Source organism: Rhodoferax sp. GW822-FHT02D07, from assembly GCF_058802405.1.
Genome location: NZ_JBXAOD010000003.1, coordinates 403,587 through 513,985, shown reverse-complemented (window position 1 = coordinate 513,985; position 110,399 = coordinate 403,587). Strand labels below are relative to the sequence as shown.

Below are 110,399 nucleotides of genomic sequence, written 5' to 3'. Positions count from 1 at the left end.
ATTTCATAGATAGGGCGCTTCTTGCCGTCGCCAATATGCTTGGCTGCATCGGCCTCGTCCAACTGCCGCACCAGGATGGGCTGCATGATGCCCTGGGCCTTGATGCTCTCGGCCAGTTCGTACAGCGCGCCCTCGTCCATGCGTGTGCGCGGCTGGTAGACGCCGGCCACCATGTCGCCCAGCAGCAGGGTGTTGGGCGTGCCGGGGTTAGACGGTGCCGCGTCCGCCGCGGGCGTGTCCTTCACCTTGGGGCCCAACAGCGCCTCCAGGCCCATGCCCAGTCCCTTGGGTTTCTTCGTGACCATGTTCTTCTCTTCTTTCTTTGAAATTCGGGTTCAGGCGGTGCGGGCGATCAGGGCCTGCAAACGGGTGTGGCCATCAGCCCAGTCGCCCAGGCCGGTGTCGGCGTTGATGTGGCCGGCCGCGCCGTAATCGATGAATTCAGCGCCCCAGGCGGCGGCAAATTGTTGGGCGCGGGCGAAGCTGCAATACGGATCGTTCTGGCTGCCCAGTAGTTCAGCAGCAAAGGGCAGCTTGTCCATGACCACGGGCCACCAGCTCTTCAACGCGGCGCGCAGTTCTTCGCGCTCGGGGTCGCCCGGCGCCACGAGGAAGGCGGCCTGCACCTTGTGCGTGTTCTGCGAATGCTGCGCCCAGGCGGCGGTGAGCATGCAGCCAAGGCTGTGCGCCACCAGCACCACGGGCGTGGGCGCGGTCAGCACGGCTTCTTCCAGCTGCATCATCCAGTCACCGCGCAAGGGCTGCATCCAGTCGTGCTGCTGCACGCGGGTGTAGCCGTGCAGCGCCTCCCAGCGGCTTTGCCAGTGGGCAGCGCCCGAGTTTTGCCAGCCTGGCAGGATGAGGACAGTGGGGTCGGACATGGTTTGCTATGAATTCAGGAGCTGCTTGTGCAATAAGGACGTGGGCTAGCGGCCAATTCGACTATTACATAGTCTTGATACGCTCCACCATCTCTTCGGCAAAGGTCACAAAGGCCTGCGCGCCCTTGGAGGCCGGGTCAAAAACCACGCCGGGCACGCCGTAGCTGGGCGCCTCGGCCAGACGCACATTGCGGGGGATGACGGTGTTGAACACCTTGTCGGCAAAGTGGGCCTTGAGCTGGTCGCTGACCTGCTGCTGCAGTGTGATGCGCGGGTCGAACATGACGCGCAGCAGGCCGATGATCTGCAGGTCGTCATTGAGGTTGGCCTTGACCTGCTTGATGGTGTTGACCAGATCGGTCAGGCCTTCGAGCGCAAAGTATTCGCACTGCATGGGCACGATGACGCCGTGGGCGCAGCACAGGCCGTTCAGCGTCAGCATGCTCAGGCTTGGGGGGCAGTCGATCAGCACAAAGTCGTATTCGGCATCGACCACGGCCAAGGCCTGCTTGAGACGCTTCTCGCGGCGCTCCACTTCCACCAGCTCCACCTCGGCGCCGGCCAGTTCGCGGTTGGCACCCAGAATGTCGTAGCCGCAACCACCTTCGATGAGCTTCTCGCTCTTGGCGCGCGCTTCGGCCACCGAGGCGGATTCGAGCAGCACGTCGTAGATGGTGAGTTCGAGCTTGCGCTTGTCCACGCCCGAGCCCATGGTGGCATTGCCTTGCGGGTCCAGGTCAATCATCAGCACGCGCTGGCCCACCTTGGCCAGACCGGCCGCCAAATTGACAGTGGTGGTGGTCTTGCCAACGCCACCTTTTTGGTTGGCAACGCAGAAAATTTTGGCCATAGAGCGCTTTACGTGAAGAGACTAGAAAACGGGAATGGAGAGAGACAGGCGCTCAACGCGACTGCAGGGCCAGCTTGATGCCGAAGCCAACCAAAAACAGGCCAGCCACCTTTTCGAGCACACGGCCAATGGTGGGGTTGGCGCGCATGCGCTCGGCCAGAAAGTGGGTGAGCAGCGTGGCGCCCAGGCCATACAAAAAGGTGAGGAAGGCGATGGTGGCGGCCATGAAGCCGTAGGTCACCAGGCCCTGGCCGGTGGCGCGATCCACAAACAGCGGGAAGAAGGCCATGTAGAACAGAATGGCCTTGGGGTTGAGCAGGGTGATCAAAAAGGCCTGGTTCAGGTAGTGCCCAGCCTTGATGTTGAGAATGGGCGCCGCACCGGGTTTGGCGGTCAGCATCTTGAAGCCCAGAAAGGCGAGGTACGCAGCACCCGCCCACTGCACGGCATGGAAGGCTTCGGGGTAGGCGGCCAAAAGCGCAGCCACACCGGCCACCGCCGACCACATAAGTACCTGGTCACCCAGGATGACGCCCAGCGTGGCGGCCAATCCGCCCGTGATGCCGCCCTTGCTGGTGGACGTCACCAGCGCCAGATTGCCCGGGCCGGGAATGGCCAGGAACACGATAACTGTGATGACAAAAGTGCCGTAATCGGTGACGCCGAGCATGGGAATTTTCTTTCAGGGGAAGGAGTGAGTTTACGTTGGAAAACTCTGGGGGCTTTTTTGGCGTGGATGCAGTGTTGTTCGGAAGTTATTTCTGGACCCGCTACGCGCCAGGAGTACGCCCCGCCGTTCGTGTCCCCCGCCCGCTGCGCGGGCTCCTCCTTTACCTCACTTTGGGGCGCACCCCTGCCACGCAGCTGCGAACAGCGAGTGGGTTCCCCACCGCTAGCAAACACAAACCACCTCGGCAGGCTGGGTTGGGCTATGCGTTTTGCGTAGGTAAAGGAGGAGGCCGAAGGCCGGGGGACACGAAGCAAAAGGCATAGCCCAACCCGGCCCCCCCAGAAGCAGTAAAGAAGTTAATCCCGCTTCCGCATCCAAACAATGCACCGCTCCGCATCCAGCCCCGGCACAGAAAGTTGTTCCACGTGAAACACCTCCACCGAGGAAGGCAGTGCAGCCATCTCTTCCGCCGGATGCTTGCCCTTCATCCCCATCCACACGCCCTGCCCCGCCAGCGCCTTTTCCGACCAGGTCGTGAAATCCACCAGTGAGGCAAACGCCCGCGAACTGACCACGTCGTACGGTTCGGTCAGGCTTTCCACCCGCGCGTGGATGCCCCGCAGATTCGGCAGTTTCAACGTCACTGCCACCTGCTGGATAAAGGCTGCCTTCTTGGCCACCGTGTCCACACAGTGCACCGTGATGTGCGGGCAGCAAATGGCAATCACGATGCCCGGCAACCCGGCGCCCGAACCGACATCGAGCAAACGGGGTTTGTCACCCACCACGCCCTGCCCTGCCAATACCGCCAGCTGCTTTTGCAAAGGCGCGATGACGGCCAGGCTGTCCAACAGGTGGTGCGTCAGCATCTCGTCCGGGTCGCGCACGGCGGTCAGGTTGTAGACCTTGGTCCACTTTCCGATCAGTGCCAGGTAGTCCAGTAGTGCAGTGATTTGCGTGTCGTCCAGCAACAGGCCCAAGGTCGGGAGCGATTGGACCAAGACTTCGCGGTGGTTCAGGTTAGGGGCAGGCAACGGACACCTCGTTCTGCAGTTTGGCGTATTCCATCTTTTCCTTGTCAGTCATCTTGGAGAGTCGGGCCTTGGCATCGTCGCGCACCTGGCGCAGCACGCGGCAGCTGGCCTCGTCGGGTTTTCCGGTGGGACGGGTCTGGCCCGACGCGCGCCAAGCTTTCTCCACCTGGTCGCCACAGCGGCTTTCGAACTCCGACACCGCGCGCTTGATCTCCTCCAGCCCGGCCTCGGACCGCAACAGCTGGGACGCCTTGTCGCCCAGCGACTGGCACTCAGGGCTCAATCCAGCTTGCACCTGCTGGCGCTTGGCCTGCTCCAACGCCGTCGTGGGCTCTGCAGGCGGTGCGGGTTTGGGGGTCGATTTGGTGATGCCGGGCACCGTCGAACCCGTTTGGTCCGCGGCACAGGCGTGGTCGCTGAACACCACCTTGCCGTCCGTGCCCTTGCACTTGAACACCTCGGCCTGGGCTGGCGCAGCCAGCCAAGTCAGCCATGCGGCCACGACGAAGAGGCGGGACATTTGCATCACATTCAGTTCCAGCAGTTGGCCGATTGGCCGGGCGAGTTCACCCAGTAGCGGCCATGGCCACCGATGCCTGCGCCCAAGCGGCCCTGCAAACCCCAGACATCGCCACGCGCTTCGTGGTCATAGTTCTGGTCGTCCACATAGTTGCCGCCATCAGCAAAGGTTGCCATGCGCCAGCCCGGGCCCAGCTCGCGCTCGCACATCACATTGGCTTTCATTTCGGAATCGATGGTGGCGCCCATCACCGCCTGGGTCGCGGCGAGTTCGCCGCGCGTCCAGCCGTGGCCGCTCAGGCCGCCGGGGCGGGGAATGTCGCCCTTCCTGATGCACAGCAGGGGCAGCACGATGCGGCAGCTGGTGTCCCCCACCGTGGGGTTGCAACCACCCTTGTAGGGACGGTCCAGCGTGGAGTCGCCCGCATCGCATTCCAGGCTGGCTACATCCTTGGGATCGTTGTCTTCGAGCTTGGCCAGACCGAAGGTCATACCGTAGCCGATGGGCTTGTTGCCCGCGGCAGGCTCGGGCGCACTGGCGGGCGGCGCAAGCGGGGCGCCGGACGGCGCCACTACCACAGGCGGAGCCTTGGGTGCAGCGCACTTCTTGAGCACCAGAGGGATGACCAGAATCCCGACCAGCGTCAACACCAGCACAATCGCACGCGGCATGCCCGCCCTCCCCTTGTTATCAAGCGGGCTAGTTTACGCCGCGACTTTTTCGGCAAAACCGCGGAAGTTGCCTTTTTTCAGGTGGATGAGCAGCAGCGAGATGGTGGCCGGGGTGATGCCGGACAGGCGCGAAGCCTGGCCCAGGGTTTCGGGCCGGTACTTGTTCAGGCGCTGACGCGCCTCGATGCTCAGGGCACTGACCTGCATGTAGTCCAGCTCAGCCGGCAGGCGCAGGTTCTCGTAGTGGGCGGCACGCTCCACTTCGTCCTTCTGGCGGTCGATGTAGCCGGAGTATTTGGCGGCAATCTCCACCTGCTCCACCACGGCCGCCACAAAAGCTGCCTCCGCTGTTTCACGTGGAACGTCGGCAGCCAAGTCAGCATTGGCGTACTTGCCATGGTCCAGCGACATGAGTGCGGCGTAGCTGATGTTGGGCCGGCGCAGCAAATCGGCCAGGTGGTATTCGTGCTCGATGGCCTTGCCCAACACGCGCTCGGATTCTTCGGCGGCCAGATTGCGCGGATTCACCCAGATGGCTTTGAGGCGTTCTGTTTCACGTGAAACAGCGTCACGCTTGCGGCAGAAGGCATCCCAGCGCGCGTTGTCCACCAGGCCTAGCTGGCGGCCCACTTCGGTCAGACGGGCGTCGGCGTTGTCCTCGCGCAGCTGCAGCCGAAACTCGGCCCGGCTGGTGAACATGCGATAGGGCTCGGTCACGCCCTTGGTGATTAGGTCGTCCACCAGCACGCCCAGGTAGGCCTGATCGCGGCCGGGCAACCAGCTGTCACCGGTGTAGCTGGTGGAACCGGCAGCGCTCAACGCTACATCGCCGCCACCCAAAGCGCGCACCTGCAGCGCGGCGTTGATACCGGCGAACAGGCCTTGGGCCGCCGCTTCTTCGTAACCCGTGGTGCCGTTGATCTGGCCGGCAAAGAACAGGCCGCCGATCTGGCGCGTCTCGAAGCTGCTCTTGAGGGAACGCGGGTCGAAGTAGTCGTACTCGATAGCGTAGCCCGGACGCAGGATGTGCGCGTTCTCCAGACCGGCCATGCTGCGCACCAGGTCGTACTGCACATCAAACGGCAGGCTGGTGCTGATGCCGTTGGGGTAGTACTCGTGCGTGGTCAGGCCTTCGGGTTCCAGAAAAATCTGGTGGCTGTCCTTGTCCGCAAATCGGTTGATCTTGTCTTCCACGCTCGGGCAGTAACGCGGGCCCACGCCTTCGATCTTGCCGGTGAACATGGGGCTGCGGTCAAAGCCAGAGCGGATGATCTCGTGCGTGCGCTCGTTGGTATGGGTGATCCAGCAGGGCACCTGCTGCGGGTGCATGGCGGTGTTGCCCATGAAGCTGGCCACCGGCATCACGTCGCTCATTCCACCGGGCACGCCGTCACCGGGCTGCTCGACGCACTTGGAAAAGTCGATACTTCGGCCGTCGATGCGTGGCGGCGTGCCGGTCTTCAAACGTCCTTGGGGCAGCTTCAATTCTTTCAGTCGCGCGGACAGCGATTGGGCCGGTGGGTCCCCTGCCCGGCCAGCGGCGTAGTTGTTCAGCCCCACGTGGATCTTGCCGTCCAGGAAAGTCCCCGCCGTCAGCACCACGGTCTTGGCGCGGAAGCGGATGCCCACCTGGGTGACGGCGCCCACCACGCGGTCGCCCTCCACCATCAGGTCGTCCACGGCCTGCTGGAACAGGGAGAGGTTCTGCTGGTTTTCCAGCATGCGGCGGATGGCGGCCTTGTAGAGCACGCGGTCAGCCTGGGCACGCGTGGCACGCACGGCCGGACCCTTGCTGCTATTGAGAATGCGGAACTGGATGCCCGATTCGTCCGTGGCCAAGGCCATGGCGCCGCCCAGCGCGTCCACCTCTTTCACCAAGTGGCCCTTACCGATGCCGCCGATGCTGGGGTTGCAGCTCATCTGGCCCAGAGTCTCGATGTTGTGGGTGAGCAGCAGCGTCTTGCAGCCCATGCGGGCGGCAGCGAGCGCGGCCTCGGTGCCGGCATGGCCGCCGCCAACGACGATGACATCGAATTCTTGTGGGTAGAGCATGGTGGTCTGTTCGGGCGCACCGATAGAGACAGGGGATGTGCGCCAAATGAGGGGGAAGGCAGCGATTTTACCGGGTGCCTGATTTTTTGGCACCTTATGGGCATTCGGTCATTGCTCGGTTCCGTTACCTCGGGATTCAGCGGACGGGATGTCCTGCGCCGTTCGTGTCCCCCGGCCCGTGAGGGGCCTCCTCCTTTACCTCACTTTGCAGAGCACCCACCCCACTGGATCTTGCACCATGTTTGCGCACGACCGTCGGCATACAACACATCGAGCGGCAGGGATGGGGCGTGCGTTTTGCGCAGGTAAAGGAGGAGCCCGCGCAGCGGGCGGGGGACACGGAGCAAAACGTGCGCCCCATCCCTGCTGCGGGCAAAGAACAAAAACAATAACCCGCGGCGACAATACAACCCATGACCAAACTTCTGATCTTCGCCGGCAGCACCCGCCAACACTCCTTCAACCGCCGCCTCGCCCATGTGGCCGCCGCCATGGCGCGCGAGGCTGGCGCCGAGGTCACGCACCTGGAACTGAGCGACTTCAACATCCCGCTTTACAACGCCGACCTGGAAGCCAGCGGCACGCCGCCCGATGTGATCCGCCTCAAGGAAGTCATGGACGCGCACCCGGCCTGGATCATCGTCTCGCCCGAGTACAACGGCAGCTACACCGGCCTGCTCAAGAACACGCTGGATTGGGCCAGCAGCCCCGTCAAAGGCCACCCGGTCTGGGCAGACGGTGAAAAGCCGTTTGGCGGCAAAGTGGTGGGGCTACTCAGTGCCTCGCCCGGCGCACTCGGAGGTTTGCGCTCACTCAGCCATTTGCAGCCCATGTTGCTCGCCCTGCACTGCTGGCTTGCACCCAAACAGTTTGCGCTGGGCTCAGCAGGCAAAGCGTTTGACGAACAAGGCCAGCTCACCGACGCGCGTCAGCGTCAGGGTGTGCAAGCTGTGGTGGACCAGGTGCTGTGGGCAGCACCCCGCTTGGCCAACAACTAAGTACCAAATAGGGCTCTAGCCCCCATAGACATTGCGCGAGCAGCTGCTATTTATATAGCAAACTGACACGCCGCCGCGCCGCACTCAGAACGGGTAGTGGCGCGGTGTGGTCTGCAGCGTGATCCAGCGCAGCTCGGTGAACTCAGCCACACCGGCCTTGCCACCAAAACGGCCCATGCCGCTGCCCTTCACACCGCCAAACGGCATTTGCGCCTCGTCGTGCACCGTGGGGCCGTTCACGTGGCAGATGCCAGAGTCGATGCGGCGCGCCACATTGAAGGCCCGCGCGATGTCGGCACCAAACACGGCCGACGACAGCCCGTACTCGTTGTCATTGGCGCAGGCCACAGCCTCGTCCACCCCGTTCACGCGCACCACGCATTTCACCGGGCCAAAGGTTTCCTCGTGGTAGATGCGCATCGCAGACGTCACGTGGTCCAGCACGGTAGCGGCCATCAGTGTGTTCTGCGCCTTGCCGCCACACAGCAGCTTGGCGCCCTTGGCCAGCGCATCGTCTATCAGCGCATTGCAATGCTCCACCGTGTTCATGCCAATCACCGAACCCAGCACCACCGGGTCGGGCTTGCGCGGGTCGCCCACGGGCAGCGCGGCGGCCTTGGCGGCAAACTGCTTCACAAACGCATCGGCAATCTTCTGGTCTACGACGATGCGCTCGGTGGACATGCAAATCTGCCCGCTGTTGGCGAAACAGCCAAAGGCCGCGCCATTCACGGCGTCCTCGATCACCGCGTCGTCCAGGATCACCATGGGTGCCTTGCCACCCAGCTCCAGCACCACGGGCTTGAGGTACTTGGCGCAGGTCATCGCAATGATCTTGCCCACCTTGGTGGAGCCCGTGAAGTTGACACGACGCACCGCCGGGTGCGCCACGACGGCCTCTACCACGGCACCCGCATCGGCCGGCGCATTGGTGATGTAGTTCACCACACCGGCCGGAAAGCCCGCGTCGGCAAAGGCCTCGACGATGAGCTGGTGGGTGCGCGGGCAGTTCTCGCTGCCCTTGAAGATCACCGTGTTGCCGCATGCCAGCGGCGTGGCAATGGCGCGCACACCCAGAATGATGGGCGCATTCCACGGCGCAATGCCCAGCACCACACCGACCGGCTGGCGCACACCCATGGCCAGGCTGCCGGGCACGTCAGACGGAATCACCTCGCCGCTGATCTGCGTGGTCAGCGACGCCGCCTCGCGAATCATGCCTGCGGCCAGGTGCACGTTGAAACCGGCCCACATGCCGGTGCCGCCGGTTTCGGCGCCCACAGCTTCGATGAATTGGGGCGTTTTAGCCTCCAACGCGTCGGCGGCCTTGAGCAGCAGCGCACGGCGCTCACCGGGGCCGGTCTGGCTCCAGGTCTTGAAGGCCTGCGCAGCGGCATCGGCCGCTTTCACCGCGTCGGCCACCGAGGCGGCAGGCGCGCGCGTGGCGACGCTTCCATCGAGCGGGTTACGACGCTCAAAGGTGGCACCCTTCTCGGCGGTGACGTTGAGGCCATTGATCAGCATGGACAAATCGGACATAGGGTTCTCCTTCGCAAAGCGGCTTCTGTAGGAAACCTCCATCCTAGGGACACGCGGGCGAGCCGGCTTTGCTGCCCGTGCACAAGCCACTGGCATAAACGCGCACACAGCCTAGGGATAACCCTTGAGAAGGCGGTGCGCCACAGCCGCAACACGCCGCCCATAATGCATTCACCATGCAGGCCACCCACCCCACCGGCCCCTCCCGTCCGCAGACAACCCAGGTCCTCAGCACCGACGATGTGGCGCCCCGCGAGCGCGCGCCGGTGTGGTGCGAGTGGGTTTGGAAGCAGTTCGGTGGTTTGCGCTCCGACCTGTACGGCGACACCGAGTTTGATGGCCACCTGCGCACCGGCCTTGCCGGTCACCTGATCCTGACCCGACTGGACGCCAACCGCCACCGCGTGATTCGCACCCGGGACATGGCACGTACCAGCGAAGAGGCCTACCTGAAGATCGTCGCACCACTGCGTGGGCGCGCTGGGGTCGAACAAGCGGGTCGCCAAGCTTGGATCGGCCCGGGCGCCTGGACGGTTTACGACACCACGGCGGACTACATGATCGCCAACCCCGAGCGGGTGGAACATCTCATCGTGATGGTACCCAAGGCCGAATTGTCAGACCAGGGCCTGCGGCTGGATGCGCTGATGGCAAGGCCCATCGGTGGCTCTGGCGGTGCCACCGGCATTGCGCGCGTGGCACTGAGCACGATGCGCAGCACCTTCGAAGAGCTGCCCCACATGAGTGCTGACGCAGCCCGGGGCGCTGGCGAACTGATCACACAGCTGGTGCGGCTCTCGCTGGTCGAACTGGCAGGCCAGCAAACGCCCCTCACGCAACGCGAGGCACTGAAGGACCGCATCCGCCACCATGTGGCCATGCACCTGCGCAACCCCGAGCTGTCGGCAGACCAGATTGCCACTGCCCTCCACTGCAGCAAGCGCCACCTCTACAACGCCTTTGCCGACGAAGCCCTGACCCTGGCCAGCTACATCCAGCAGCTGCGGCTCGATGCCTGCCTGCGCGAGCTGCGGCAGGTAGGCGCCAGCGCACGGCCCATCACCGAGATTGCCATGCATTGGGGTTTCAACAATCCCTCGCACTTCAGCCGCGTGTTCCGCGAACACACCGGGCAGAGCCCCAGCGAATTCCGCCAGGCCCTGCTCAACTAGCGCGCCCGCTCAGGCCAGGCCAGCCTCGCGCAACAAGGCGTCGGGCTCCAGGATGTCGATGCGGCCATAGCCCAGGCCCAGCACGCCGTTGCGTACAAAGTACTTGAGCTCCTTGGCCAGGGTCTGGCGCGTCACGCCCAGCATCATGGCCAGCTCCTCGTGCGAGACCTGCACCTTGGCACGCGCCTGCGGCGCCATGGTGGTGTCGCCATGCGAGAGCGAAATCAGCCGCCGCGCCACGCGGGTGCGGATGGAGCGCAGCATGGTGTCTTCCACCAAGGCAAACAGATTGCGCACCCGGGTGCACAGCAGTGCGGTAATGCCGTGGGCAAAACCGTTGCGCTGCATCAGGCGCTTGAAGTCGGCGGCCGAAATCACCAACAGCACCGACATTTCCAGCGCGGTCACGTCATGGGGGCGCTGGTGGCCGTCGAGCATCATGGTCTCGCCAAACCAGTTGCCCGGCTCCAGCATGGCCAGAATGCCCTCGCGCCCGTCCTCACCCAGGGTGGATACGCGCAGCATGCCCTGTAGCACGCCGTAGAAACCGCCGGAGTGATCGCCCTTGTGGTAGACCATGTCGCCGGGCTGCAGGGCCTGCAGGGTGGCCACAGCCAGCATCGCCTTGCGTTCAGCCAGCGGGAGGCTGCCGAACCAGGGATTGAGCGACATCGCGCGCAGCAATTCGGTTTTTGAGTAGCGCATCCATTTCTCCCCGGTGATTACCCTCGATTGTTCGTTTTTTAACAGTTTAGCGCTCCAACGGCGGTTAACGTCCCCCAAAGTTGTGGGTTCAACCACATTGGCCGCAATTCGCGGAATGAAGTCCACCCCCACGTGGGCTTTTCTCACACCTTGCTTTGTATGTCCTCACAAGAATTTGATTACATCGTCGTTGGCGGCGGCTCTGCCGGTTGCGTGGTGGCCAGCCGACTCAGCGAAGACCCATCCCTTACCGTCTGCCTGCTCGAAGCCGGCGGCCCCGACACCAGCGCCTTCATCCACGCGCCGCTGGGCTTTGCCGCCACCGCGCCGCTGGGCATCTTCAACTGGAACTACGAGAGCGTGCCCCAACCCGGCTTGGGCGGGCGGCGCGGCTTTGCGCCGCGCGGCAAGGTACTGGGCGGCAGCAGCTCGCTCAACGCCATGGTCTACACCCGCGGCAACCCGGCCGACTACGACCGCTGGGCTGCCCAGGGCAACCCGGGCTGGAGCTATGCCGAGGTGCTACCCCTGTTCAAGCAGGCCGAACACAACCAGTGCTTTGGCGCCAATGAATACCGCGGCACCGGCGGCCCGCTCAATGTGACGTATCTGCGCAGCCCCAGCCCGCTCAACACCGCGTTTCTGGACGCCTGCGAAAGCCAGGGTCTGCCGCGTACGCCCGACTACAACGGCGCCCAGCAATGGGGCTGCGCCCCGGCACAAGTCACGCAAAAAGACGGTGAACGCTGGAGCGCCGCCAAGGCCTACATCACCCCGCACCGCAGCCGTCCCAACCTCACCGTCATCACCCAGGCCCATACCTGCAAGGTACTGCTGGAGGGCACGAATGGCCACCAGCACGCCACGGGGGTGCAGTACCTGCACAAGGGCCAGTTGCAAGAAGTGCGCGCGCGGCGCGAGGTGGTGCTCAGCAGCGGTGCCTTTGGCTCGCCGCAGATCCTCATGCTCTCGGGCGTGGGCCCGGCTGAGCATCTGCGCGAACTGGGCATCCCGGTGCGCCATGTACTGCCCGGCGTGGGCCAGAACCTGCAGGACCATGTGACCACGGTGCTCATCTACCGCACGGCGGCCCAGGACACCACCCTGGGCTTTTCGCTCAAGGGCGCGCTCACCATGATCAAGTCCGTCTTTGAATGGCGCAGCAAGCGCACTGGCTGGGTCACTACCAATGTGGCCGAGTCGCAAGGCTTCCTCAAAACCCAGCCCGACATGGAAGCGCCCGATATTCAGCTCGCCTTCTGCACTGGCATCGTGGACGACCACACGCGCAAGACACACCTGGGCCACGGCTACACCCTCCACGTGACGCTGATGCGCCCCAAGAGCCGCGGCAGCCTCACGCTTACCAGCGCCAAGCCCACCGACGCGCCACGCATCGATCCCGCCTACTTCAAGGACCCGGACGATCTGGAAACCATGGTACGCGGTACACAGATGGGCTTTGACATCATGCAGGCCCCCGCCCTGCAGGCGCACCGCGGCAAGATGCTTTACCCCCTGGAGCGCGACAACCGCACGCAGATCGAGCAATTCCTGCGCGTGCACTCCGACACCGAGTACCACCCTATCGGAACCTGCAAGATGGGCCCGGCCAGCGACCCGCTGGCGGTGGTGGACGCCGAGTTGCGCGTGCACGGCCTGCAGAGGCTACGTGTCGTGGACGCGTCCATCATGCCGGACCTGGTGACGGGCAACACCAACGCCCCCACCATCATGATTGCGGAGAAAGCGGCGCAGATGATCCTGCGCAGCACTCAGGCATCGGCCCGCGGTTAGCATGGCGGCCCGTGCCTGCCACCGCAGGCGCACCCCACCCCAAAGAGGATGACCATGAAGCTCTACTATTCTCCCGGCGCCTGTTCGCTGTCGCCGCACATTGCCCTGCACGAAGCCGGCCTGGCCTTTGAAGGCATCCTCACGCCGACCAAGACCCACAAGACTCCCGACGGCACCGACTACTACACCATCAACCCGCTGGGCTACGTGCCCTTCCTGGTGCTGGACGACGGCCGCACCCTGCACGAAGGCCCGGCCATCGTGCAGTACATCGCCGACCAGGTGCCCGCCAAACAACTCGCCCCCGCCAACGGCACCTACGAGCGTTACAAGCTGCAGGAATGGCTCACCTTCATCGGCACCGAGCTGCATAAGAACTTTTCGCCCCTCTTTGTGCCCAGCACGCCCGACGAGGTCAAGACCACCTTCCGCGAACGCCTGCTCTCCCGCCTCACTTGGGTGAACGAGCAACTGGCTGGCAAGAACTACCTGTTGGGTGACACATTCACCGTGGCCGACGGCTACCTCTTCACCGTCACCAACTGGGCGCGCCTCACCGGGCTGGACATTGCCGGCTTAACCCACTTGGGCGAGTACCGGGCCCGCGTGGGCGCCCGCCCGGCGGTGCAGGCCGCCATGCAGGCCGAAGGCCTGGGCAAATAAGCCGGCTTCACGGCACTACAGCAGGGCCCTTCGGGGCCCTTTTTGCTACGATTTTCATAGCTGCCTGCGCACAGACCACAAGAGCTAATGGGTTTTCGATTAACGAAATGTCACCCAAGAATAGTCGTCTGCGAAGTTAAGTGTCGCTTGTTCTTGCTTGCCATCTGCGTGATCGCGAAGCAGAAATCCACCGTTTGTGTGAACTTCATCGATCACAGCCTTGACGCCATCGGAAATCTCCGACTCCCAATTGTCATCATCCTCATGAGCATCTACTTGTTTGCTCCATTCAAAGTAGGGCTTGAAGCGCGCAAACCCTTCTGCTTCCGTGAAGTCGGCCGTGACCCACGGCATTTCGTAGCCTACAAAATTCAACTCACCCAAAGCCTCTTGCCCAAGTAATAAGGTCCACTGGTGCGCCGGCTCTTTCTTGGCTCTTGCGGGCCCATTGCGGGAAATGAATGCTTGGCGCGGGAAGAACCACCGTCTCAGAAACGGAAACATCGCAGGGATCATCGAGCCTCCATGCGCCTAGCGTAGATATCCATCACGGATCCCAACTCAGTGTTGGGCTCCAATCTGCTTATGGGCGTCCAGGCGCTAATGGCCCTCCATTGCTGTTTGGTGGGCGCTACGTAGACTTCGGCCACGCGGAGGCTCTGGAGAAAGTACGTAATGGGAAGAGTCAACTGATGCTGCAGAGCAGGAACAGCCGCCGAAGTGAAGGTAGCAAGATGCAAGCTTTGCCACAAAGGCATTCGGCGCGCACAGTTCAATATCAACTCAAAAAATGCAAGCTCCTCTCGCCGCATGCTCGTAGCCGCATTGAGTGCGTCTGTCGGTAAAGGGACGCCCAATTCAACCAGCTGCATAAATGCCCCCCGTACCACGAGCAAATCCGAGTCCAGCATGGCTTCTGCGATACGGGTAGATTGGTTTGCCGTATCAATAGCATTGGCAGCCACCAGCGCAGTTCTGCGAATCCCAGGATTTGCATCGCGCAAGGCACCCAGGCAAGCCGAAAGCCCTTCCTGTTTTTTAAGCTGCGCAAGACCTTCCAGTGCATAACGCCGCCGACGAGAACTACCCTCTGCACTGAGGACTTCCACATAGTCATTCAGCAGTCTCTCTGGCACATCCCTCGCCCAATGTTGCCCCAACCAGCGAATAGAGATTGAGTTATCCCAAATTGCTACGCCGACCAACACTTGTACATCCATCAATCCCTTGCGTTTCAAGGCAACGAGCAGTCCACGCCGTAACGGCATGGCGCTAACCTGGTGTAGCTTGGGGAACCACTCGACCAACTCAGCATCCGGTAAGTCGAAAATATCTCGCTCGACGCGACTGGCAATTGCCGGGTCTCCACACCCCATGGCGGCTTGAATACGTTCACGACCAGACCATGCAAGTGTTTGGATACACCTCGTCCAACAGGCGCGCCGAACCATGGCGTGCTTATGCATAAGGCCTGCCACGAGTGCTTCCCGTCCTGCCGCAGTAGCCAATCTGCGATCAATCACCTCATACACCGATTCGTAACTCACGCGACTTTTGGCTTGAAGCGCATCAAGCTCGGGAAGTGCATCGAACACGGCAGCAAGTGGTAGCTCGGCTAGCCACCTCTGACTCAGTTGGAGCGCCAACTCACGATTGCCGTACACGTAGTCATTCAACCTCTGCAAAACTGGCTTGAGCGCCTCCGTTGCATCAAGCTGGATCAACGCCCTGAGACAGAACTCACGGACATACCCACTCCGGCTACCCAAGTTGGCCATGAAAACTGGAGAACCAAGAGATTGAACAGCATCCTCAGGCAGTAGTTTGGCGTTCAACCAGGCTGAATAGGCTTGGTCAAACCCTTCCCCTTGAACGGTGTAGTACCCAGAGGGGTCAATAGACTGAGGCCAGCTCACACGTTCTGCGTTTGGATTGGGTATCTTTTCCCCATACAGCAGTTTGTCCAAGAATTTCAGAAAGGACATCGCTCAAGCCTTTGGAGAATTGTTGGCCTTGCGCCGCACATGCAGGTGGGTTTGCACCGCATCACCCTCCCCGCTCTTGACCTCTTTCACATCCAGATAGGCGGCTTGCGCGTTGTCTGCATCGATGAGGACAGCAAGTTTTTGATTGATGTTGATGGCCATTGGCACGCTCCCTGTGTTTTTAAACATCGTACAGCGCGCTGTAATTGTTCCAAGATGTGCCTACAGCGTGAATTCAAGTCTTTCCAAGATTGCACGCACTTCTCATTGCTACGCTTTTCATAGCTGCCTGCACACATTTCACAGGGGCCAAAGCCAAAAAGCCCCGGAACATAGTGCGTCCGAGGCTGTTGGTTGCGGGGGCTGCCCTTGTGGGGCGGCTTGCACGGCGTGGGGCGGGTAAACCTTTGTTGCTGCTGGGCTGTGTGGATAACAGAGGACTCCAGTGTAGGCCGCCGGCCTCGGCAGCTGATTGCGTTATTGCGCACCAATGCCTTGTTTTTGGCATACTCTGCTCAATTCATGACAATTCAGGGCATATCCATGAAACTTGACCGCTACGACCAGCAAATTCTGGAAATTCTGCAGACCGACGGCCGCATCAACAACCAGGACCTGGCCGACCGCATCGGCCTCTCCCCCTCCCCCTGCCTGCGCCGCGTGCGTGCGCTGGAAGAATCCGGCCTCATCGTGGGCTACCGCGCCCTGCTGGACGCCAAGAAACTGGGCCTTTCGCTCATGGCCATTGTCCATATCTCCATGGACCGCCACACACCCGAGCGCTTCGCCAACTTCGAAGCCACCGTGGCCATCCTGCCCGAGGTGCTGGAATGCCTGCTCATCACCGGGCAGGATGCGGACTACCAGATCAAGGTCGCCGTGCGCGACATGGACCATTACCAGGCCCTGTTGCTCAACAAGCTCACCCGCATCGAAGGCGTCACCGGCGTGCACAGCAGCTTTGTGCTGCGCCGCGTGGTCGACAAGACCGCTCTCTCCGTCACCTCTGCGCCCTGACGCCCGCCCCATGTGCCTGATCGCCTGGAACTGGCAACCCGGCAGCGCCACGCCCCTGCTCTTGCTGGGCAACCGCGACGAGTTCTACGCCCGCCCAACCGCGCCCCTGCAGCACTGGACCGACGCCCCCGTCCTCGCCGGGCGCGACCTGCAGGCCGGCGGCACCTGGCTGGGCGTGGCGCCCGGGCCCACCGGTATGCGGCTTGCGGCACTCACCAACTACCGCAACCCCGTCTCCGCGCGCAACGATGCACCGTCACGTGGTGAATTGGTGGCCAACTTCTTGCGCAGCACCCAGAACGCAAAGTCTTTCCTGTCGGGCCTGCAAGCACAAGCCAGCGCTTACAACCCCTTCAACTTGCTGGTGTTCGACGGCCAGACCCTGCTGGGCCTGGAAAGCCGTGGCGCCCGCATCGTGACCATGGAACCTGGCCTGGGCGCCGTGTCCAATGCCGACTTCCACACCCCCTGGCCCAAGCTGCTGCAGCTGCGCACCGGGCTGGAAACGCAATTGGCACGTGGGGAAACTGAAGACGAACACCTCTGGCCACTGCTGCAATCACGCACGTTGGCAACAGATGCAGAGTTACCCAAGACAGGCGTGCCGCTGGAACTGGAACGCGCGCTGTCAGCCGTGTTTATTGCTACGCCCAATTACGGCACGCGGGCCAGCAGTGTGGTGCGGGTCCGTGAAAACCGTGTGGACTTTAGCGAACAGCGGTTTGGGTCCTATGAGGCTTTGGGAAAAAGTCAGCTGACCTTGGCTCGGGCCTGAAACAGTGCCTTCTATTTTTTGCGTTTAGTTTTGTTGGCATTGAGGGCCGCCGCCGCGCGCACCAGGGTCTTGAAGGCCTGGGCATCCAGCACATCGCCCTCGCGTATATCGATAGCACGCCGCACATTGCCATCCAGGCTGGAATTGAATAGTTGGCTGGGGTCATCCAGCGCAGCGCCTTTGGCAAAGGTCAGCTTGACCCAAGCCTTGTAATGCTCACCGGTACAGAGGATGCCGTCCTGGGACCAGACCGGGGTACCCATCCACTTCCATTCCTCCACTACGTCGGGCAAGGCTTCGTGGATCAGGGCACGCACCCTGGCCAGGGTGGCACCGCGCCAGTCATTTAAGTCGGCAATGCGCTGGTCAATCAGCGCAGCAGCCGATGGGCCTGAGCCGGGTTGCGTTGGTGCCATGTCTGCTCCCTCGTGGGTTGTGTGGGCCGATTTATAACAGTATCCCCCTTGAACCTCGCCCATCTCCCTCCATCTGCAAGACTTTCCACTCTGCTGCCCACCTTGCGCGGCACCCACCATGGCTGCTGCCCCGGTTCTCCTGATTTCCCTTGTTTTCCATGGCCTGATTGCCTGGCGCCTGTTGCCGGATCTGCCTGCTGATGCAGCTTGGCTACTGGGCAGTGTTTTGCTGGCGTCGGCACTGCTGGTACCTCGCGGTTTGATGGGGCGCGGCGCCAAACGCAACACCTGGAATACCGCCTTGGTATGGGTGGGCCTGTTGTGCATGGGTCTGTTTTCTTCCCTGCTGGTGCTCACCCTGCTGCGGGATGGCGTGCTGCTGGCCACCTGGCTGGCGCAAGCCCTGGGCCTGCCAATAGACTTGGCCCTCGTGCGCCGCAGCACGGCAGAAGCCGTGCCTTCGCTTGCCTTGCTGATGACGGCCCTCGGTTTCTGGAATGCACGCCGTACCGCCGCCGTGGTACGGGTGGATGTACCCATCCACAACCTGCCCGAGGCCTTGCACGGTTTCTCCATGGCCCAGATCAGCGATGTGCATGTGGGCCCGACCATCAAGACCCGCTACTTGCAGCGCATCGTGGACCGCGTGAACAGCCTGGGTGCCCACATGGTGGCCATTACCGGGGATCTGGTCGATGGCAGCGTGAAAGAGCTGGGCCGGCACGTACAGCCGCTGGCACAACTGCAATCCACACACGGTACCTTCTTTGTCACCGGCAACCATGAGTACTACAGCGGTGCCCATGGCTGGGTGGACGCGCTGCGCCAGCTGGGCATCCGCGTGCTGATGAACGAACACGTGGTCATCCACCACAGCCAGGACGCTCAAGACCCCGAGCCGGCCGCCGTCGTGGTAGCCGGTGTGGCGGACTACACCGCTCACTACTTTGATGAAAGCCACCGCAGCGACCCGCAGGCCGCCCTGGCACAAGCGCCGGACCATGCCGTCTTTAAACTCTTGTTGGCCCACCAGCCGCGCAGTGCACCGGCAGCAGCACAGGCAGGTTTTGACCTGCAACTCTCTGGTCATACCCACGGTGGCCAATTCTGGCCCTGGGGCTACTTTGTGCGCTTTCAGCAACCATTCACTGCCGGCCTGCACAAGCTGGGCGCACTGTGGGTCTACACCAGCCGGGGTACCGGCTACTGGGGCCCACCCAAGCGCTTTGGTGCACCGTCGGAAATCACGCTGTTGCGCCTGGTACGCGCCTAGGCGAAAAATTGAACCTACAAAAGAAAAAGCGCACTAGCCCTCATGGATAGTGCGCCAGCAGCTACTGAAACAGTAGCAAATTGCAGACAGACTTAACGTGCGTCAGGCAACTCGATCTTGACTTCCAGGGTTTCCAGATTGTCCTGGCGACCCTGGATGACTTTGATGTCAGCCGGATTGATCTTCACGTACTTGCTGATCACCGCCACTAGCTCGCGCTGGAGTTCGGGCAGGTAGTCGGGCTCGGAGGCACTGCGGCCTGCGCGCTCGTGGGCCAGAAGAATGGACAGGCGTTCCTTGGCCACACTGGCCGTGGTCTTCTTCTCACCGAGGAAAAAGGACAGTAATGAGGCCATGGCTTACTTGCCTCCGAACAGGCGCTTGAGCAGACCTTGCTTGGGTGCTTCGGTAAAGCGCAGCGGTTTGTCTTCACCCAGGAAACGGGCAATCACATCCTTGTAGGCTTCGGACACATCGCTGCCCTGCATGTGCACCGCGGGCACGCCCTGGTTGGACGCCTGCAGCACGGATTCGCTTTCTGGAATGACGCCAATCAGCTTGATACGCAGGATGTCCTGGATGTCTTCCAGCGACAGCATCTGGCCCTGGTCCACGCGCGAGGGGTTGTAGCGCGTGATCAGCAGGTGTTCCTTGATGGGTTCCGCACTGGTCATGGCACGCTTGGTCTTGCTCGACAGCATGCCCAGGATGCGGTCAGAGTCGCGCACCGAAGACACTTCGGGGTTGGTCACGACCAGCGCTTCGTCGGCAAAGTGCATGGCCATGAGCGCACCGGTTTCGATGCCAGCGGGCGAATCGCAGACGATGTACTCGAAGTCCATGGCGGCCAGATCCGTCAGCACCTTTTCCACGCCGTCCTGCGTCAGCGCATCCTTGTCACGGGTTTGCGAGGCGGCCAGCACGTAGAGGTTTTCGCACTGCTTGTCCTTGATGAGTGCCTGGTTCAGGTTGGCCTCACCCTGGATCACATTGATCAGGTCGTACACCACGCGGCGTTCGCAGCCCATGATCAGATCCAGGTTGCGCAGGCCCACGTCGAAATCAATCACAGCCGTCTTGTGGCCACGCAGGGCCAGACCGGTTGCAAAACTGGCACTGGTGGTGGTCTTGCCCACGCCGCCCTTGCCAGAAGTGACTACAACGATTTTTGCCATGGATGAAATTCTTTCCAGATAAAAAATTGAAATGCGCTCAGGCCTTCAGGGGCTCTATGAGCAATTTTTCCTGACCATCACTGCTCAGCCGCACCTGCGCTGCCTTGCCCTGCACCTCCTTGGGGAAAGCGTTTTCACTGGTGCGGTACACGCCCGCGATGGACACCAACTCGGGTTCCAGGCAGAGCGAGAAGATGCGTGCCTGGGTATTGCCACGCGCGCCGGCCATGGCCTTGCCGCGCAGCGGTGCGTAAACGTGGATGTTGCCATCAGCCGCAATCTCGGCCCCCTGGTTGACCATGGCCAGCACCACAAGATCACCGCCACGTGCATAGACCTTCTGGCCCGAGCGTAGCGGCTTGTCCACCACCATGGTGGCCGGGCCCGGTACCTCGCGCACCACCTCTTTGACGACTTCCTGCACCAGGGTTTTGGCGGGGGCCTCTGCCGCCTTGGTACGCACAATTTCCGCCGGTGCTTCCACCAGGCCTACAGCCAGGGCTGCAGCCACCCACTCCGCGCTGGCACCCCGCACGGCAACAGGCACCAGATTACAGCTGCGCAGCACCTTGAGCAGGGGCACCATGTCCTGTACCGGCGTGTCGGTCGGCAGCTGGGAAAAATCGATGACCAAGGCATCGTGGTCAAAAAAATCAGCGCTCTCACCGCCGCTGCCGAATTGCGCCGTGAGTTCTTCGGCCAACAGTGCCCAATCCGAGGTTTTGAGCAGCAAGGCCACCAGCGGCAGCTGGGCACTTTTGATTTCAAAGCTCGCAGGCTTGGAAATGGCGGCAGACCCTGCGGGTGAAGCTGGCATGGAGAGGTTTTGGAAGGGGGTAAATAAAAAGCTGGCAAATCTTACTTGATCGCCAAGCCTTTTTTGCCGGCTTCTGCCCTGCATCTTGCAGATGTTCACACATTTTTTTCAGACTGGAACTCTGGTGCATTACGTTGGAAAACTTGGCCTGCTGTTATTCAACTAAAGTCTTTATTTCAAATTAGTAGTAGTAGATAAGGATTGCCATCTTTTGTGGACAAGTGTTTTTTTATTTTTAAAATCAAATACTTGCATTCCTTCAACTCATGTGGGCGACCATGCTCCGGAGTTGTTCCCGCATCGAGGATAACTTGGACGCTTTTAAAAAATCTGTGGATAACTATTGGCTTGTTCCGAATTTATGCACAGGGTTGTTCCAGATGTTCGGGCGCTTGTGAAGCGGGTAAAGTTGCAGCCCATGAAATACCTCTTGCGTTTCCTTCTGGTCCTGCTGGTGAGCCTCATTGTGTTTTTTCTTGCCGGTGTGGTGGCCACCTGGGCACCGGACCGTTCGGTGGAACAACTGGCACCACGCTGGGCTTCGCCGCCGTCCACCTGGCTGGATGTGGCCGGCATGCGCGTTCACCTGCGCGATGAAGGGCCGCGTGATGATCCGCAGCCCATCGTGCTCCTGCACGGGACTTCGGCAAGCCTGCACACCTGGGATGGCTGGGCAGACCGCCTCAAGCAGAAGCGTCGCGTGATCCGCTTTGATCTGCCGGGCTACGGGCTCACAGGCCCGAGCCCGGAGAATGACTATTCGATCGAGGCCTATGTGCGCTTTGTGACCCAGGTGATGGACGCCCTGAAGGTGAAAACCTTTGTGCTCGGTGGCAACTCGTTGGGCGGGCACATCGCTTGGGCAACAGCTGTGGCCCAGCCCCAGCGGGTGAGCCGGCTGGTGCTGGTGGATTCAGCGGGTTATCCCATCGAATCGAAGTCTGTACCTCTGGGCTTTCAAGTTGCACGTCTGCCGGTTTTGCGCAATCTCATGGAATACGTGCTGCCCCGTGGCGTGATCCAGAGCAGTGTGCGCAATGTGTATGGGGACCCTTCCAAGGTCACACCCGAGCTGGTGGACCGCTATTACGAGCTCACTTTGCGTGCGGGCAACCGGGCGGCACTGGCGCGCCGGTTTGAACAGAGCTTGAGCGGCGACACAGAGGTACTCAAAACCCTCACAATGCCAAGCTTGGTGCTCTGGGGAGGGCGTGACCGGCTGATTCCACCTGACAATGCACAGAAGTTTGCCCGTGACCTTCCCCATGCCCGTGTGCAGCTGTTCGATGACCTGGGCCATGTGCCCCAGGAAGAAGACCCGCAGCGCACGGTCGAGGTACTCCAAGCCTTTCTGAACATATAAGACTGTGTGCTGCCATGGCTGAGAAAAAACCGTTCGAAATTGCCCGTGAAACCCTCAAGCAGCTGACAGCGCGCAAGCTGGTGCCCACACCGGCCAACTACCTGTCCATCTACAACGAGATCGCCGGCATTCCGCACGTTCCCCATTTCCCGGCCGACATCCTGCGCGACATTTCCCAATCCCTGCCGGTCAAGACACCGGGGCAGCAGAAGCAGAAGGGTTTGCTGGACTACTCGATTGACCGCCTGAGCTGGGATGGCGTCAAGTCAGCGCTTGTGGCTTATGGCGGCTTTGTTCCTGCCAATGGGGCAGAACCCGGGTCCAACAGTGGCATGGGTATCTTGTCGGCGGACAGCAAACCGAACCTGCCAGTGCCTGCCGCACTCACCAGCGAATTCCTGGCGCAGATCGGGCGCCTTATTGAATACGCGCAACCCGCCCTGGGTGTGGACGATGTGCGCTTCAACGAGCAGACCGAAGCCCTGATCAAGGTCTTGCGCCAGCCGGACACCGATGTGGCCACAGCCAAATTGATGCTGGTCAATTACAGCCACCGTCTCTCATTTGCGGCAGAAGACCAGGCTGAGGTGCGTGCCACCCTGCTCAAGCTCTTGCACTTGGTGTTTGAAAATATCGCGGAGCTGAGCCTGGACGAACAGTGGCTCAAGGGCCAGATGGACGCGCTCATGGAAGCCTCTACACCTCCGCTCACCTTGCGCCGCCTCGACGATGTGGAGCGCCGGCTCCGGGACGTCATCTTCAAGCAGAAAGACGCCAAGCAGCGCACCCTGGAAGCGCAGGAAGACATGCGCAAGATGCTGGCCACTTTTGTGGAACGTCTCTCGCAAATGACGCAATCCACCGGTGTATTCCAGGAGAAGCTGGAAGAAAGCGCCCGCCTCATCGAGCAGGCCAAGACCATTGCCGAAATCGCCCCCGTGCTCAAGGAGGTCGTGGGTACCACGCGCGGCATGGCGCAGGAAAGCCAGAGCACACGCGAAGAACTGCAAACCATGCGTGAACGCGCCAGTGCCACCGAAGCGCAGCTGCTGCGCCTGCACCAGGAGCTGGACCGCGTGAGTGCCCAGGCGCGCCACGACCCGCTCACCGGCGCGCTCAACCGCAAGGGTTTGGACGAAGCCGTCAACCGTGAAGTCGCCAGCGTGCGCCGCAAGGACACGCCACTGAGCGTGGCGATGCTCGACATCGACAACTTCAAGAAACTCAATGACACCATGGGCCACGCCACGGGCGACCTGGCGCTGACCCATCTCGCCAAGGTGGCGCGCGAATGCATGCGCCCGCAGGACACGCTGGCCCGTTATGGCGGCGAAGAATTCGTCATCCTCATGCCCGATACCCCACTGGATCGCGGCATCGAGGCCATGACCCGGCTGCAGCGCGAACTCACCACCAAGTTCTTTCTTTCGGGCACTGAGAAGGTGCTCATTACCTTCAGTGCCGGTGTGGCCCAGCTGGCAGTGGAAGAAAGCGCAAGCGATGCCATACGCCGTGCCGACCAGGCCATGTACCTGGCCAAGCGCGCCGGCAAAAACCGCGTGCTGGGAACCTGATATCTCTGCGGGAGAACGCAATGCCCTACCTGCTGGCCGGACTGCTGATATTTCTCGGGGTGCATTCCCTGCGTATCGTCTCGGAAGATACCCGCACAAACTTGCGGGCCCGCTGGGGCGAGCCGGCCTACAAGGGGGTTTACACCCTGCTTTCTCTGCTTGGCTTTGGGCTCATCGTCTGGGGTTTTGGGGTAGTGCGCGAAACCCCCACCCTGCTCTGGAATCCGCCCATGGGTACCCGCCACCTGGCCGCATTGCTGACCTTGGTGGCGTTTGTGTTGCTGGCTGCCGTGTATGTGCCCGGCAATGCCATCAAGGCGCGTCTGCACCACCCCATGGTGCTGGGTGTGAAAGTGTGGGCCCTGGCCCACCTCCTGGCCACCGGCACGCTGGCACATCTGGTGTTGTTCGGCAGTTTTCTGCTCTGGGCGGTGCTGTGTTTCCGTGCGGCCCGGCAGCGTGACCGGGCTGCGGGTGTGGTTTATGCAGCGGGAACCCTGCCCGCCACCCTGCTTACGGTGGTGCTGGGGCTTGCGTTGTGGGCGGTGTTTGCCTTTTACCTACACGGCGTGCTGATCGGCATTCGCCCCCTGGGTTGAGACACTTCAGGGGCTGAGTACCCACTGGATCAGCAGCTTGGCGACAAAGCCCAGCATGCCAAAGGCCAGGCCCAGAAACAGCACAAAGGTGCCGAACTTGCCAGCTTTGGATTCCCAGGCCAGCTGGCCAATGATGAACAGCATGTAGAGCATGAAGCCGCCCACGCCAAAGCTCAGGCCGAAGCCGGCAATCTGCTCTTCCGAAAACCCGAACATCGCTAGCCCTCACGCGCCGGCAAGCTGGATACATCGACCAGATCGCGGTAGGCATGCCAGCTCGCATGGCCTAGCATGGGAATCACGGGAATCAGACCCAGAAACAGCGAGCCCAGGCCCAGGAGCGTGAAGCCCATGATGAGTGCGGCCCAGATGGCCATGGGCACCGGGTTTGCCAGCACTGTGCGCCAACTCGTGAAGACGGCTTGCCAGAGTGAAATGCGCCGGTCCAGCAGCAGCGGCATGGACACCACGCTGGAAGCAAACAGGGGCGCCGCCAGCACCCCGCCCATGGCCAGCCAGAGCTCGAACAGCCAGCCATCTGGCGCCAGTACCACGTGGTGTACAAATTCCAGCGGCGTGTGAATCGGCACGGGAGCGAGCAAGGTGATCAGCGCGGCCGAGGTCAGTACCCAGCCCGTGGCTGCCAGAGCAAGCAGCGCGCCAAACTGCACCATGCACCAGTAATCATTGCCCCATTTGCTGAAGCGGCTGTCTTGCCAGTTCAGCCAGGTTTTGGCAACCACGCCCCAGCCGGCCTTCTCCTGGCGTTCCAGAGCGCGGCTCAGCGCATACAGGCTGGTGGCCAACACCGGCGCAATGACCAGGAAGCCTGAGAGTGCGCCGGCCAGCAGCCAGAAACGGTGGTGGGCCAATCCCACGATGAGTGCTCCACCCGCCGCCAGCGCAAGCCCGTGGGCCCAACTGGCCCAACCCGCACGCAACATGTCGTACCAGGCCATGGCCAGCCAGACCACGGGCCGCATGGGCGAAATGGTGCGAATGGTGGGGGGTGAAAAACCGTGTTGGGGCATGCGCAGCCAGTGTAGGGAGGCTGCGCTGCCCGGGCCTTGATGTGCATCAAGGCCGCGAGGTGAACTTACTTGCGTTCGCCGCGCTCACCGCCATGACGCGGGCCGCGCTGGGCGTCAAACAGCTTTTGCTGCTCGGGCGTCAGCGCTGCGTATAGCGTCTTGGTGGCCTGGTCGCGCTTGTCCATGGCGGCACTCATCTCGTTCATGTGCTGGGTGCGCAGGGCACGCATCTTGTCCAGCCGCTCGGGCGTGGGCAGCTTCTCCAGTTCGGCACGGTCGGGGCGCTTGGCCGTGTCACGGGCCGGGGGCTTCATGGCGGCGGTAAAGGTGTTCCAGGCGCCTTCCTGGGCCGGGGTGATCTTGAGTTTTTCCTTGAGCTCGGCGCTGCGTTTGGCGTGCATTTCCTCCATCTTGGCGGGGTCCATGCGGCGGTGTTCGGCGCGCGGGCCGCCTTCGGGGCGCTCCGCGCCATCTTGTGCGGCAAAGGTGGATGCGCCGGCAGCGGCCAGCACGGCGGCAAGAACGATGGCCTTGGTCGAATTCTTCATGAGGTTGCTCCTTTGGTCTGAAACCTGTAGCGGACATCGCCATCAGGTTGAAGTCCAGTGTCCGCCCCGTGTGTAAGCGCAGCGATTGCGCCTTGATAAGGCTGTGTAAAGTTGCCGCACAATGCCCGGTTCGGAAAAAGTTAGTAAATCAAAGGCTGAATGTGTTCAAGAACATGATGGTGTATCGCTTGGTGTCGGGCTGGACCGTGACACAGGCGCAGTTGGAAGAAGCGCTGGACGGCGCGCGTTTTGTGGAATGTGGCGCCAGCCAGGAGAAATCGGCCGGTTGGGTCGAGCCCCGCGGCCAGGCCCATGGCCCGCTGGTGGAGATCGTGGGTGGCCAGTGGTTGCTCAAGCTCATGATCGAGGTCAAGACCGTGCCGGGTTCGGTGGTCAAGCGCAAGGTGCAGGAGCAACTCGCGCACATCGAGGCCACCACTGGCCGCAAGCCCGGTAAGAAAGAGGCTCGCGAGATCCGCGATGACGCCAAACTGGCCCTGCTGCCCATGGCGTTTACCAAGCAATCCAGCGTGTTGGTGTGGATTGACCCCAAGGCGGGCCGTCTGGTGCTGGATTCCGGCAGCCAGTCCAAGGCCGACGAGGTCATGACCGCCCTCATCAAGGCGGTGGACGGCCTGGCCGTGCAACTCATCAACACTCAGCTTTCGCCCGCCATGGCCATGGCGCACTGGCTGGGCACGCAGGAAGCGCCCCGGGGCTTCAGCGTGGACCGGGAGTGTGAGCTCAAGGCGGCCGACGAGTCCAAGGCCGTGGTGCGCTACACGCGCCACGCGCTGGACACCGACGAGGTGGCCCAGCACATTGCCCTGGGCAAGATGCCCACCCGCTTGGCCATGACCTGGAACGAGCGCGTGTCCTTTGTGCTGACCGAGGCCCTGCAGCTCAAGAAAATTGGCTTTCTGGACACCGTGTTCGAGGAAGCCGGCAAGGCGGCGGGCGATGGCAAGGACGATAACTTTGACGCCGACGTGGCGATCAGCACCGGTGAGCTGGTGCAGCTGATTCCCGACCTGCTGGAAGCCCTGGGCGGCGAGGTGGCGCTGGGCGAAAACCCTGCGCCAAACCCCGTTAATACAAACCCGGCCTAGAGCCGCTAAGCTGCCCTCTTTTGGAGGGTTCGCCATGCAACGCAAGACCGCGCAAGACTTCGACCAAGAACTGCTGATTCTGTTTGATGCCTATGTGCACGGTCTGGTAGACCGGCGCGGCTTTCTGGAGAAGGCGCAAAAGTTTGCCGTGGGTGGCGCCACCGCCGTCGGCCTGCTGGCCGCGCTCAGCCCCAACTTTGCGCTGGGGCAGGTGATTGCCAAGGACGACGCGCGCCTGAACACGCGCGTGGTCGACATTCCCTCCCCCGCCGGTTACGGCAGCATCAAGGGCTATCTGGCCCAGCCGGCCAAGGCGCAAGGCAAGCTGCCCACCATCCTGGTGGTGCACGAAAACCGCGGCCTGAACCCGCACATCGAAGACATTGCGCGCCGCCTCGCGCTCGAAGGCTATCTGGTTCTCGCTCCGGATGCACTCACGCCATTGGGCGGCTACCCGGGCGACGAAGACAAGGCGCGCGAAGCCTTTGCCAAGCTTGACCAAACCAAGACACGGGAAGACTTTGTGGCGTCGGCCAACTGGCTGCAGCCCCAAGGTACCGGCAAGTTGGGCACCGTGGGCTTTTGCTACGGCGGCGGCATGGTGCATACGCTGTCATTGCGCCTGCCCACGCTGGCGGCCGGTGTGCCCTTCTATGGCAACCAGCCCGCGCCCGAAGAGGCGGCCAAGGTCAAGGCGCCGCTGCTGCTGCACTTTGCCGCAGTGGACGAGCGCATCAACGCCGCCTGGCCCGCCTACGAGGCCGCGCTCAAGGCCGCTGGCGTGGCCTACACGGCCTACCAGTACCCTGGCACCCAGCACGGCTTTAACAACGACACGACGCCGCGGTTTGATGCGGCCGCAGCCAAGTTGGCCTGGGACCGCACGTTGGCGTTTTTCGCCCAGACCTTGCGGGCCTGAGGGCGCGGCCCGACTCAATCGTCGTGGTGGTCATGGCCCCAGCCATGGCGATGGTGCTTGTGGTGCCCCTTGCGCTTGCCGGGGCGGAAGTCGTCGCGGTAGTAGGACGCATGCTCATAGTGCGGGCCGGGACCGTAGGCACGCTGGGGCTGGTGCGCATGCTGGGTCACGCTGCGACCCACACCGGCGCCTGCGGCACCGCCCACACCTGCTCCCAGCACAGCACCGCTGCTGCCACCCACCGAGTGGCCCACTGCCGCACCCGCGGCACCGCCCACGGCGCTGCCAATCACGGCGCCGGTTTGGCCCGAGCCGCGTGTGGTGACCGCCGCACCGGCTGCACCACCCAGGGCACCGCCCACCACCGAGCCTTGCTTGCCTCCCATGCTTTGGCCAATGGCCGCACCGGCCGCCGCACCGGCGCCGCCGCCCAGTAGCGGGGTCCAGTCGTTGGCGTGGGCCGTGGGCGCCAGGGCCAGAAAGCCCGTGAGGCACAGGGTGGCAAAGGCGGTGCGCAAGGCTTTGGAGGAAGACGTGAGGTTTCGCATACAGAAAGGGGCTTACGCCCGTACCGCCAGATGTGACGGTTTACCGCCTTTCAACGGCCCCTTGGCAGCCCGGATGACCGGCGTTACAAGGCCTTACCGCTGCAGCATTCCGCTTACGGATGTAACGCGCTCAGGGCCTGGCCCATGCCGGTCCAGGCGATGTCAAAGCCATTGGTCTGGGGCTCGGCCAGCGGGGGCTGTGCCAGCGCATGGCGGGTGCCGGCGATCACGCTGTCGATGACGGGCACCGACACCTGCCCCTGCACGGCGGCGGCCATGCCGGCCAGACCGGCACCCCCCAACACCACGGCGTCGACCTGCCAGCGCGTCGCAGCCTCCTCGCAGGCCCGGGCCAGCAGGGCAATTGCGGCCTCGGGCTGGCTGGCCAGTTCGGCGCCACTGGGTACCACGGTGTGGATGCCGGCCAGCCCGTCGCTGTGGCCTAACGCATAGGCCAAGCGCTCCAGCATGGGTTTCCAGCGCTCGCCGCCTGTGACGACGGCAAAGCGCCCATGGCACGCGCCTTCCACAAAAGAGGCCTCGGCCAAGCCGGTGACGGGCACCGCACTGCCCTGGCGCAGCGCCAGCAGGCCGGGGTCGCCAAAACAGCCGATCAGCACTGCGTCGGGTGCGGGCGCATCCTCGCGCAAGGCCTTGGCCCAGCGGTCGAGCAGCGCATGGGCGGCCACGGCGTAGCTGGCCTCGCAGGCGATATAGGGCGCGCCAAAGTCCGCCGTCACAGTACGCACCTGCACACCCGGCCCGGCTGCGGCCTGCGCATGGTTTTGCAGCAGCGCGCTCACATGGGCCGAGGTATTGGGGTTGATGACCAGCAACTGGCGCACGGAGCACGCTTTCAGGCAGCGCCACCAAACAGGGAGGCGAGATCCGGTGCGCTGTCTTCAGTGGCGGTAAAGCGCAACTGGGCTTCGAGCTGGCTCAAATGCTCGCGCATCAGGCGGGCCGCCTCGCGCGGGTCGCGCAGGCGGATCGCATCCAGCAGCGCGCGGTGTTCCTGGCAGCCGCAGGAGGTGGCCTCCACCCGCGACTGCAGGTGGTTGTCGCTGTAGGTCATGAGGATGAGCGAGGTGCGCGAGACCAGCTCACGCAGAATGCGGCCCAGGGTCTGGTGGTCCGCCGCATTGGCAATGTGCAGGTGAAAGTCGCCCGAGAGCCGGATGGCGCGACGCATGTCCCCGCTGGCGCGTGCGGCCTCTTCCTCGTTGATGCACTCCGTCAGCACCGCAATGTCGCTGGCCGTGGCGCTGGCGATAAAGCATTCGATGAGCGTGGGTTCGATCAGGCGGCGCACCTCGAACACTTCGCGCGCTTCCTTCTCAGTCGGCTGGGCCACCATGGCGCCGCGGTTGGGCGTGAGCGTGACGATCTGTTCATTGGCCAGGCGTACCAGCACCGGGCGGATGCGCGTGCGTGACACGCCGAAGGCACTGGCCAGTTTTTCTTCGATGAGCTTGGTACCGGGCGGCAGGCGGTGGTCCAGGATGGTGGCCACCATGCGCTCGTAAATCTCGTTTTCTGTCAGGGCGACAAATTCAGTCATGCAGTCCGCCGGTTGGCTGGCTTCTTGGCCAGCAGTTTGGACAGGCCCACGGCCAGCCCCATGACCAGAAACGATACCACCATGGTCACGGTGCCCAGGGCGTAGATGGAGGGTGTGGTCACCGTGGTGGTCAGGCCTTGCAGTTCCAGTGGCAGCGTGTTCACATCACCAATCGCCTGCGAGGTGCGGGCAATCTCGTCCCAGCTCAGCGTGAAGCCGAACATGCCAATGCCGACCACCGAGGGCGCAATCAGCGGCAGCACCACGTGGCGAAAGCCCTGCCATGGCGTGGCACCCAGGTCGCGCGCGGCTTCTTCGTAGGCGGGGTTGAAGCGGTTGAAGATGGCGAACATGATGAGCAGCCCAAAGGGCAGCGTCCAGGTCAGGTGCGCACCCAGCGCCGAGGTGTAGATGCCCAGTGCCGTGCCGTAGTTCTCCAGCACGCCGTCCATGCCCAGGGCCTCCAGCGCTTTCTTGATGCCACCGTCCAGCAGTCGGAACTCCAGGCCAATACCCAGCGACACGATGATGGACGGCATGATGAGGCTGGCCACCACGGTAAAGAACAGCATGTTGGCAAAGCGCAGTTTCTTGCGGAAGGCCAGACCTGCCAGCACCGAGAACACGATGGTGAACACCATCACCGTCAGGCCCAGACCCAGGGAGCGCTTGAGTGCCGCGCTGATGTCCACCACGCCCAACCCTTCGGCCAGCTTGCTGAACCAGTGCAGCGAGAGACCGCGCATGGGAAAAGTGAGCCCACCCTCTGGACCCTGGAAACTCAGCACCACGATGACCAGCATCGGGCCATAGAGGAACAGCACATAGGCCGCGAAGAACAGGGCCAGCAGCCAAAAGGTGGCGGAGCGGTCTTTGGTTTGCATCTCAGAGCTCCTTGCGAATGTCGACCATGCGGGTCAGCGCCCAGATGATCATCAGGACGATGGCCAGGAGGATCATCGCGTTGGCCGCAGCCAGAGGGAACTGCAGGTAGGAGGTCTGCACCTGGATGATCTTGCCCACCGACGCAATCTGCTGCCCGCCCATGACGCCGATGGTCACGAAGTCGCCCATGACGATGGTGATGACGAAGATGGAGCCGATGATGATCCCGGTCTTGCACAGCGGCACGATCACGTTCCACAGCGTCTGCCAGGCACTGGCGCCGCTATCGCTGGCGGCCTCGATGAGGCTGCGGTCTATGCGCATCATGCTGTTGAAGATGGGCACGATCATGAAGGTGGTGAACAGGTGCACAAAGGCCAGCACCACCGAGAAGTCAGAGAACAGCAACCACTCCACCGGCTTGTCCACCATGCCCATGGTCAGCAGCGCATCATTGACCAGACCGTTGCGGCCCAAGAGCGGCACCCAGGCAATCATGCGAATCACGTTCGACGTCCAGAACGGGATGGTGCACAGCACGAACAGCACCACCTGCACACCGCTGGAGCGCACGTGGAAGGCCAGGAAGTACGAGACCGTGAAGCCGATCACCAGCGTCAGCAACCACACCAGCAGGCTGAACTTGAAAGTGGACAGGTAGGTCTTGAGCGTGACGCAGAGGTCGCCCGACTCGTTGCGCGACAGACAACCTTCGAACACCGCCAGGTAGTTCTTGAAGGTGAAGCCCGGCAGCATCTCGTACTGGTTGTAGTCCCAGAAACTCACCATCAGCACCAGGGCCAATGGAACCAAAAAGAAGAGCGCAAACACCGTGGTGAGCGGCAGGGCCTGCCACCAGGCCGCGAGGGTGCGACCCGGGGCGGATGCCGCCGGAAGTGAGGGTGTCGAAGGTGCGCTCATGGTGTCTTCACTTCCTTAAGGCAGGTTTAGGCTGCGACGAACTCGTTCCATTTCTGGACCATGTAGGCGTTTTCGTCCATCACGGCGTTCCAGCAGGCAATGCCGCCCATGCGCTGCTCGTAGCTGCCGCCGTCGCGCACTTCGCCCTTCTTGGCCAGCACGTCGCCGTTGGGGCTCTTGATGTCTTGCGTGGCAGGCTTGCCTTCCATCCAGTAGGCCCACTCGTAGGCTTCCATCTTGGCCTTGGCGGTTTCCAGCACGGCGCTGTAGTAGCCCTGGCGGTTCAGGTAGGCGCCGGCCCAGCCGTCGAGGAACCAGTTGATGAACTCGTAGGCACCGTCGAGCTTCTTGCCGGACAGGGTAGCGGGCAGGCCGAAGCCGGAGGCCCAGGCGCGATAGCCTTCCTTCAGCGGCTGGAAGTTGCAGGCAATGCCCTTGGTGCGCACGGCGGTCACGGCGGGTGACCACATGGACTGGATCACCACTTCGCCCGAGGCCATCAGGTTGACGGACTCGTTGAAGTCCTTCCACAGGCTGCGGAACTGGCCTTGCTTCTTGGCTTCAATCAGGGTCTTGATCGTCAGATCAATTTCCTTCTTCGTCATGTTGCCCTTGTCGGGGTACTTGTAGATGCCCATGGCTTCCACGACCATGGCAGCGTCCATGATGCCGATGGAAGGAATGTTCAGGATGGCGGCCTTGCCCTTGAACTCGGGGTTCAGCAGTTCGGCCCAGGAGGAGATGGGGCGCTTAATCAGGTCGGGGCGGATGCCCAGCGTGTCGGCGTTGTACACGGTGGGGATCAGGCTCATGAACTGGGTCGGGCTCTTGGCGAAGACCTTGCTCTTTTCGCCTTCCAGGAAGATGGTCTTCTTGGGCGCGGTGCCCTGGTCACCCACGGCCTTGCCCGCCACCATGCCGGTGGTGAACAGGGTGGTGATCTTGTCGGCGTTCTTGATCTTCTTGGTGTCGATGCCCTTGAGGTTGCCGGTGGGCACGATGTTCTTGAGCGAGAAGTACTCGGTGTCGATCAGGTCAAAGCTGTTGGGCGCAGTGACGGCGCGCTTGGTCACGTCATCGGTGGTGACGGCCACGTACTGGATCTTGATGCCGGTGTCTTTTTCAAACTTCTCCGCAATCGCCTTGTCCTGGTTCACCGCGGTGCCCAGGTAGCGCAGCACGATGGGGTCGGCCGAGTGCACGGCGGGGAACACGCCGGCAGCCAGGATACCGGCCGTGCCCTTGAGCAGGCTGCGGCGCTGCATGGGCGCGGCGGTGGAGAGGGTGTCTTTCAGATCGTCAGCCATGGGAAAACTCCTTTGAAGTGCGGAGGGGGTTAAGAACTTCTTGCGAAGACAGGGGGAACGGAAAAGGAAAGGACGTCAGTGCGACAGCGGGTGTGCGGCGCCGGGGGCCCAGCTCAGCTGCACGGTCTCGCCCACGGTGTAGGGCTGCTGGGCAAAGGTGGCCTCGGACACCATCACCGAAATCTCGGCCGTGGTGTGCGCGGTGTGGGCCACGCCGGGGTTCTGCAGGCCCAGCAGCACATAGGTGCCTTGGTACTCCACGTCGGTGATCACGGCGCGCTTGGTGTGCGGGGCATCGGTGTTGCTGCCGGTGGCGGGGGAGACCTGCATCTGGTCGGTGCGCACCCCAATCTTGCCGTCCGGCGTTTCCAGCACGTTGTGGCCGCCCATGAAGCGCGCCACAAACTCGCTGGCGGGCTTGTTGTAGACCTCGTGCGGGCTGCCCACCTGTTCGATCACGCCGTGGTTCATCACCACCATGGTGTCGGCCAGGGCCATGGCTTCTTCCTGGCTGTGGGTCACGTGGATGAAGGTCAGCCCCAGCTCCTTTTGCCAGCGGCGCAGCTCGGCGCGCATCTGGATGCGCAGGAAAGGGTCCAGCGCAGAGAGCGGTTCGTCCAGCAGCAGCACGCGCGGCTGGGTAATCAGGGCGCGGGCCAGTGCCACACGTTGTTGCTGGCCGCCCGACAGCTCAGCCGGCTTGCGGTCCGCCAGGTGACCCATGGCCACGCGCTGCAGCAGGTCCTGCGCCTTGGCGTGGCGCTCCAGCTTGTCCACGCCCTTCATCTTCAGACTGAAGGCCACGTTGTCCAGTGCGCTCAGGTGGGGGAACAGCGCAAAGCTCTGGAACATCATGGCCGTGCCGCGCTCGGCGGCGGGCAGGTCGGTGATGTTGCGGTTCTCCAGCAGGATGTCGCCGCTGCTGGCCGACTCGTGCCCCGCAATCATGCGCAGCGTGGTGCTCTTGCCGCAGCCCGAAGGGCCCAGCAGGCAGCAGTAGCTGCCGCTGGCAATGCGCAGATTGATGTTGTCCACGGCAGGCTTGCCCTGGGCGTAGCGTTTGCTCAGTCCTACAACCTCGATGGCCGCGGCCTGCAGTGTGGTGGTGGCGTTCATGCCAAGCCTTACGCAAAGGCTGTGCCAGCTTTGTACACAATGTTTTAAGCACTTTGTGTACAAAATGCACAAAACTTGTGCGTTGCAGCAAAGACGCAGGCGGCGCCGGTGCTGGATTTGGTGCAGCGCCGGGCTAGTGCCTGGTGCGGAATGCTCCTGTTTTCATAGCTGCTTGCGCAAAATCCACAGGGGCTGGAGGTCTAAAACATGCCTAATTCCGCACCCACACCAGTCCCGGCAGTGCCTCCACCAGCGCCGCCTTCTCTTTCTTGGGCACGGAGCGCAGGCCCGCCGCCACCCACTGCGCGCGCTCCAGGTTGATGCTGCCGCGGGCTTTCCAGCGTTGGGCTTCCAGGGCGGGGTTGTGCAGCATGGCGGCCAGCCAGACGGCCTGGGCGCCCGTGAGCTGGTCGGCCCGTTTGCCAAAGTAGGTGTGGGCGGCGGCCTGCGCGCCGCAGACCGTAGCGCCCCAGGGGGCGTGGTCCAGGTAGAGGCGCAGGATGCGCGCCTTGCCCAGGGTTTGCTCCATCTCCACCGCGTAGAGCAGTTCGCGCAGTTTGCGCACAGGGGAGCGTTCGCCGCCCGTGACCAGCAGCTTGGCCACTTGTTGCGACAGGGTGCTGGCCCCACGCAACGTAGCGTCCTCCGCCTGGTTGCTGCGCAGGGCCTTGCCCATTTCCACCAGGTCATAGCCGGGGTGTTCATAAAAGCGTTGGTCTTCGGCGGCCAGTACGGCGCGGGCCAGCAGGCTGTCGGCGCGCACATTGGCCCGCGTCATGGCTGCAGGCAGGCCGCGGCTGCACTGGCTCTGCGCCTGCGCCCAGGCCTCGGTGCCCAGGCCCTGCACGGCCATGCCGCTGATGCGGGGCTGCACCGTCAGCGCCTTGCTGGGCAGGTCCAGCGTGGCCTTGAGGGAGAAGGTGCCCTCGATCTGCGCGTTGGCCACTTCGGGGATGGCGCTGGCAAACAAGGCATAGCCATCGGCCACCGGCGTGTCGGGCACTTCTATATGCAGCGTGATACCAGCAGGGCGCAGGTTGCCGCGCCAGCTGGCGTTCACCGCCCCGCTGTGCAGCGTGCCGCGCAGCTCGGTGGCGTTGCGGCGCACGGTCATGCGCGCCTCCTGCAGGCGAATGGGCTCGCCGCCCCAGCTGCTGCTGCGCAGCGTGCAGGGCTGGCAGCGCAGGCTGAGTTGCTGGCTGGCCTCGTCCCAGCTCAGGTGCACCTCGCCCAGGCGCGTAGGCAGTGTGCGGCCATGCAGCTGCCGGGCAATCCAGGGCGTGCTGCCCCACTGCACCAGCGCGGCCACGCCCACGTCCAAGCTCACCGGCCCGGCCCGCAGTGTGGTGGCCCAGTCCCCCGGCGCCGGGCGCAGCAGTGCGCGCGCCGTGAACAGCAAGGCGCCTAGGCCCAGCATGGCCAGCACCACCGTAATGAGCAGAACCCGGGCCGCAGCCCCAAGCCAAGTACGCACAGCATCTTCCTTCCTGAAACCCTGCCGCCTTACAGAGGCGTTGCCACCGTCACGGCCTTCCACGGACCCGTGGATTGGCCGGCCACCGAGGCCCAGTACCAAGCCGAGGTATCGGTATAGCCCTGGCCCTGCGCGTCCTCAATGCGTTCGCAGACACGCACCGCCTGGCCGCCCCGGTCCGCCACAAAGCAGCGCCAGCGCGTCTTGTCGGCCTGATCTTCGAGCTGCTCGTTGCGGATGCGGTAGCCCAGACCACGGTAGCAGTCGGTGGCGGGGTGCAGCATGCGCGTGGGCTGGTTCACGGTGCGCAGCACCAGCACCTGGCGGCCATCGGTCAGGCGTGCCAGCGTGCCGGGGAAATGGCGCGCAAAGCGCTCTTCCACCGCGCTAAGGGCCAGCGGGCGCAGGGGCTGGCCCTGCCATTCGGTGGGTTGTTCCACGCTTGGTGTGTCGGGGTCGCGCACGGCCATGTGCCCGCCCACGGCCTGGGCGATGCCCCACAGCGCGCACAGCGGCAGTACGGCGGTCCACAGCGTCTTGTGTAGCACGCGGTTCACAAAGCGGTTTTCCAGAAAGCTCATACAGACGTCCGTTCCAAAGAGGCGGTGCGGCCCATGGCCCAGGCAATGCCCGTGCACACGGCGGCCAACACCAGCAGGCCTACGGCCTCATGGCCCCAGCCGGGCAAGGCGGTGCCCGAGGCCTGCAGGGCCACCAGCACCGTGTTGCGCAGCACATTGCCCAGCAGCACCAGCGCACCCGCCACGGGGAGGCGCAGCAGAAAGGTCTTATTGGTCTTGCTCGTAGCCAGCGCCACCACACAGGCGGTGAAGTAACCCAGCCAGGCCATCTGCACGCCCGAGCAGGGCGCGTCCACGATGACGAGTTGCCCATTCACTACCAGGCTGCTGCCGGTGCGTTCCACCGTGTGGGCGATGGACAGCAGCCAGCGGCTTATCTCCGCCGTCACCACGCGCAGCGGAAAGCCCGCGTAGAACTGCAGCGAGGCCAGCAGCGGCAGCGACAACACCGACAAGCCCAGCACCGGCGCTGTGGCCACGCGCGCTGGCAAGAAGGCGATGAGGCCGGCCGCAATGGACAGCAAGCCGATGAGTGCCACCACCAGGTCCGGCAACTGCTGGTGCAGCGCCGTGGTGAGTACGGCGCCAGTGAGCGCTGCGGCCTGGAAACCCAGGCGCGGTGCGGCGCGCAGCTGGCGGCGGTGCTGCCACAGCAGCCCGCCCAGGGCCGCCAGGGCCAGCAGCCCCAGCGGGTCGTCCGAGCCGTCCACCATGCGCTGACCCATCCACCACCAGGTGGGCCACAGCGCCAGGGCCAGCAGCGCCAGCCAGCGCCACTCGGGGGCGGTGTCGATGGCGATGCCGAAGCGCACAAAGCGGGGCATCTGCATCAAGCGGGACAAAGCCATGCGATTCCCGTTCAGCTGGTGAAGTGGTGGGCGCGGCGCGTAGCGCGGTGGCGGCGGTGCGCCAGCATGGCCAGCACACTCAGCGTCAGCAGCATCGCACCCCAGGTGGCCGGCTCGGGCGTGCTGGGCACTTCAGCGCCCAGGGCCGAGTTCTCCACACCCTGCGGCAGGGGCGAAGGCTGGTTCACACTGGGGGCGTCTGCGGGCGCCTTGTTGCGCACCACCTGGTCCACGGCCAGGAAGCTGGTGTATTGCGTGAGCAGGCTGTACTTCAGGCCCAGGTCGGTAATAGCGTCTTTGGCGGCGCTGCCGCCTTCCAGGGCTTCCTGGTCGCTCAGCGCGGCAATGCGGTGGCGGGCCCAGAGCTGGCGCAGGGCGGCCGTGTCGGTCGTGTTGCTCGCGCTCAGGGGCTGGGTGAAATGCAGGGGGCCATTGGCCGCGTTGCCGTCCACCACCAGCGTGCCCTTGGGCTCGCCGCGCCATTTGCCAAACACGATGAGCGGGCGCTGGGCCAGCAGGTCGGGCAGCTGGCGGGGCTCCACGTCGTACACGTCCAGGCCTTCAAAACGCACCTTCACATTGGTGAGCACGGGGGAGTCGATCATTTGGCGGAAGCGTTTGGCTTGTTCGGCCGCTTGCTCGGGTTTGGTGATGATGAAGGGTTCGCCCATGCCCGCACGGGCCAGGCCTTCCATGAGGTGGCGGTTCACGCTGGAGCCGATGCCGAACGAAAACACGTTGGCGCTGGAGAGGTTGTTGCGCACCAGCTCAAAGGCTTCGCGCTCCACGGTCACATAGCCGTCGGTCACCACCACCACGGTGCGCGAGGTGTCGGCGTTCTTGGGCTGGGCGTACACGCGCTTGAGCGCCGGGATCAGCTCGGTGCTACCTCCACCCCCCTCCTTGTCGATAGTGCGGATGGCCTGTTCGATGTTCGCCTTGGTGGCGGGCACGGACTGGGGGCTCAGGAAGTTGTTGCTGCCCGAGAACAGCAGCACGTTGAAGGTATCGCTGGGGCGCAGGCCACCAATCAGCTCGCGCAGCACGGCCTTGGCCGTGTCCAGCGGAAAGCCGTGCATGGAGCCCGAGATGTCCACCACAAAGATGTACTCACGCGGGGTGATGGCCGTGGCGGGTGGGGCCTTGGGTGGTTCCACCATGGCGAGGAAGAAGTTCTCGTCCTGGCCCTTGTAGAGCATCACGCCGGTTTCGATCTTGTCGCCCGCCAGGCGGTAGTCCAGGATGAAGTCGCGGTTATTGGTCGGCTCCGCGGTGGGCAACAAGCCCACCACGGTGGCGCCACCCTGCTCGGTGTAGCTGCGGATGGTGTGCGAGCTGGAGCGCACTTCCTTCACACCAATGGGCGTGTTCAGCGTGACGTGGATGTCAAACGCGGGCGCGGCAGCGCTGGTGGGCGTGTTCTGGCCCTGGGGCAGGTAAGGCTGGGCCACCCAGGTGGCGTTGGCCTGGCTGCTCTGCGGGCTGTTGTAGCGCGGGCCCACCACGGTGGGGAAGACGAACTGGTAGTTGCCATCCGTGGGCAGCAGCAGCTCGGTGTAGCGCAGCTCCACCTTCACATCGTCGCCGGGCATGATATTGGCCACATTCATCTGGAACACATTGGGCAGGTGCTGCTCCAGCAGCGCGGCGGTCTTGCCCTCCTGCTTGGCTGCGTCGTACTCGATCTTGGCCTGTTGCTTCTCGCGGATCTTGGCCGTGATCAGCCGGTCCGCCAGGCGCACGTTCATGCCGTGTACTGCGGCGCGCGTGGAGCCTGGGAACACGTACTTCGCCTCGATGGCGCGCTGGCCTTCGTTCTTGTAGGTCTGCACCACGGTCACGTCGGCAATCACGCCGCTGACCTGCACATTCACTTGGGTGGACTTGAGCGGCAACTGGTCTACGCCGGGGTTGTCGCTTTTGATGAAGAAATAGGGGCTCTCGGTCTTCTGGCGTGGCGTAGCGTCGCGGTCCTGCGCATGGGCCGGCGGGCTCAGCGTCAGCGCCACAAAGCAGGCGGCAGACAGTGCGGTAGTGGCCAGCCAGACCCAGCGCGAGCGGCGCGCGGGGGGCTCAGCAGAGGCGGCGTGGTGGGCCGGGTGGGTAGCAACAAGTGCCATGGGGCTTCTCCAATCGGCGTGCGGTATTGCACGGTGGAGAGAGCATCCCGCGGGGGGGAGAAGTCAGTTTGAAGCCGCTAGGGGCTTGTGTGAAGTCTGTGTGAAAACGGGGTGAAGGAGGTGCCGAGGGTTTTCTAAGGGCTTTAGCCGACCGGGCAATTCAAACGGGGTAGTGGCTGTGCATACTGAAACAGGCTACACGAAGTACAAAGGATGTAGACATGTCGTGTGTGTCCCGCAGCATGGCGGCCTAGTTGCAAAGCTAGACGCCCTAAAGTTCATAGAGCGGGATCGTGAAATCTATATTGTCGGCCGCGTTCGTTAACGGCAGCCACGTGGCGCAGTGCTTCGGAATCCAGCAGGCCATGCTTGCGCAGCACTGCGTACATTTGGTAGAACTCACCCTTCAAGTTGCCCGCGAAGATGCCGGGATCGTCTGATCCCAACGACACCATGATTGGTACGTCACCGGGTTTGGCGAAACTAGAAACTCCCATCCATCGCATGACGTGATGTTCTTCAAAACGTTCGTACTGACTGATACGCACATTGCTGCTGGGAAGCGTTTCAATGACGACGCGTCTTTCCGCTACGCGCGCCATTAGCGCTTGCTGTAGGCGCAAGTAGACCGCCGTGGTAAACAAACCATCCTGCGCCTCAACCTCCATCAGTGCTTCGCTACGCTCAATCAATGCTTGATCGTTGTGCCATCTCCAGAGCAATTCGAAAGCTTCAGGATCCAGTTTTTTAGCATCACCAACCAAGCGCGCCTCTTCCCGCAGGCTATCAACCAGCGAGGCGTCGCCCCACTGCCAATTCGAGTCCCGTTGCAGTTGGCAAACAAAGCCCATGTGCAAGCCTCGAAGGTTCATGGCACGCTCAAAGAGGTTAGCAGCGACAGACGAGCGGAACACTTGCGGCAGCAGCGCATTCAACTGCATCTCGGCTTGATAAGCTTGCATAGTGCAATCTGGTAACTCGCGCAGCAACTGCCAAGCAGCCAGCAGATCCAGCAATCGCTCACTGCGGCCCAAGTGCAAAGTTCCTGGCATACGTGACAGCCACAACGACGGATCGATACCTAATGCCGTGCCATGGCCAATGCGCGAACCGTTGCGCAAGTTCAGCAACTCTATGGCGTCCAGCATATGCCGAAGGCCTGTCAGCAAATGGGGAAAGTCTTCTCCAACGTGATAGCTGCGATGCCCAAGGCCAAGTCTTTCGGCTTGGCGAAATATGCTGGCGAACACCTCAGGTGGTGCGTGCAGTTCGTTGGCTGCACCATCCACGCCACGCACCCAGCGGCGCAATCGTGGGTAGTCCCGCAAGGTGATGCGGAGATGGGTCATTTGTGACTCGAGCGTGCATCGAAGTTTGTAATGCCGATAGGGCCCCTGCCTCGGCTTCCATGGTTGCTTGATGAAATGGACTACCAAGGCAAGTTGCAGGCGCTGAGGCCAGCGCGCATTCGGCTCTGCGCACAGCTCGTCGAGCTCTTGCAAGGTTTTTGACAGCGAGAGTGCCTGCGCCGAGTCGTTGGCCTTCAGTCCGTCCCGAAGGTAGACAAGGTAGCCGCCGAGAATCTGTTGTAACAAACGCGCATTGTCTACAGAGCGCCCCTTAGGCGCAAAGCGCCCTTCCATATAGGCGGTGTGACTATGCTGCTCATATGGGCCGTGCATGTCCACGAATCGTTGCACATAGGTTCTCTCAGCTGGCGTTCGAAGTTCGGTGAGGGTGTATTTCTGGAACTGATCGAATCCGTACAACTCTTCACCTTGAACCATCAGCTCACGGTATTGGTGCTGTAGCAACAAGTACAAATGGAGCATGCGGGCGACCCGCATCGACAACTGCGGCTGACAAAGCAGACGAGTCAGCCAATCTTGTTCACCGGACAACTGCTCAGCTGGGCTGACATGCTTCAGCTCGTAAGGGCCTGGCACCACTGGAGCGACGTAGCCGCTGCCATCCCCACGCAAATCATTGGCGCGCCAAGGTAGGTCCGATGGCGACTCACCTGCGCTCAGCGCAGCGTAGACCAGCCAGGAACGCAGCCGACCTGCCAACACTAGGTCTCGGCGCAATTGCACTGGCTTGAACTCATTCTCGTGCAGTCGAGCCAACTCTTGCACACGATCGCCCGCCGAGGAGCGTTTGGACGCTTGCCACAACTCGCTGAACAGTCGCGCCTCGCGGTTGGGGTGGGCCAGCGCCCGCAGCCAGCATTGCTCTGCAAAAGTGCTGCCATTCAGGTGCAGATGGCTTTCATGCAGACCTTCCCGAATGATGTAGTCCTCTACCGCTCCGTCCCTTGGCGTCGGACAGGGCAAGGCTTGGTCACGCGAGCGGCCCATCAGCGCCTCGACCGAATCATGCCCGGTCAGATGACCTCCACGCTTCACATGCAAGGCCCTCATTGCCGCGATGATGGGCACGCCGCTAACGCGGCTCAATACACTCTGCTGCCATTCGCCGAAGCGGTCCAGCTTCACCTTAATCTGACCTTGCTGCACTTCCAGGAACTCTTCGGCTAGCAAGCGCAAAGCAGCGCCAGCCAGATTCCCGTCGATCAATCCTCGCTGCTTCGCAGCCTCGAATCCGAAATCGAAGACGTGATCTGGCAGTCGGGCCTGCCAGCGCTGGTTGCTGAGATAAAGCTGTTGCCGTAAGTCGCGGCTGTCTTGCGGAACGGACCAATCACTGCTGAGTAGGTACTTGCGCACCAACGAACTGCTCAGAGTTCGGCAGCAAAGAAGCGCCAACTGTGGGGCGATCGCAGCGGCCATGGGTCCGCTTACGATTTGGTGGTCTTATTAGCCGCCTTGCCGGCCTGACTACTGCCGGTCTTTGAGACGGTGGTTTGACCTAGGAGTCCCCACGTCGCAGTGGGGCACGTCACATTTTTCTGCAAGTCAGTCGACTTACTGTTTTTCTTAAGTTTTGTATTCAAGGTTTGGACGAACACATCCATTGTCAATTCTTTACCTACCCCCTTCTTGCCATCCTTGATCAGACCCAGCAGAAGCGGACATGACGCAATCATGAACGTCAGCGGTGCAATGTTGGGGTTGACGTCGATCTGGCCTGACGCAGAACTCATGAACTTCTTGATTACCAGCTCTCCCGATGTGCGCGGATTTGAGTGATCGATTGCACCCTGGATCGAGCTGTCTGCGCGATGGTGATAGTCCACTTCCTCCACGAGACATGCGTTGATCAATGCCCACGAAAACAACTCCATAGCCTTGACGCAACGCTCTTTGTTGAGCGCCGGACTTGTCGCTCGCATATTGGATGAAATATTGTCCAAACTGAAGTACAGACGATTCCAGATTTTCCCAAGCAGGACGGCCGAGGGATGGAATTGCTTCTTTAGCGGCCCGCAAATCTGCAACCACTGCTCAACATGATTCACCAGCGATTCAAGTGCAGCACGCTCTTTGGCCTCTTCAGGGGATTCAGCCTTTTTAATGTTGTCGCGGGCACCGCCACCCTCGCCCTCGCCCTCGCCCTCGCCCTCGCCCTCGCCCTCGTCCTCACCCTCACCCTCACCCTCACCCTCACCCTCACCCTCACCTGAAATCAGATCCGACCAATTCGGCAACGAGACCGTCGGTGTATTTCTGACCTTGTTCAGCTGGTCGGCAATCGACTTCTTGAGATTCGTGCCAGACGAGACGTCCAACTCCAACAAATTGGCAATCAAACCCAACGTATTGAAAATGGATAAATAGCGCTGTGTGTTGTTCGACCTCTTGACGCCGGACTGGCTAAAGGCAATTGCTGGATAGGCTTGAGTAGTAGCCAGATCACTCAAGGCTGCGTTTAGCTGGTCGTCAAATGTCTTTGCTCCACCTTTTCTACCGGTGCGCACTCCAACGATACCCTGTCGCAACTCCCAGCCATTCGAGGTGCTTGCGCCGATCAAGGCTGCCGTGGCGTGCCAAGACCAATTGAGCGCGTTGTCGGTGCGCCCCACGGAAAGGTACTGCTTGATCTTCTTTTGAAGTTCCAACGCATCCTCTGTCCCGACTAATGCAGTGCCACTCTTCTTGGCGACCAAATGGAAAATGTTGCTGCTGCCTGCGGTGACGAGCATGTACGTGATTGCGCGAGCCGGATCGTTCTCACAGAGACGGGCGACGTCCGCAGCCAGCGATACATAGGCGCTCCGCAGTGACGCATCGCGTGCTTGTGGGCGGAGGTAAACGGCTGTGTCGGGCTCGCCATCGCGCACGCTAAGGTTGAAGGCAGCTTCAATGGTGGCGTGCAGGTCACCCTCGGCAATGCTCTCCACATCGACATCGTGGCGGTAAAGACTGCTAAGAGCGGTGGCTCGCAGCGCCTCGCTGGCTGCATCAGTTGCCTTAGCGGATGCACTCTCTGACAACTTGTAATACGTCGACAGCAGTTGCAGCACCGACCGCACCGGCAGCTTCAGCACGTGCTCACGGAAAAGCGTTCTGTCCGCCTTGGACCTGAGCCTCAGGCCCTGATTGGCAATCTCGTCGACAGCATCGTGCAGAGTGCGCTTACTTGCGACGCCCGGCGCTATCACCGAATACGCTTGCCTCTCGGACAAGGTATGAAGAGTCTTCAACTGGAGCCGTCGTTGAATAGGGAAAAGCTTGAGGAGGTACTGATCCTCCAGATGTTCCACCATGCGGTCCTGTTGTTTGCGACGGTCCGCATTCAACCCCTTGTCTTCACTGGCAAAGTCTTTCTGGAAATGGTTTTGCACCAGCAGCGAGTACATCTCAAGATCGCCCGTGACCAGGGCAACGACCTGTGGCGTATCGAGATACTTGCGAAGACACTCCAGCACTTCCATCGCCAGTTCAGCCTTTGTGTCCGCGTCGTCAATGGCCAGAACCACCGCATCCGCGCCATACATCGTGCAAACCGAGCCAATCACGCTATGGAGCTTGTCTCGTAACCGCTGACTGTCTGCAGCCCGCTCCAAGCCGTGGTCCAGGAACAGTTCAGCATCTAGATCGTCAAGGCCTGACCTGTTGCCTCTCAATACATGCAGGCCGCCGGCAAGATCCCGGAAATATTTTCTGAAATTTTCCTGCTCTCGCTCGCCAGTCGCACTTCTATCCGGGCAGCATTTTTCAAGCTGCTTCAACCGCTTCAGGATGTGTAGCAGGACATGTTCGCTGGGCTCGATGCGGCTTGGATCCAGATACATCAGCGGCAGGAGGTTGACTGCGCGTCTGCTCTTCCCGTCGTTGTGTTGATCTTGCTTTTCAGCCTTCCCTTGCAGGCCCAGATGCTCGTAGGCATAGCGCAGGAATGTCGACTTGCCTGCCCCCCGTGTGCCATCGATGAAATAGGTCAATCCGCTGCCAAGGGGGTGGCCGTCACCGTCAGCGCTTCTGTGCTTGGGCGCGGCCTTTGCAAAATCTTGCGCCTGCTTGATGTCTTCACTCAGCTTGCTGAGCAAACTCTCATAGGCCCCTCGTTGAATTAGCTGCGAGCCCTCGGCGACAGGTTGGCTGTGGTTGCTGCTATTTAAGTCAATGACGATGGCGTTGGAGGTGTCAGACATGGCAAAGGTGGGAAAGTAGGTGATAGACATACTATCTTCAAAATTGCACCGCTTTCCAGATGCCATGCTGCACGATGTGCAGCTACTCCTGCAATGAGATCTCAAAGCATACGGCAAAGGTGGTCCGTTAGGCCTTAGGTGGGCTTGCCGCCCCACCATCTCTCACGACTCAGCGTTGGGTGGGTCTATTTAGACATTCCTCGTGGGGAGGCCCGTACATTCTTTTGGCTTGCCAAGAGTTGTTTTCCCCGCCGATTCAGTTTATCGCCCGCCACCGCTGCAAAGTGGACTCAGCCCTACCCCTATACAGCACGTCGTGGCAACCAGAGGACAGCGCATGCCCCAGAGCCAGCTTTTTCTAGTGCGTTGCCCAACTCCACCCTCCCCCGGTGCAGCGAAGCAATCTCCTTCACAAAGCTCAGCCCCAGCCCCGTGCTCTTCTTCTTCGAGTGCGGCCGCGCGAGTGAATAGAACTTCTCAAACACCTTGTCCTGCGCATAGCTAGGAATGCCCGGCCCTTGGTCGCGCACGGTGATGCAGGCCCAGCGGCCTTGCTGGTGCAAGCCGAGTTCTATGGTGCCGCCCTGGGGGGAGAAGTCCAGCGCGTTGTCCAGCAGGTTGCTCACCGCGCGACGCAGCAGGAAGGGGTCGGCTTCCACGGTGGCGTCGGCTTCGGCCTGCACGCTGATGCGGATACCGCGCTGGGTGGCCACGCCTTGGGTGGCGTGGGCCAGTTCTTCCAGCAGGGGGCGAAGTGCCACAGGCTGTACGTTGTCCAGCACGCGGCGGGTTTCCAGCGCGGTGAGTTCCATCATGCGGTCCACCATCTCCTGGATCCGCTGGGTCTCACGCTGGATGTTGCCCAGGAAGCGCTGGCGCTGCGTCTCATCCATGGGCTCCTGCAGCAGCTCGGCTGCACCGCGGATGGCGGACAGCGGGCTCTTCACCTCGTGCGTCAGCGTTTGCACATAGTCGGCCACGTAGTTGCGCCCGGCCAGCGCGTCGCGCATTTCGTCAAAGGCGGCGCGCAGCAAATCCCAGGCGCGGCGCAGCAGGCGGCCGGGATGGAAGCCGGGCTGCGCCTTCACGTAGCGCGCGTAGTCGGCAATCAGGCCAAAGGGCCGCACCAGCCAGACCGATACGGTAATGCCCAGCACCAGCACGGCCAGCACCGAGAGCACACCCGCATACAGCGTGCGGCTGCGCGCGGCCACCACAAACTGGCCAAAGCTCTGCACCGGCTTGCCCACGGTCAGACTGCCGATGATCTCGCCGCTGCCAGCCTGGTACACGGGGGCCGCCACGTACATGACAGCGGAGTTGGGGTCGCCCGGCAGGTCCAGCGTGGTGCGCGCACCGTACTCGCCGCGCAGCGCCAAGCGCACGTCGCGCCACTGGGAGAAGTCTTGCCCCGTGGTGAGGCCGGTGGAGTCAAACACCACGGTGCCGCGCCGGTCGGTCACATAGGCGCGCAGCTCCACCCGGTTTTTGGTGACGCTGAAGATTTGCACGTCGAACTGGCGGGCGTAGGCAGATTTGAAGAGCGTGTCCAGCCGCGCGGTGTCGATGGCGCCGTCGCGCACGTCTTGCTCCACCAGGGTGGCCAGGATTTGCGCGGTTTCTACCAGCGACTCTTCGGCGGACTCGCGGTAGCGCGGGTCCAGATCGGCCACCACGCGGTAGAGGACAAAGGCCATGCCCACCGCATAAATCAGCAGCAGCCCGATGAAGATGCGGCTGCGCTTGCTCATGTGGGTGTCGCGGGCAGTTCTTCGTTCAACGCGTAGCCCGTGCCGCGCAGGGTGCGGATGGGCTCCAGCGTGGGGGCCACGGTCTTGAGTTTGGCGCGCAGGGTTTTGATGTGCGCGTCCACCGTGCGGTCAAAGCTGTCGTTGTCGCCGCCCCAGACCTGCAGCAGCAGTTCGTCGCGCGTGAACACACGGCCGGGCTTTTGCACCAGCAGGCGCAGCACGCCGTATTCGTAGCGCGAGAGTTCCAGGGCCTTGCCGTAGAAGCGGATCTGGTGACGTTCTTCGTCCAGCGCCCAGATGGCGGGGGCGCTGACCGGCGGGGCCGTCGGCGTGGGCGCAGTGGCGGCCACAGGCCGCGCACTGCGGCGCAGGATGGTGCGCACGCGAGCCACCAGCTCGCGTGGCGAGAATGGCTTGGCGATGTAGTCGTCGGCGCCCAGCTCCAGGCCCACCACGCGGTCGATCTCGTCGCTGCGTGCGGTCAGGAACAGCATGGGCACCTGGCTGCCGCCGGGCAGTGCCTGCAGGCGGCGGAAGAGTTCGAAGCCGTTGAGGTCGGGCAGGCCCACGTCCAGCACCACCAGCGCGGGCAGCTCGGCGCTGAACTGCGCGATGGCGTCTTCGGCGGTGCTGGCCCACACGGGCGCAAAGCCGTCGGTGGAGAGCACGTACTGCAGGGTGTCGGCGATGCCGGATTCGTCTTCGACGAGAAGGATGCGCGGTTTCAGGGCCATGGGGCGCATTGTGGCGCAAAAATGGCCCTAGCCCCCGTCGAATGTGCGCAAGCAGCTATCAATTACATAGCGTTTTGCGTGCCTGCCAAGTCATCCAGGATGGGGCAGTCCGGCCGGTCGTCGCCATGGCAGCAGTCCAGCAGCGTGGACAGCGTGCGCTGCATGGCCTGCATGGCGGCGATGCGCTCGCGCAGCTCGTCCATGTGTTTCTGGGCAATCTTCTTGACGTTGGCACTGGCGCGGCGCTTGTTCTGCCACAGGCCCACCAGCTCGCCAATTTCCGTCATGGAAAAACCCAGGTCGCGGCAGCGCTTGATGAAACGCAGGGTGTGCACATCGGCCGCGCTATACAGCCGGTAACCGCTGTCGGTACGCGCCACCTCGCCTAGTAGCCCCAGCGATTCGTAGTGCCGCAGCATCTTGGCGGAGACGCCGCTTTGGCGCGCCGCCTCGCCGATGTTGACGGGCTGGCTGGACATTTCGGCAGGCTTAGGCTGCAACGGCATAGCCTTCTTCGGCAATGGCCTTGGCCAGCGTTTCGCGTGGCTGGGTGGATTCGACTTCCACCTTGTTTTGGCTGCGGTCAATCTTCACTTCGGCCTGGGCGTCTACATCCTGGATGGCGCGGGTGACGGCCTTCTCGCAGTGGCCGCAGGTCATGCCGGTCACGGTGAAGGTTTGGTTCATGGCAACTCCTTGTTTTCAGTGAATGCAGGAATTGTGAACCTTGCCATGGTGGGAGGGTCAAGCCCTGTCGCTCATCCCTCCCACTCTTCGGGTTAGCGGCCGTAGGTCGCGGTAAAGCTGGCCTTGCCCAGCAGGTGCGCGCCCAGGCCCTTGTTCAGGATGAAGCCGTGCAGGCCCGCGGTGCCGGTTTTGGGAATGCCGCCAGCGGCCTGCAGGTCGTCCACATCGTAGGCAAACACCGTAAAGATGTAGCGATGCGGCTTGTCGCCCACGGGCGGGCAAGGGCCGCCGTAGTTACCGTTGCCGCCCGTGGCGCCGGTGTCGTGGAAGTCGGTGCTGCCGCCAAACGCGGGGGCGGGCAGGGTGGCAGCCGCATTGCCGGCGCCGCGCGCCAGGCCGGTGGCGCTGGCGGGGATGTTGTAGACCGTCCAGTGCCAGAAGCCGCTGCCGGTAGGCGCGTCGGGGTCGTACACGCTGAGGGCCAGCTTCTTGGTGCCGGCGGGCACATTGCTCCATTGCAAAGCGGGCGACACGTTGCCGCCCTGGCAGCCAAAGCCGTTGAGCACAAACTGGTTGTCAAACGTGCCCGACGCCAGGTCGGGGCTGCTGAGGGTGAAGGTCTGGGCCTGTGCCCAGGTGGTACCGGCCAGCAGGGCCACGGTGCCCAGGGCGGTGAGGGTCTTGCGTACTGCGAATGTCATGACTGCTTTCCTTCCAAATGACTGCGCCCATTGCGCGAAGTCCATTGTTCGGCGGCAAGCAGTCGGGGCGTTAGCCGCTGGCGCTGGTTTCCTGTGCCAAATCGCTATTTCTGCTGTCGGCGCTGCGCACCGACGAGGGGCTGAGCCCAAAGCGACTGCGAAACGCTGCGGTGAAGCGGCTGTGCGACTCGTAGCCGCAGCGCTGGGCGATCTGGCCCACCGGAATTTCGGTGGTTTGCAACAGGCTCAGGCCCAACTCCAGCCGCACATCGCGCAGGCAGGCCGTCACATTGCTGTCTTCGTCCTGCAGGCGCTGGCGCAGCGTGCTGCCGCTCAGCAGAAAGTGCTGGGCCAGCGTGTCCACCGACCAGTCGGCATGCGGGCGCTGGGCAATGAGGTTGGTCACACGGTCTGTCCACGAGAGCTGCACCCGGCTGGGGAAGACCAGGCGTTGCTCAGCCAGCGTGAGCAGCATTTCCACGCCGCGGTGCACCGCGCTGGCGGACAGGCTTTCGTCGGCGGCACGCCGGGCGCGTTCCCAGGTCTGCGCCCAGTCCTCCGGCGCGCGCATGGTGGCAAAGCCGTTGAGTGGCGGCTGGCCGGCCAGTGCGGGGTAGTGGCTGGCAAAGGCGTCCAGCACGGCCTCGGGCACGGCCCAGACGCTGGCCACGTAGCGACCCGTGGGGCCGATGTGGTTGGACACATCCCACTGGTGGCCCGCGCCCAGCAGGCACAGGCCGCCCGCCTCCACCTTCAGCTGCCCGTCGGCCCGCTGCGGCATGACGATGCCCTTGGTGCCCGCCCGCACCCACACCACGCCGGGCGAGCGCACGCGGATGGTCTTCAGGGTGTGGCTGACGGTGACAGAGATGTCGGAGAAATGGGGGTTCATGGTGTGGGGCTGGCGCAGACCTCCCGCAGGCAGGCGCGCAACCAGCGGTGCGCCGGGTCGCCGTCGTGGCGGGGGTGCCAGAGCAGGGAGATGGTAAAGGCCGGTGTGTCCACGGGCAATGGCAGGCTCAGCAGGCCTTCGCGCAGGGTGCCGGTGTGGCGCTCGGGTACGTTGGCCACCAAGTCGGTGCTGCGGGCCAGGGCCAGTGCGCTGGCAAAGCTGGCCACGGTGGTGGCAATGCGGCGCTGCAGGCCCAGAGGCTCCAGCGCCAGGTCCACCGCCTCCTTGCCCGGGCTGCGGTGGGCGATGGCGATGTGCCCGGCCGCGGCATAGGCCTCGGGGCTCAGCCGCCCCTGGGCCAGCGGATGGCCGGGACGCACCACGGCCACAAAGCGGTCGCGGTACAGGGCCTGCACCCGTAGTTCTGGCGCACTGCCCTTGCCCGTCACACCAGTCTCCAGATCGGCCAGGCCCTCGCGCAGGGCGGTGCCATCGCGGTCCGTTTTCTGCTCAAAGCGCAGGTGCACGCCTGGTGCCTCGGCCGCCACGCGGGCCAGCAACGCCGCGCCAAAGTTCTCGACAAAGCCCTCGCGTGTGCGCAGCGTGAAGCTGCGCGCCAGTTGGGCCAGATTCAGCGCCTCCACAGGGCGCAGCACCGCCCCGGCGTCCTGCACCAGTTGCCCCACCTGATCGCGCAGGGCCTGCGCCCGCGGCGTGGGGACCAAGCCACGCCCGGCGCGCACCAGCAGCGGGTCGCCCGTGGTCTCGCGCAGGCGGGCCAGGGTGCGGCTCATGGCGGAGGGGCTCAGGCGCAGGCGTCGCGCAGCACCGGCCACACTGCCCTCCTGCAGCAGCACATCCAGCGTGACCAGCAGGTTGAAGTCGGGGGTGGACATGGCTGCACGATAGCGCAAATGGCCATGGCATGGCGTTTGGTGCAGCAATACAGTGCATACGCGGCGTCTTCCGCCATGCCAGGCAACAACCTACGCTTGGGGCATGCAAAGTTCAGCCACTTCCCTCCCCGTCCCGCTCACCCGTTCCGCCCGCTGGGCGCTGGCCAGCCTCTCCCTGTCTCTGCTGCTGTCGTCCCTGGGCACCAGCATTGCCAATGTGGGCCTGCCCACGCTGGCGCAGGCCTTTGGCGCCACCTTCCCACAGGTGCAGTGGGTGGTGCTGGCCTACCTGCTGGCCATCACCACGCTCATCGTCAGCGTCGGGCGGCTGGGTGATCTGCTGGGCCGCCGGCGCCTGCTGCTGGGCGGTATTGCGCTCTTCACGTTCGCCTCCGGTCTGTGCGGCCTGGCGCCCACCCTGCCCTGGCTCATTGCCGCCCGCGCGTTGCAGGGCCTGGGTGCGGCGGTGATGATGGCGCTGAGCATGGCCCTGGTGGGTGAGCTGGTGCCCAAGGCGCGCACCGGCAGCGCCATGGGCCTGCTGGGCACCATGTCGGCCGTGGGCACGGCGCTGGGCCCTTCGCTGGGCGGGGTGCTGATTGCCACGCTGGGCTGGCGCGCGCTGTTTTTGGTGAACCTGCCTTTGGGCGCCGTGGCGCTGCTGTTGGCTGTCCGCTGCTTGCCGGCAGGCCAGGCTTCTGCCGCGCCGCAGTCCGCCCGCTTTGACTACGCCGGAACCCTGCTGCTGGTCTTCACACTGGCGGCGTACGCGCTGGCCATGACCTTGGGGCACGGGCACTGGGGGCTGCGCAACCTGGGCTTGCTGGCCGCTGCCGCGCTGGGTGTGGGGCTGTTTGTACATGCCGAGGCACGGGCGCCCGCGCCGCTGGTGCGGTTGCAGATGTTCCGCGATGCTGGCACGGGCGCGGGCCTGGCCATGAACGCGCTGGTGGCCACCGTGATGATGTCGACCTTCGTGGTCGGCCCCTTTTATCTGGCGCGCGGCCTGGGGCTGGACATGGCCACCGTGGGTGCCGTGATGGCCGTGGGACCTGTGGTATCCGCGCTCACGGGCGTGCTGGCGGGCCGGCTGGTGGACCGCTTTGCCGCGACGCGCATGGTGGTAGCGGGGTTAGCGGCGATGGTGGGCGGCGCAGCGGCGCTGGCCGTGTTGCCTCTGCTGTGGGGCGTGGCAGGTTATGTGGCGGCCATGCTGGTGTTGACGCCTGGCTACCAGCTCTTCCAGGCCGCCAACAACACGGCGGCGCTGGCCGACATTCCGGCCGCGCAGCGCGGCGTCACTTCCGGCATGCTCAACCTCGCGCGCAATCTGGGCCTGGTGACCGGGGCCTCGCTCATGGGGGCGGTGTTTGCCTGGGCCGTGGGCACAGCGGAAGTCGCCTCGGCCGCCCCTGCTGCACTGGCCGCGGGCCTGCACTGGACCTTTGCGCTGGCGGCGATCTTGCTGGGTGGTGCGCTGGCCCTGGCCTGGCGCGGCAACACACGCGCAAAACCCACACTGGCCACATGACTTGACCTTCCCACCATGGCAAGGCTTACGCTCTGGCCATGACTACTGAAACTGCATCGCTGACCCCCATCGATATTGGCATTGGCGGCATGACCTGCGCGTCTTGTGTGATGCGCGTGGAAAAGGCGCTCAAGAAGGTGCCCGGTGTGGACAGTGCCACGGTGAACCTGGCGACCGAGTCCGCCCGCGTGCAGGTGAGCGACCCGGCGCTGGAGCCGCGACTGCGCCGCGCGGTGCGCGATGCGGGCTACGAACCGCTGGCAGCGAATGCGGCGGTGGACGCGCAAGATGCCTCGCCCTGGGCCGGTTTTGCGCCCGTGGCGTGGGGGCTGGCTTTGTCCTTGCCGCTGGTACTTCCCATGGCGGGGGATCTGTTGGGCCAGGACTGGATGCTGCCGGCGCTGTGGCAGTTCTTGCTGGCCACGCCGGTGCAGTTCATCCTGGGCGCGCGCTTCTACAAGGCCGGCTGGCATGCGCTGCTGGCGCGCAGCGGCAATATGGATTTGCTGGTGGCGCTGGGCACCTCGGCGGGCTGGGCCTTGTCGGTCTGGTTATGGCTCACGGCGCCGGACCATGCGGCACACGGCGGGGCCGCCATGGCGCCGCACCTGTACTTTGAGAGCAGTGCCGTGGTGGTGACCTTGGTGCTGCTGGGCAAATGGCTGGAGGCGCGCACCAAGCGCCAGACCACAGCCGCCATCCGCGCGCTGCATGCACTGCGGCCCGAGACGGCGCATTTGCTGGGGCGGGACGGCGAAGTGGATGTGCCTGTGGCCGAAGTGCTGGTGGGTGACAGGATCGTGGTCAAACCCGGCGAGCGTTTCCCGGTGGACGGCACGCTGCAGGAAGGTCGCACGCAGGTGGACGAGTCCATGCTAACGGGCGAGCCCCTGCCCGTGGCCAAGGAGGCTGGCGCCAAGCTCACGGGTGGCAGCATCAACGGCGAAGGTCGCGTGGTGCTGCAGGTGCGCGCGGTGGGGGTGGACACGGTGCTGTCCCACATCATCCGTCTGGTGGAAGACGCCCAGGCGGCCAAGGCGCCCATCCAGCGCCTGGTGGACCAGGTGAGCGCGGTGTTTGTGCCGGTGGTGTTGGTGATTGCGTTGGGCACGCTGTTGGCCTGGTCGTTCACCGGCCATGGTTTCGAGACCGCGCTGGTGCATGCCGTGGCGGTGCTGGTGATTGCCTGCCCCTGCGCACTGGGCCTGGCCACGCCGGCCGCCATCATGGCCGGCACCGGCGTGGCGGCCAAGCATGGAATCCTGATCAAAGACGCGCAGGCGCTGGAGCTGGCGCACACCGCGCGCGTGGTGGCCTTTGACAAAACGGGCACTCTGACCGTGGGCCAACCGCGCCTCACCGCGCTGGTGCCCGTGGGTCTGGCGGAGGATGAAGCGCTGGGGCTGGCTGCGGGGCTGCAGAGCGGCAGTGAGCACCCGTTGGCCCATGCGGTGCTGCAGGCGGCCAAGGCGCGGGGACTGACGATGTTGGCGCCTACTGACGTGCAAACTGTCTCGGGCCGGGGAACACAGGGGGTCGTGGCTGGACGCACGTTGCTGCTGGGCAGCCTGCGCTGGATGGCTGAACTGGGCGTGGACCTGGCCCCAGTGGCCGATCAAGCCGCGCAGCTGCAGCGCGAAGGCGCAACCGTCTCCGCCATGGCCGAGCGCACGGAAGGCGGCGTGGCGCTGCTCGCATTGCTGGCCTTTGCCGATGAACCCAAACCTGGCGCAGCGCAGGCCCTGGCCACGCTGAAGGCCCGCGGCATCCAGACCGTGATGATTTCCGGCGACAACCGGGGCGCGGCCGAAGCCATGGCAAAGCGCTTGGGGCTGGATGCCAAAGATGTGTTGGCGGAGGTGCTGCCGGGTGACAAGGCGGCCAAGGTGGCGGCGCTGAAAGCCGGAGGCCAAGGGGTTGCCATGGTCGGAGATGGCGTGAACGATGCGCCGGCTTTGGCGGCGGCGGATGTGGGCATGGCCATGGCCAACCCTCACGGCGGCACCGATGTGGCCATGCACGCTGCGGGCATCACGTTGATGCGTGGCGACCCGCTGCTGGTGGCCGGTGCGCTGGACATCAGCCGCCGCACGGTGGCCAAGATCCGCCAGAACCTGTTCTGGGCCTTCGTCTACAACGCCGCCGGCATTCCGCTGGCCGCGCTGGGCTACCTGAGCCCGGTGGTGGCCGGCGCGGCCATGGCGCTCAGTTCGGTGAGCGTGATGGCGAATGCGCTGCTGCTCAAGCGCTGGAAGCCGGATTGATGGTCAAATAGGCCTCCAGCCCCCGTCGATATTGCGCAAGCAGCTCCTGAAACAGGAGCAAATAAAGGACCACCCATGCACCCGCTGCTCACCACCACCGGCCTGTACGTGCTCACCGCGGTGGCCGAAATCGTGGGCTGCTACCTGCCCTGGCTGTGGCTGAACCAGCGCGCGCCGGTGTGGGTGCTGGTGCCGGCGGCGGCCTCGCTGGCGCTGTTTGTCTGGTTGCTCACGCTGCACCCGGCCGCCAGCGGGCGGGTGTACGCGGCCTATGGCGGGGTCTATGTGGCGACCGCGCTGGTCTGGCTGTGGCTGGTGGACGGCGTACGCCCGCAGCTGTGGGACTGGGTGGGGGCTGGCATGGCGCTGGCCGGCATGGCCATCATCGTGCTGGCGCCGCGCAGTCCGGCCTGAGTGCGTCTGGCGCCTACTTCACGCAGGCCGTGAAGTGGTTGTTGCCGTTGGACATGCACTGGTAGAAGCTGCGGTCCTTGCCGCTGGAGAACTGGCAGTGCGCCAGGGTGGTCTGCGCCTTGGCGTTGCGCAGCTTGGCGGCGTTGCTGTCGTGGTCGGCCTGGCTGACATAGCCGTCTTTGAAATTTTTGGCCAGCACTTCCAGCGCGGTGTCGGCCTGGTCTTGTGCATTCTTGACCGCGCTCATGCAGTCCAGCGGCACTTCCTTGGCATCTTTTTTCTTCAGCGCCTGCTCAGCACCTTTGACAAAGTCCTGCACGTCCTTGGGGATCTTTTTGGTGCCATCGGGGTTGTATTCCACCGCCTTGCCGCTGTTGTTGCCCCCAAAGCCGCTGTTGCTGTGCAGTTTGAGCGCCTCGCCGCCCTTTTCCGTCACCGGTGGTTGCGAGCCATAGTGCGTTTTGCCCTCTGCATCCACCCATTTGTAGACGCCCTGGGCGTGCGTCAGCAGGGGGGACAGGCACAGGGCCAGCAAGAGGGGCAGGTAGCGCATGGCGGGACGGCGGCAAGTGAACGGCCCGCCATGGTAGCGTGGGTGTGGGGCGGGCGGAATTTGGCATAAATCAAGAAAAGGGCGCAATTCGCGTACAAACCCAGGTTAGCGCCCATTTCGGGCGACGTCCCCGGACTGGCGGCGGTAAGCTTGCAAGCGCCTTGTTCTGTCTGTCAGACTCTGAAAAAATGCCCGTCTGCACGCGCTGTGCGGGCCCCAAAAAGGAAACAACAATGAACACCATGTCCCTGATGCGGCTCTTCACCATCCGTTTGCGCATGTTGGGCGCCATCGCGATGGTGCTCACTTTGCTGGCCATGCTGGGCGTAGGCGGCCTGTGGGGCATGGGCAAGATCCAGGACCAGAGCGATGCTTTCCTGGACAACTCTTTCGCGGCGATGCAGCACCTTGGCCGCCTGCAGGCCGCCATGAGTACCGTGCGCGAGGCCGAGAAGGACATGATCATTGAGTATGAGCGCCCGGCCGAGGTCGAGAAAGCGTACGCGCGCTGGAAGTCGCAGCTGGATGTGGTCAACGGTATTGCGGCCCACTTCCTGGAAGGCGTGGAGGATGCGGACAACCCTGTCGTACGCCAGTTGCAGGCTGACCTGAAGGAGTACACGAGCCTGTTTGAGCCTGTGGCCAACCAGCTCAAGTCCAGCGGCTACGAGTCCGCCACTATCGCCAACCGCATGAGCCAGAAGGCGCTGGCACAGATTGGCAAGGTCATGCAGCACATGAAGACGCTGGAAGATGTGTTGCAGGAGGATGCCAACAGGGCGGTTCAGGAACAGCAGAAGGTCAGCGGCGTCATCAAATGGCTATTCATAGCCGCGCTGGCGCTGGCCACCGTGGTGGTGGTGCCGCTCACCATCCTGAACATGAACTCCATCTGCCGCCCGCTGGAGCAGGCCCGCCAGCTGGCGCAGGCCATTGCCGGTGGCGACCTGTCGCAGCAGTTCAATGTGCAGGGCAAGGACGAGGTGGCCGATCTGCAGCGCGCCCAGAAAGCCATGCAGGAGGGCTTGAGCGCCCTGGTGTCGCAGGTGCGCAATGCCAGCGAGAGCGTGGCCCTGGCCAGCCAGGAGATTGCCTCGGGCAACCAGGACCTGTCTTCCCGTACCGAGAAGTCCGCCAGCAGCGTGCAGAACACCGTGGGCTCCCTGAGCGAGCTCACCACCAATGTGCAGCAGACCGCCCAATCCGCCCAGACGGCGCGCCAGTTGTCCGATTCCGCCTCGGCCCTGGCCGTGCGCGGTGGCCAGGTGGTGACCCAGGCGGTCAGCAGCATGCACGAGATCTCGGCCTCCAGCAGCAAGATCAGCGACATCATCGGACTGATCGACTCCATCGCCTTCCAGACCAACATCCTGGCGCTCAATGCCGCGGTGGAGGCCGCCCGAGCGGGCGAACAGGGCCGCGGCTTCGCGGTGGTGGCTTCCGAGGTGCGCAGCCTGGCCAAGCGCTCGGCCGATGCGGCGCAAGAGATCAAGGTGCTGGTGGGCAGCAGCGTCACCGCCGTGGACGGCGGCGTGAAGCTGGTGGAAGAAGCCGGTGCCGCCATGCAGGAGATGGTGACCGGCGTGCAACGCGTGGGCGGCATCATTGGGGAAATCACCGAAGCCGCGACCGAACAGTCCAGCGGCATCGCCCAGGTCAATGCCTCCGTAGGCGAGATCGACCAGGCTACCCAGCAGAACGCCGCCTTGGTGGAGCAGTCGGCCGCTGCGGCCGAGTCCCTGCGCGAACAGGCCGAGCGCCTGGCCCAGGTGGTGCGCCAGTTCCGCCTGCAGGACAGCCTGGCCTGATACCGGTCTGAGCCCGGCCTCCATGCACACCGCCGCCCCAGACCGGCAGGCCTGGGCGCTGGCCCTTGCCCTCTCTCTGGGGGCGGCCGTCTCGCTGGGCATCACCCGTTTTGCCTATGGTCTGCTGCTGCCGGCCATGCGCAGCGACCTGGGCTGGAGCTACACCCTGGCCGGCGCCATGAACACGGTCAATGCGCTGGGCTACTTTCTGGGTGCCTTGGCTACGCCCTGGCTGATGCGCCGCTACGGCCCGTCTGTCCTGCTGTGGGGCGGGGCTGCGCTGGCCAGCGGGTTTATGGGGCTGAGTGGCTTTTTTGCCGATGCGCAGCCCTTGTTGCTGCAGCGCCTGTTGGCGGGTGTGGCCAGCGCACTGGTGTTCATTGCCGGTGGCTTGCTGGCGGCGCGTCTGGGTGCACGGTATCCGCAGCATGGCGGCCTGTTGCTGGGCATGTACTACGGTGGCACCGGCTTGGGTATCGTCCTGTCGGCTCTGCTGGTGCCCTGGTTGCTGGAGGCGACCCAAGCGCAGCCACACGGCTGGCGCTGGGCTTGGTGGGTGCTGGCCCTGGCTTGCGCATTGGCCAGTGCGGTGCTGCGCTGGCCGGCTCGCGTGATGGGCGCCTGGGAGGCCCCCGCCGCCGCGGCCGCTGGCGGGTCACAGCGCTTTCACTGGGGCGACTTTGCCTACGGGTTGGCCGGCTACACCCTGTTTGGCGTAGGCTATATCGGCTACATGACTTTTGTGGTGGCGCTCTTGCGCGCCCAGGGCAGTGGGGCTGCGGCCATCACCGTGTTCTATGCGCTGTTGGGGCTGGCTGTGGTAGCGTCCGGCCGCATCTGGGCGGGCCTGCTGGACCGTTACAAGACCGGCCGCCCGCTGGCCACGCTCAATGCGCTGCTGGGCGTGGCCACGGTACTGCCCGCGCTCACGCAGTGGTGGCCCGTGGTGCTAGCTTCGGGGCTGTTGTTTGGCGGGGTGTTCCTCTCCGTGGTGGCGTCCACCACGGCACTGGTGCGGCACAACCTGCCGCCCGTCGCCTGGGCCGCGGGCATCAGTGCCTTCACCACCGTGTTTGCCGCCGGGCAGATCGTGGGGCCCACCGTGGTGGGCTGGATTGCCGATGGCCCCGGTGGCTTGGCGCATGGCCTGCTGTTCTCGGCGGCCGCGCTCTGGCTGGGCGCGGCGCTGGGTGCCCGGCAAAAAGCGCTGGCGCAGGCCCCGGTTTAGGCGGGCTGGCCCACGCGGCCTTCGACAAAGGCCACCATCAGGCGGGCGAAGTCAATGCCTTCATGGCCCTGGGCCAGGCTGGCAATGCTGGCCTCGTAGTGGTCATCACCCAGCAGCGCGCGGCGCTTGTTGAGCAGGTGGGCGCTGTAGTCCTCCACAAACTCGGGGTGCGGCTGGATGCACAGCACATCCTGCCCGCGCGCGTAGGCGGCGATGGGGCAGCGCTCGCTGCTGGCCAGGAGCGTGGCGCCGCTGGGCAGTTCCAGCACTTGGTCCTGGTGGCTGGCCAGCAGCGCAAAGCTGGCGCGCTCGGGTTCGGGCAGCAGATCGCGGGCGTGCCAGGTATAGGTATTGCGGCCGGTAACCCAGCCATTGGGCGCGCGGCCGACCTTGGCGCCCATGCACAGGGCGATCAGCTGGTGGCCAAAGCAGACGCCCAGCAGTTTGGTGTCGGTGTCCAGCAACTCGGTCACGCGGCGGCGCAGCTCCACGATCCAGGGTTCGTCCGAGAACGAGTCGGACTTGCTGCCGGTCAGCAGCACGGCGTCGTAATCCTCAAAAGACTCCGGGTACTCGCCCAGCGGGGTGCTGAAACGGTCCATGGTCCAGTCGTCGGCGCCGGCCTTGCGCAGCACCCGTTCCATCATGGTCGCGTAGTTGCCATAGGTAGGCACCAGGGCGGCTTCTATGGTGTCGTTGTCCAAAATGCAGAGTTTCATGCCCAGATTTTCGCAGTTTCGCCCTGAAAACCACAGCCGTCAGGGTCTTTGGATCATGTAATAAGCCGTAAAGGGTGCTCCGTGCTACATTACCGGACTGCCTGAAGGCCTATTCGGCCGTGCTCCGGCAGCACGTTGCGGCCCCGTGCCGCCCATGCCGTGGGCCCCGCCCTGCCGGCCTTTTCGCAGCGAACTGCAACCCGTTCCATCCACGGCCGTGCCGTGTTGTAGCCCTCTGACCATGGGGCTCGTAAGGGACGCGCAGGGCCGCTGCACACCGATTACCGCCTCTTGAGGAATAGCATATGGCCAAAGAAGACCTGATTGAAATGATGGGTGTCGTCAACGAAGTGTTGCCCGACACGCGTTTCCGTGTGACCCTGGACAACGGTCACCAGCTGATTGCCTACTCCGCCGGCAAGATGCGCAAGAACCACATCCGCATCCTGGCCGGCGACCGCGTGTCGCTGGAACTGTCGCCCTATGACCTGAGCAAGGGCCGCATCAACTTCCGCCACATCGAAGGCCGTGCGCCCATGACCCCACGCCGCTAAACCGGCGTCTGTTGGCGGGGCATCCTGCCCCGCACCTCTGGTAGGCATGACCGGAGGCGCTATCAAAAAAGAAGCTGCTTGCGCACTATCCACGGGCGCCAGCAGCTTTTTTATATCAATTGCGGTACATGCCCAGTTGCAGTGCCCGGCCCCCTGCCAAGGTGCGCGGGGCTGCTGTGAGGCCCGAAGTCCTGCTTCCCACCTTGAAGACGGCCACAACCTGCACCAGATCCTGAGCCTGAGACTTCAGGCTGCTGGCCGCCGCCGCCATCTCCTCCACCAGCGCTGCGTTCTGCTGCGTGGTCTGGTCCATGGAGGTCACGGCCTCCCCTACTTGCGCCACCCCGGCACTCTGTTCGCTGCTGGCTGCGCTGATCTCGCCCATGATGTCGGTCACCCTGCGGATGCTGGTGACGACTTCGGTCATGGTGGCCCCGGCCTGGTCGACCAGGGCGCTGCCCTGCTCCACGCGGGTGACGCTGTCTCCAATGAGGCTTTTGATCTCTTTGGCCGCTTCGGCACTGCGTCCGGCCAGGGAGCGGACTTCACTGGCGACGACGGCAAAGCCTCTTCCCTGTTCTCCGGCTCTGGCGGCTTCCACCGCCGCATTGAGGGCGAGGATGTTGGTCTGGAAGGCGATGCCGTCGATGACGCTGATGATGTCGGCGATCTTGCGGCTGGATTCGTTGATGCCTTTCATAGTCTCGACCACTTGACCCACAACGTCCCCACCCTGGACGGCGACTTTGGAGGCGTTCATGGCGAGTTGGTTGGCCTGGGAGGCGGAATCGGCGTTCTGGCGCACGGTGGCGCCGAGTTCTTCCATGGAGGCTGCGGTTTCTTCCAGGGCGCTGGCCTGTTGTTCGGTGCGGGCGCTGAGGTCGTGGTTGCCTTGGGCGATTTCGGAGCTGGCGGTGGCAACGGATTCGGAGCCGCTACGCACTTGGGAAACCACCTGTGCCAGGCGCTCTTGCATGCGCTGCAGGGCGGCCAGCAGCTGGCCGGTCTCGTTGTCGGAATCCACCAGGATGGATTGCGAGAGGTCACCTTCGGCGATCTGGTCGGCCAGGGCGACGACCACACCGATGGGCTGGGTGATGGAACGGATCAGCCACAGCGCGGCCGCCACCGCGGCGGTTACGGCGACCAGCAGCGCGACCAGCATGACGCTGCGGGCCGTGGTGAAGCTGTCATCGCTGTTATTGCTCGCGGTCACCGCGCCGCCATGGTTCAGGTCGGTCAGCTGTTTGATGGCGGCCTTGATGTTGTCATAGGTGGCCTTGGACTCGTTTTCGAGCAATTTGCGAGCGGGGAACTTGTCGCGCTTGGTGGACAAGTCCACCAACTGCGCATGCTGCTCCAGGTATTTTTTCCACTCGGCTTCGAAGGTGACGTAAATCGCCTTTTCCTCGGCACTGTCGATGTGACCGGCGTACTCGCCGCGCACTTTTTCAATGGAGGCCAGCGCCTCGACCATGACCTTGTTGATGCGGTCCATCGCGCCTTCATCGCTGTTTTGCACGTGCTGGCTCTCAAGCGCCCGCAGTTCGGCAATATTGGCCCGCAGAGTACCCACCAGCTCAATGCTGGGTAGCCAGTCGCCTGTGATTTGCCGGGTGTTCCCGCGCATGGCCTGCATTTGCAGGATGGCAACGACCACCACCCCGACCAGCAATGCTGTCAACAAACCCATCGCGCTGATCAAGCGTGTGGATATCTTGAGATTCTTGAATTTCATGGCCCGTGTCTCCTCGTATTTTTAGTGGGGCAACTTCATTTAACCTGTAAACAAATGCGCTGGCAATCCAGGGCTGTCGACCTCCACGGCGAATAGCGCGCCGGCCAGCGGCTCGCTGAACGGAGCCACGCCCGCTGGGGGGCTGGCGCTGGTAATGAACAGGGTGCGCAGCTGCGGCCCGCCAAAGGTGCAGCCGGTCAGCTGGCTGGCGGGGAGCTGGATGCGCAGCAGCTCCTGCCCGGTTTCAGGGTGGTGGCAGCTCAGGCGGCCGGTGCCTGCGCGTGCCAGCCAGATACGACCTGCTGCGTCGGTACATAGGCCCTGGGGCGTGCCTTCGTGCCGGGGGAGTGTGAGCCAGTTGTATGCGGCTCCCAATGTGCCGTCGGTCTGGAGCGTGTGCGCACGAATCCGGCTTTGGGCCGGGTCGGACACCAACAGGGTTTGCTGGTCGGCAGTCCAGGTCAGCCCCGGGCTGTCGCCCAGGTTGCCCAACTGGCGGGTGCAGCGCGAACCGCCGGCGTAGCGGTAGAGCGCGCCGGTGGGGGTGGGGTGACTGGGGGATGTGCTGGCCCAGAAGCGCCCGTTTGCATCGCAGACGCCGGCGCGCAGCCGGTTGCCGGGTTGGGCCGGTTCGGGCCGGTGCAGCAGTTCCAGGCGTGCGGTATCGGGGTCAAAGAAAGCCAGCTCGTGCTGCAGGGCCAGCAACAGGCCGCTATGCCCAGCGCGTTCGGCCAGCGCGCTGACGGGCTGGCCGACGGTCCAGCTGTCGCGCAGTTTCTGGGCGGGCTGGAAGCGGTGGAGCTGTTGTCCTGCCGTATCCAGCCAGTAGAGCGCGGACTCGCGCACCGACCAGAGGGGCGAAGCGCCCTGCAGCGCCTGGGCGCTCCAGACGCTGCGAACCTCTCCCAGCACTGCGGGCAGCGGGCAGTGCCGGGGTGGTGTTGCCTGCAACACCGCAGACATATCAGTGCGAGTCGCGCGGGACTCCGGCGCCACTGCCACCGACCAGGAAGTCCAGGTCGGCGCCCAAGTGGGCCTGTTGCACGGTTTCGACGTAGAGCTTGTACCAGCCGCGTTTGGGTTTCTCGGGCGCTTGCCAGGCGGCCAGGCGACGCGCCAGTTCTTCGTCCGACACTTCCAGGTGCAGCTTGCGCTCGGGCACGTTGAGTTCAATCATGTCGCCGTTCTGCACCACAGCCAGCGGGCCGCCGGCGGCGGCTTCTGGGCTGGTGTGCAGCACGGTGGTGCCGTAGGCGGTGCCGCTCATGCGGGCGTCAGAGATGCGCACCATGTCGGTAATGCCCTTCTTGAGCACCTTGGGCGGCAAGGGCATGTTGCCTACTTCGGCCATGCCGGGGTAGCCGCGCGGGCCGCAGTTCTTGAGCACCATGACGCAGTTTTCGTCGATGTCCAGGTCCGGATCATCAATCTTGGCGTGGAACTCTTCGATGGACTCGAACACCACGGCACGGCCCCGGTGCTGCAGCAGGTGCTTGGACGCAGCAGACGGCTTGATCACGGCACCGTTGGGCGCCAGGTTGCCGCGCACCACGGCAATGCCGGCGGCGGGCATGAAGGGCTCGTCCACGGTCTTGATGACTTCGCGGTTGTAACAAGGAGCGTTTTCCACGTTTTCGCGGATGGTCTTGCCGTTGACGGTAATGCAGTCGCCGTGCAGCATGGGCAAGATTTCGCGCATGACCGCAGGCAGGCCGCCGGCGTAGCAGAAGTCTTCCATCAGGTACTGGCCAGACGGTTGCAGGTTCAGGATGTTGTTCACTTCCGAACCCAGCTTGTCGAAGTCTTCCAGCTTCAGGTCCACGCCCAGGCGGCCGGCAATGGCCAGCAGGTGGATCACGGCGTTGGTGGAGCCGCCAATGGCCGCGTTGGTGCGGATGGCGTTCTCAAAGGCCTTGCGGGTCATGATCTGCGACATCTTGATGTCTTGCTTGACCATTTCCACGATGCGGCGGCCGGTGAGCTGGGCCAGGCGCTTGCGGCGTGTGTCGGCGGCGGGGATGGCGGCGTTCTCGGGGAAGGCCATGCCCAGTGCTTCGACCATGCTGGCCATGGTGGAGGCCGTGCCCATGGTCATGCAGGTGCCGCTGGAGCGGTGCATATCGCTCTCGCAGGAGGTGAATTCCTGCATGGTCATCTGACCACCGCGCACCATCTCGGACATTTGCCACACGCCAGTACCGGAGCCCACGTCCTTGCCGCGGAACTTGCCGTTGAGCATGGGGCCGCCGGAGAGGCCGATGGTGGGCAGGTCGCAGCTGGCCGCGCCCATCATCAGGGATGGCGTGGTCTTGTCGCAGCCCATGAGCAGCACGACGCCGTCGATGGGGTTACCGCGGATGCTTTCTTCCACGTCCATGGAGGCCAGGTTGCGGAACAGCATGGCCGTGGGGCGCAGCTGGGTTTCGCCCAGAGACATGACGGGGAATTCGAGCGGGAAGCCGCCGGCTTCGTACACACCGCGCTTGACGAATTCAGCAAGTTCACGGAAGTGGCCGTTGCAGGGCGTCAGCTCGCTCCAAGTGTTGCAGATGCCAATGATGGGGCGACCGTCCAGCAGGTCGTGGGGGTAGCCCTGGTTCTTGAGCCAGCTGCGGTGCACAAAGCCGTCACGGTCTTGGCGGCCGAACCAGGCGTGGCTGCGGCGGAATGGGGGCTTTTCGGAGTCCATGGGGTATGCCTCGGTTTTGTAGGGAGGAGATTCCTCCAGTTCTTGACAGCCGGCATGGTATCAATGCACAGTGATAATAGAAAATGAATTAACTAGCAATTTATATATCTAAATTGCAATCACAAAAAAAGGAAAAATATGTCAGCAGTTTCTAGCTTGGCGCGTTATCCCAGCTTGCAGGGGAAAAGCGTCTTCATCACCGGCGGTGGCACCGGCATCGGAGCGGCCATGGTCAGCGCCTTTGCCGAGCAAGGCGCGCGCGTCGCCTTTGTAGACGTGGCCACCGAGCCCAGCCAGGCCCTGGCCGAGCAGTTGCGCGCCCAAGGCGGCACGGTCTGGTGGCAGGCCTGTGATGTGCGCGATGTGGCGGCCCTGCAGGGCGCGGTGGCAGCGGCCCAGGCGGAGCTGGGCGACTTTTCGGTGCTGGTCAACAACGTGGCGCGCGATGACCGGCACACGCTGGAGTCGGTCACGCCCGAGTACTGGGATGAGCGCATGGCGGTGAACCAGCGCCCCGCTTTCTTTGCCATCCAGGCCGTGGCGCCGGGCATGCGCCGCCTTGGCGGCGGCTCGGTCATCAATCTGGGCTCCACCGGCTGGCAGACCAAGGGCAGTGGCTACCCCTGCTACGCGGTGGCCAAATCGTCCGTCAACGGCCTCACGCGCGGGCTGGCCGATTCGCTGGGGGCGGATCGCATCCGCGTGAACACGGTGTCGCCGGGCTGGGTGATGACGGAGCGCCAGATCAGCATGTGGCTGGATGCGGCTGGTGAGGCCGAGATCCAGCGCAACCAGTGCCTGCCCGACAAGCTCAAGCCCTCGGATGTGGCCCGCATGGTGCTGTTCCTGGCTTCGGACGACGGCGCCATGTGCACCGCGCAAGAATTCAAGGTGGACGCGGGCTGGTCCTGACACCAGACTCGCGACCCTGCCTCAGGGCAGAGGCGGGAAGCTGAATTCTTTGCCGTAGACCGTCATGGCCGAGGCCTTGAGGGCGCGCAGCACCACCTCGCCGGCCGGGGATAGCAGGCGGTCGCGTCGCGTGATGAAGCCAAAGGGCTCCATGTCCAGCGGTAGCGCCACCGGCAGGATGGACATGAGGCCGTGGTTGGCGTAGTAGCGCGCCACGTCCACCGCCATCACGCTGACCATATCGCTCTGCTGCATCATCTTGCTGATGAAGAGCATGGCGCTGGTCTCCACGCTGTTGGTGGGCGGCTGCAGGCCCAGTTCCTGGATCATGAGGTCGAAGCGGTGGCGCAGCATGCTGCCCGCCGGCGGCACGATCCAGCCGTACTGGAACACGTCTTCCAGGCTGGGTTTGATGGCCGTGAGCAGGGGGTGGCCCGGGCGGGCCACGGCGCAGATGGGCTCGTCGGTCACCACCTCGTAGCGCAGCGCGGCCTTGTCGTGCTCGGGTGAGGTGCGGCCCACCAGAATGTCCAGCGTGCCGCGGTGCAGCCGTTCAATGAGCACATTGCTGGGCTCGATCTGGATGGTGATGTGCAGATTCGGGTGGGCCTGCTTGACGGCGGCCACCGTGGGCGGCAGCAGCGCCAGGCCCGGCGCGGTGATGGAGCCCAGGTTGACCTGGCCGAACTGCCCGCTCTTGGCGGCCTGCAGCTCTTCGTGCGCCTGGTTGAGGCTGGCCAGGGCGGCGCGGGCGTGGCGAATCATGGTGTCGCCATACCAAGTGGGGCGCATGCCGCGTGGCAGCCGCTCGAACAAGGCCACGCCCAGCACGTCCTCCAGGTCCTTGAGCAGCTTGGAGGCTGCGGGCTGAGTCATGTTGAGCACTTGGGCGGCGCGGTGAATGTTTCCTTCCTCAGATAGCGCAACAAGTAGCAGTAACTGCCGTGTTTTAAGGCGTGCACGCAAGAACCAGTGTGTGTAGTTCGTCATATCAGGGTTACCACCAATCTATGTTTACGTATCGAAGTAGCTACAAACTATATTAGAAATTAATCTATCACATCCTTATCATGCGGGCTCTGCGCCGACCTGGCAAAGACCCCTTGTGAACCAAAGTTACTAAACAGGAGACATCCCATGACAGCACGTAGAAACACCCTGAAGGCCCTGGTTGCCAGCTTGGCCATCGGCCTGGCCTTCGGCAGCACCGTGGCCAGCGCACAGGACAAAGGCCTGGTCGGCGTAGCCATGCCCACCAAGAGCTCGACCCGCTGGATTGCCGACGGCAACAGCATGGTGACCGCCCTGGCCGCCAAAGGCTACAAGGCCGACCTGCAATACGCAGAAGATGACATCCCCAACCAATTGGCCCAGATCGAAAACATGATCACCAAAGGCGCCAAGGTGCTGGTGATTGCTGCCATTGACGGCACCACCCTGACCAACGTGCTGCAAAAGGCTGCTGACAAGGGCATCAAGATCATTTCCTACGACCGCCTGATCGTGGGCTCCAAGAACGTGGACTACTACGCCACCTTCGACAACTTCCAGGTGGGCGTGCTGCAAGCGCAATCCCTGGAAAAGGGCCTGGGTCTGAAGGAAGGCAAGGGCCCCTTCAACATCGAACTGTTCGGTGGCTCTGCTGACGACAACAATGCCTTCTTCTTCTACGACGGTGCCATGTCGGTGCTGGACCCCTACATCAAGTCCGGCAAGCTGGTGGTCCGCTCCAAGCAGACTGGCATGCAAAAGGTTGCCACCCTGCGCTGGGACGGCCAAGTGGCTCAGGCTCGCATGGAAAACCTGCTGAGCGCCTACTACGGCAAGGACAAGGTCAATGCTGTGCTGTCTCCCTATGACGGCCTGTCCATCGGCATCATCTCCGCGCTGAAGGGCGTGGGCTACGGCACCGCTGCGCAACCCATGCCTTTCGTGTCCGGCCAGGATGCTGAAGTGCCTTCCGTGAAGTCCATCATCCGCAAGGAGCAGTACTCCACCATCTTCAAGGACACCCGCGAACTCGCCAAAGTGGCCGCCAACATGGTGGACGCTGTCATGAGCGGCAAGCAGCCTGAAATCAACGACACCAAGACCTACAACAACAAGGTCAAGGTCGTTCCTTCCTACCTGCTGAAGCCTGTGGCTGTGGATCTGAGCAACTACAAGCAAGTTCTGGTGGGCAGCGGCTACATCAAGGAAGAGCAGCTCAAGTAATCAGGGTTGCGTGTAAAAAGAGGCCCTGTGCCCCCAAAGCACAGGGCTTTTTACATTCTCCCCGGGTTCAAGAGAACGATAGTCGAGGCAACATGGTCGAACCAATCCTAGAAATGCGCGGAATGCGCAAGACATTCCATGGCGTGACGGCGCTCAGCAATGTGAACCTCACGGTGCTGCCGGGCCAGATCCATGCCATCGTTGGAGAAAACGGCGCCGGCAAGTCCACCCTCATGAAGGTCCTCAGTGGCGTGTACCCGCATGGCGAGTACGAAGGCGAAATCCGCTACCAGGGCCAGGAGTGCAAGTTCAAAGGCATTCACGACAGCGAGTCGGTGGGCATCATCATCATCCACCAGGAGCTGGCGCTGGTGCCGCTGCTGTCCATCACCGAAAACATCTTTCTGGGCAACGAGCAGGCCAGCAAGGCCGGCGTGATCGACTGGAACACCTCCTACGTCAAGACCCAGGCGCTGCTGCAAAAGGTCGGGCTCAAGGAGTCGCCCAACACCCTCATCACCAACCTCGGTGTGGGCAAACAACAGCTCATCGAAATTGCCAAGGCCTTGTCCAAGGAAGTCAAGCTGCTGATTCTGGACGAGCCCACTGCCAGCCTGAACGAGAAAGACAGCGATGCGTTGCTGGAACTGCTGCTGGAGCTCAAGCGCCAGGGCATCGCCTGCATCCTGATCTCGCACAAGCTCAACGAAATTTCCAAGGTGGCCGATGCCATCACCGTGCTGCGCGACGGCGCCAGCGTGGCCACGCTGGATTGCAGCGAAGGTCCGGCCAACGAGGACGTGATCATCCGCAACATGGTGGGCCGCGAGATGGCCGACCGCTACCCCCGGCGCACGCCCAACATCGGCGACAAGGTGTTCGAGGTCAAGAACTGGACCGTGCACCACGCCGAGCATGCCGACCGCCGCGTCATCAAGGGCGTGGACCTGCACGTCAAGCGTGGCGAGATTGTCGGCATTGCCGGCCTCATGGGCGCGGGCCGCACCGAACTGGCCATGAGCATCTTCGGCCGTACCTACGGCCAGAACATCAGCGGCCAGGTGCTGCTCCATGGCAAGGAAGTGGACACCAGCACGGTGCAAAAGGCCATCAACCACGGCATTGCCTACGTGACCGAAGACCGCAAGGGCTACGGTCTGGTGCTGGATGAAACCATTGCCTGGAACACCACGCTGGCCAATCTGCCGGCTGTGGCCAAGCGCTCTGTGGTGGACGAGGGCCAGGAGTTCAGCGTGGCGCAGGACTTCCGCAAGAAGCTCAACATCCGCAGTCCCAATGTGTTTGCGCGCACCGTCAACCTCTCCGGCGGCAACCAGCAAAAAGTGGTGCTGAGCAAATGGCTGTTCTCGGAGCCCGAGGTGCTGATCCTCGACGAGCCCACGCGCGGTATCGACGTGGGTGCCAAGTACGAGATCTACACCATCATTGCGCAGCTGGCCGCAGAGGGTAAATGCGTGCTCATGATCTCCAGCGAAATGCCGGAGTTGCTGGGTATGTGCGACCGCATCTGCGTGCTCAATGAGGGCGCCTTTGTGGCGGAATTCCCCGCCGCCGAAGCGACCCAGGAAAAAATTATGCGATCTATCGTGACATCAGGAGTGAATTGACATGGCAACCCCCAATACAGGCGCAACACCAGCACCAGCAGGCAGCGGAGGCGTTGCCGCGTTCCTGAAAAACAATCTGCGTGAGTACGGTCTGCTCATCGCCCTGGTCATCATCATGGTGTTTTTCCAGGCGAAGACCGATGGCACGCTGTTCCAGCCGCTGAACCTGACCAACCTGATCCTGCAGAACAGCTACATCATCGTGATGGCGCTGGGCATGTTGCTGGTCATCGTGGCCGGCCATATTGACCTCTCGGTCGGGTCGGTGTGCGGTTTCATCGGCGCCGTGGCCGCCGTGCTCATGGTCAACTACAACTGGCACTACGTGCCCGCCACCATCGTCTGCCTGATTCTGGGTGGCGTGATCGGTGCGGCCCAGGGCTACTGGGTGGCCTTCTACAAGATCCCTTCCTTCATCGTCACGTTGGCCGGCATGCTGGTCTTCAAGGGCCTGGCCTTGGCCGTGCTCGAAGGCGCATCCGTAGGCCCCTTCCCACCCGAGTTCCAGCTGCTCAGCACCGGCTTCATCCCCGACCCCTTCTCCGGTGAAAACCTGCGCATCGCTTCGTTGGTGCTGGGCCTGCTGATTGCGCTGGCCATGCTGGTGACCAAGGTGCGTGACCGCGCGGGCCGTACCCAGCACGGCATGGAAAACGAGCCCATGGCCATCTTCGCTGCGAAGAACCTGGTCTTTGTGGCCATGATCGTCGCCTTCACCTACCTGCTGGCGTCCTACAAGGGCCTGCCCAATGTGCTCATCGTCATGTTGCTGCTGATGCTGGCGTATGACTTTGTCGCCTCCAAGACCACTATCGGTCGCCGCATCTACGCCCTGGGCGGCAACGAAAAGGCGGCTCGCCTCTCCGGCATCCGCACCGAACGCCTGACCTTCTACACCTTCATCAACATGGGTGTGTTGTCTGCTTTGGCCGGCCTCATCTTCGCAGCCCGCCTCAACACTGCCACGCCCAAGGCGGGTCTTGGATTCGAGCTGGACGTGATCGCGGCCTGCTTCATCGGTGGCGCATCCGCCTCCGGTGGCGTGGGCAAGGTGCTGGGCGCAGTGATCGGCGCCTTCATCATGGGCGTGATGAACAACGGCATGTCCATCATGGGCATTGGCATCGACTGGCAACAGGTCATCAAGGGCCTGGTGCTGCTGGCCGCCGTCTGCTTTGACGTCTACAACAAGAACAAATAAGGATCCACATGTTTACTGCTGCAAACGCCCGCTACAAGGGTGTGTTCCCTGTCGTCCCGACCACCTTCAACGATGCAGGCGCGCTCGATCTGGAGAGTCAGAAACGTTGCGTCGACTTCATGATCGAGGCTGGCTCCACCGGCCTGTGCATCCTGGCCAATTTCTCCGAGCAGTTCGTCCTCAGTGATGCCGAGCGCGAGACATTGACCCGCACCATCCTCGAACACGTCAAAGGTCGCGTCCCGGTCATCGTCACCACCACCCACTTCAGCACCGACATCACCATCGCCCGCAGCGTGCTGGCGGAGCAGCTCGGCGCCTCCATGGTCATGGTCATGCCTCCGTACCACGGCGCCACCATCCGGGTGCCAGAGGCCCAGATCTACGAGTACTTCACCCGCCTCTCGGATGCCATCAACATCCCCATCATGATCCAGGACGCCCCCGTGGCCGGCACCCCCTTGTCCGTCCCCTTCCTGGCCCGCATGGCCCAAGAGATCAAGAACGTCGCCTACTTCAAGATCGAGACCGCCGGTGCCGCTTCCAAACTGCGCGAACTCATCCGCGTGGGTGGTGCCGCCATCGAGGGCCCCTGGGATGGCGAAGAAGCCATTACCCTCATGCCCGACCTGGACGCCGGTGCCACCGGCGCCATGACCGGCGGCGCCTATCCTGACGGCATCCGCAAGATCGTGGACGCCTATGCGGCAGGCAAGCGCGATGAGGCTGCAGCCCACTACGAAAAGTGGCTGCCGCTGATCAACTACGAGAACCGCCAGGGCGGCATCCTCACCGCCAAGGCCCTGATGAAGGCTGGCGGCGTCATTGCCAGCGAGGCAGGTCGCCACCCCTTCCCGGCCATGCACCCCGCTGTGCGTGAGGGACTGTTGGATACAGCCAAGCGCCTGGACCCCATGGTTCTGCGCTGGGGCAAGTAAACCCACCACCCACTGGGAGGCACCTATGTCGGAAAACACCGTTTTCAAGCTCTTGGGCCGCCGCTTGCGCCTGGCCGTCATCGGTGGCGGTCCCGGCTCCTTCATCGGTGCCATGCACCGCCAGGCCGCCCGGCTTGATGACCGCTACGAACTCGTGGCTGCGGCCCTGTCGTCCGACCCTGAGCGCTCCCGTATCACCGGGCAGGGCATTGGCGTGGTGCAGGACCGCTGCTACCCCAGCGGGCAGGCCCTCATTGATGCGGAAGCCGCGCGCCCCGATGGTGCCGAAGTCATCGCCATCATGACGCCCAACGACAGCCACTACCAGTTCGCCATGCAGGCGCTGGAACGCGGGCTGGACGTGATTTGCGACAAACCCATGACCAACACCCTGGCCGAAGCCGAGGCCCTGCATGCGCGCGTGCAGGCCACGGGCCTGGTGTTTTGCCTCACGCACAACTACACCGGCTACCCCATGGTGCGCCAGGCCAAGGCCATGGTCGTGGCTGGTGACATCGGCGATGTGCGTCTGGTACAGGTGGAGTACGTGCAGGGCGGTCGCGCCAAGGCTGGCCCCGGCCGCAAGGCCTGGAAGGAAGAGCCGGCGCGTGGCGGCCCTTCGCTGGTGCTGGGTGACATTGGCACCCACGCGCACAACCTGTTGCGCTTCATCACCGGGTTGGAAGTCGCCGAGGTGGCGGCTGATGTGGGCAGCATCGTGCCCGACCGCATCACCCACGATTTCGCCGGCGCCATGCTGCGCATGAGCAATGGCGCACGCGGCAGCTTCTGGGTCACCCAAGCGGCGGCTGGTGTGGAAAACGGCCTGCGCATCCGCGTGAGCGGCTCCAAAGGCAGTCTGGAATGGCACCAGGAGCACCCACAGGTGCTGCAGTTCAAGCCCTTGGATGCGCCCGCCCAGGTGCGTACGCCCAACGGCCCGGGTACCCTGCCGCTGTCGGCGCGCGCCTCGCGCATCGTGGCCGGCCACCCTGAAGGCTTCCACGAAGCTTTTGCCAACCTCTACACCGACGCGTCCGATGCCATTGCGGCACGCCGCAGCGGCCAGACAGCCGACCCGCTGTCCCTGCATTTCCCCAACGCCACCGATGGCCTGCAAGGCATCCGCTTTGTGGCCGCCGCGGTGGCCTCCAGCCAACAGAACGGTGCGTGGACCGCGCCCTAACCTGCTCTTTCCTATGACGACTCCTCAACACAACAACCTCATCAACGGCGAATGGGTGGCTGGCGCCAGCTACGCGCCCAACCTCAACCCCAGCAACCTGGGTGACGTCATCGGCGAATACGCCCAGGCCGACGTAGCGCAACTGAATGCCGCCGTCGCCGCTGCCCAAAAAGCCTTCCCCGCCTGGTCCACCAGCGGCATCCAGGCGCGTGCCGATGCCCTGGACAAGATCGGTACCGAAATCCTCGCCCGCAAGGAGGAACTCGGCACCCTGCTGGCCCGCGAAGAAGGCAAAACCCGCGCCGAAGGCATAGGCGAAGCCGCCCGTGCCGGCAACATCTTCAAGTTCTTCGCCGGCGAATGCCTGCGCCTGGCCGGAGAAACCGTGCCTTCGGTCCGTCCCGGCATCGGTGTGGAAGTCACCCGCGAGCCGCTGGGTGTCATCGGCCTCATCACCCCCTGGAACTTCCCCATCGCCATTCCTGCCTGGAAGATTGCCCCGGCATTGGCCTACGGCAACTGCGTCGTCCTGAAACCTGCAGATCTGGTCCCCGGCTGCGCCTGGGCCCTGGCCGACATCATCAGCCGCAGCGGCATCCCTGCCGGCGTCTTCAACCTCGTCATGGGTTCTGGCCGTGTCATTGGTGACGCCCTGGTCAACCACCCCGGCATCACTGCCATCAGCTTCACCGGCTCTGTCGGCGTGGGCCAGCGCATTGCTGCTGCTTGTGCCGGCCACATGAAGAAGGTGCAGCTGGAAATGGGTGGCAAGAACCCCCAGGTCATCCTGGACGATGCCGACCTGAACGTGGCGGTCGAGCTCAGCGTGCAAAGCGCCTTCTATTCCACCGGCCAGCGCTGCACCGCGTCCAGCCGCCTCATCGTTACCGACAAGATCTACCCCGCCTTCATTGAAGCCATGCAGAAACGCATGGCTGCCATCAAGGTGGGTGACGCCCTGGAAGCCGGCATTGACATCGGCCCCGTGGCCTCGCAGCCCCAGCTGGAGCAAGACCTCTCCTATGTGGAAATCGGCAAGGCCGAAGGCGCCACCCTGCTCACAGGCGGTGAGCGCCTGAGCCGTGGCACCGAGGGTTACTACATGGCCCCCGCCCTGCTGGTGGATAGCACCGCCGCCATGCGTATCAACCGTGAAGAAATCTTTGGCCCGGTGGCCAGCGTCATCCGCGTCAAGGACTACGAAGAAGCGCTGTTCACCGCCAACGACACGCCCTTTGGCCTGTCCGCTGGCATTGCCACCACCAGCCTGAAGTACGCCACGCACTTCAAGCGCCACAGCCAGGCGGGCATGGTGATGGTGAACCTGCCGACTGCCGGGGTGGACTACCACGTGCCGTTTGGCGGGCGCAAGGGCTCCAGCTACGGGCCACGGGAACAAGGCAAGTACGCGGCCGAGTTCTTCACCACCGTCAAGACCGCTTACACGCTCGCCTGATTCAAACAATAACGAGGAGACAGGCATGCGACCCCTACGACGGTTCTTTTTAAGTGCAGTGTTGTTGGGGTCCATGCCCTGGGCCCACGCACAGATCGCCAGCAAAGGCGGCGTGGGCATCCTCATGCCCACTGTCACCTCGCAGCGCTGGGTGGTGGACGGTCTGGCCATGGTGCGCGCCATGGACAAGCTGGGCTACCGCCCCGACCTGAAATACGCCAACGACGACATCGCCACCCAGATCGCGCAGACGGAGGAGATGATCAAGGCCCCTGACATGAAGGTGCTGGTCATCGGTGCCATCGACGGCAGCAAGCTCGCACCCGTGCTGCAAAAGGCGGCTGAGAAAAAGATCAAGGTCATCGCCTACGACCGCCTGATCCGCGACACGCCCCACGTGGACTACTACGCCACGTTCGACAACTTCCAGGTCGGTGTGCTGCAGGGCTCCGACATCATCGAGCGCCTGGGGCTGGACAAGGGCAAAGGCCCGTTCAACATCGAGCTGTTCGGCGGCTCGGCGGACGACAACAACGCCTTCTTCTTCTACGACGGCGCCATGTCCGTGCTCAAGCCCTATATCGACAAGGGCAAGTTGGTCATTGGCTCGGGCCAGATCGGCATGGACAAGGTCTCCACGCTGCGCTGGAGCGGCTCGGTGGCGCGCGCACGTCTTACGCAGATTCTGGACAAGTACTACGCCAAGCAGCGTCTGGACGCCCTGCTCTCGCCCTATGACGGCATCAGCATCGAGCTCCTCACCGCCATGAAGAAGGCCGGCTACGGCCAGGGCAGCGGCCACCCCCTGCCCGTGGTGACAGGGCAAGACGCCGAGATGCCCTCGGTGCGCTCCATCATTCGTGGCGAGCAAAGCTCCACCGTCTTCAAAGATAACCGCGAGCTGGCCCAAGTCACCACCACCATGGTGGACGCCATCCTCTCCGGCAAGAAGCCGCTCATCAACGACGAGAAGACCTACAACAACGGCCAGAAGGTGGTGCCGTCCTACCTGCTCAAGCCCATGAAGGTGGATGTGGAAAACTGGCGCGCGGCGCTGGTCAACTCCGGCTACTACAAGGCCGACCAGTTCCGCTGATCGCGGCTTAGCCGCGGCGCTGGCGCACGGCTGCGGCCAGTTCCTGCAGCACCGGCACGGTCTGCGCCAGGCTGATACAGGCATCGGTCACGCTCAGACCGTGCTTCAGTGCCTGGCCGGGCACGATGTCCTGCCGGCCCTCGTTAATGTGGCTCTCGATCATGATGCCGGTGATGCGCTTGTCGCCCGCTGTGATTTGCGCTGCCACATCCTGCGCCACCACGATTTGCCGCGCGTGCTGCTTGCTGCTGTTGGCGTGGCTCACGTCGATCATCACCTGCTCGCGCTGGCCTGCCGCCTTGAGCAGCGTGCACGCTGCATCCACGTCGGCAGCAGAGTAGTTGGGCTGCTTGCCGCCGCGCAGGATCACGTGGCAATCGTCGTTGCCCCGGGTCTCAAAAATCGCCGCCTGGCCCATCTTGGTCATGCCCATGAAGGCGTGCGCCGCCTTGGCGGCCTGGATCGCGTCGGTGGCCACCTTGATGCCACCGTCCGTGCCGTTCTTGAAACCCACGGGGCAGGACAGGCCGCTGGCCAGCTGGCGGTGGCTCTGGCTCTCGGTAGTGCGCGCGCCAATGGCGCCCCAGCTCACCAGCTCGCTGATGAATTGCGGCGACAGCAGGTCCAGAAATTCGGTGCCCACAGGCAGGCCCAGCGCCAGCACATCCAGCAGCAGGCGGCGCGCCAGCTCCAGCCCTTCGTTAATGGCAAAGCTGTCGTCCAGGTGCGGGTCGTTGATATAGCCCTTCCAACCCACGGTGGTGCGCGGCTTCTCGAAGTACACGCGCATCACCACCAGCAGATCGTCCTGCAAGGCATCGGCCTGCACCTTGAGCGCCCGCGCGTACTCCATAGCCTGGTCATGGTCATGGATGGAACAGGGGCCCACCACGACCACCAGCCGGTCGTCCTGCCCATGCAGCACGCGCGAGATCGCCGCCCGGCTGCTCTCCACCAGCGCCTCGGCCGCGGCCGGCACCGGCAGCTTTTCCTCCAGCAGCGCCGGTGTGATGAGCGGGCGCACCGCGCCAATGCGCACATCGTCGATGCGCGTAGTGTCGTGGGTGGTGAGGTGGGCGGCGGTGGAGCTGGTCATGCTATGAAATAAATAGCTGCTTGCGCAGATTGAATGAGGGCTAGAAGGTGATTTTATTAAAAGCTTGCCCGATAGCTAACGGGGTCTAGATCGCAGTGAATATCGATTGCCCCCGGTAGATCAAACAGCTTGGGCTGTTTCTTGAACTCGAACAGCCGATACAGGTGAAACTGCTGACTGGCAATTTTCGAAAGTGCAAGTTCGTTCTTGGACACAAAGAAGGGCGTTTCTTTGCTGAAGCTGGTGGTCTTTACTTCAATGAGACGTTCGCGCCCATCCGTTTCGAAAGATAGAACGTCATACCCGAGTCCGTCGCCTTTAGTTTTCGAAACATGCTCAACCCGATCTGCTAGTCGGTGTTCACCCAATGCATTCAGGCGCCAATGCTCATACAGCGTTACAAATTCTTCGCCTGCAAGCCCCAAGGACATGTTTTGTGCCTCTCGCTCCAAATAGTCTCGCTTGGATGCTTTGAAAGTAGGATTCATTGAGGACTCAGATGCTCGATGTTGCTTCTTGGGGCTCTCTGTTTTTACTGACTTGAAATCGGTCCATTGAGGTGTTGCTACCGGCTGTTGTACCGCTGACAGAACGATTTCGTCCAAGGACTCCTTAGTCTTGAGCTGTTGCGTAACGACTTCGACTAGAAGATGCTGGTAGTTCGCACGAGGCTGGTATCCGCGAATGCTGGGGTATCCCAGGTCAATGAGGGCTGCACTGATATTGCAGTGTTTGAACTCAATTGAACCCTCCGAGCGGTTGGAGAGTTTGGCTTGAAGGTGGCGGCGATGTTCTGTTTTGCTAAAGCGTTGACCGGCCAGTTCAAGCGTGAGCATGTGAAGATAGTCAGCAACGATCGCCTCGACTTCCTCTCTTGTCCATTCCATAGTCACTCCCAATTCACATGCCTGATTGTGTCCGATCAAAAATGTGCCGATAGTTGTTCCGATAGCGATAGCCTCTACTCATGTCCAACGCCACAGACAACCCCAACGACCTCCCCACCAGCCTAAAGTGGGGGCCATTCGCCATCGTGCTCGTGTGGCTGGCCATCATCGGCGGACTGTATTTTGTGTCCGCCCAATACCTCAAACCCAAACCCGTGGTCACGTTACCGGGTGGTGCGTTGGTAATTCCCATGGCACGCGATGGGCATTTCTATGCCACGGGCACGGTAGCGGGGCAGCCGGTGGAGTTTCTGATCGACACCGGTGCTTCCATGGTGGTGGTGAGCGAGGCGCTGGCGAAGCAGGCTGGGTTGACCGGGGGCACGCCCACCGTGTTCAAGACAGCCAATGGCGATTTGGCGGGGCGCATCCATGCGGATGTGCCGGTGGCGCTGGGCTCTGCGCAGGTCTCGGCGGTGCGGGTGGGGGTTGGGCTGGTAGGCGGCGAACCCGACGAGGCCTTGCTGGGTCAGGGCTTTCTCAACAAATTCGACGTCACCCTCAGCGACCGCCAGATGACACTGCGGCCCAAAGCGCCCTGAGTCCGCGTGAAGTCGGGCTAGACCAGCCCGTGCCGCTCCATCACCTCGCGCCACGCGGCCAGCTTGCGCTCGAAGCTCCAGCTCGCATTCGCCGGGCTGGTGCTCGGTAGCTTGTAGACCGGTACGCTCAGGGTTGCGGTGTGGTGGGCGTGCTTGTAGCTCTCACCGCCGTTGTGGCCTATGGCCTGCAGCTGCGGCAGGCGCAGGCCGGCAATGTCGTTGGCCACAGCGTTGCGGATGGCCGTGTCCAGGCTGCCTTCGCGCTCGCAGCTGGCGTACACATCCCACACGCCCAGGCCCCGCTCCAGCAACCATGCGCTACGCTTTTCATAGCTGCTCGCGCATATTTCATGGGGGCTAGATGGCCAAATGGCCTGCAATATCTTCCAGAATTGGTTTTGCGGGTGCGCGTAGTACTGCTGCGTCTGCAGCGAGCGCACGCCCGGAAAGCTGCCCAGGATGAGCACCCGCGTGGCGGGGGAGACCAGGGGTGGCAGTCCGGTGAGCGTTGTGGCGGTCATGGGCCTATTGTCCGGCCCCGGCCGGCTTACTGCGGGATGAAGCGCAGCCGGTAGATCAGCGCGCTCTCCGCATTCATGCGCGGCAGCGGCAGGCCCACGGCGGCCAGCCATGCGCCATGCGCCGTGGGTGGCAGACCCTGCTGCGCGCCGGCGGCCAGGGCGGCGTCGTTGAGCGGGCTGCTGGTCCAGTCGGGCGGCGTGGGGTCCAGCCGTTCGATCGTGTAGTGCGCAGCGGGGCGCAGCATGGGCAGGCGCAGGGGCGGTGTGTTGCGGTGGCTGGTGGGGGCGGTGCGGTACACCAGCAGCAGCACTTCGCTGGCACCGGCATCGCCATGGGCCTGCCACAGCACGCCGTCACCCGCCTCGCCCAGCCACACCTGGCCGGTGTGCAGGCGGTTGCGCAGCTGCTTGTAAAGGCCCACCCACTGGCCGACGGCCATGCGTTCGGCGTCGCTGAGGTGGCGTACATCGGCCTCAATGCCCAAATGTCCGCTGATGGCCACGCCGGCGCGGAAGTTCAGGCTCTGGCTGCGACCCGTGGTGTGCGCAGGCGCGGGGCCAATGTGGGCCCCCAAAATTTCCGGCGGCAAAAACTGCAGCGCACCGCGCTGGATAGCTATGCGCGACAAGGCATCGTTGCAGTCACTGGTCCAGACGCGGTGGGTGTGGGCCAGTGCGCCCATGTCCAGCCGCCCACCGCCGGAGGCGCAGCTCTCCATCTCCAGCTCCGGGTGGGCGGCGCGCACGCGGTCCCACAGCGCGTACAGCGCATGCACAAAGCGGCGGTACGCGGGTTGGCTCAACGCGTTACCGGCCGTGGTCAGGTCGCGGTTCATGTCCCACTTCAGGTAGGCAATGGGCACGTTCTGCAGCAAGGTGTCGAGCTTGGTGAACAGGTAGTCCGCCACCTCAGTGCGGGCCACGTCCAGCACCAGCTGGTTGCGCATGGTGAGCAGGGGCCGGCCTTCAAGCTGCAGCGCCCAGTCGGGATGGGCGCGGAAGAGCTGGCTGTCGGGGCTGACCATTTCGGGCTCCACCCACAGGCCAAACTCCATGCCCAGCTCGTTCACATACCGGGCCAGTGGCAGCAGGCCGTGCGGGTACTTGCCGGCATCCGGCCACCAGTCGCCCAAGGCGGCCTGGTCGCTGTGCCGGCCCTGGAACCAACCGTCGTCCAGCACAAAGCGCTCTACGCCCACGCTGGCGGCCGCCGCAGCCAGGGCGCGGATGTCGTCGGTGCGGTGGTCAAAGTAGACCGCCTCCCAGGTGTTCAGGTGTACCGGGCGCGGACGCATGCGGCCGCCGGGCCAGGGCAGGCGGTTGCGCACGGTGGCGTGGAAGTTGGCGGCCAGGCCGTTCAGGCCCTGCGTGGAGCAGCTGGCGAACAGCGTCGGCGTGACCAGCGATTCGCCAGCCGCCAGGCGCACTTCGCCCGGCGCCAGCCATTCACCCATCTGCCATTGGTATTGCCCATCGTGCAGCCATTCAATGGCTTGACGGTGGTTGCCCGACCAGCCCAGCTGTGCGCCGTACACGGTGCCGCTGTGTTGGGTGGCGCCCGGAGTGGTGACCACGGCGCCGGGAAAGCTGTCGTGCGAGGTGCGGCCGCGCCGGTTCTCGCGTTGCCACAGGCTACGCGAGAGCGCGTCCTCCTGTAGCTGAAACTCGTTGGCCCACTGGCCGGTGTAGGAGCGCACGGTGTGCGCATCGCCGGGCAGCGGCACGGTGCCTGCGGCCAGCCATTGCACGTCCAGCACATCGCTGCCGTCGTTAAACAACTCGCTGCGCAGTTGCAGCACATCGTGCGCATCCAGCGTTACCTGCAGCACCAGGCGCAGCTGCGCCACGCTGTCAGTCAGATCAACTGCAATGCTTTGACCCGCCGCCAAGGTCTCGATGCGGCAGCTGGTGAACTGCTGCGCAAACTGCTGGCCGCTGCGATGCGCCAGCAGCGCACTCTGCATGTACCAACCCACGCCAAAGGTGGGCGCCACGCTCAGCGGCTGGTCGAACTCCATGCTGCTGGGCGGGATGGCGCGGCCATCGCGCAGCGGCGCCAGGGGTACGCAGCCGTCTGGCAGGCGCGGGCCCCAGTAGCGCCACAGCGGCGCCTCCTGGGGGCGCACCTCCAGCACCACGCTGCTGTGGGTGCCGTGCAAAACAGTGAAGGTGGCGGAGGCCTCGGACGCGTGGGTGGGCATGAAATCAGTTTATTTGCAGTAAATGCGTGCGCCGCTCTTGTCGAACAGCAGGGCCTTGGCCGCGTCAAAGCGCGCGTCCAGCGCCTGGCCCGAACGCAGGCTGCGGCCGTGTTTGCTTTCCATCACCACCATCACACCGCTGGCAGAACGGCCATACACAAAGGTCTCACCGCCCAGGTGCTCCAGCATGTCGATGGTGACGGGCAGCGTGGCGCTGCCGTCCTCTACAAAGTGCTCGGGCCGTACGCCCACGGACACTTCGGTGCCCACAGCGGGCAATGTGCCGTCCAGCGGCAGGGTGACCACCCCATCGCCAAAGCCGCTGAGGGCGACCTGGCACTGGTTGATGCCGTTGGCCCGCAAATGGTTGGTGACTTTGCCTTCAAAGAAGTTCATGCGTGGCGAGCCGATGAAGCCGGCTACAAAGGTGTTGGCCGGGTTGTCATACAGCTCCAGCGGCGCTCCCACCTGCTCGACCACACCGGCGCGCAGCACCACGATTTTGTCGGCCAGGGTCATGGCCTCCACCTGGTCGTGCGTCACGTAGATGATGGTGCTGCCCAGCTCGCGGTGCAGGCGCGCAATCTCGATGCGCATGTGCACGCGCAGCTCGGCGTCCAGGTTGGAGAGCGGTTCGTCAAACAAGAACACTTGTGGATCGCGCACGATGGCGCGGCCGATAGCCACGCGCTGGCGCTGCCCGCCCGACAGGGCCTTGGGCTTGCGGTCCATGAGCGGCTCCAGGCCCAGAATCTTGGCGGCGGCGTCTACCTTGTTCTTGACCACGTCTTTGGCCACACCGGCGTGCTTGAGGGCAAAGCCCATGTTTTCGCGCACGGTCATGTGGGGGTAGAGCGCGTAGCTCTGGAACACCATGGCAATGCCGCGCTTGGACGGGTCCACGTGGTTCATGACCTGGTCGCCGATGCGCAGCTCGCCGCTGGTGATGTCTTCCAGGCCCGAGATGGCGCGCAACAGCGTGGACTTGCCACAGCCCGAGGGGCCCACGAACACCACGAACTCGCCGTGCTTGATGTCAAGGTCCACGCCCCGGATGATTTCAATATCGCCAAAGGACTTGCGGACTTGTGTGAGTTTGACGTCTGCCATGTTGTATTCCTCGTCGACTCGGTAATTTACGCGGCTTGCAGCGTGACACGCTGCTCACCCATGCGGCGGGTGGATACGCGCAGGGTGATGTAGCCCACCGCACCGGTGGTCTCTACCCAGAAACCGGTGGTGCCACCCTTGAAGGTCAGCAAGTCGGGGCCCAGCAGCTTGGCAGCGCCGCTTACTTCGACATGCACCACATCGTCCATAAACGGCAGCAGGCGGCCAGCCTGGTCCAGCGCGCGCACGATGACGCGGGTGGCATCTTTCTCATGGGCGTGCAATTGGGTGTCGTCCACCTGCACTTGCAGGGTGGTGGGCACCGGGTTGCCGGAGAGCTTGACGGTAGACACCGCTTTGCCGTCGATATAGCCCGTCACCGTGGCATCACGCCACAGCATGCCCCAAGCGCCCAGGTCGTTCATGTTGACGTGGCGGCTGTCGAAGATGACCGGTGCGTGCGGCAGGTGCGGGTACAGCCCACGGTCGGGTTCGGCGCGCTTGGGCGCGAAGTCGCCCACCTGCAGTTCCACGTAGTCGCAGTTGGTCAGCACGATCAGGGGCAGCACTTCGCAGCGGTCTTTCTCGCCCCGGGCCCAGTAGGTCACCGGCTGCAGCACCACTTGCTCGGCCGGGCTGCACTGGCTGGTGTAGCCCCAGGCGGCGAACTTGGGTTCGCGGAAGATGTCCATCACGCCGTGGTGGCAGATGCGATCGCCCGCGCCGAAGTCTTTGTGCGTGTTGTAGTCAAACATGCACCAGCCAATCGCGCCGCTGATGACAGGGTTTTCATACGCCTTGTTCAGCACATCCAGATGGCGGCGCACATGCTCGGCCTGCCGGTCTTCGGGGTCGATGCGCTTGGTGGGGTACATGTGGCCGTTGAACTCGGTCACGAGGTATGGCACCTCGTGGTCCAGGCCGGTCACTTGGCGCGGCTGGCGCAACGGCGTGGGAGCCACACCCTTCATCCATTCCTCGGTGGCCACGTGGCAGAAGTCGTTCACGGTGTACACGTCTTCGAGCAGCTCGCTGTTTTCAATGTAGCGCACGCCACCGGTCTGGCGTGTGGTGTCCAGGGTGCGGGCCATCGCGTTGGTGCGGGTGTAGAAGTCGTGGTTGTCCTGCGACTCGTTGATGCGAACGCCCCAGATGATGATGGAGGGGTGGTTCCAGTCGCGCTCTACCATGCGGCGCACGTTCTCCACCGACTCGTCCTGCCAGGCTTGGCCGCCGATGTGCTGCCAACCGGGAATTTCTTCAAATACCAGCAGACCAATCTCGTCGCAGCGGTCCAGAAAGTAGGTGGACTGCGGGTAGTGGGAGGTGCGTACCAGGTTGCATTTGAGCACGTCTTTCATCACGTCCGCGTCTTTGGCCTGGGCGCGCTGGCCCATGGCGTAGCCCACATAGGGGAAGCTCTGGTGACGGTTCAGGCCGCGGATCTTGACGTGTTTGCCGTTGAGGAAAAAGCCCTCGGTGGTGAAGCGTGCGGTGCGGAAACCAAAGCGGGTGCTGAGCTGGTCGCCATTGCCCAGCGTGGTGCGGACCAGGTAGAGCTGGGGTGCGTCCAGCTCCCAGAGATGCAGGCCGCCGAGTTCGGCAAACGAGGCGCTAAAGCCTTCTGCCGATACCGCCACGGTCTGCTGGTGCAGCACTGCGCCGTCCAAGGTGCATAGTTCCACCAGCGCGCTGCCGGTCACTGCCGCGTTGGTGGGGTTGGCGATGAAGCCCTTGACCAGCACGCCCTTGGCGTCGCTCAGTTCATTGGACGTTTCGACCTTGAGGTTGGCGATCGACACGGCGTCGGTCACCTGCAGCCACACATCGCGGTAGATGCCGGCGTAGGTCAGGTAGTCAATCTGCCCACCGAAGGGGGGGATCTCGGGGTTCTCGCTGCCGTCCACTTTCACGGTGATCAGGTTGTCGCCTTCTTTCAGCAAACCTGTGAGGCGCGCGGTGAAGGGCGTGTAGCCGTCCTTGTGGGCCACCACCTGCTGGCCGTTGACCCAAACCACGCTGTTGGCCATGGCGGCATCAAAGCGCAGACTCACTTCGCGGCCGGCGTACTCGGGCTTCCAGGCCAGGGTGGTCTGGTAGCCGAATTCCTTCTGGAAACTGCGCTCGTCGAAGTAGGTCATGTCCAGGTCGACGGCGTTGTGCGGCAGGCGCACGGTTTCGCCGGGCATGGTCTTGGAGATCAGTTCAGGCGAAAAAGAGGTGTGAAAGGTCCAGCCCGAGACGAGCTTGGTAACGGTACGCATGAGAAAACCTTATTTGACGGAGCCCAGCATGCCCTGTACGAACTGCCGTTGCATTGCGAAGAACACCACGAGGGTGGGAAGGGTGGCGAGCACGGCCGCAACCATGATCACGCCGAAGTCGGGGAAGTAGGCCGAGCCGAGCGAGGACAGCACCAGGGTGATGGTCTTGAGCTCGGGCGACTGCAGCACGATGAGGGGCCAGAGGAAGTTGTTCCAGGCCGCCATGAAGACGATGATGAAGGCCGCTGCGTAGGTGGAGCGCATCACCGGCACATAGACAAACAGGAAGATCTGCCATTCCTTGAGGCCGTCCAGGCGGGCCGCTTCGCGCAGCTCGCTGGGGAAAGCCTTGGTGCTCTGGCGGAAGTAGAAGACGATGTAGGCCGAGGCCAGTACGGGCAGCACGACGGCCAGGTGGGTGTCGAGTAGGTCGAACTTGGCCATCAGGATGAACAGCGGGATCATCAGTGCGGCAAACGGCACCATCAGGGTGAGCAGCAGGCCGTTGTAGACGCGCTCGCGGGCCTTGGAGCTGAACACTTCGAAGCCGTAGCCCGCCATGGAAGAGATCAGCAGCGTGAAAAAGCCACCGATGATGGCGATCTTGCCGGAGTTCCAGAACACCTGGACCACATCAAAGGTCTTGCCCAACTTGAGCAGGTTGTCCCACAAGGCACTGCCCGGGGTGAACTTGCCTTTGGTCACATCCACCGAGGCATTGGTAGCGCTGATCGCCATCCACGCAAACGGAAACAGCGAGAGCAAGGCCATGAGGCCGAGGAACAGATAGACCCCGGCCATGCGGAATTTTTCAGACCAGTTCGTCATCATGTGCGCTCCCGTGCGGCATAGAACTGGATGAAGGCCAGCACGGCAACCAGGGCCACGATGACGTAGGAAACTGTCGCGGCATAGCCGAAGTTGGGCACGAATTTGAACGACAGGTTGTAGATGTACATGGACAGCGTGAGCGTGTTGTCCGAGAACACGGTGCCCACGGTGGTGATATTCATGGGTTCATCAAACAACTGCAGCGTGCCGATGGTGGAGGTCACCGTGGTGAACAGGATCACCGGCTTGAGCATGGGGATGGTGATGGAGACAAAGCGGCGGTAGGCCGAAATGCCATCGATGCGGGCGGCTTCGTAGATCGACTTGTCGATGTTCTGCATGGCCGCCAGATAGAAGATCATGTTGTAGCCAGTCCAGCGCCAGGTAATGGCGATGATGATGACCACCTTGGACCAAAACGGATCGTTGAGCCAGGGAATCGGCTCGCTGATCAGGCCCAGCCACGCCAGCGCGTGGTTGACCAGGCCGTCATACGAAAACATGCTCTTGAACACCACCGAATACGCCACCAGCGAGGTCACGCAGGGCAGAAAGACTGCCGTGCGCAACAGCCCGCGAAAGCGCAGGTTGGGCATGTTCAGGCAGCTGGCCATGACCAGCGCCAGCAGCAGCATGATGGGCACCTGGATCACCAGGAAGATGCAGGTGTTGGTCAACGCCCTGAAGAACACAGGGTCGTTGACCAGACGCTGCACATTGCCCGCGCCTACGAATTCAACCACCGTCCCTTGGCCGGCATGCAGTGACATCCACAGCGACTGGAGGATCGGCCAGGCCATGAAGACCCCGATCAGCGCCAGCGCGGTAGAAACAAAGAGCCAACCGTTGACGTCGTAGAAACGCCGGTAGCTGGTGGTAGGCGTGGGCCCCATGGTGCTCCTTTGGGTGCTTACTTGACTTGCGAAGCGAGCTGGTTGTGGATGTTTTCCAGCGCCTTCTCGACCGGCAGGCCTTGGGCCAGCGCAGGCAGTTGTGCTGCCACGGCGGCGTCACCTTCGGCGGTGTAGATGCCGTAGTTCACGCTGGGCACCTTGCCCATCCAGTCGCTGAACTGTTGCCACACCTTGGCGCCACCGAAGAAGGGGTCGGCTTCGGAGTAGGCCTTGCCATTGCGGGATGCCAGCAGGGAGCCCACGGCGCCGCGCGACTGCAGAATGGTTTGGTAGAAGTCCACATCCTTGGCGTAGATCTCGTTCAGGAAGTCAGCCGCAGCGGCCTTTTCCTTGCCACTGGAGAGCACGTACCAGCTGGAGCCGCCCAGGTTGGACGCATTCACGGAACCGGGCACGTCCAGGCGCGGTGTGGCGGCCACAGCCCACTTGCCGGCTTGGCTGGCTTCGGCCTTCACCGAGCCGGTGATCCACACGCCGGTGATGACGGAAGCCACATCACCCTTGTTCAGCGCGCCAGTCCACTCGCCCCAGCCAGAGGTGGGCTTGTAGATGCCGGTAGACATGAACTTGGCCTGCACCTGCAGGGCGGCCTTCAGGGCGGGGTTGTTCTTGATGTCGAGCTTGCCGTCCTTGTCGAAGTACCAGCGGCCGGCCGACTGCATCATGATGCGGATGCTGGCGATGTCTTGCGGGTCCATGGCAAACATCTTCTTGCCTGTCTTGGCTTCGACCTGCTTGCCGATTTCGATGTAGCGGTCCCAGGTGATGTTCTGCATGTCCTTGTCGCTGAAGCCGGCCTGCTTGATCAGGTCGCTGCGGTAGTACATGCCGGACACGCCAGTGTCAAAGGGCACGCCGTAGACCTTGCCGTTCAGGGTCATGAGGTTGACCTTGTAGCTGGCAAAACCCTTGTGGTCGACCTTGCCGGACAGGGGCTCGAAAGCGCCGGGGAAGGAGCGCAGGTACTTGGGCGCGTTGTAGTCTTCCACCAGCACGATGTCGGGCAGGGTCTTGGTCACGCCGGAGGCCAGCGTTGTCTGCAGCTTCTGCTCCAGGTCGCCCTTGGCCATGTCCACGATCTTGAAGGTCGTGCCGGGGTGCTTGGCGGTGTAGCGCTTGGCCGCCTCTTGCATGATGGCGATGTTGAAGTTGGGGTCCCAGGCCCAGATGGTGACTTCACCCGCGTGGGCGGCGTGGCTGGCCATCAGGCCGGTGGTGCTGAGGGCCAGGCCGATCATGGCGCTGAGGGTGCTGCGTTTGGCGAAATTCATGGGGTGTTTCCTGTCTCTGTGTCAATGAATGTGATGGGCAAGTGGCGCCGAGTCGAACATCGGGGGCGCCGGCTTGTTGTCTCCGGTAAGCGTGTGATGACGGTAGTCCGACGGGTATCCTTTCCAAAATTTAAGCGTTTAAATTTCTGCGCCGACCTCAGGCCCAGACTTGCCTTGGACGGAGGGGCAACATTTCGAAACCCGCCCAGACACCGCGAAAACAAAAATTTAAGCGGTTAAATTTGGCAATTTTTGGAGTATACCTATGGGAATCCGCAAGCGTGCCACGCCCTAGGGTAAATCCTAGGGTCAGTGCCGCTTCACAATCCTGACCTTTCGGAGCAATGCAAAGATGGCAACCTTGAGCGAAGTCGCACGCCTGGCGGGGGTCACCACGGCCACGGTGTCCAACGTGCTGCGCAACACGCAAAAGGTCAAACCCGCCACGGTGCAGAAGGTGCAGGAGGCCATCGCCGCCACCGGCTACCGGCCCAACCTGATGGCGCGCGCGCTTGCCGAGGGCAAGTCGTCCATGGTGGCGCTGGTGCTGCCCGACATCAACAACCCCTTCTACCCCGAACTGGTGCGGGTGGCGGAGCGCGTGGCACGCCACCGCAACTACTTCCTCATGGTCTGCAACACCGACCAGCGCCCCGACATCGGCTACGCCTATTTGCAGCAGATCGCCGGCACCCTGGCAGATGGCGTGCTGGTGCTCCACGCCGGCATTGGCGAGGAGGAGATCCATGCGCTGCAGACTAGGCGTTCGCCCATCGTGTTGGCCTCGGAAGAAAAGGTGAATCAGGGCGACAACATTCCCCATGTGGTGGTGAACTTCCCGCGTGCGGGCGAGATTGCGGCGCAGCATCTGCTGGAACTAGGCCACCGCAAGATCGGCGTCATCGTGGGCTGCGGCCTGGAAGGCATGCAGGTGGGACGCCTCGAAGGCTTCCGCCAAACCCTGCAGGCCGCCGGCGTAGAACTGCCAGAAACCGCCATCCGCAATGTCAGCGACACCGTGGTCAATGGCCATGAGGCGGCGGACTCGTTGCTGGCCCAGCACCCCGACCTCACTGCTGTGTACTGCACCAACGACCTGCTGGCCTACGGCGCCTCGCAGGCTCTGGCGGACCACGGCATCCGCGTGCCACAGGATGTGTCCCTCATCGGCGTGACCGACATCCAGCTTGCGCGCGACATGCGCCCTGCGCTGACCACCGTGGCCCTGGGCATTGAACAGATTGCCACGCTCTCGGTCAACCTCTTGCTGGATCTGATCGAGAACCCGGCACACCAGCCCACCATCGTCCAAGTGCCGGACCCGGTGCTGGTGGTGCGGTCCTCCACCGGGCCGGTGCGCACCGGTTGATTGCTATCAAAAGAGAAGCTGCCCGCGCAATATTGGCGAGGGCTAAAGCCTGATTTGGCTTGAAATCAACCCGTTGCCAGTCGCTTCGCCGCAGCCTGCAGTACGGCGTCCACCAGTACCGGCACATCCTCGGGCCGCGTGCGGTGGTTGACGAAAGCCGCTCGGATAGCCAGCTGACCGTCAATGCGCGTGGTGGAGGGCACGGCCACGCCGGACTCCTGCACATCAGCCGCAATGTCGGCATTGAGCGCATCCAGGTCCACCCCTGGCGCCCGCACGCGAAAGCACACCACATTGAGCGTGACCGGCGCGAGCCGCTCCAGCTTTGGCTGGGCGTCGACCAATGCGGCGAGCTGTTGTGCCAGCGCGCAGTTGCGCGCCACCACATCGCCCAGCTTGTCCGCGCCGTAGGTCTTGAGCGTCATCCAGACCTTGAGCGCACGGAAGCCGCGTGACAGGTCGGGTCCGAAGTCCGTAGGCCAGGGGTGGTTGCCCGCCATGCCGCGGGTGCTGCGCTGCAGGTATGAAGGCTGACTGGCAAAGGTGGCTGCGTGCAGGGCCGCGTCGCGCACCACGATGCAGCCCGCGTCATAGGGCACTTGCGCCCATTTGTGGAAATCAAAGGCTACCGAATCGGCCTCGCTCAGGCCCTGTACCAGCGGGCGTTGCGCGGGCGAAAGCATGGCCAGTGCGCCATAGGCCGCGTCGGCGTGGAACCACAGGCCCTCACTGCGCGCCAGCGCAGCCAGGCCCGGCAGGTCGTCCACCGTCCCCGTGTCCACAGTGCCCGCGCTGCCAACCACCATGAAGGGCTGCAGACCGGCAGCACGATCCGCAGCAATGCGGGCGCGCAGAACATCCATGTCCATGCGGTGCTGCGCGTCCAGCGAGATCAGGCGCAGCGCATCGCTGCCCAGGCCGGCCATGTCCATGGCGCGCGCCACACAGTTGTGCGCCTCCACCGAGGTATAGGCCACCAAGGGCCGGCCTTGCAGGCCAACACGGCGCACGTCCGTGCCGAGCGCACGCGTGCGCGCCACCAGCACGGCAATCAGGTTGGCCATTGAAGTGCCTGTCACCAGCACCCCGCTGGCGCCGGCCGGAAAGCCCAACATCTCGGCTGCCCAGCGAATCACCTGGCGTTCCACCTCGATGGGCGCATGGTCGCGCCCACCCAGATTGGGGTTGGTGGCCGCGGTCAATATTTCAGCCAGCATGCCCACGGGATTGCCCCCGCCCTGTACCCAGCCCATGAAACGCGGGTGGATATTGCCGCTGCCATAGGGCTGGACCAGGGTCTGGAAATCCTCATAGACGGCGGCCAGATCGCCGGGCTCGGTGGGCAGCGTGCCTGTGCGCAAGGCCTGGCGTGCCACCTCGGGCATGGGCTGCCACACGGGCGCTTCGCGCAGGCCTGCGAGCATGTCCACCATGTCGTCCAGCATGCGGTGGCCCATCTGGCGCACCGCGTCCCAGTCGGTCGGGTCCAGGCTGTCGGGTGCCGCCTGGAAGGGCGTGGGTTGGGACGCGTTCATGGCGTCAGGCCACGGCCGCGGTAAACGCAATCTCCAGCAGGTAATCCGGGCTGGCCATCTCTGCGCTCACGCATACCCGCGCGGGCGCACAACCCTCGGGCAGCCAAGCCTGCCACACAGCGTTGAAAGCCGCACGGTCACCCATGTGCTTGAGGTAGATGGTGGCCATCAGCAGGTGGCGCTTGTCCGTCCCCGCCAAGCCCAGCGTGCGCTCGGCCTGCGCCAGCAGCGCCTGCGTTTGCGCTTCAATGCCAGTGCCGCTCTCGGGCACTTCGACAAAATAGGCGGTGCCGTTATGGACGACGGCGTCGGACCATTGGGCAGCGGGGTTGATGCGCTGGATATCAGACATCGATGTTGCCGGCGCGCAAGGCATTCGTCTCGATGAAGTCGCGGCGTGGCTCCACTTCGTCGCCCATGAGCATGGTGAACACACGGTCGGCTTCGATGGCGTCGTCGATCTGTACCTTGAGCAGGCGGCGCACCGTGGGGTCCATGGTGGTTTCCCAGAGTTGCTCGGGGTTCATCTCTCCCAGGCCCTTGTAGCGCTGACGGCTACTGGTGCGCTCGGCTTCGCCAATGAGCCAGGCCATGGCTTCGCGGAAGTCGGAAACCTTTTCTTCCTTCTGCTTCTCGCCCTCGCCGCGCATCACGCGTGCGCCTTCGGAGAGCAGGCCGCGGAAGGTGTTGGCGGCTTCAGCCAGGGCCGCGTAGTCGGCGCCGTGCACAAAGTCTTGCGTCAGCACGCTGCTCTTGACGTTGCCATGGTGGCGGCGGCTGATGCGCAGGATGGGTTTGTCGGTGCGGGCGTCGAACTCGCCGGCCACCTCAGCATCCGGCAGCTTGGCCTGCAGCGCGGCGGCGCTGGCTTCGGCGTCGGCCACGCTGTCGAGGTTGAGCACCACGCCGTCAGCCACAGCGCGCAGGGCGGCAGCGTCCATGAAGTTCTGCAGGCGCGCGATGACAGCCTGGGCCAGCTGGTGCTTGCGCGCCAGTTCGGCCAGGGTGTCACCGTTGATGGTGGTGCCATTGGGGCCGCCGGTGAACACGGAGGCATTGACCAGGGCAATGCGCAGCAGGAAGCCGTCGAGCTCGGCCGGGCCTTGCAGGTAGAGCTCTTCCTTGCCGTTCTTCACCTTGTACAGCGGCGGTTGCGCAATATAGATATGGCCGCGCTCCACCAGCTCGGGCATCTGGCGGTAGAAGAAGGTCAGCAGCAGGGTGCGGATGTGGGCGCCGTCCACGTCGGCGTCGGTCATGATGATGATGCGGTGGTAGCGCAGCTTGTCGACGTTGAAGTCGTCATTGCCGGTGCTGCCACCGGCCTTGCCGATGCCGGTGCCCAGCGCGGTGATCAACGTGAGGATTTCGTTGCTGGTGAGCAGCTTTTCGTAGCGCGCTTTTTCCACGTTCAGGATCTTGCCGCGCAGCGGCAGGATGGCCTGGAACTTCCGGTCACGGCCCTGCTTGGCGGAGCCGCCGGCGGAGTCACCCTCCACGATGTAGATTTCGCAGAGCGCGGGGTCTTTTTCCTGGCAGTCGGCCAGCTTGCCGGGCAGGCCCATGCCGTCGAGTACGCCTTTGCGTCGGGTCATTTCACGCGCCTTGCGCGCGGCTTCGCGCGCACGGGCGGCTTCGACGATCTTGCCGCAGAGAATCTTGGCGTCGTTGGGGCGCTCTTCCAAGTACTCGGTCAGGGCCTTGGCCACAATGTCTTCCACCGGAGCACGCACTTCGGAGCTGACCAGCTTGTCCTTGGTCTGGCTGGAGAATTTGGGCTCGGGCACCTTGACCGACAGCACGCAGCACAGGCCTTCGCGCATGTCGTCGCCAGACACTTCCACTTTGGCCTTCTTGGCCAGCTCGTTTTGCTCGATGTACTTGCCGATCACACGGGTCATCGCCGCGCGCAGGCCAGTCAGGTGGGTGCCGCCGTCACGCTGGGGGATGTTGTTGGTGAAGCAGAGCACGGACTCGTTGAAGCCGTCGTTCCACTGCATGGCGACTTCGACGCCAATTTCGGTGCCGGGAATGCCGCCGTAGGTGTCTGCCGGGCGAGCGCCCGTAGCGTGGAAGGCATTGGGGTGCAATACCTTCTTGTTGGCATTGATGAAGTCCACAAAGCCCTTGACGCCGCCCGCGCCGGAGAAGTCATCTTCCTTGCCGCTGCGTTCGTCCTTAAGGCGGATGCGCACTCCGTTGTTGAGGAAGGAGAGCTCGCGCAGGCGCTTGGCCAGGATTTCGTAGTGGAACTCGTTGTTCTGCTGGAAGATGTCGGTGTCGGGCAGGAAGTGCACCTCGGTGCCGCGCTTCTCGGTCTGGCCGGTGACGCGCATGGGCGAGACCTCCACGCCGTCCACGGTTTCCAGCAGGCGGTTCTGCACAAAGCCGCGCGAGAACTCGATCTGGTGCACCTTGCCATCGCGGCGCACGATCAGGCGCAACCATTTGGAGAGCGCGTTCACGCAGGACACGCCCACGCCGTGCAGGCCGCCCGAGACCTTGTAGCTGTTCTGGTTGAACTTGCCGCCCGCGTGCAGCTCGGTCAGCGCGATCTCGGAGGCCGAGCGCTTGGGTTCGTGCTTGTCGTCCATCTTCACGCCGGTGGGGATGCCGCGGCCGTTGTCGGTCACGCTGATGGAGTTGTCGGAATGGATGGTGACAACGATGTCGTCACAGTGGCCGGCCAAGGCTTCGTCGATGGAGTTGTCCACCACTTCGAAGACCAGGTGGTGCAGACCGGTGCCGTCCGAGGTGTCGCCGATGTACATGCCGGGGCGCTTGCGCACCGCTTCCAGGCCTTCGAGGATCTGAATCGAATCCGAGCCGTACGCGTCCGTGGCACCCGCCTGGTTGGTGTCAATGGGGGGCTGCGAACTGGAGCCGGCGCCGTTGTCCGCGTTCTGGGGGGTGGAATCCGGCTTGTTTTCTTCCGTCATGGCGTACTTCTCTTCGAAAAATCTCAATCTCTTGAATGACCAAACCCCCGAAGGCCGGGGGTTTGATTGCGTGGGCAGCTACTGTTTTTGTAGCGTCAGATTCTCATGGGCATCACGACGTACTTGAAGGTCGCGTTGTCGGGAATGGTGATCAGCGCCGAGCTGTTGCCGTCCGACAGCTCCACTTTCACCATCTCCTGGCCCATATTGCCCAGGGCATCGATCAGGTAGGTGACGTTGAAGCCAATCTCGATGCTGTCACCGCCGTAGTCGATATCGAGCTCGTCCACGGCCTCTTCCTGCTCGGCATTGTTGGACGCCACACGCAGGCTACCGGGGTCAATGTTCAGGCGTACGCCCTTGAACTTGTCGCTGGTCAGAATGGCAGTGCGCTGCAGCGTCTTGAGCAGGGCTTCGCGACCTAGCGTGATGCTGTTCTTGTGGTTCTTGGGGATGACGCGGTTGTAGTCAGGGAACTTGCCTTCCACTAACTTGGTCACGAACTCCATGCCGTCAAAGGTGAACTTGGCCTGGTTATTGGCAAATTGCATTTCGATCGCGCCTTCAGCGTCGCTCAGCAGGCGCTGCAGCTCGATCACGGTCTTGCGCGGCAGGATGACTTCCTGCTTGGGTACTTCCACATCCAGCGTGGCGGAGGCAAAGGCCAAGCGGTGACCATCGGTCGCGACCAAGCTCAGTTGCTTGCCTTCGGCCACGAACAGAATGCCGTTGAGGTAGTAACGAATGTCGTGCACCGCCATGGCGAAGGACACCTGGCTGAGCAGGTCCTTCAAAGTTTTTTGCGGCACGCTGAACACGGGGCCAAAGCTGGCCGACTCCTGCACCAGCGGGAAGTCTTCGGCCTGCATGGTTTGCAGCGTGAACTTGCTCTTGCCGCCCTTGAGGATGATTTTGCTCTGGCTGGACTCCAGCGACACGGTTTGGTCGCCGGGCATGGTGCGCAGGATGTCGATGAGCTTGCGCGCGCCGATGGTGGTCGTGAAGTTGCCAGTGTCGCCACCGAGGTCGGCGGTGGTGCGGATCTGGATTTCCAGGTCGCTGGTGGTCAGCTGGATGGAGGTGCCCGTCTTGCGCAGCAGCACATTGGCCAGGATGGGCAGCGTATGGCGGCGCTCGACAATACCGGCCACGGACTGGAGAACCGATAGAACCTTGTCTTGCGTTGCCTTCAATACGATCATGTCAACCTCTTTGTGAAACTTACGACCAATCCCACCATTTTCCCCTTTTTTTGATAGCAACTTGCGGGGCTGGCGGGTGTTTTTACATTCATCCCTTCAGGGTCTGCTCCAGCACATGCAACTGCTGGTTCAGCTCGGTGAGCTGCTGGCGTTCGCCCCCAATCTTGCGCACCGCGTGCAGCACCGTGGTGTGGTCCCGCCCGCCAAACAGCTCGCCGATCTCGGGCAGGCTTTTTTGGGTCAGTTCCTTGGCCAGGTACATGGCAATCTGGCGCGGCCGCGCAATGCTGGCGGGGCGCTTCTTGCTGTACATGTCGGCGACCTTGATCTTGTAATAGTCGGCCACCGTCTTCTGGATGTTTTCCACACTGATCTGGCGGTTCTGGATGGAGAGTAGGTCGCGCAGCGCTTCGCGCGCCAGCTGGATGGAGATTTCCTTCTGGTTGAAGCGTGAATAGGCCAGGATTTTGCGCAGAGCCCCTTCGAGTTCGCGCACGTTGGAGCGCACATTCTTGGCCACGAAGAAGGCCACTTCCTCGGGCATTTCCGAGCCCTCGGCGCGCGCCTTGTTGATCAGAATCGCCACACGCATTTCCAGCTCGGGCGGCTCGATGGCCACGGTCAGGCCCGAGTCAAAGCGCGACACCAGACGCTCGTGGATGTCGGTCAGACCCTTGGGGTAGGTGTCCGAAGTCATGACGATGTGCGATTTCTTGGTCAGCAGCGCCTCGAAGGCGTTGAAGAACTCTTCCTGGGTGCGGTCCTTGTTGGCAAAGAACTGCACATCGTCGATCAGCAGCAGATCCAGCGAGTGGTAGCGCTCCTTGAATTCGTCGAAAGTCTTGCGCTGGTAGGCCTTAACCACATCAGACACAAATTGTTCTGCATGAATGTAGAGAACTTTGGCGCCCGGTTTGTCAGCCAGCAGGCGGTTGCCTACCGCGTGCATCAAGTGGGTCTTGCCTAGGCCCACGCCGCCATAGATGAACAGCGGGTTGTACAGATGGCCGGGCATGCTGGCCACGTGCATGGCTGCAGCGCGCGCCATGCGGTTGGCCGTACCTTCAACCAGACTGTCAAAGGTCAGCAGGCTGTTGAGCCGGTTCTTTGGGCCGCCGCTGACGCGGTCTTCGCCGACTTCCACCTCGTCCACCGCTGCAGGCACTTCCGCTACGCGGGCAGGAATAGCCGTTCTGACAGGGGCTTCACGAGGAGTGATCGCTAACTCAATTTGCACCGGCTGACCGTAGAGTTTTTCCAGCAATGCGGCGATGCGCTGGCTGTATTGGGCGCGCACCCAGTCGAGCTTGAAGCGGTTGGCCACGAAGATGGTGGCCTTCGACATGTCGTCATGGATCTGCGCGGCCAGTGGCTTGATCCAGGTGTTGAACTGCTGCTCGGGCAGTTCTTGGGCAAGCTGATCCACGCAGCTCTGCCACAGGCTCTGCCCGAGTTCCTGGCTATTCGTGTCTGTGGTTGTGGGGGGGAGTCCCTGGGTCATTCTGGGGGGGTCAGCTTCTGTGGATAGTTATAGCTTGCTGCGCGCGGGATTGTAATTTATCAAGACTTTATCCACATTCTGGCGCGGTGGTGGCACATCTTACAGTGCTGCACGCTTTGTGCGCGCTAAGGTGTTGCCGCAATTCAGAAAGTTTGCGATAATGCCGGGTTCCCCTGATTGTGTTCGGGGCGAGTAGTCCGACATTCGTGCTTTTTGTAGGCACGGGTCCCAACTGAGCCTATTAGGAAAATTGACATGAAACGCACTTACCAACCCTCCAAAATCCGCCGCGCCCGTACCCATGGCTTTCTGGTTCGCATGAAGACCCGCGGTGGCCGCGCCGTGATCAACGCACGCCGCGCCAAGGGCCGCAAGCGTCTGGCCGTCTAATTCGCGCGAATTCGGCACACCGGGGCAAGGCGCCTGTTGGTCCCTGCTGATTCGCTTCATGCCGGCAACGCTGTGGTGCGGCGCCTTCAGACCCGTGCCCAGTTTCAAGCGGTGCTTGGCGGGATGACTGTGTCCAAAACAGCCCACTTCGCCTTGCACGCCCGTGCCCTGGCCTCAGCCTCCGATGCGTCGGGGGCTTTGTTGTTTGTGGAGCCAGTTGCCTGGCTGGGCGCCATGGTGCCCAAACGCTGGGCCAAGCGCGCCGTGACGCGCAACGCCATCAAGCGCCAGATCTACAGCCTCAGCGAGGCGCTGCCCCAAAGCCTTGAGCCACATGCCCATGTGGTGCGCCTGCGTTCGGGCTTTGACCGGACCCAGTTTCCCAGCGCGAGCTCGGAAGCCCTGAAGGCCGCCGTGCGCCAGGAGTTGCAGCAGCTGTTTGCGCGCGCGCGTCTGCCAGCTTCGGGTGCCACACCATGATGCAATCTGCACTCATGGGCGTGGTCAAGGCCTACCGCCTGCTGCTGAGCCCCTGGCTGGGATCGGCCTGCCGTTTCGAGCCCACCTGTTCCGCCTATGCCCTGGAAGCCTTGCAAACCCATGGCGCGGCGGCCGGTTCTTACCTCACGGTTGCGCGGCTGGCGCGCTGTCACCCCTGGTGCGATGGGGGACATGATCCGGTTCCGGCAGAATCCCCCCGGCTGTTTGGCCGTCTGATTTCCTCTCCTTCTGAAAAGAAAACTTCATGAACGATATTCGCCGCACCATCCTGTGGGTGATCTTCGGCTTTTCCATGGTCCTGCTTTGGGACCAATGGCAAGTCCACAACGGCAAGAAAGCGACCTTCTTCCCGGCACCCGTGCCGCAACAGGCCGCCGCTGCCAGCGATGCGCCGAAGACTGCTGCGTCGGCTGCTGCCTCCCCGGCCGCTGCTGCGAGCGCCAATGCTGCGGCACCCGCCGCCGCACCCGCGTTGCCCAAGGAGCGTTTTGAAGTCAGCACCGACGTGCTCAAGCTCACGCTGGACACCGAAGGTGGCACCTTGGTGCGTTCGGAGCTGCTGAAGTACGCCGAGACGGACAACAGCGCCAAGAACGTGGTGTTGCTGGACGATGGCAAGGATCGCCTGTACCGCGCCCAAACTGGTGTGGTGGCGACCAAATCGGGCGACAGCTTCCCCACGCACACCACGGTGATGGCGGCCTCTGGTCCTCGCACCCTGGCCGAAGGTCAGGACGAGATTGCCGTCAAGTTCACTTCGCCCGAAGTCGGTGGCCTCAAGCTCATCAAGACCTACACGCTGCGCCGCGGTTCCTACGAGATCGCCGTCAAGCACGAGCTCGTGAACACCTCGGCGGCTCCCATCGTCGCGCCCCAGGTCTATCTGCAGCTGGACCGCGATGGCACCAGCCCGCCCGGCGGCTCGTCCTTCTATTCCACCTACACCGGCCCGGCCGTCTACACCGAAGCCAAGAAATTCCAGAAAGTGGAGTTCTCCGACATCAAGAAGGGCAAAGCCGACTTCGAGACCAGCAGCAGCAATGGCTATATCGCCATGGTGCAACACTACTTTGCCAGTGCATGGCTGTTGCCCGAGGGCGTGAAGCGTGAGATCTCGGTGAAGGCCGAGACGCTGAACACATCTGTGCCGGACTGCTGCTACCAGATCCGTACCCTGACGCCCGTGGAGTCCATCGAACCCGGTGCCACCAAGGCCGTGGATGCCACGCTGTTCATGGGCCCGCTGGAAGAGAAGAAGCTGGAAGTGCTGGCCCCCGGCATGGAACTGCTCAAGGACTATGGCCGCGTGACCGTGCTGGCCAAGCCCCTGTTCTGGCTGCTCGAAAAACTGCACAGCTACATCCTCAACTGGGGTTGGTCCATCGTGGCCCTGGTGCTGCTGCTCAAGGTAGCTTTCTATTGGCTCAATGCCAAGGCCTACGCCAGCATGGCCAAGATGAAGGCGATCAACCCGCGCATCATGGAAATGCGCGAGCGCCTCAAGGACAAGCCGCAGCAGATGCAGCAGGAGATGATGAAGATCTACCGCGAGGAAAAGGTCAACCCGATGGGCGGCTGCTTTCCCATCCTGATTCAGATTCCGGTCTTCATTGCGCTCTATACCGTGTTGCTGTCTTCCGTGGAAATGCGCAACGCGCCCTGGATCTTCTGGATCCACGATCTGTCGTCCAAGGACCCGATGTACATCCTGCCCATCGTGATGACCCTGACCACGCTGCTGCAGACTGCATTGAATCCCGCACCGCCGGACCCCATGCAGGCCAAGATGATGTGGATCATGCCGCTGGCCTTCAGTGTGATGTTCTTTGCGTTCCCGGCCGGCCTGGTGCTGTACTGGATCACCAACAACATCCTGTCTATCGCGCAGCAGTGGATCATCAACACCCGCATGGGCGTACCACCCCAGTTCAATCTGCCCAAGTTCAAGTAAGCAGGACGGGGTAGCCTTGTGCTGACACGCCAGAGCGACCCCATTGTGGCTGTGGCCACGGCCCCCGGACGGGGTGCCGTGGGTATTGTCCGGCTCAGTGGCAAAGACCTTTCGGGCTTTGTCCAGGCCCTGCTGGGCCGCAGTCTGCGCCCGCGGGAAGCCACCTACTTGCCGATTCCCGACGCACAAGGCCAGCCCCTGGACCAGGGGCTGGCCTTGTACTTTCCGGGCCCCCATTCCTTTACCGGCGAAGACGTGCTGGAATTACAGGCCCATGGCGGTGCCGTGGTACTGCAGCTGCTGGTCGCGCGCTGCCTTGAGCTGGCGGCACACAGGGTGGCAGCTACCGGCCCAGCCCTGCTGCCCGGCCTGCGCATTGCCGAGGCCGGCGAGTTCTCCCAACGTGCCTTCCTTAACGGCAAGATCGACCTGACCCAAGCCGAGGCCATTGCCGACCTGATCGATGCCAGTACCGAGGCGGCTGCACGAAGCGCGACCCAGTCGTTGGCGGGTGCTTTCTCCAAACAGGTGCATGGCTTGCTCGACGCCCTGGTACATCTGCGCATGCTGGTTGAGGCCACGCTGGACTTTCCTGAAGAGGAAATCGACTTCCTGCAAAAGGCCGATGCCCAGGGCCAGCTGCAGCGCCTGCAACAGACCGTACAGACCGTGCTGCAACAGGCGCGCCAAGGCGCGTTGCTGCGTGAAGGCATCACGGTGGTGATTGCCGGGCAGCCCAATGCCGGCAAGTCTTCACTGCTCAATGCGCTGGCCGGGGCCGAATTGGCCATCGTCACCCCGATTGCTGGCACCACGCGCGACAAGGTGCAGCAGACCATACAGATCCACGGCATTCCCATCCATGTGGTGGACACGGCGGGCTTGCGCGATAGCGAGGACGCGGTGGAGCAGATTGGCATCGCGCGCGCGTGGGCCGCGATCGAAGCGGCGGATGCTGTGCTGTTTCTGCACGATCTGACCCGCCTGCATGCTACTGAATACATAGCTGCTGACGAAGATATTACGCGGGCCCTGGCCCAAAGACTCTCTAAATCCATCCCGATTATCCATGTCTGGAATAAATCGGATGCCGCGCAGATCGTTGCCCCTGCGGAGGGCGTGGTGCTGTCCGCCAAGATGGGGCTGGGGCTGGAAACGCTGCGTGAACGCCTGATGGAGGCTGCAGGCTGGCAGCCTGCAGCCAGTGGCGGTTTCATGGCCCGGGAGCGCCACCTTCAAGCCCTGCGAGAGGTCGATGTCCATCTCGTGGAGGCGCATGTCCATTTGGCTGACGCTGCGGGAGCACTGGATTTGCTGGCCGAAGAGCTGCGGCTGGCACAGAACGCGCTCAATCGCATCACGGGCGAATTCAGCTCGGATGACTTGCTGGGCGTCATCTTTTCCAAGTTTTGCATTGGCAAATAGCCTGCACTACACTCCGCTGCAACCTGGTTCCGAAAGCAATAACAATGTCCCTGTTCGGTTGGTTCACCAAGAAGCCGCAGCTTCCTCCCCTCGCTGCCGAGAGTTCAAGTCTGGGGCATATGGATGCCACCCTGCCTTTTAACCAGAATGGCAAATCGCGTTCCAGGGGACCGAATTCGGTGCCACCGGGCAGCCCCGCCAATCGCAGGCACGAACGACTGGAACGCCGCGAGCTGCTCTACACGGTGGTGCGCGAATCCATGACACGCGCCGGTCTGCTCTCGACCAGCTACAAGTTCAAGGTGCTCTCGCTCGATTCCCGCGGGCGCCAGTACCTCATCATGATGGACATGGCGCGCCAGAACGTGGGCGACCCGCAACGCCTGGCCGACATGGAAAGCCATATCGCCAAAGTCGCCAAGTCGCGCCACGACATCCTCGTCACGGCGGTCTACTGGCGGGTGAACGAACATGTGACAGCCGGCCTGAGACGCAGCGCACAGGCTGAGGCGCCTGCTGCCGCTCCAGCCGGTGGTGCGCCCGCAGCTGCGGCACCTCGCTATGAGCCTTTGCAGGCCGATGAAGTTGCGGCCTTCAAGCAGGCGCTGGCGGCCATTCCATCACCGGCCGCGCTGTCCGCACCGGGCGAAATCGTGCGCTCGGGCCGCCGTAATCCGGCGCCGCCCAGCTTTCAGGACACGGAGATGGACGACCGCAACTCGCCGCTCAGCGGCACGCAGTACGGCGACCTGAACTAAGCCGCCGCGCGGGGTTTAGTGGCCGCTGAAGTCGACCAAGGTGAACAAGGGCAGACTTGCCTCGCGCAGGCGGTCTGAGCCGCCCAGCTCGGGCAGGTCCACGATCGCCGCGCCTTCCATGACGACTGCGCCCAGGCGCTCGAGCAGCTTCTTGCCGGCCATCATCGTGCCGCCCGTGGCGATCAGGTCGTCGATCAGCAGCACGCGGTCACCGGCCTTGACGGCGTCGGTGTGCAGCTCCACCGTGGCGCTGCCGTATTCCAGCTCATAGGTCTCTTCCACCGTGGTGAAGGGCAGCTTGCCTTTCTTGCGGATGGGCACAAAGCCGATATTGAGCTCATAGGCCACCACGGCGCCCAGGATGAAACCGCGCGCATCCAGTCCGGCCACCACGTCGGGGCGCATGGCGGGGTCCATGTAGCGGTGCACAAAGGCATCGATGAGCACGCGGAACACCTTGGCGTTCTGCAGCAAGGTGGTGATGTCGCGGAACTGCACCCCGGGGGCGGGCCAATCGGGCACGGTGCGGATATGGTCCCTGAGGTAGTCGGCGACGGTTTGGTTTTGCATGGGGTGATGTCGGGAAAAATAAGGCAGGCGCCTAAAACAGGCGCTATTGTGCCCATAAGGCGGCCCGCCGGGTTAGCCTTTGAGCAACTTCTGCTCGGCTACCGCCAGTGCACCGGCCTTGCCCGAGAGCACCAGTGTGTCGCCGCCCTGGAGTGCCGTGTCCGGCGCTACGTTAGTGGTATCACCGCTTTGCCGGCGCAGGCTCATTACGCGGATGTCCAGTGCCTCCAGATCGAAATGCGAGAGCGGCTTGCCCGCCGCCTTGGCCGCCAGCGGCAGGGTCAGCGTGACCAGACGCTCCTGCTGCAACTCATCCACCGAATCGTCGTCCGCACCATGGAAGAAGCCGCGCAGCAGGTTGTAGCGTGCGTCGCGCTGATCCTGCACGATGCGGATCACGCGCCGCATGGGCACGCCCACCAGGGCCAGCGCATGGCTAGCCAGCATCAGCGAGCCTTCAATGGCTTCGGGCACCACCTCGGTGGCACCGGCTGCGCGCAGTTTGTCCAGCGCGTGGTCGTCCTGGGTGCGTACGATGACGGGTACCTGGGGCGCATGCGCATGGGTGTTGCCCAGAACCTTGAGTGCCGCGCCCTCACCTAGGTAAGTGATGACCACGGCGCTGGCACGGGCCAGGCCCGCTGCCATCAGGGCCTGCAGCCGGGCCGCGTCGCCAAACACCACCGAATGCCCGGCCGCGGCGGCCTGGCGCACGCGGTCTGGGTCCAGGTCCAGCGCCATGTAGGGAATGCCTTCGTGTTCCAGCACGCGCGCCAGGTTCTGGCCGCAGCGGCCAAAGCCGCAGATGATGACGTGCTGGTTGGCGCTGATAGACTTGCGCGCGATGGTGGTCATCTGCAGCGATTGCAGCAGCCACTCGCTGCTGACCAGTTTCATCACGATGCGGTTGCTGTACATCACGATGAAGGGTGTGGCCAGCATGGACAGCACCATGCTGGCCAGGATGGGGTTGAGCAGCGCGGGCGGTACCAATGCGTTCTTCTGCGCCAGTGTCAGCAGCACAAAGCCGAACTCGCCGGCCTGCGCCAGATAGAGGCCGGTGCGCAGGCCCACGCCCGAGGACGCGCCCAGGGCCTTGGCCAGTGCCGTGACCAGCGCAGCCTTGAAGAGAATCGGCAGTGCCACGAGCAGCAGCACCATGGGCCAGCGCTCCAGTACCAGGCGCCAGTCCAGCAGCATGCCGATTGAGATGAAGAACAGGCCCAGCAGCACGTCATGGAAGGGCCGGATATCGGTCTCCACCTGATGCTTGTATTCAGTCTCCGAGATCAGCATGCCCGCAATAAACGCGCCCAGCGCCAGGCTCAGGCCGGCCAGTTCGGTGAGCCAGGCCAGGCCCAGGGTGATGAACAACAGGTTGAGCACAAACAGCTCGTCGCTCTTGCGTCGTGCCACCAGCGTGAGCCAGCGCCGCATGACATGCTGACCGCCGACCATCAGCACGGTAACCAGGACCATGGCTTTCAGTCCGGCCCAGGCCAGCGCCTCAAACAGCTGCTCGCCCGAAGCACCCAGGGCAGGGATTAGCACCAGCAGCGGCACCACGGCCAAATCCTGGAACAGCAGCACGCCCATGACGCGCTTGCCATGCTCGGACTCTAGTTCCAGCCGCTCCACCATGAGTTTGACTACGATGGCCGTGCTGCTCATGGCCAGCGCGCAGGACAGCGCCAGCGCGGCCTGCCACTCCATGGTCCAGATGCGCGGCACCAGCAGCGCCAAGCCTAGTGTGGCGGCGGTGGCCAGGCAGATCGTCACCACCACCTGCAGCAGGCCCAGCCCGAATACATGCTGGCGCATGGCACGCAGGCGCGGCAGATTGAATTCCAATCCGATCACAAACATCAGGAACACCACGCCAAACTCGCCCAGGTGGCGCACGGCTTCGGAGTTTTGCGAGAGTGCCAGCGCGTTCGGGCCTATGACCACGCCCACCGCCAGATAGCCTAGCATGGGGGGCAGCTTGAGCGAGCGGCATACCACCACGCCCAGCACGGCCGCCAGCAGATAGAGCAGGGTGATTTCCAGTCCGGTCATGCCAGCATCCTAGCAAGAGACATGCGCGCCGATAAAATGCCCGAATGACAGTACTTGCAAGCAGCTCTTCTGCTGCCTCCACCGCGCGGACAAACCGGGTTCTAGCCCTGGCCAAGGACACCTTTGACATCGAGGCCGCCGCCGTGCTGGGTCTCAAGGACCGCATTGGCGAGCCCTTTGTGCAGACCGTCGAGCGCATCCTCGCCATCCAGGGCCGGGTGGTCGTCATGGGCATGGGTAAGAGCGGCCATGTAGGCCGAAAGATCGCTGCCACCCTGGCTTCCACCGGAACGCCTGCCTTCTTCGTGCATCCCGGCGAGGCCAGCCATGGTGACTTGGGCATGGTCACCGGCACGGATCTGGTGCTCATGATTTCCAACAGCGGTGAGTCGCAGGAAATGGCCGTCATCCTGCCGGTGCTCAAGCGTCTGGGCGCGTCGCTGGTCGCCATGACTAGCAACCCCGAGTCCACCATGGCGCGCTACGCTGACCTTTGGATTGACACCGGCGTGGCCAAGGAGGCCTGCCCGCTGAATCTCGCACCTACCGCCAGTACCACGGCCCAGCTGGCCATGGGCGATGCTTTGGCCGTGGCCTTGCTGGATGCGCGCGGCTTTCGCGCCGAAGACTTTGCGCGCTCCCACCCAGGCGGTGCGCTGGGCCGCAAGCTGCTCACCCATGTGAGCGATGTGATGCGCACCGGCGATGGTGTGCCGCGCGTGGCGCCCGGAGCAAGCTTTAGTGAGCTGATGCGCGAAATGAGCGCCAAGGGCCTGGGCGCTACCGCGGTGGTTGACGCTGCCGACCAGGTGCTGGGCATCTTCACCGACGGGGATCTGCGCCGCCTGGTCGAGCAGGGCGCCGACCTGCGCAGCAAGACCGCGCAGGACGTGATGCACGCCAAGCCCCACACCATAGGCGCGGACGCATTGGCTGTGGATGCAGCCGACCTCATGGAGGCCAAACGCATCACCAGCGTGCTGGTGACGGACGCGACGGGCGCGCTGTGTGGCGCGCTCAACAGCAACGACCTCATGCGCGCGAAAGTCATCTGATGGCTGGACCGGTATTGCAATTCGCCCCCGACCTGCTGCTGCGCGCGCAAAGCGTACGCGTGGTTTTTTTTGATGTGGACGGCGTGCTCACCGACGGCGGTCTTCTGTTTTCGGAGACGGGGGAGACCCTCAAGCGCTTCAACACGCTGGATGGCCATGGCCTCAAGCTCTTGCAGAAGGCCGGCATCACGCCCGTCATCATCACCGGGCGCGACTCGCAGCCATTGCGTGTGCGCTTGCAGGCCCTAGGCGTGACGCATGCCCATTTCGGCACCGAAGACAAGCGCCCTGCGGCCGAGCAGACGCTGCAGACCCTCGGGCTGGAATGGTCGCAAGCCGCAGCCATGGGCGACGACTGGCCCGACCTGCCGGTGATGCGACGCGCGGCCCTGGCCTGCGCGCCGAGCAATGCCCATGCGGAAGTGCTGGGCGCGGCCCACCACATCACGGCAGTGGCTGGTGGTCATGGCGCGGTGCGCGAGCTTTGCGATCTGCTGCTCGTGGCCAGTGGCCGTTATGCAGAGCTGCTGGCCGCCTATACCGAATGAGCCTTCCGTGAGAAACATCGTCTACGAAGCTTGGGAGCGCTTCCTGCTCTATCTGCCCCTGATGGTGATGGCCACCCTGGCTCTGGGCACCTACTGGCTGGTGCGCAGCACGCCTGCACCCGAAGTTGCCCAGGCCGAGCGTGTGCGCGGCCACGAGCCGGACTATTTCATGCACGGTTTCTCCATCAAGACCTATGACGTCCAGGGCCGCATGCGTTCGGAGGTGCAGGGCAACGTGGCACGCCATTACCCGGATACCAAGTGGATCGAGATCGAGGGTATCCGTATCCGTTCCTTCGACGCCCAGGGGCGACTTACCACCGCCAGTGCCCTGCGTGGTTTGACCAATGACAAAGGTTCCGAAGTCCAGCTGCTGGGCAAAGCCGTGGTGGTTCGAGAGGCCGACAAAAATGCGGCGGGCAAGCCCCTTCCCCGCATGGAATACCGTGGCGAGTTCCTGCACGCCTTTCTGGACGAGGAGATTGTGCGCTCCAATCAGCCGGTGGAACTCACGCGTGGCAAGGACCGGTTCACGGCGGATGCCATGGACTTTGACAATGTGGACCAGGTGATGCAATTGCGCGGCCGCGTGCGTGGCACGCTGGTGCCTGAGTCTCGCTGACCGTTTTCTCTTTTCTGGAGTACTGCATGGCACCCCTGATCTTCATTACCGGAGCCTCCAGTGGCATCGGCCAGGCCCTGGCCTGGCGCTACTACCAGGCGGGTTACGCCTTGGCACTGGTTGCCCGCCGGACGGAAGAGATTGAGGCATGGGCCCAGGCGCAGCAGCTGGATGCCGCCCGCTACCGCATCTACCGTGCGGATGTGGCCGAGGTGGACAGCATCGTGGCGGCAGGGCAGGCCTGCATCGCCGCGCAGGGCGTGCCGGATGTGGTTATTGCCAACGCAGGTATCAGTGTTGGCATGGACACTGCCATCCGCGGAGATCTGGATGTCATGGCCCGCACCTTCGCCACCAACAACCTGGGTTTGGCCGCCACCTTCCATCCTTTTGTTGCGGCGATGGAGCAGCGGGGTAGTGGTGCGTTGGTGGGGATCGGCAGCGTGGCCGGCATCCGCGGCCTGCCGGGTCATGGCGCCTACTGCGCGAGCAAGGCGGCCGTCATTGCCTACTGCGAATCGCTGCGGGGCGAGTTGCGCAGCAGTGGCGTGAAGGTGGTGACGTTGTGCCCTGGCTACATTGACACCCCGCTCACGCAGCAAAACCGTTACAGCATGCCCTTTCTGATGCAGCCCGAGGTATTTGCGGACCGGGCATTCCGGGCCATTGCACAGGGCGCGAGCTACTGCGTGATTCCATGGCAAATGGGTGTGGTGGCCAAGCTGCTGCGGGCCTTGCCCAATGCGCTGTTTGACAAGGTGCTGGCCGGGCGTCCCCGCAAGCGCCGGCAGGACGGTAGCTGACAACGGGGCTGTTGTTTTGGCAGCTACCAATGCAAAAGGGACCCGAAGGTCCCTTTTTTGTTGGGTCTAAGCCGAGGGCTTAGTAGCCGCCGCGGCCGCCGCCGCCATAGCCGCCACCGCCGGAGCGGTCGCCACCACCGTAGCCGCCGCCACCGGAGCGATCACCGCCGCCGTAGCCGCCACCACCGGAACGGCCGCCACCGAAGCCGCCGCCACCAGAGCGACCGCCACCGAAGCCACCACCGCCGCCGCCGCCGAAGCCGCCGGAACGGGGAGGACGGGGTTCCATGGGACGGGCTTCGTTCACCACGAGGCCACGGCCACCGAATTGTTGACCGTTCATGGCGCTGATCGCGGCTTGGGCTTCAGCGTCGCTGCCCATTTCCACGAAGCCGAAGCCCTTGGAGCGACCAGTGTCGCGTTCCATCATGACCTTGGCGCTGGAGACGGAACCGTGCTGGGAAAACGCTTGTTGCAGGTCTTCGTCACGGAAGGAATAAGGCAGGTTGCCTACGTAAAGTTTGTTGCCCATGGAGGGACTCCTCAAAATAACTCAAAACGCGATGGAGTCTTTAACCGCAATCAACAAACCAGTGAAGACTTAAAGCAGACGCGAAACTGACTAAACACCGCAAACTTGCACGCCCGTTTGCCGGGCAATGCCGAACCATTATGCGCCAGTTTTTTGAGAGGTGGCTATTTTTTTGATTTTTCTGTGGTAACCGATGCAGAAGTGGGGGTATCGCTGTAATTGCGCCACGCTTGCAGGCCGTTGCGCAGGGTCAGGATCTGGCGTTCAAAGCGCGGGCAGGCTGCGCAGGCTGCCAAGTGCAGGCGCAGCGCAAGCCGGTCAGTCCAAGGCAGAGCCCGGTCTTCGCGCGCCACCATCAGGGCGGCGGCTTCCTTGCAGGTTCTTCGAAATGGCATCATGGGTGAACGGCCTTTGCAAACCAGCGTTGCTCCAGGCACTCCCGCAAACGCAGGCGGGCCCGGTGCAGCTGCACGTACAGATTGGTCGGCGTGAGCTGCAATTCCTTACAAATTTCTTCGCTGGAGAGCTCCAGCCATTCCCGCATCAGGAACAAACGCCCCTGCACGGCGGGCAGCAGGCTGGTGCAGGCCTCCAGGATCTCAAAGAACTGGCGCTGGCTAGTGTCTTGCTCGGGGTTGCCCCATTCGGCGGGCAGCTCGCTGAAGTGGCCATCGGCGGTAAAGGCCATCAGGTCCAGCGGGTCAGCCTGTGCGTCGGGACTGCGGTCCAGACTGGTCGCCTCTCGGCTGTGGTGGCGCAGGGCGTCAATGATCTTGTGCTTGAGGATGCCCACCAGCCAGGTCTTGAGCTGGGAGCGGTTGTCAAAGGCCTGGGGCTTGGCAATGGCAGCCAGCACGGTGTCGGACACCGCGTCCTCGGCCCATGTTTCGTTGCGCAGCTGCAGGCGCGCGAACTTGAGCAGGTAGTCACGTAGGTCAGCGACCTGTTGTTCGAAGCTGGGCATGGGGTGGGCCTTGGGATGTGCGCGCAGTGTACGGTTTTGGGCCGCGCGAAAACTTTTTGCGTGGAGGCTGTAAGAAAAAAATGCCCTGCGGGACTAAAGCTCAACCAGTAGCCACGGCGCAATCCCGCACCTGGCAGCTGTACTGGTTGTATTCAACGTTCCAACAGGAGTTTTCCATGAACCAACGCGCCCTGATCGCCGCCACCGCTGCCAGCCTGATGACCCTGGCCCTCGCTTCCGCACCCGTGGCTGCGCAAGAGAAAGAAAAGTGTTTCGGTATTGCCAAGGCCGGCCAAAACGACTGCGCCAACCTGTCGGGCACGCATTCCTGCGCCGGCCAGTCCAAGGTGGACATGGGCAAGGACGAATGGAAGTACGTGGCCAAGGGCACCTGCAAGGACATGAAGGGCATGTCCATGGACGAAGCCAAGAAGATGAAGAGCTGAGCTCGGCCAACGGTCTGCACCATGTCCGCCACCCTCACTCCAATCCTGGCGCCGACCTCCCCTGCGGAGGTGGGCATCGGGTGGCGGCATCCCCATTACGCGGAGCTGCTGCAGCGGCAGCCCGCACTGGACTTTCTGGAAGTCCATTCTGAAAATTTCTTTGCCGAGGGCGGTGCCGCTCTGGCCGTGCTGGAGCAGGGCCGCGCTCACTACCCCGTCAGCCTGCACGGCGTGGGCCTGTCCCTGGGCTCGGCGGTGGGGCTGGACCCCTGGCACCTGGAGCAGCTTGCGCAGTTGGTGCAACGCATAGACCCTGTGCGCGTCAGCGACCACGCCTGCTTTGCGCGCGGTCGGGTGGGCGCGCAGACGGTGCATGGCTCCGATCTCTTGCCCATTCCTTTCTCGGACGAAGCGCTGGACGTGCTGTGCCGCCATGTGCAGCAGGTGCAGGACCGCCTGCAGCGCCGCTTCATGGTGGAAAACCTCTCGGCCTACCTGGGCTGGAACGATGCGGACGCGCACGACTGGTCCGAGCCCGAATTCCTCAGCGCACTGGCGCGCCGCACCGGTTGCCTCTTGCTGGTGGATGTGAACAACATCTATGTGAATGCGCGCAACGCCCAGCTCGCCGGGGCCGCGCGAGACCCGCTGCAGGCCTGTCGCACCTGGCTGGATGCCATTGCGCCCGAGGTGGTGGGCGAGCTGCATGTGGCCGGGCATTGCCATGTGGCTGATGCGCACGGCGAGATCGTCATCGACGACCATGGGAGCCGCGTGAGCCCCGCCGTCTGGGCGCTGCACCGGCATGCCCTGCAACGGTTTGGCCCCGTACCTACGCTGGTGGAGTGGGACACCGATGTGCCCGCGCTGGATGTGCTGCTAGACGAGGCAGACCTGGCCCGGCAGGCTGCGCACGAAGTGCTGGGTCCGCAGGAGCTGGCCGCATGAGCGCGCTGGCCCGCCAACAGCAGGCGCTGCTGGAGAGTTTGTTCTCTCCGCAGACTGCTGTTGCTACTGAATTCATAGCTACTCGCGCGGATTCCATGCGGGGTAGAGGCCTCAAAGCCTATCAGTCCAATGGCCACGCGCTAGCTCGGCGCACGCTGCAGGCGGCCTACCCGGTGCTGGAGCGAATGCTGGGTGAAGAGAGCTTTGCCGACCTGGCGCACGCCCTTTGGCATGCGACTCCGCCAGAGTGTGGGGACTTGGCGCATTGGGGCGATGCCCTGCCCGACTTCGTGGCTGCCAGCGCGCAGCTGGCGGACGAGCCCTACCTGCCGGACGTGGCCCGCGCCGAGTGGGCGCTGCACACGTGCGCCGCGGCGGCCGACGCCGCGCTGCAGGCTGACAGCCTCGCCCTGTTGGGCAGCCAGGAACTGGACACCCTGCATCTCCGCCTGGCGCCCGGCACCTGGCTGCTGCGCAGCCCCTGGCCGGTGGCCAGCATCCTGTTGGCGCACCGTGATGATGGTCCCAGCCTGTCCGAGGCTGGCGCGCGGCTGCGGGCCGGGCAGTCGGAAGACGTGCTGGTCTGGCGCCAGAGCTTTCGCCCCTGCGTGCGGGCGGCGGTGCCCGGCGAGGCCGATTTTGTGGCGGCGCTGCTGGCGGGCCAGGCCCTGGGCCCGGCGCTGGACGCGGCCCCCGCCCTCGACGTGCAAGCCTGGCTGGCCCAGGCCGTGCAAAGCGGCCTGCTGCTGGCTGTGCTCCCGATGTCCCCCACTGTTTGCTGATGAGGTTTGCCATGACACCAACCACCCTGCCGTCCCTGCCCCAGGCTTCCACCACCCTGCTGGGCCGTGCCTTTGCGCTATGGGATTGGCTGGTGCGCGGCCTGGAGGCTTTGCAGCCGCTGGCTGCGTTGCTGGCGCGCCTCTATGTGGCGCAGGCATTCTTTCTGTCGGGCCTGACCAAGCTGCGCGACTGGGACATCACGCTGGCCCTGTTTGCCGACGAGTACCACGTGCCCCTGCTGTCGCCGCCGGTGGCAGCCGTGCTGGGTACGGCGGGTGAGCTGGGCTTGCCCGTGTTGCTGGTGCTGGGGCTGGTCGGGCGCTTTGCGGCCCTGGGCCTGAGCGTGGTCAACCTGGTGGCCGTGGCCTCGCTGATGGAGATCGCCCCGGCTGCCCTGCAGCAGCACGTCACCTGGGGCGTGCTGCTGGCCGGCCTAGCGCTTTACGGCTGCGGCCCCTGGTCCCTGGGGCCGTGGGCGCGTAGGGCGCTGGAACGGAGCTTTCTGGTCAAATAGGGTTGTGGCCCCCATGAATAGTGCGCGAGCAGCTCCTGTTTCAATAGCAATTACCAGTTCGCTTCGCGCTCTGGCGTGGCGCTGATCTTGTGGATGGAGAGGTCGGCGCCGTCAAATTCCTCTTCCTGGCTTAGGCGCAGACCGGTGGTTGCCTTGAGCGCACCATAGACCACAAAGCCACCGGCGGCAGCCCAGGCCACGCCCATCAGGGTGCCGATCACCTGCGCGCCCAGGCTCACGCCGCCCAGCCCGCCCAGGGCCTGGCTGCCAAACAGGCCGGCTGCGATGCCGCCCCAGGTGCCGCACAGGCCATGCAGCGGCCAGACGCCCAGCACGTCGTCGATCTTCCACTTGTTCTGCGTTAGCGTGAACATCACCACAAAGATGGCGCCGGCCACGCCGCCCACCACCAGCGCGCCCAGCGGGTGCA

General features: G+C 63.3%; 108 protein-coding genes (2 of these 108 cut by a window edge). 42 read left to right on the top strand and 66 right to left on the bottom strand.

Going from position 1 to position 110,399, the window contains the following annotated elements:
* The 8 genes from AC1RNN_RS10605 to mnmG all read right to left on the bottom strand — a co-directional run.
* Positions 1-305, bottom strand: partial view of a ParB/RepB/Spo0J family partition protein gene (locus AC1RNN_RS10605; protein WP_493088837.1) — the start only. The gene continues 655 nt to the left of window position 1, outside the view; 305 of the gene's 960 nt are visible here — the first part of the coding sequence; the start codon lies at positions 303-305; the stop codon falls past the left edge of the window.
* A 30-nt stretch (positions 306-335) separates the two neighbouring features.
* Positions 336-881: an RBBP9/YdeN family alpha/beta hydrolase gene (locus AC1RNN_RS10600; protein ID WP_493088836.1), complete on the bottom strand. Its 546-nt coding sequence runs from the start codon at positions 879-881 to the stop codon at positions 336-338.
* Positions 882-945: 64 nt separating this feature from the next.
* On the bottom strand, positions 946-1,731 hold the full coding sequence (locus AC1RNN_RS10595) for a ParA family protein (protein WP_493088834.1): 786 nt from the start codon (positions 1,729-1,731) through the stop codon (positions 946-948).
* Between the two features lie 52 nt (positions 1,732-1,783).
* Positions 1,784-2,401, bottom strand: a complete 618-nt coding sequence (locus tag AC1RNN_RS10590) for a LysE family translocator (protein WP_493088833.1) — start codon at positions 2,399-2,401, stop codon at positions 1,784-1,786.
* Between the two features lie 356 nt (positions 2,402-2,757).
* Positions 2,758-3,435 carry a 16S rRNA (guanine(527)-N(7))-methyltransferase RsmG gene (rsmG, locus tag AC1RNN_RS10585; RefSeq protein WP_493088831.1) on the bottom strand — a complete coding sequence of 226 codons (678 nt, stop codon included), beginning with the start codon at positions 3,433-3,435 and terminating at the stop codon, positions 2,758-2,760.
* The gene (locus tag AC1RNN_RS10580; RefSeq protein WP_493088830.1) at positions 3,422-3,955 is read right to left on the bottom strand and encodes a DUF4124 domain-containing protein; all 534 of its coding nucleotides are present in this window, start codon (positions 3,953-3,955) and stop codon (positions 3,422-3,424) included. Before AC1RNN_RS10580 ends, rsmG begins: the two co-directional genes overlap by 14 nt.
* Positions 3,956-3,966: 11 nt before the next feature.
* On the bottom strand, positions 3,967-4,626 hold the full coding sequence (locus AC1RNN_RS10575) for a hypothetical protein (RefSeq protein WP_493088828.1): 660 nt from the start codon (positions 4,624-4,626) through the stop codon (positions 3,967-3,969).
* A 33-nt stretch (positions 4,627-4,659) separates the two neighbouring features.
* Complete coding sequence (gene mnmG / locus AC1RNN_RS10570) at positions 4,660-6,678, bottom strand: tRNA uridine-5-carboxymethylaminomethyl(34) synthesis enzyme MnmG (protein WP_493088826.1); 2,019 nt, start codon at positions 6,676-6,678, stop codon at positions 4,660-4,662.
* Between the two features lie 413 nt (positions 6,679-7,091).
* Here mnmG and AC1RNN_RS10565 point away from each other — a divergent pair, with 413 nt between their 5' ends.
* Positions 7,092-7,676, top strand: coding sequence for an NADPH-dependent FMN reductase (locus AC1RNN_RS10565; protein ID WP_493088824.1), 585 nt, complete (start codon positions 7,092-7,094; stop codon positions 7,674-7,676).
* Between the two features lie 84 nt (positions 7,677-7,760).
* Here AC1RNN_RS10565 and AC1RNN_RS10560 read toward each other — a convergent pair whose 3' ends face one another.
* Entirely contained in the window at positions 7,761-9,215 is a 1,455-nt protein-coding gene (locus AC1RNN_RS10560) for an aldehyde dehydrogenase (RefSeq protein ID WP_493088822.1), read from the bottom strand.
* 176 nt (positions 9,216-9,391) lie between these two features.
* On the opposite strand from AC1RNN_RS10560, the gene AC1RNN_RS10555 reads away from it, so the two are divergent.
* Positions 9,392-10,387, top strand: coding sequence for a helix-turn-helix domain-containing protein (locus tag AC1RNN_RS10555; RefSeq protein WP_493088821.1), 996 nt, complete (start codon positions 9,392-9,394; stop codon positions 10,385-10,387).
* 9 nt (positions 10,388-10,396) lie between these two features.
* On the opposite strand, the gene AC1RNN_RS10550 is transcribed toward AC1RNN_RS10555, so the two are convergent.
* The gene (locus AC1RNN_RS10550) at positions 10,397-11,092 is read right to left on the bottom strand and encodes a Crp/Fnr family transcriptional regulator (protein ID WP_493088820.1); all 696 of its coding nucleotides are present in this window, start codon (positions 11,090-11,092) and stop codon (positions 10,397-10,399) included.
* A gap of 159 nt (positions 11,093-11,251) precedes the next feature.
* Here AC1RNN_RS10550 and AC1RNN_RS10545 point away from each other — a divergent pair, with 159 nt between their 5' ends.
* Complete coding sequence (locus AC1RNN_RS10545; RefSeq protein WP_493088818.1) at positions 11,252-12,889, top strand: GMC family oxidoreductase; 1,638 nt, start codon at positions 11,252-11,254, stop codon at positions 12,887-12,889.
* Positions 12,890-12,943: 54 nt separating this feature from the next.
* Positions 12,944-13,552 (top strand): glutathione transferase GstA, encoded by a 609-nt coding sequence (gstA, locus tag AC1RNN_RS10540; RefSeq protein ID WP_493088817.1) that lies wholly within the window; start codon positions 12,944-12,946, stop codon positions 13,550-13,552.
* Between the two features lie 99 nt (positions 13,553-13,651).
* On the opposite strand, the gene AC1RNN_RS10535 is transcribed toward gstA, so the two are convergent.
* Genes AC1RNN_RS10535 through AC1RNN_RS10525 form a run of 3 tightly spaced genes read right to left on the bottom strand, consistent with a single transcriptional unit; the run spans position 13,652 to position 15,699 of the window.
* Positions 13,652-14,068 carry a hypothetical protein gene (locus AC1RNN_RS10535; protein ID WP_493088815.1) on the bottom strand — a complete coding sequence of 139 codons (417 nt, stop codon included), beginning with the start codon at positions 14,066-14,068 and terminating at the stop codon, positions 13,652-13,654.
* Complete coding sequence (locus tag AC1RNN_RS10530; protein WP_493088813.1) at positions 14,065-15,537, bottom strand: HEAT repeat domain-containing protein; 1,473 nt, start codon at positions 15,535-15,537, stop codon at positions 14,065-14,067. Before AC1RNN_RS10530 ends, AC1RNN_RS10535 begins: the two co-directional genes overlap by 4 nt.
* Positions 15,538-15,540: 3 nt before the next feature.
* Complete coding sequence (locus AC1RNN_RS10525) at positions 15,541-15,699, bottom strand: hypothetical protein (protein ID WP_493088812.1); 159 nt, start codon at positions 15,697-15,699, stop codon at positions 15,541-15,543.
* Positions 15,700-16,080: 381 nt separating this feature from the next.
* On the opposite strand from AC1RNN_RS10525, the gene AC1RNN_RS10520 reads away from it, so the two are divergent.
* Together AC1RNN_RS10520 and AC1RNN_RS10515 are read left to right on the top strand one after the other, a co-directional pair.
* Positions 16,081-16,554 carry an Lrp/AsnC family transcriptional regulator gene (locus tag AC1RNN_RS10520; RefSeq protein WP_493088810.1) on the top strand — a complete coding sequence of 158 codons (474 nt, stop codon included), beginning with the start codon at positions 16,081-16,083 and terminating at the stop codon, positions 16,552-16,554.
* Positions 16,555-16,564: 10 nt separating this feature from the next.
* The gene (locus AC1RNN_RS10515; protein ID WP_493088808.1) at positions 16,565-17,329 is read left to right on the top strand and encodes an NRDE family protein; all 765 of its coding nucleotides are present in this window, start codon (positions 16,565-16,567) and stop codon (positions 17,327-17,329) included.
* Positions 17,330-17,340: 11 nt separating this feature from the next.
* On the opposite strand, the gene AC1RNN_RS10510 is transcribed toward AC1RNN_RS10515, so the two are convergent.
* Positions 17,341-17,745, bottom strand: coding sequence for a DUF1801 domain-containing protein (locus AC1RNN_RS10510; RefSeq protein ID WP_493088807.1), 405 nt, complete (start codon positions 17,743-17,745; stop codon positions 17,341-17,343).
* Between the two features lie 118 nt (positions 17,746-17,863).
* Between AC1RNN_RS10510 and AC1RNN_RS10505 the strand changes: the two genes are divergently transcribed.
* Positions 17,864-19,018: a metallophosphoesterase gene (locus AC1RNN_RS10505; RefSeq protein ID WP_493088805.1), complete on the top strand. Its 1,155-nt coding sequence runs from the start codon at positions 17,864-17,866 to the stop codon at positions 19,016-19,018.
* Positions 19,019-19,110: 92 nt separating this feature from the next.
* Here AC1RNN_RS10505 and minE read toward each other — a convergent pair whose 3' ends face one another.
* From minE to minC, 3 genes are read right to left on the bottom strand one after another with little or no spacing between them, the layout of a single operon-like run.
* On the bottom strand, positions 19,111-19,374 hold the full coding sequence (minE, locus tag AC1RNN_RS10500) for a cell division topological specificity factor MinE (RefSeq protein ID WP_479595895.1): 264 nt from the start codon (positions 19,372-19,374) through the stop codon (positions 19,111-19,113).
* Positions 19,375-19,377: 3 nt separating this feature from the next.
* Entirely contained in the window at positions 19,378-20,193 is an 816-nt protein-coding gene (gene minD, locus AC1RNN_RS10495; protein WP_493088804.1) for a septum site-determining protein MinD, read from the bottom strand.
* 37 nt (positions 20,194-20,230) lie between these two features.
* The gene (gene minC, locus AC1RNN_RS10490; RefSeq protein WP_493088802.1) at positions 20,231-21,010 is read right to left on the bottom strand and encodes a septum site-determining protein MinC; all 780 of its coding nucleotides are present in this window, start codon (positions 21,008-21,010) and stop codon (positions 20,231-20,233) included.
* 418 nt (positions 21,011-21,428) lie between these two features.
* Between minC and AC1RNN_RS10485 the strand changes: the two genes are divergently transcribed.
* The 3 genes from AC1RNN_RS10485 to AC1RNN_RS10475 are packed head-to-tail and all read left to right on the top strand — an operon-like array spanning position 21,429 to position 24,546.
* Positions 21,429-22,373, top strand: coding sequence for an alpha/beta fold hydrolase (locus tag AC1RNN_RS10485; protein WP_493088800.1), 945 nt, complete (start codon positions 21,429-21,431; stop codon positions 22,371-22,373).
* Positions 22,374-22,387: 14 nt separating this feature from the next.
* Positions 22,388-23,947 carry a GGDEF domain-containing protein gene (locus tag AC1RNN_RS10480; RefSeq protein ID WP_493088798.1) on the top strand — a complete coding sequence of 520 codons (1,560 nt, stop codon included), beginning with the start codon at positions 22,388-22,390 and terminating at the stop codon, positions 23,945-23,947.
* 20 nt (positions 23,948-23,967) lie between these two features.
* Positions 23,968-24,546 carry an NnrU family protein gene (locus AC1RNN_RS10475; protein WP_493088796.1) on the top strand — a complete coding sequence of 193 codons (579 nt, stop codon included), beginning with the start codon at positions 23,968-23,970 and terminating at the stop codon, positions 24,544-24,546.
* Between the two features lie 6 nt (positions 24,547-24,552).
* Here the strand turns inward: AC1RNN_RS10475 and AC1RNN_RS10470 are convergent, their stop codons facing one another.
* The 3 genes from AC1RNN_RS10470 to AC1RNN_RS10460 form a co-directional block, all read right to left on the bottom strand.
* Positions 24,553-24,762: a DUF2788 domain-containing protein gene (locus tag AC1RNN_RS10470; protein WP_493088795.1), complete on the bottom strand. Its 210-nt coding sequence runs from the start codon at positions 24,760-24,762 to the stop codon at positions 24,553-24,555.
* A gap of 2 nt (positions 24,763-24,764) precedes the next feature.
* Entirely contained in the window at positions 24,765-25,577 is an 813-nt protein-coding gene (locus AC1RNN_RS10465) for a DUF2189 domain-containing protein (RefSeq protein WP_493088793.1), read from the bottom strand.
* A gap of 65 nt (positions 25,578-25,642) precedes the next feature.
* The gene (locus AC1RNN_RS10460) at positions 25,643-26,125 is read right to left on the bottom strand and encodes a Spy/CpxP family protein refolding chaperone (RefSeq protein WP_493088791.1); all 483 of its coding nucleotides are present in this window, start codon (positions 26,123-26,125) and stop codon (positions 25,643-25,645) included.
* A gap of 161 nt (positions 26,126-26,286) precedes the next feature.
* On the opposite strand from AC1RNN_RS10460, the gene AC1RNN_RS10455 reads away from it, so the two are divergent.
* Positions 26,287-27,234 (top strand): recombination-associated protein RdgC, encoded by a 948-nt coding sequence (locus tag AC1RNN_RS10455; RefSeq protein WP_493088790.1) that lies wholly within the window; start codon positions 26,287-26,289, stop codon positions 27,232-27,234.
* A 34-nt stretch (positions 27,235-27,268) separates the two neighbouring features.
* Positions 27,269-28,153: a dienelactone hydrolase family protein gene (locus AC1RNN_RS10450; protein ID WP_493088789.1), complete on the top strand. Its 885-nt coding sequence runs from the start codon at positions 27,269-27,271 to the stop codon at positions 28,151-28,153.
* 14 nt (positions 28,154-28,167) lie between these two features.
* Here AC1RNN_RS10450 and AC1RNN_RS10445 read toward each other — a convergent pair whose 3' ends face one another.
* The 20 genes from AC1RNN_RS10445 to AC1RNN_RS10350 form a co-directional block, all read right to left on the bottom strand.
* Entirely contained in the window at positions 28,168-28,701 is a 534-nt protein-coding gene (locus tag AC1RNN_RS10445; protein ID WP_493088788.1) for a glycine zipper domain-containing protein, read from the bottom strand.
* Between the two features lie 113 nt (positions 28,702-28,814).
* Positions 28,815-29,546: an aspartate/glutamate racemase family protein gene (locus tag AC1RNN_RS10440; RefSeq protein ID WP_493088786.1), complete on the bottom strand. Its 732-nt coding sequence runs from the start codon at positions 29,544-29,546 to the stop codon at positions 28,815-28,817.
* A gap of 11 nt (positions 29,547-29,557) precedes the next feature.
* A complete protein-coding gene (locus tag AC1RNN_RS10435; protein ID WP_493088784.1) occupies positions 29,558-30,262 on the bottom strand; it encodes a GntR family transcriptional regulator in 705 nt (234 codons plus the stop codon).
* Positions 30,259-31,146, bottom strand: coding sequence for an ABC transporter permease (locus tag AC1RNN_RS10430; protein WP_493088782.1), 888 nt, complete (start codon positions 31,144-31,146; stop codon positions 30,259-30,261). The genes AC1RNN_RS10435 and AC1RNN_RS10430 overlap by 4 nt, the downstream gene beginning before the upstream one ends.
* A 1-nt stretch (position 31,147) precedes the next feature.
* Entirely contained in the window at positions 31,148-32,068 is a 921-nt protein-coding gene (locus AC1RNN_RS10425; RefSeq protein WP_493088780.1) for an ABC transporter permease, read from the bottom strand.
* Positions 32,069-32,094: 26 nt separating this feature from the next.
* Complete coding sequence (locus AC1RNN_RS10420; protein ID WP_493088778.1) at positions 32,095-33,375, bottom strand: ABC transporter substrate-binding protein; 1,281 nt, start codon at positions 33,373-33,375, stop codon at positions 32,095-32,097.
* Positions 33,376-33,450: 75 nt separating this feature from the next.
* Entirely contained in the window at positions 33,451-34,491 is a 1,041-nt protein-coding gene (locus AC1RNN_RS10415; protein WP_493088777.1) for an ABC transporter ATP-binding protein, read from the bottom strand.
* 211 nt (positions 34,492-34,702) lie between these two features.
* The gene (locus AC1RNN_RS10410; RefSeq protein WP_493088775.1) at positions 34,703-35,965 is read right to left on the bottom strand and encodes a biosynthetic peptidoglycan transglycosylase; all 1,263 of its coding nucleotides are present in this window, start codon (positions 35,963-35,965) and stop codon (positions 34,703-34,705) included.
* Between the two features lie 29 nt (positions 35,966-35,994).
* Positions 35,995-36,546, bottom strand: a complete 552-nt coding sequence (locus AC1RNN_RS10405) for a hypothetical protein (protein WP_493088773.1) — start codon at positions 36,544-36,546, stop codon at positions 35,995-35,997.
* Positions 36,543-37,394, bottom strand: coding sequence for an exosortase Q (gene xrtQ, locus AC1RNN_RS10400; protein ID WP_493088772.1), 852 nt, complete (start codon positions 37,392-37,394; stop codon positions 36,543-36,545). The genes AC1RNN_RS10405 and xrtQ overlap by 4 nt, the downstream gene beginning before the upstream one ends.
* Positions 37,395-37,405: 11 nt before the next feature.
* Positions 37,406-39,514 (bottom strand): VIT and vWA domain-containing protein, encoded by a 2,109-nt coding sequence (locus tag AC1RNN_RS10395; protein ID WP_493088771.1) that lies wholly within the window; start codon positions 39,512-39,514, stop codon positions 37,406-37,408.
* A gap of 278 nt (positions 39,515-39,792) precedes the next feature.
* Positions 39,793-42,303, bottom strand: coding sequence for a hypothetical protein (locus AC1RNN_RS10390; RefSeq protein ID WP_493088769.1), 2,511 nt, complete (start codon positions 42,301-42,303; stop codon positions 39,793-39,795).
* Between the two features lie 8 nt (positions 42,304-42,311).
* Positions 42,312-45,098 carry a hypothetical protein gene (locus AC1RNN_RS10385; protein ID WP_493088767.1) on the bottom strand — a complete coding sequence of 929 codons (2,787 nt, stop codon included), beginning with the start codon at positions 45,096-45,098 and terminating at the stop codon, positions 42,312-42,314.
* Between the two features lie 272 nt (positions 45,099-45,370).
* Positions 45,371-46,819: a two-component system sensor histidine kinase CreC gene (gene creC, locus AC1RNN_RS10380; protein WP_493088765.1), complete on the bottom strand. Its 1,449-nt coding sequence runs from the start codon at positions 46,817-46,819 to the stop codon at positions 45,371-45,373.
* A complete protein-coding gene (creB, locus tag AC1RNN_RS10375) occupies positions 46,816-47,553 on the bottom strand; it encodes a two-component system response regulator CreB (RefSeq protein ID WP_493088763.1) in 738 nt (245 codons plus the stop codon). The genes creC and creB overlap by 4 nt, the downstream gene beginning before the upstream one ends.
* 62 nt (positions 47,554-47,615) lie before the next feature.
* The gene (cueR, locus tag AC1RNN_RS10370) at positions 47,616-48,032 is read right to left on the bottom strand and encodes a Cu(I)-responsive transcriptional regulator (RefSeq protein ID WP_493137396.1); all 417 of its coding nucleotides are present in this window, start codon (positions 48,030-48,032) and stop codon (positions 47,616-47,618) included.
* Between the two features lie 10 nt (positions 48,033-48,042).
* Positions 48,043-48,240, bottom strand: coding sequence for a heavy-metal-associated domain-containing protein (locus AC1RNN_RS10365; protein WP_493088759.1), 198 nt, complete (start codon positions 48,238-48,240; stop codon positions 48,043-48,045).
* Between the two features lie 92 nt (positions 48,241-48,332).
* Positions 48,333-48,941, bottom strand: a complete 609-nt coding sequence (locus AC1RNN_RS10360; RefSeq protein WP_493088758.1) for a YbhB/YbcL family Raf kinase inhibitor-like protein — start codon at positions 48,939-48,941, stop codon at positions 48,333-48,335.
* 70 nt (positions 48,942-49,011) lie between these two features.
* Entirely contained in the window at positions 49,012-49,833 is an 822-nt protein-coding gene (locus AC1RNN_RS10355) for a helix-turn-helix transcriptional regulator (protein WP_493088756.1), read from the bottom strand.
* Positions 49,830-50,729 (bottom strand): LysR family transcriptional regulator, encoded by a 900-nt coding sequence (locus AC1RNN_RS10350; protein WP_493088754.1) that lies wholly within the window; start codon positions 50,727-50,729, stop codon positions 49,830-49,832. The genes AC1RNN_RS10355 and AC1RNN_RS10350 overlap by 4 nt, the downstream gene beginning before the upstream one ends.
* A 103-nt stretch (positions 50,730-50,832) precedes the next feature.
* Here AC1RNN_RS10350 and AC1RNN_RS10345 point away from each other — a divergent pair, with 103 nt between their 5' ends.
* From AC1RNN_RS10345 to AC1RNN_RS10335, 3 genes are all read left to right on the top strand, one after another.
* Positions 50,833-52,260, top strand: coding sequence for an MFS transporter (locus AC1RNN_RS10345; RefSeq protein ID WP_493088752.1), 1,428 nt, complete (start codon positions 50,833-50,835; stop codon positions 52,258-52,260).
* 38 nt (positions 52,261-52,298) lie between these two features.
* Positions 52,299-54,524, top strand: a complete 2,226-nt coding sequence (locus tag AC1RNN_RS10340; protein ID WP_493088750.1) for a heavy metal translocating P-type ATPase — start codon at positions 52,299-52,301, stop codon at positions 54,522-54,524.
* A 75-nt stretch (positions 54,525-54,599) separates the two neighbouring features.
* On the top strand, positions 54,600-54,938 hold the full coding sequence (locus AC1RNN_RS10335) for a YnfA family protein (protein ID WP_493088748.1): 339 nt from the start codon (positions 54,600-54,602) through the stop codon (positions 54,936-54,938).
* Between the two features lie 13 nt (positions 54,939-54,951).
* Here the strand turns inward: AC1RNN_RS10335 and AC1RNN_RS10330 are convergent, their stop codons facing one another.
* Positions 54,952-55,491, bottom strand: a complete 540-nt coding sequence (locus tag AC1RNN_RS10330; protein WP_493088746.1) for a DUF4124 domain-containing protein — start codon at positions 55,489-55,491, stop codon at positions 54,952-54,954.
* Positions 55,492-55,724: 233 nt separating this feature from the next.
* Here AC1RNN_RS10330 and AC1RNN_RS10325 point away from each other — a divergent pair, with 233 nt between their 5' ends.
* Complete coding sequence (locus tag AC1RNN_RS10325) at positions 55,725-57,299, top strand: methyl-accepting chemotaxis protein (RefSeq protein WP_493088745.1); 1,575 nt, start codon at positions 55,725-55,727, stop codon at positions 57,297-57,299.
* A 22-nt stretch (positions 57,300-57,321) separates the two neighbouring features.
* A complete protein-coding gene (locus tag AC1RNN_RS10320) occupies positions 57,322-58,527 on the top strand; it encodes a YbfB/YjiJ family MFS transporter (protein WP_493088744.1) in 1,206 nt (401 codons plus the stop codon).
* Here the strand turns inward: AC1RNN_RS10320 and AC1RNN_RS10315 are convergent.
* The gene (locus AC1RNN_RS10315) at positions 58,524-59,246 is read right to left on the bottom strand and encodes a glutamine amidotransferase-related protein (protein WP_493088743.1); all 723 of its coding nucleotides are present in this window, start codon (positions 59,244-59,246) and stop codon (positions 58,524-58,526) included. The two genes, AC1RNN_RS10320 and AC1RNN_RS10315, sit on opposite strands and share 4 nt — an antisense overlap.
* Before the next feature lie 305 nt (positions 59,247-59,551).
* Here AC1RNN_RS10315 and infA point away from each other — a divergent pair, with 305 nt between their 5' ends.
* Entirely contained in the window at positions 59,552-59,800 is a 249-nt protein-coding gene (infA, locus tag AC1RNN_RS10310) for a translation initiation factor IF-1 (RefSeq protein ID WP_294766883.1), read from the top strand.
* Between the two features lie 115 nt (positions 59,801-59,915).
* Here the strand turns inward: infA and AC1RNN_RS10305 are convergent, their stop codons facing one another.
* The 3 genes from AC1RNN_RS10305 to AC1RNN_RS10295 are packed head-to-tail and all read right to left on the bottom strand — an operon-like array spanning position 59,916 to position 64,227.
* Positions 59,916-61,538 carry a methyl-accepting chemotaxis protein gene (locus AC1RNN_RS10305; RefSeq protein WP_493088741.1) on the bottom strand — a complete coding sequence of 541 codons (1,623 nt, stop codon included), beginning with the start codon at positions 61,536-61,538 and terminating at the stop codon, positions 59,916-59,918.
* Positions 61,539-61,577: 39 nt separating this feature from the next.
* Positions 61,578-62,501 (bottom strand): SMP-30/gluconolactonase/LRE family protein, encoded by a 924-nt coding sequence (locus AC1RNN_RS10300; protein ID WP_493088739.1) that lies wholly within the window; start codon positions 62,499-62,501, stop codon positions 61,578-61,580.
* A gap of 1 nt (position 62,502) precedes the next feature.
* Positions 62,503-64,227 carry an IlvD/Edd family dehydratase gene (locus AC1RNN_RS10295; protein ID WP_493088738.1) on the bottom strand — a complete coding sequence of 575 codons (1,725 nt, stop codon included), beginning with the start codon at positions 64,225-64,227 and terminating at the stop codon, positions 62,503-62,505.
* Positions 64,228-64,365: 138 nt separating this feature from the next.
* Between AC1RNN_RS10295 and AC1RNN_RS10290 the strand changes: the two genes are divergently transcribed.
* Positions 64,366-65,139, top strand: coding sequence for an SDR family NAD(P)-dependent oxidoreductase (locus tag AC1RNN_RS10290; RefSeq protein WP_493088736.1), 774 nt, complete (start codon positions 64,366-64,368; stop codon positions 65,137-65,139).
* A 21-nt stretch (positions 65,140-65,160) separates the two neighbouring features.
* Here the strand turns inward: AC1RNN_RS10290 and AC1RNN_RS10285 are convergent, their stop codons facing one another.
* On the bottom strand, positions 65,161-66,129 hold the full coding sequence (locus AC1RNN_RS10285) for a LysR substrate-binding domain-containing protein (RefSeq protein ID WP_493088735.1): 969 nt from the start codon (positions 66,127-66,129) through the stop codon (positions 65,161-65,163).
* Positions 66,130-66,276: 147 nt separating this feature from the next.
* On the opposite strand from AC1RNN_RS10285, the gene chvE (AC1RNN_RS10280) reads away from it, so the two are divergent.
* From chvE (AC1RNN_RS10280) to chvE (AC1RNN_RS10250), 7 genes are all read left to right on the top strand, one after another.
* Positions 66,277-67,353, top strand: coding sequence for a multiple monosaccharide ABC transporter substrate-binding protein (gene chvE, locus AC1RNN_RS10280; RefSeq protein ID WP_493088733.1), 1,077 nt, complete (start codon positions 66,277-66,279; stop codon positions 67,351-67,353).
* A gap of 92 nt (positions 67,354-67,445) precedes the next feature.
* The gene (gene mmsA / locus AC1RNN_RS10275; RefSeq protein WP_493088732.1) at positions 67,446-68,981 is read left to right on the top strand and encodes a multiple monosaccharide ABC transporter ATP-binding protein; all 1,536 of its coding nucleotides are present in this window, start codon (positions 67,446-67,448) and stop codon (positions 68,979-68,981) included.
* Between the two features lies 1 nt (position 68,982).
* Positions 68,983-70,182, top strand: coding sequence for a multiple monosaccharide ABC transporter permease (gene mmsB / locus AC1RNN_RS10270; RefSeq protein ID WP_493088730.1), 1,200 nt, complete (start codon positions 68,983-68,985; stop codon positions 70,180-70,182).
* 8 nt (positions 70,183-70,190) lie between these two features.
* Positions 70,191-71,120 (top strand): dihydrodipicolinate synthase family protein, encoded by a 930-nt coding sequence (locus tag AC1RNN_RS10265; protein WP_493088729.1) that lies wholly within the window; start codon positions 70,191-70,193, stop codon positions 71,118-71,120.
* Between the two features lie 25 nt (positions 71,121-71,145).
* Entirely contained in the window at positions 71,146-72,306 is a 1,161-nt protein-coding gene (locus AC1RNN_RS10260; RefSeq protein ID WP_493088727.1) for a Gfo/Idh/MocA family protein, read from the top strand.
* Between the two features lie 13 nt (positions 72,307-72,319).
* Entirely contained in the window at positions 72,320-73,762 is a 1,443-nt protein-coding gene (locus AC1RNN_RS10255; RefSeq protein ID WP_493088725.1) for an aldehyde dehydrogenase family protein, read from the top strand.
* 25 nt (positions 73,763-73,787) lie between these two features.
* Positions 73,788-74,858, top strand: coding sequence for a multiple monosaccharide ABC transporter substrate-binding protein (gene chvE / locus AC1RNN_RS10250; protein ID WP_493088723.1), 1,071 nt, complete (start codon positions 73,788-73,790; stop codon positions 74,856-74,858).
* Positions 74,859-74,865: 7 nt separating this feature from the next.
* Here the strand turns inward: chvE (AC1RNN_RS10250) and AC1RNN_RS10245 are convergent, their stop codons facing one another.
* Both AC1RNN_RS10245 and AC1RNN_RS10240 read right to left on the bottom strand, forming a co-directional pair.
* The gene (locus AC1RNN_RS10245; protein ID WP_493088721.1) at positions 74,866-75,954 is read right to left on the bottom strand and encodes a 3-deoxy-7-phosphoheptulonate synthase; all 1,089 of its coding nucleotides are present in this window, start codon (positions 75,952-75,954) and stop codon (positions 74,866-74,868) included.
* Between the two features lie 56 nt (positions 75,955-76,010).
* On the bottom strand, positions 76,011-76,841 hold the full coding sequence (locus AC1RNN_RS10240) for a protein NO VEIN domain-containing protein (protein ID WP_493088719.1): 831 nt from the start codon (positions 76,839-76,841) through the stop codon (positions 76,011-76,013).
* 80 nt (positions 76,842-76,921) lie between these two features.
* Here AC1RNN_RS10240 and AC1RNN_RS10235 point away from each other — a divergent pair, with 80 nt between their 5' ends.
* A complete protein-coding gene (locus tag AC1RNN_RS10235) occupies positions 76,922-77,443 on the top strand; it encodes a retropepsin-like aspartic protease family protein (protein WP_493088717.1) in 522 nt (173 codons plus the stop codon).
* A 17-nt stretch (positions 77,444-77,460) separates the two neighbouring features.
* On the opposite strand, the gene AC1RNN_RS10230 is transcribed toward AC1RNN_RS10235, so the two are convergent.
* Genes AC1RNN_RS10230 through AC1RNN_RS10200 form a run of 7 tightly spaced genes read right to left on the bottom strand, consistent with a single transcriptional unit; the run spans position 77,461 to position 86,555 of the window.
* Positions 77,461-77,964 (bottom strand): DNA-deoxyinosine glycosylase, encoded by a 504-nt coding sequence (locus tag AC1RNN_RS10230; RefSeq protein WP_493088715.1) that lies wholly within the window; start codon positions 77,962-77,964, stop codon positions 77,461-77,463.
* A gap of 26 nt (positions 77,965-77,990) precedes the next feature.
* On the bottom strand, positions 77,991-80,165 hold the full coding sequence (locus AC1RNN_RS10225) for an alpha-galactosidase (protein WP_493088714.1): 2,175 nt from the start codon (positions 80,163-80,165) through the stop codon (positions 77,991-77,993).
* A gap of 9 nt (positions 80,166-80,174) precedes the next feature.
* Entirely contained in the window at positions 80,175-81,275 is a 1,101-nt protein-coding gene (locus AC1RNN_RS10220) for an ABC transporter ATP-binding protein (protein WP_493088713.1), read from the bottom strand.
* Between the two features lie 26 nt (positions 81,276-81,301).
* Positions 81,302-83,539: a glycoside hydrolase family 2 protein gene (locus AC1RNN_RS10215; RefSeq protein WP_493088712.1), complete on the bottom strand. Its 2,238-nt coding sequence runs from the start codon at positions 83,537-83,539 to the stop codon at positions 81,302-81,304.
* A gap of 9 nt (positions 83,540-83,548) precedes the next feature.
* Positions 83,549-84,367 (bottom strand): carbohydrate ABC transporter permease, encoded by an 819-nt coding sequence (locus AC1RNN_RS10210; RefSeq protein ID WP_493088710.1) that lies wholly within the window; start codon positions 84,365-84,367, stop codon positions 83,549-83,551.
* Positions 84,367-85,263 (bottom strand): carbohydrate ABC transporter permease, encoded by an 897-nt coding sequence (locus tag AC1RNN_RS10205; RefSeq protein ID WP_493088708.1) that lies wholly within the window; start codon positions 85,261-85,263, stop codon positions 84,367-84,369. Before AC1RNN_RS10205 ends, AC1RNN_RS10210 begins: the two co-directional genes overlap by 1 nt.
* Before the next feature lie 17 nt (positions 85,264-85,280).
* Entirely contained in the window at positions 85,281-86,555 is a 1,275-nt protein-coding gene (locus AC1RNN_RS10200; protein ID WP_493088707.1) for an ABC transporter substrate-binding protein, read from the bottom strand.
* Between the two features lie 352 nt (positions 86,556-86,907).
* Between AC1RNN_RS10200 and AC1RNN_RS10195 the strand changes: the two genes are divergently transcribed.
* Entirely contained in the window at positions 86,908-87,924 is a 1,017-nt protein-coding gene (locus AC1RNN_RS10195) for a LacI family DNA-binding transcriptional regulator (RefSeq protein ID WP_493088705.1), read from the top strand.
* Between the two features lie 65 nt (positions 87,925-87,989).
* On the opposite strand, the gene AC1RNN_RS10190 is transcribed toward AC1RNN_RS10195, so the two are convergent.
* The 5 genes from AC1RNN_RS10190 to dnaA form a co-directional block, all read right to left on the bottom strand.
* The gene (locus tag AC1RNN_RS10190) at positions 87,990-89,459 is read right to left on the bottom strand and encodes a pyridoxal phosphate-dependent decarboxylase family protein (RefSeq protein ID WP_493088703.1); all 1,470 of its coding nucleotides are present in this window, start codon (positions 89,457-89,459) and stop codon (positions 87,990-87,992) included.
* A 4-nt stretch (positions 89,460-89,463) separates the two neighbouring features.
* Positions 89,464-89,811, bottom strand: a complete 348-nt coding sequence (locus AC1RNN_RS10185) for a RidA family protein (RefSeq protein WP_493088701.1) — start codon at positions 89,809-89,811, stop codon at positions 89,464-89,466.
* Positions 89,804-92,398 (bottom strand): DNA topoisomerase (ATP-hydrolyzing) subunit B, encoded by a 2,595-nt coding sequence (gene gyrB / locus AC1RNN_RS10180; protein WP_493088699.1) that lies wholly within the window; start codon positions 92,396-92,398, stop codon positions 89,804-89,806. Before gyrB ends, AC1RNN_RS10185 begins: the two co-directional genes overlap by 8 nt.
* Before the next feature lie 95 nt (positions 92,399-92,493).
* A complete protein-coding gene (gene dnaN, locus AC1RNN_RS10175; protein WP_493088697.1) occupies positions 92,494-93,600 on the bottom strand; it encodes a DNA polymerase III subunit beta in 1,107 nt (368 codons plus the stop codon).
* Positions 93,601-93,688: 88 nt separating this feature from the next.
* Positions 93,689-95,101, bottom strand: coding sequence for a chromosomal replication initiator protein DnaA (dnaA, locus tag AC1RNN_RS10170; protein WP_493088696.1), 1,413 nt, complete (start codon positions 95,099-95,101; stop codon positions 93,689-93,691).
* Positions 95,102-95,356: 255 nt separating this feature from the next.
* Between dnaA and rpmH the strand changes: the two genes are divergently transcribed.
* The 6 genes from rpmH (at position 95,357) to AC1RNN_RS10140 (ending at position 100,126) form a co-directional block, all read left to right on the top strand.
* Complete coding sequence (gene rpmH, locus AC1RNN_RS10165) at positions 95,357-95,491, top strand: 50S ribosomal protein L34 (RefSeq protein ID WP_006299042.1); 135 nt, start codon at positions 95,357-95,359, stop codon at positions 95,489-95,491.
* Between the two features lie 75 nt (positions 95,492-95,566).
* On the top strand, positions 95,567-95,971 hold the full coding sequence (locus AC1RNN_RS10160; protein WP_493088694.1) for a ribonuclease P protein component: 405 nt from the start codon (positions 95,567-95,569) through the stop codon (positions 95,969-95,971).
* Positions 95,968-96,240: a membrane protein insertion efficiency factor YidD gene (yidD, locus tag AC1RNN_RS10155; protein ID WP_493088693.1), complete on the top strand. Its 273-nt coding sequence runs from the start codon at positions 95,968-95,970 to the stop codon at positions 96,238-96,240. The genes AC1RNN_RS10160 and yidD overlap by 4 nt, the downstream gene beginning before the upstream one ends.
* The gene (gene yidC / locus AC1RNN_RS10150; RefSeq protein ID WP_493088691.1) at positions 96,237-97,943 is read left to right on the top strand and encodes a membrane protein insertase YidC; all 1,707 of its coding nucleotides are present in this window, start codon (positions 96,237-96,239) and stop codon (positions 97,941-97,943) included. Before yidD ends, yidC begins: the two co-directional genes overlap by 4 nt.
* 18 nt (positions 97,944-97,961) lie before the next feature.
* The gene (gene mnmE / locus AC1RNN_RS10145; RefSeq protein ID WP_493088689.1) at positions 97,962-99,368 is read left to right on the top strand and encodes a tRNA uridine-5-carboxymethylaminomethyl(34) synthesis GTPase MnmE; all 1,407 of its coding nucleotides are present in this window, start codon (positions 97,962-97,964) and stop codon (positions 99,366-99,368) included.
* 44 nt (positions 99,369-99,412) lie between these two features.
* Entirely contained in the window at positions 99,413-100,126 is a 714-nt protein-coding gene (locus AC1RNN_RS10140; protein ID WP_493088687.1) for a hypothetical protein, read from the top strand.
* Positions 100,127-100,141: 15 nt separating this feature from the next.
* Here AC1RNN_RS10140 and AC1RNN_RS10135 read toward each other — a convergent pair whose 3' ends face one another.
* Both AC1RNN_RS10135 and AC1RNN_RS10130 read right to left on the bottom strand, forming a co-directional pair.
* Positions 100,142-100,696, bottom strand: coding sequence for an adenine phosphoribosyltransferase (locus AC1RNN_RS10135; protein ID WP_493088686.1), 555 nt, complete (start codon positions 100,694-100,696; stop codon positions 100,142-100,144).
* Positions 100,697-100,768: 72 nt separating this feature from the next.
* Positions 100,769-102,754, bottom strand: a complete 1,986-nt coding sequence (locus AC1RNN_RS10130) for a monovalent cation:proton antiporter-2 (CPA2) family protein (protein WP_493088684.1) — start codon at positions 102,752-102,754, stop codon at positions 100,769-100,771.
* Positions 102,755-102,798: 44 nt separating this feature from the next.
* On the opposite strand from AC1RNN_RS10130, the gene AC1RNN_RS10125 reads away from it, so the two are divergent.
* From AC1RNN_RS10125 to AC1RNN_RS10110, 4 genes are read left to right on the top strand one after another with little or no spacing between them, the layout of a single operon-like run.
* Positions 102,799-103,809: a KpsF/GutQ family sugar-phosphate isomerase gene (locus tag AC1RNN_RS10125; RefSeq protein ID WP_493088682.1), complete on the top strand. Its 1,011-nt coding sequence runs from the start codon at positions 102,799-102,801 to the stop codon at positions 103,807-103,809.
* A complete protein-coding gene (locus AC1RNN_RS10120; RefSeq protein WP_493088680.1) occupies positions 103,809-104,357 on the top strand; it encodes a KdsC family phosphatase in 549 nt (182 codons plus the stop codon). The genes AC1RNN_RS10125 and AC1RNN_RS10120 overlap by 1 nt, the downstream gene beginning before the upstream one ends.
* Positions 104,326-104,979 carry an LPS export ABC transporter periplasmic protein LptC gene (lptC, locus tag AC1RNN_RS10115; RefSeq protein ID WP_493088678.1) on the top strand — a complete coding sequence of 218 codons (654 nt, stop codon included), beginning with the start codon at positions 104,326-104,328 and terminating at the stop codon, positions 104,977-104,979. Before AC1RNN_RS10120 ends, lptC begins: the two co-directional genes overlap by 32 nt.
* A 26-nt stretch (positions 104,980-105,005) precedes the next feature.
* Positions 105,006-105,782, top strand: a complete 777-nt coding sequence (locus AC1RNN_RS10110) for an SDR family oxidoreductase (RefSeq protein ID WP_493088676.1) — start codon at positions 105,006-105,008, stop codon at positions 105,780-105,782.
* Between the two features lie 79 nt (positions 105,783-105,861).
* On the opposite strand, the gene rbp is transcribed toward AC1RNN_RS10110, so the two are convergent.
* The 3 genes from rbp to AC1RNN_RS10095 all read right to left on the bottom strand — a co-directional run bounded on the left by rbp (position 105,862) and on the right by AC1RNN_RS10095 (position 107,278).
* The gene (gene rbp / locus AC1RNN_RS10105; RefSeq protein WP_493088674.1) at positions 105,862-106,314 is read right to left on the bottom strand and encodes an RNA-binding regulator; all 453 of its coding nucleotides are present in this window, start codon (positions 106,312-106,314) and stop codon (positions 105,862-105,864) included.
* A 164-nt stretch (positions 106,315-106,478) separates the two neighbouring features.
* Positions 106,479-106,709, bottom strand: a complete 231-nt coding sequence (locus AC1RNN_RS10100) for a zf-HC2 domain-containing protein (RefSeq protein ID WP_493137393.1) — start codon at positions 106,707-106,709, stop codon at positions 106,479-106,481.
* The gene (locus tag AC1RNN_RS10095; RefSeq protein WP_493088670.1) at positions 106,709-107,278 is read right to left on the bottom strand and encodes a sigma-70 family RNA polymerase sigma factor; all 570 of its coding nucleotides are present in this window, start codon (positions 107,276-107,278) and stop codon (positions 106,709-106,711) included. Before AC1RNN_RS10095 ends, AC1RNN_RS10100 begins: the two co-directional genes overlap by 1 nt.
* Positions 107,279-107,454: 176 nt before the next feature.
* Between AC1RNN_RS10095 and AC1RNN_RS10090 the strand changes: the two genes are divergently transcribed.
* Genes AC1RNN_RS10090 through AC1RNN_RS10075 form a run of 4 tightly spaced genes read left to right on the top strand, consistent with a single transcriptional unit; the run spans position 107,455 to position 109,969 of the window.
* Positions 107,455-107,724: a BufA1 family periplasmic bufferin-type metallophore gene (locus tag AC1RNN_RS10090; RefSeq protein WP_493088669.1), complete on the top strand. Its 270-nt coding sequence runs from the start codon at positions 107,455-107,457 to the stop codon at positions 107,722-107,724.
* Positions 107,725-107,745: 21 nt separating this feature from the next.
* On the top strand, positions 107,746-108,672 hold the full coding sequence (bufB, locus tag AC1RNN_RS10085; RefSeq protein ID WP_493088667.1) for an MNIO family bufferin maturase: 927 nt from the start codon (positions 107,746-107,748) through the stop codon (positions 108,670-108,672).
* On the top strand, positions 108,669-109,454 hold the full coding sequence (locus tag AC1RNN_RS10080; protein WP_493088666.1) for an HvfC/BufC family peptide modification chaperone: 786 nt from the start codon (positions 108,669-108,671) through the stop codon (positions 109,452-109,454). The genes bufB and AC1RNN_RS10080 overlap by 4 nt, the downstream gene beginning before the upstream one ends.
* Positions 109,455-109,465: 11 nt before the next feature.
* Positions 109,466-109,969 carry a DoxX family protein gene (locus tag AC1RNN_RS10075; protein WP_493088665.1) on the top strand — a complete coding sequence of 168 codons (504 nt, stop codon included), beginning with the start codon at positions 109,466-109,468 and terminating at the stop codon, positions 109,967-109,969.
* 50 nt (positions 109,970-110,019) lie between these two features.
* Here AC1RNN_RS10075 and AC1RNN_RS10070 read toward each other — a convergent pair whose 3' ends face one another.
* A protein-coding gene (locus tag AC1RNN_RS10070; RefSeq protein WP_493088664.1) for an ammonium transporter crosses the window boundary here: on the bottom strand, positions 110,020-110,399 show its 3' end. The gene runs 823 nt beyond the window's last position; 380 of the gene's 1,203 nt are visible here — the last part of the coding sequence; the start codon falls outside the window, past its right edge; it ends in the stop codon at positions 110,020-110,022.

Excerpts from the sequence above, each read along its gene's own strand:
- AC1RNN_RS10125 (WP_493088682.1), top strand. The coding sequence starts at position 102,799 with ATGACAGTACTTGCAAGCAGCTCTTCTGCTGCCTCCACCGCGCGGACA.
- gyrB (WP_493088699.1), bottom strand. The coding sequence starts at position 92,398 with ATGACGGAAGAAAACAAGCCGGATTCCACCCCCCAGAACGCGGACAAC.
- AC1RNN_RS10325 (WP_493088745.1), top strand. The coding sequence starts at position 55,725 with ATGAACACCATGTCCCTGATGCGGCTCTTCACCATCCGTTTGCGCATG.
- AC1RNN_RS10470 (WP_493088795.1), bottom strand. The coding sequence starts at position 24,762 with ATGTTCGGGTTTTCGGAAGAGCAGATTGCCGGCTTCGGCCTGAGCTTT.
- AC1RNN_RS10485 (WP_493088800.1), top strand. The coding sequence starts at position 21,429 with ATGAAATACCTCTTGCGTTTCCTTCTGGTCCTGCTGGTGAGCCTCATT.
- AC1RNN_RS10290 (WP_493088736.1), top strand. The coding sequence starts at position 64,366 with ATGTCAGCAGTTTCTAGCTTGGCGCGTTATCCCAGCTTGCAGGGGAAA.
- AC1RNN_RS10215 (WP_493088712.1), bottom strand. The coding sequence starts at position 83,539 with ATGCGTACCGTTACCAAGCTCGTCTCGGGCTGGACCTTTCACACCTCT.
- minE (WP_479595895.1), bottom strand. The coding sequence starts at position 19,374 with ATGGCCTCATTACTGTCCTTTTTCCTCGGTGAGAAGAAGACCACGGCC.
- AC1RNN_RS10395 (WP_493088771.1), bottom strand. The coding sequence starts at position 39,514 with ATGGCACTTGTTGCTACCCACCCGGCCCACCACGCCGCCTCTGCTGAG.
- AC1RNN_RS10185 (WP_493088701.1), bottom strand. The coding sequence starts at position 89,811 with ATGTCTGATATCCAGCGCATCAACCCCGCTGCCCAATGGTCCGACGCC.
- AC1RNN_RS10265 (WP_493088729.1), top strand. The coding sequence starts at position 70,191 with ATGTTTACTGCTGCAAACGCCCGCTACAAGGGTGTGTTCCCTGTCGTC.
- AC1RNN_RS10315 (WP_493088743.1), bottom strand. The coding sequence starts at position 59,246 with ATGAAACTCTGCATTTTGGACAACGACACCATAGAAGCCGCCCTGGTG.
- AC1RNN_RS10120 (WP_493088680.1), top strand. The coding sequence starts at position 103,809 with ATGGCTGGACCGGTATTGCAATTCGCCCCCGACCTGCTGCTGCGCGCG.
- AC1RNN_RS10260 (WP_493088727.1), top strand. The coding sequence starts at position 71,146 with ATGTCGGAAAACACCGTTTTCAAGCTCTTGGGCCGCCGCTTGCGCCTG.
- AC1RNN_RS10435 (WP_493088784.1), bottom strand. The coding sequence starts at position 30,262 with ATGACTGAATTTGTCGCCCTGACAGAAAACGAGATTTACGAGCGCATG.
- rbp (WP_493088674.1), bottom strand. The coding sequence starts at position 106,314 with ATGGGCAACAAACTTTACGTAGGCAACCTGCCTTATTCCTTCCGTGAC.
- AC1RNN_RS10235 (WP_493088717.1), top strand. The coding sequence starts at position 76,922 with ATGTCCAACGCCACAGACAACCCCAACGACCTCCCCACCAGCCTAAAG.
- AC1RNN_RS10140 (WP_493088687.1), top strand. The coding sequence starts at position 99,413 with ATGTCCCTGTTCGGTTGGTTCACCAAGAAGCCGCAGCTTCCTCCCCTC.
- AC1RNN_RS10425 (WP_493088780.1), bottom strand. The coding sequence starts at position 32,068 with ATGAGCGCACCTTCGACACCCTCACTTCCGGCGGCATCCGCCCCGGGT.
- mmsA (WP_493088732.1), top strand. The coding sequence starts at position 67,446 with ATGGTCGAACCAATCCTAGAAATGCGCGGAATGCGCAAGACATTCCAT.
- lptC (WP_493088678.1), top strand. The coding sequence starts at position 104,326 with ATGCAGAGCTGCTGGCCGCCTATACCGAATGAGCCTTCCGTGAGAAAC.
- AC1RNN_RS10335 (WP_493088748.1), top strand. The coding sequence starts at position 54,600 with ATGCACCCGCTGCTCACCACCACCGGCCTGTACGTGCTCACCGCGGTG.
- AC1RNN_RS10245 (WP_493088721.1), bottom strand. The coding sequence starts at position 75,954 with ATGACCAGCTCCACCGCCGCCCACCTCACCACCCACGACACTACGCGC.
- dnaA (WP_493088696.1), bottom strand. The coding sequence starts at position 95,101 with ATGACCCAGGGACTCCCCCCCACAACCACAGACACGAATAGCCAGGAA.
- dnaN (WP_493088697.1), bottom strand. The coding sequence starts at position 93,600 with ATGATCGTATTGAAGGCAACGCAAGACAAGGTTCTATCGGTTCTCCAG.
- AC1RNN_RS10305 (WP_493088741.1), bottom strand. The coding sequence starts at position 61,538 with ATGAAATTCAAGAATCTCAAGATATCCACACGCTTGATCAGCGCGATG.
- AC1RNN_RS10255 (WP_493088725.1), top strand. The coding sequence starts at position 72,320 with ATGACGACTCCTCAACACAACAACCTCATCAACGGCGAATGGGTGGCT.
- AC1RNN_RS10330 (WP_493088746.1), bottom strand. The coding sequence starts at position 55,491 with ATGCGCTACCTGCCCCTCTTGCTGGCCCTGTGCCTGTCCCCCCTGCTG.
- AC1RNN_RS10130 (WP_493088684.1), bottom strand. The coding sequence starts at position 102,754 with ATGACCGGACTGGAAATCACCCTGCTCTATCTGCTGGCGGCCGTGCTG.
- chvE (WP_493088723.1), top strand. The coding sequence starts at position 73,788 with ATGCGACCCCTACGACGGTTCTTTTTAAGTGCAGTGTTGTTGGGGTCC.
- AC1RNN_RS10450 (WP_493088789.1), top strand. The coding sequence starts at position 27,269 with ATGCAACGCAAGACCGCGCAAGACTTCGACCAAGAACTGCTGATTCTG.
- AC1RNN_RS10295 (WP_493088738.1), bottom strand. The coding sequence starts at position 64,227 with ATGGACTCCGAAAAGCCCCCATTCCGCCGCAGCCACGCCTGGTTCGGC.
- AC1RNN_RS10565 (WP_493088824.1), top strand. The coding sequence starts at position 7,092 with ATGACCAAACTTCTGATCTTCGCCGGCAGCACCCGCCAACACTCCTTC.
- AC1RNN_RS10575 (WP_493088828.1), bottom strand. The coding sequence starts at position 4,626 with ATGCCGCGTGCGATTGTGCTGGTGTTGACGCTGGTCGGGATTCTGGTC.
- AC1RNN_RS10560 (WP_493088822.1), bottom strand. The coding sequence starts at position 9,215 with ATGTCCGATTTGTCCATGCTGATCAATGGCCTCAACGTCACCGCCGAG.
- AC1RNN_RS10210 (WP_493088710.1), bottom strand. The coding sequence starts at position 84,367 with ATGACGAACTGGTCTGAAAAATTCCGCATGGCCGGGGTCTATCTGTTC.
- yidD (WP_493088693.1), top strand. The coding sequence starts at position 95,968 with ATGATGCAATCTGCACTCATGGGCGTGGTCAAGGCCTACCGCCTGCTG.
- AC1RNN_RS10530 (WP_493088813.1), bottom strand. The coding sequence starts at position 15,537 with ATGTCCTTTCTGAAATTCTTGGACAAACTGCTGTATGGGGAAAAGATA.
- AC1RNN_RS10475 (WP_493088796.1), top strand. The coding sequence starts at position 23,968 with ATGCCCTACCTGCTGGCCGGACTGCTGATATTTCTCGGGGTGCATTCC.
- AC1RNN_RS10340 (WP_493088750.1), top strand. The coding sequence starts at position 52,299 with ATGACTACTGAAACTGCATCGCTGACCCCCATCGATATTGGCATTGGC.
- AC1RNN_RS10230 (WP_493088715.1), bottom strand. The coding sequence starts at position 77,964 with ATGACCGCCACAACGCTCACCGGACTGCCACCCCTGGTCTCCCCCGCC.
- AC1RNN_RS10420 (WP_493088778.1), bottom strand. The coding sequence starts at position 33,375 with ATGGCTGACGATCTGAAAGACACCCTCTCCACCGCCGCGCCCATGCAG.
- AC1RNN_RS10220 (WP_493088713.1), bottom strand. The coding sequence starts at position 81,275 with ATGGCAGACGTCAAACTCACACAAGTCCGCAAGTCCTTTGGCGATATT.
- AC1RNN_RS10510 (WP_493088807.1), bottom strand. The coding sequence starts at position 17,745 with ATGGCACCAACGCAACCCGGCTCAGGCCCATCGGCTGCTGCGCTGATT.
- AC1RNN_RS10595 (WP_493088834.1), bottom strand. The coding sequence starts at position 1,731 with ATGGCCAAAATTTTCTGCGTTGCCAACCAAAAAGGTGGCGTTGGCAAG.
- AC1RNN_RS10525 (WP_493088812.1), bottom strand. The coding sequence starts at position 15,699 with ATGGCCATCAACATCAATCAAAAACTTGCTGTCCTCATCGATGCAGAC.
- rpmH (WP_006299042.1), top strand. The coding sequence starts at position 95,357 with ATGAAACGCACTTACCAACCCTCCAAAATCCGCCGCGCCCGTACCCAT.
- AC1RNN_RS10590 (WP_493088833.1), bottom strand. The coding sequence starts at position 2,401 with ATGCTCGGCGTCACCGATTACGGCACTTTTGTCATCACAGTTATCGTG.
- AC1RNN_RS10385 (WP_493088767.1), bottom strand. The coding sequence starts at position 45,098 with ATGTCTATCACCTACTTTCCCACCTTTGCCATGTCTGACACCTCCAAC.
- AC1RNN_RS10365 (WP_493088759.1), bottom strand. The coding sequence starts at position 48,240 with ATGAACCAAACCTTCACCGTGACCGGCATGACCTGCGGCCACTGCGAG.
- AC1RNN_RS10460 (WP_493088791.1), bottom strand. The coding sequence starts at position 26,125 with ATGAAGAATTCGACCAAGGCCATCGTTCTTGCCGCCGTGCTGGCCGCT.
- AC1RNN_RS10555 (WP_493088821.1), top strand. The coding sequence starts at position 9,392 with ATGCAGGCCACCCACCCCACCGGCCCCTCCCGTCCGCAGACAACCCAG.
- AC1RNN_RS10300 (WP_493088739.1), bottom strand. The coding sequence starts at position 62,501 with ATGTCTGCGGTGTTGCAGGCAACACCACCCCGGCACTGCCCGCTGCCC.
- AC1RNN_RS10415 (WP_493088777.1), bottom strand. The coding sequence starts at position 34,491 with ATGAACGCCACCACCACACTGCAGGCCGCGGCCATCGAGGTTGTAGGA.
- chvE (WP_493088733.1), top strand. The coding sequence starts at position 66,277 with ATGACAGCACGTAGAAACACCCTGAAGGCCCTGGTTGCCAGCTTGGCC.
- minD (WP_493088804.1), bottom strand. The coding sequence starts at position 20,193 with ATGGCAAAAATCGTTGTAGTCACTTCTGGCAAGGGCGGCGTGGGCAAG.
- AC1RNN_RS10535 (WP_493088815.1), bottom strand. The coding sequence starts at position 14,068 with ATGATCCCTGCGATGTTTCCGTTTCTGAGACGGTGGTTCTTCCCGCGC.
- AC1RNN_RS10135 (WP_493088686.1), bottom strand. The coding sequence starts at position 100,696 with ATGCAAAACCAAACCGTCGCCGACTACCTCAGGGACCATATCCGCACC.
- cueR (WP_493137396.1), bottom strand. The coding sequence starts at position 48,032 with ATGTCCAGCCAGCCCGTCAACATCGGCGAGGCGGCGCGCCAAAGCGGC.
- AC1RNN_RS10205 (WP_493088708.1), bottom strand. The coding sequence starts at position 85,263 with ATGGGGCCCACGCCTACCACCAGCTACCGGCGTTTCTACGACGTCAAC.
- AC1RNN_RS10240 (WP_493088719.1), bottom strand. The coding sequence starts at position 76,841 with ATGGAATGGACAAGAGAGGAAGTCGAGGCGATCGTTGCTGACTATCTT.
- AC1RNN_RS10600 (WP_493088836.1), bottom strand. The coding sequence starts at position 881 with ATGTCCGACCCCACTGTCCTCATCCTGCCAGGCTGGCAAAACTCGGGC.
- AC1RNN_RS10360 (WP_493088758.1), bottom strand. The coding sequence starts at position 48,941 with ATGACATTCGCAGTACGCAAGACCCTCACCGCCCTGGGCACCGTGGCC.
- bufB (WP_493088667.1), top strand. The coding sequence starts at position 107,746 with ATGTCCGCCACCCTCACTCCAATCCTGGCGCCGACCTCCCCTGCGGAG.
- AC1RNN_RS10390 (WP_493088769.1), bottom strand. The coding sequence starts at position 42,303 with ATGGCCGCTGCGATCGCCCCACAGTTGGCGCTTCTTTGCTGCCGAACT.
- AC1RNN_RS10195 (WP_493088705.1), top strand. The coding sequence starts at position 86,908 with ATGGCAACCTTGAGCGAAGTCGCACGCCTGGCGGGGGTCACCACGGCC.
- AC1RNN_RS10515 (WP_493088808.1), top strand. The coding sequence starts at position 16,565 with ATGTGCCTGATCGCCTGGAACTGGCAACCCGGCAGCGCCACGCCCCTG.
- AC1RNN_RS10465 (WP_493088793.1), bottom strand. The coding sequence starts at position 25,577 with ATGCCCCAACACGGTTTTTCACCCCCCACCATTCGCACCATTTCGCCC.
- AC1RNN_RS10350 (WP_493088754.1), bottom strand. The coding sequence starts at position 50,729 with ATGTCCACCCCCGACTTCAACCTGCTGGTCACGCTGGATGTGCTGCTG.
- gstA (WP_493088817.1), top strand. The coding sequence starts at position 12,944 with ATGAAGCTCTACTATTCTCCCGGCGCCTGTTCGCTGTCGCCGCACATT.
- AC1RNN_RS10355 (WP_493088756.1), bottom strand. The coding sequence starts at position 49,833 with ATGAACCCCCATTTCTCCGACATCTCTGTCACCGTCAGCCACACCCTG.
- minC (WP_493088802.1), bottom strand. The coding sequence starts at position 21,010 with ATGCCAGCTTCACCCGCAGGGTCTGCCGCCATTTCCAAGCCTGCGAGC.
- AC1RNN_RS10480 (WP_493088798.1), top strand. The coding sequence starts at position 22,388 with ATGGCTGAGAAAAAACCGTTCGAAATTGCCCGTGAAACCCTCAAGCAG.
- AC1RNN_RS10445 (WP_493088788.1), bottom strand. The coding sequence starts at position 28,701 with ATGCGAAACCTCACGTCTTCCTCCAAAGCCTTGCGCACCGCCTTTGCC.
- AC1RNN_RS10080 (WP_493088666.1), top strand. The coding sequence starts at position 108,669 with ATGAGCGCGCTGGCCCGCCAACAGCAGGCGCTGCTGGAGAGTTTGTTC.
- infA (WP_294766883.1), top strand. The coding sequence starts at position 59,552 with ATGGCCAAAGAAGACCTGATTGAAATGATGGGTGTCGTCAACGAAGTG.
- AC1RNN_RS10320 (WP_493088744.1), top strand. The coding sequence starts at position 57,322 with ATGCACACCGCCGCCCCAGACCGGCAGGCCTGGGCGCTGGCCCTTGCC.
- AC1RNN_RS10580 (WP_493088830.1), bottom strand. The coding sequence starts at position 3,955 with ATGTCCCGCCTCTTCGTCGTGGCCGCATGGCTGACTTGGCTGGCTGCG.
- AC1RNN_RS10190 (WP_493088703.1), bottom strand. The coding sequence starts at position 89,459 with ATGAACGCGTCCCAACCCACGCCCTTCCAGGCGGCACCCGACAGCCTG.
- AC1RNN_RS10090 (WP_493088669.1), top strand. The coding sequence starts at position 107,455 with ATGAACCAACGCGCCCTGATCGCCGCCACCGCTGCCAGCCTGATGACC.
- AC1RNN_RS10545 (WP_493088818.1), top strand. The coding sequence starts at position 11,252 with ATGTCCTCACAAGAATTTGATTACATCGTCGTTGGCGGCGGCTCTGCC.
- AC1RNN_RS10285 (WP_493088735.1), bottom strand. The coding sequence starts at position 66,129 with ATGACGAACTACACACACTGGTTCTTGCGTGCACGCCTTAAAACACGG.
- creB (WP_493088763.1), bottom strand. The coding sequence starts at position 47,553 with ATGGCCCTGAAACCGCGCATCCTTCTCGTCGAAGACGAATCCGGCATC.
- AC1RNN_RS10520 (WP_493088810.1), top strand. The coding sequence starts at position 16,081 with ATGAAACTTGACCGCTACGACCAGCAAATTCTGGAAATTCTGCAGACC.
- AC1RNN_RS10200 (WP_493088707.1), bottom strand. The coding sequence starts at position 86,555 with ATGAATTTCGCCAAACGCAGCACCCTCAGCGCCATGATCGGCCTGGCC.
- mnmG (WP_493088826.1), bottom strand. The coding sequence starts at position 6,678 with ATGCTCTACCCACAAGAATTCGATGTCATCGTCGTTGGCGGCGGCCAT.
- AC1RNN_RS10345 (WP_493088752.1), top strand. The coding sequence starts at position 50,833 with ATGCAAAGTTCAGCCACTTCCCTCCCCGTCCCGCTCACCCGTTCCGCC.
- mmsB (WP_493088730.1), top strand. The coding sequence starts at position 68,983 with ATGGCAACCCCCAATACAGGCGCAACACCAGCACCAGCAGGCAGCGGA.
- AC1RNN_RS10225 (WP_493088714.1), bottom strand. The coding sequence starts at position 80,165 with ATGCCCACCCACGCGTCCGAGGCCTCCGCCACCTTCACTGTTTTGCAC.
- AC1RNN_RS10075 (WP_493088665.1), top strand. The coding sequence starts at position 109,466 with ATGACACCAACCACCCTGCCGTCCCTGCCCCAGGCTTCCACCACCCTG.
- AC1RNN_RS10095 (WP_493088670.1), bottom strand. The coding sequence starts at position 107,278 with ATGCCCAGCTTCGAACAACAGGTCGCTGACCTACGTGACTACCTGCTC.
- AC1RNN_RS10405 (WP_493088773.1), bottom strand. The coding sequence starts at position 36,546 with ATGAGCTTTCTGGAAAACCGCTTTGTGAACCGCGTGCTACACAAGACG.
- AC1RNN_RS10110 (WP_493088676.1), top strand. The coding sequence starts at position 105,006 with ATGGCACCCCTGATCTTCATTACCGGAGCCTCCAGTGGCATCGGCCAG.
- AC1RNN_RS10430 (WP_493088782.1), bottom strand. The coding sequence starts at position 31,146 with ATGCAAACCAAAGACCGCTCCGCCACCTTTTGGCTGCTGGCCCTGTTC.
- AC1RNN_RS10550 (WP_493088820.1), bottom strand. The coding sequence starts at position 11,092 with ATGCGCTACTCAAAAACCGAATTGCTGCGCGCGATGTCGCTCAATCCC.
- yidC (WP_493088691.1), top strand. The coding sequence starts at position 96,237 with ATGAACGATATTCGCCGCACCATCCTGTGGGTGATCTTCGGCTTTTCC.
- AC1RNN_RS10505 (WP_493088805.1), top strand. The coding sequence starts at position 17,864 with ATGGCTGCTGCCCCGGTTCTCCTGATTTCCCTTGTTTTCCATGGCCTG.
- AC1RNN_RS10100 (WP_493137393.1), bottom strand. The coding sequence starts at position 106,709 with ATGCCATTTCGAAGAACCTGCAAGGAAGCCGCCGCCCTGATGGTGGCG.
- xrtQ (WP_493088772.1), bottom strand. The coding sequence starts at position 37,394 with ATGGCTTTGTCCCGCTTGATGCAGATGCCCCGCTTTGTGCGCTTCGGC.
- creC (WP_493088765.1), bottom strand. The coding sequence starts at position 46,819 with ATGAGCAAGCGCAGCCGCATCTTCATCGGGCTGCTGCTGATTTATGCG.